A 113,877-nucleotide genomic window follows, 5' to 3' on the forward strand; every position below is an offset into this window, starting at 1 on the left:
ATCTCGGCAACCCCGTGCTCTCGACGATCGGTCAGCTCTTCTTCCGGCCGAACGTGCGCGACTTCCACTGCGGTCTGCGCGGATTCAATCGCGACCGCATCCGCGACCTCGCTCTGCAGACGACGGGCATGGAGTTCGCGTCCGAGATGGTGGTGAGGGCGTCCTTGTCGAAGTACCGCATCGAAGAAGTTCCCACCACGCTCAAAAAAGATGGCCGATCGCGTCCCCCGCACCTGCGCAGCTGGCATGACGGGTGGCGTCACCTCCGGTTCCTCCTGCTGTTCGCTCCGCGCTGGCTCTTCGTCTACCCGGGTCTCGTCGCGTTCTTCCTCGGAGCCGTCACCGTCGCGGTTCTCGCATTCGGTGGGATCGAGGTGGCCGGCATCGGGTTCGATGTCACGACGATGGTCTACGCCAGCGCACTAACGGTTCTCGGGTATCAATCCCTCCTCTTCTTCTGGCTCACCAAGCTCTACGCGACCCAGGAGGGCTTCCTCCCCACAAGTGCCCGTTATCGGGCGATCGTGGCTAAGTGGTCGGCCGAGCGTGGTCTGCTCATCGGCCTTGGCCTCTTCCTGCTCGGCGTCGTGATCGGCGTCGTCCAGGTGGTCCGGTGGGGCAGCATCGACTTCGGCACACAGGATGCTGCGCAGGCCGTCCGCATCGCGATCCCCAGCGCCCTGGGCATCATCCTCGGGTTCCAGACGGTCATGATGAGTTTCTTCTCGGGCGTGCTCACGACGCCGCGCCGCGAGCAGAAGCCCGAAGCCGTCATCGAGAGCTGACCCGTGCGCGTCCTCGTCGATCTCCTCGGCTATACCGGTGGCCGGGGAGGCACCGAGACGTACGTGCGGGAGCTGCTCCCCCGGCTGCACGAGCATCTTCCGGGAGTCGAGCTCATCGCACTGACCGGTCGGGCCGGGATCGTGGGAGTGACCGCATTCTTCCCCGGACCGGTCGAGACGATCCGCTGGGTGGGCGGCGGCCGTGCCACGTGGGCCGCGGGAGAGATAGTGGCTGTCAATCGCACAGCCCGCCGCGTCGGCGCCGATCTGATCTGGTCACCCGCGAACTTCGGCCCCCTGACTCGTGGAGGAGCCGGCCGGATCGTCTCAGTGCATGACGTGATCTATCACGAAGTCCGCGGATCGGGGCTGGCGGGCCTCGCCCGCTCCGTTACGGCATGGCTGATGACCAGGACGGCGCGGAGCGCCGACCGCCTTCTCACCGTGTCGGATGCTGCGGCGTCCGCCATCGCCCGACACCTCGGCGTTCCTCCCGCGCGGATCAGCGTGGTGCACAATGGGAGCGCCGAACCTCGGACCGTCGAGAATCCATGGGAATCTCTGGAGCCGCTCGGCATCGACGCCAGCCGCCCGTTGCTGTTGAGCGCGGGCAATCGAATGCCGCATAAGAACTTCGTCGGCCTGCTCGACGCCCTCGCGGCTCTGTCCCCCGATCAGCGTCCGCGCTCCGTCATCGTCGGTGGCGGACCCGACGACCCCCTCACGCCGGCCGTGGCAGCGCGCGGCCTCGACGCCGACGTCGTGCTTCCCGGCTGGGTGTCTGACGACCAGCTGGCATCGCTCTACTCGGCTGCCGGCGTGTACGCCTGCCCGTCTCTCGTCGAGGGCTTCGGACTCCCGGTCGTCGACGCGCTACGGGCAGAATGCATCGTGGTCGCCAACGACGTGCCCGTCCTGCACGAGGTGGGCGGTGAGTATGCGTTCTACGCAGACGCGACGAATCCGACAGCCTTCGCCGCAGCGATCTCCCGTGCGTTCGATCTCGACCGCGCCGCGGGCGACCGGCGTCGGTCCGAGGGCCGCGCGTGGGCCGAACGATTCAACTGGGACGCCGCGGCAGAGGCTGTCGCGGCGGTTCTGCGATCCGAACTGCACACGGCGCGCACTCATGAGTGAGACCAGCAGTCTCCGCTCGCGTCTCTTCGGCTTCACGCTGATCCCGGCAATCGCCGCCGTCTCTCCCCTCGTGGTGCTGCCCGCCGTGTCGCGCTCCGCGGGCGAGGACGGGTGGGCGAGCGCTATCGCCGGAGAATCGGTGGGAACGTTCGCCGCCATCGCCGTCGCTTACGGCTGGACGACGGTCGGGCCGGCTCTCATCGCGGGAACGATCGACAACGTTCGTCGCGGCAGGCTCTACAGAGACGCTGTCGTGGTGCGGCTGGCCATGTCCGTGGTCGCCCTGCCGCTACTCATCGTCCTCTGCTCGGTCATCGCGGCCCCGGGGCATGCTCTCCTCGCTTCGCTGATGGGCCTTCAGGGCGCGCTCATCGGTCTCTCCTTCACCTGGTTCGCCGTCGGCGTCGGCGACCCGCGCTCTATTTTGTTCTACGACGCGATTCCGCGTTTGTGCGTCGCGGTGGTCGCGATGCTCGCGATCGTGAACGGGGTTCCCGTGGAGGTCTATCCGATCGCCGGCATCCTCGTGACTCTGATCGGTACCGCGGCCTACACCCTGGGTCTCCTGCGCCGGTACCCCTCGCCCTGGCCTCCGCTGCGCGAGGTCCCCGGCCTCTTCCGCGTCGGTGCGCCCGTGGCCCTGAATGACGGCGCGCTCGGCGCATATTCTTCCGTGCCGATGCCCCTGGTGAACACGATCGCCTCCGGCTCCGCCGCCGCGGGCTTCGCCTCGGCGGACAAGCTGGCCAAGCTCGGTCAGTTCCTTCCCCTCACGCTCGCGAACGCCCTGCAATCGTGGACCGCCGAGGTGCGGGGAAGTGAGCGCGGCAAGCGACTGAAGATCGCGCTCACGATGCATGGCGGCTTCGGGTTGCTCGGCACCGTCGTGCTCGGCCTAGCGGGTCCGCCGGTGACAGCGATGATCTTCGGTCACCCCAACGCCGCGGCGGTAGGTGTCTGCTTCGCACTCGGCTTCGCGTTCGCGATGTACTCGCTGCGGACGTCGATGACCCGTCACATACTCTTTCCCGCAGCCGAGCAGAGGAGCGTGATGCGGGCGACATTGACAGCAACCGTCGTCGGCGTTCCGGCGATGTTGATCGGAGCGTCACTGTGGGGCCCGCTTGGCGTCGCACTTGGTTACGCCGCGACGGAGACCATCTCGACAGCGCTTCTCTTACGGCGCACGACCACAGCATTGCAACGATTGGTGCGGGAGGAAGCATGATGATGGCGCACGCGAGGCCCAGAGTCGACATCGTCATCCCCGTTCATGGCGGATGGGAATTCGTCGAGACGTGCATCGCCGCTGCCCTCGCGCAGACCATCCAGGCGAACGTCATCGTCGTCGACGACGCGTCGCCGGATGACACTCCGGAACGGATCGCCGCGACCTACCCTCGGGTGCGCCTCATCCGCAACCCGCAGAACCTCGGCTTCGCTCGCAGCTGCAACGTCGGCATCGCTGCTGGCGAGAATGAGTTGGTCATGCTGGTCAACAGCGACGTGGAGCTGGGCGCCAACGCCGTAGAAACCGCGGTAGCCACCTTCGACGAGCGAGGCCCGCGTGTCGGCAGTGCGAGCCCGATTCTCGGCGCACCGGACGGCACCGTCGATTCGTTCGGAATAGTCGCCGACGTCACCGGCGCCGGCTTCGTTCGATTCCATGGAGCGGATCTGTCCGCCACAGATCCGAGTGAGCCACGCCTTCTCGGCCCGTATGGAGCTGTCGCCGTCTATCGGCGAGCGGCGCTTGCAGAGGTCGGAGCCTTCGACGAGAACATCTTCATGTATGGCGAAGAACTGGATCTCGCGTACCGGCTGCGTGCCGCCGGCTGGCTTGCAGTCGCCATCCCACACCAGCTCGGCGTTCATCTGGGCGGAGCCTCCGCTGGCCGAGAGTCTCGTCGCCAGCGCTACCTGTCGGGCTTCGCACGCGGATACACCCTGCGCGTATACGACGTATTGCGATCGCGCCACATGATCCGGGCACTGGCGACGGAAGCAATCGTGTGCACTGCCCGGCTCGTCTTGCGACGCGATGTCGCCTCCCTCCGCGGCCGAATCGACGGGTGGAGAAAAGGCCGCAAGGTCACTAAGCGAGAGCTCCCACGGGACGGGATCGATTCGAGCATCGGCTTTGCCCGGTCGATACGCATGCGCGAACCGGGTTACTGGCGTTCGACCTCGCCTCGCAGCCAGGACACCCCTCCGGTGAGACCTGAATTGTAGGTCTGGCAGACTTGACCACCATGAAGGGCATCATTCTCGCCGGCGGTTCGGGCACGCGCCTGCACCCGATCACGTTGGGCGTCTCGAAGCAGTTGATCCCGGTGTACGACAAGCCGATGGTCTACTACCCCCTGTCGACGCTGATGCTCGCGGGCATCCGCGACATCCTGATCATCACGACGCCGCACGATGCGCCGTTCTTCGAGCGGCTCCTGGGCGACGGAACGCAGTTCGGCATCTCCCTGACGTTCGCGCAGCAGCCGTCCCCGGACGGGCTGGCACAGGCGTTCACGATCGGAGCGGATTTCATCGGCGACGACAAGGTCGCCCTCGTCCTCGGCGACAACCTCCTCTACGGTCCGGGCCTCGGTTCACAGCTCAAGCGCTACGCCGACGTCGACGGCGGGGCTGTCTTCGCGTACTGGGTGGGCGAGCCCTCCGCGTACGGCGTGGTGGAGTTCGACGACGAGGGTCGCGCCGTCTCGCTGGAGGAGAAGCCCCGCGAGCCGAAGAGCAACTTCGCGGTGCCGGGCCTGTACTTCTACGACAACGATGTGATCGACATCGCCCGCAACCTTCAGCCCTCGCCCCGCGGCGAGTACGAGATCACCGACATCAACAGCGCCTACCTCGAACGGGGCAAGCTGCAGGTCGAGGTCCTCCCCCGCGGAACCGCCTGGCTCGACACCGGCACCTTCGATCAGATGACCGACGCCGGCGATTACGTGCGCACGATGGAGCGGCGGACGGGGCTGCGGATCGGCGTTCCCGAGGAGGTGGCCTGGCGTCAGGGGTTCCTCTCCGACGACGAACTGCGCAACCGCGCGGCGAAGCTCGTGAAGTCCGGATACGGAACGTACCTGCTCGAGGTCCTCGAGCGCGGTCGGTGACGCCCCGCGCCGCGTCGCCCGGCACCATCGTCCGGACGATGATCCGGCGCGCGGCCGCGGTCGCCCGCTCGCGCGTGCGAGACGTCCGGGACTCCTGGTGGGGCGGCCCCATCATCCGTCGCATCGACCGGGTCTGGTGGGCGCGGACCATCAACCGTGCCGACATCGTCGACCCGGTCGCCGTCTCCGCCCAGCGGCCCGGCCTGAGCCCACGCGCCGCCGTGCGACATTACGTCCGCCGGGGCTTCCGCGACGGTTTCGTCCTGAACCCGCTGTTCTCGGAACAGATGGTGTCGATGCAGCTCTCCGACGCCGGGAGGGTTCCGGCGCTGTACGCGTACCTGGTGAACGACCGCCGCCGCATCCGGACGAGCCTGCTGTGGGACGCCCCCGGCTACGCTCTCGCCCACCCCGAGTCCTCCGATGACCCCGCCGGTCCGCTCGGTCACGCCTGGCGCGGCTTGCAAGCGGGATCAGCCCTGGCCTTCGGCTTCCCGGGCGATCGTGCGCAGATGCGCGCGGACCGGATCTCGGCTCTCGTGACCCGAGCGCTGTCCCGAGCAGGGCGGATCTCGGGCGAGAGCGACCTCGCGGAACTCGCATCCAGCCCCGTCGTCCTCCTGTGGCGCCTCGCCGGGCACGAGCGCGACTTCAGCCTGACGTTGGCCACGGCCACTCAGGCGAGTCGCCGCATCGGTGCTCGTCTCGTCCTTGCGGTCAATGGCGAACGACCGGATGCCTGGCTGCCGGCCGTAGTCGCCTCAGCCGGCACCATCGGAACACTCGTCATCGCCGACGAGCCGCGGTCCTCCGTCGTCAGCGGAGCCACGGATCGGATTGTTCCCGGTTCTCGCCTGATCGTCCGCGGGCCTGGTGACGAGATCACGACCGAGAGCGTCGTCACCCTCGCCGAGATGGATGCCGGGATCACGTCGCCCCTCGTCCTCGATGTCGACGGCGTCGTGATCAACTGCGGGCTCGTGCGGCGCGGGCCGCGGCTGCATCCGCTCCTGCTCGGACACCCCGCGGAGGATGCGCGCGGACTCGGGCAGCGCGTGTCCGTCGACGGCATCGCCTCGTCGACGTTCGCCGTAACCGTGGGCACCTCGCCGATGCCGGACACCGCCCAGGTCCGCACCGACGCGTGGGTCATCTCCCCTGAGCATCATCTGCCGGCGCATGCGCGGGTCGAGGCGGCCCGGGGCATGACCGACGACCTCGACCACCTGGTCGCCCGTATCGGCCTGGCCACGGTCGACGACGACGACGCGCGACTCAGACGCCGCGCGCCCGCGGCTCGATCAGGGGCGCCGCGGCTGCGATGGGCGCTCAAGACCGCTGCTCCAGCCGGACTCGGCGCGGAGTGGTGGGGCGACACGCACTTCGCGCGCGGGCTCGCCGATGCGCTCCGGCGCCGGGGACAGGATGTCGTCATCGACTCCATCGGGGCCCGTAATCGGCCGTCACACCATCTCGATGACGTCGAAGTCGTCCTGCGCGGACCGGAGCGGATCGATCCCCACCGATCGGCTATCTCGCTGCTGTGGATCATCAGCCACCCCGACCAGCTGACACGCGACGAGACCGCCGCGTTCGACCACGTCTTCGCCGCCTCCGAGAAGTGGATCCGGTCGACGGCCGGATCGCTGGGGCCGATCGAGCCGCTGCTGCAGTGCACGGACGTGCACCGCTTCCACCCCACGGGCGCAGCAGACACGGACCGGATCGTGTTCGTCGGCACGGCCCGCGGCATCCCGCGCCCCTCCGTCATCGAGCCGATCCGCGCCGGCATCCAGGTCGACGTCTATGGCCCCGACTGGACGGGCTGGATCCCCGCGTCGTCCGTCGTCGCGTCGGGGGTGGCGAACGCCGAACTTCCCCAGCTCTACGAAGGCGCGCGCCTCGTCCTCAACGACCATTGGCCGGCGATGCAGGCATCCGGGTTCATATCGAACCGGCTCTTCGACGTCGTCGCCGCGGGCGGACGTGCCATCAGCGACGACGTCGAGGGAATCGACGAGCTGTTCGGGGGCATGGTGCGCACGTACCGCACCGTTCCCGAGCTTCTCGATCTGTTGCGGCAAGACCCGCAGCACGTCTTCCCGTCCGGAGAGGCGGCCGAGCTCATCTCGACAGACATCCGGCACCTGCACTCGTTCGACGCTCGCGCCACAACGCTGCTCGAGACGGCGCTGCGCGAGCGCACGGCGCCGGAACGCGGCCAGCGGCGCTAGCGACGTCGCAGCGGACGCAGCATCCGCCTGACCCGTCGTCGCCACACCACCGATCGGTCGTACGCCGTCAGGAGGCGATCCTCCTGCTGGGGCCGGTGCAGCCTGGCGTACATCTTCAGGAAATCGCGGAATGTTCCCCATTCGAACTCGCCGGCCCGGCGCAGGAACTCGATCTGCTCCATCGTCGAAGCGGGCGGTAGCGTCACCGAGATCTGATCGAAGTTGTAGTCCAGCGCGGTGTAGCTGACGGCCATGTAGTCGGGTGACGTCACCGTACGCGTGTGGTACCCGGCGTCGCCCGCGACGTACGCGGGGACACGTTCCAGAATGTGCGCCAGCCCGCCGTCGATGTACGCCTCCGCGCCGCCGAACTGGTCGTAGTCCCACGGCTGCTCGACGAGGCGACGCAGCGCCTCGGGGCGGGCGAAGAACATCGATCCGTAGGGCGCGAGCGGCGTCCCCTCGTCGACGGGGACGCGCACGCCCATCTTCGCCATCAGTTCGAGGAAACCGGGCTTGTTCGCCCACCACCCGTGCCCCAGGGTGGGATGCCCGATGTGCACGACCGGGGGGAAGGCCATGCCCAGGCCGGGTTCGCGTTGGAAGAGCGCGACGAGGTTCGCGGTGTAGCCGCTCGAGAAGAGCAGGTTCTCGAACTGCTGGAGCTTGAAGTGACGTCCGACGTTGTCGGAGTCCTGAGGCGTCTTCTTCGAGTGCACCTTCACGACGAGGTCGTATCCCCCGTCGAGCAGCTCGTCGCGGCAGCCGATCAGGAACGCGGCCTGATCGCGGCCGTTGTTCGAGGGAAGCACCCGCACCTCGACCGAGCCCCGCGCGGCACGCCGAGACAGATGATCGCGGATGCTACGGGCGCGGTCCTCCTCCGGGGTCGTGATCATCAGGTCGTACGCACCCGGAAGGGTGTCGATTCGATCCATGATCTCGTCGGTCATCTCGGGGTAGTAGATGTGGGCGACCGCAAGGGTGCGCAGCGGACGGGAGGGGTCGTACGTTCCGTCATCCTCCTCCGCGAGCACCTCAAGCATCGCGGCATCCGCGTTCAGTGTCTGCGGCTCGACGTTTCGCGCGAGATCCTGGTAGATCAGCTCCATCGGATACCCGCGACGCTCAGCGGCCTCGAGTGTCCACCGGCCGATGACCGAGAGCCGGTCCATGAACGGCGGCCATTGGAAGAACGGCCGCCTCTTCAGCGTCGGGCATCCCGCCTCGATGAGCTGCTGCGCGTAGAGCACGGCATTGTTCTCGATCTTGTCGGTCAGGCTCGGGAACGCGACCTCCGCGACGAAGCCGCAGTCGACGAACCTCTCGGTGAAGACCGCCTCGTGCTTGGCGACCGCGTCCGAGTAGCTGTCGAGCGAGGGCAGATCGCGCCAGTACTGGGCCCACTCGTCCGATAGGAACATGTCGCGCCGAACCGCCATCCAGTACGACTGGAGGTGGTAGGCGAGATACGAGTCCCCGGTGAAGGGGTTCGGTTCGACACGTGGATGGTCGGTCATTCCCCAGAAGTGCAGGGGCCGCTTGTCCAGGCGCTCAAAGAGCGGGGCGAAATCGCCGATCGGTCCGAACCACGTGTCATTCGCGAGGACGACCTCGTCCCAATCAGCGAGGCGATCGGACAGGTGTTCGAGGCCCTCTTTGTAACCGGTGATGTCGAAGCCGCGGTTCTCGCGCACGAGGATCTCATCGGCGACGGGCTCGAGCGCGTCGCGGCCGGCATCGGTGAGGAGGCCGTTGACGACGACGAGGACGTGGTCGCAATGGGCGCGCAGCTGCTGGAGCGCATAAGGGATGTACGCCTCGACGTCTCCGCGACGGTCGTAGACGACGTAGATCAGCGCGCGCTTCCCGCCTTCGGGGAACTCCGCAGCCGCGCGGGCCGGGAAGTTCACGAGTTCCGCAGTCTTCATTCCGTCTCCTCCCCGCGTCGCAGACCGCGCGACACCATGCGCCTGACGCGCGACACCACACCGTACCCGCGGCGTGCCGCGTAGTAGACCGGCAGCAGCCGCCGCGCCACGCTGAAGTGGTTGAGGCGCAGGTACATGCGGAACAACGCCACCGGGCCGCCGAATCCCATCCCGCCGGCACCGTGAAGGAATCGGATCTGATCGATCGGGTAGCCACGAACAGACATCGAGACCTGATCGGTCTTGAACTGAAGCGCGGTGTGGCTGATGCTGGCGTGCTCCGGCGTCAGCACGGTTCGCGCGTGGAACCCGTCCTCGGCGGCAGCCAGCACGACGGTCCGCTCCTGAACGTGCGCGAGTTCGCGATCACGCTTTCCGCGACGGTAGTCGGCGTGCCGCCATCGCGGTTCGACCATTCTGCGGAGTGCGTCAGGACGCGCCACCCACATGCCGCCGTATGGTGCAAGCGGCGAGACGGCATCCACAGGGACTCGGATGCCGAGCTTGTCCAACAGTCGTTTCGTCGGCCCTTCGAGACCGGCCCATCCGCGCCCCATCGTCCCGAAGCCGATGTGGACCATCGGGGGGAAGACGAGGCCCAGACCCGGCTCGCGGACGAACAACTGCAAGAGATTGACCACGTACCCGCGGCTGCCCAGCAGGTTGTCGAGCTGGTATCGCCGCGAGTAGCGGCGCAGGTTCAAGGTCTTCCGCGGCGATGGCCGGTTGTGGAGCTTGATCACGATGTCATGCCCGCCGTTGAGGAGCACATCGCGGCAGCCGACGAAGAAGTCGCTCATGTCGCGGCCCGGGCCGGGCGGCACGACGCGCACTTCGAGCGAACCGAAACCGAGGTCGTCGCGCTCCTCCAGGTGGGCCTGCACCTGTGCGGCGGTCATGCCGTCTCGCGCGGTGACCAGGAGGTCGTATCCAGCGGGAACGTTCCGCATCGCCTGCAGCACCTCGTCGAGTCCGACGAACTCGCTGACGTGCAGGACGACGAGGATGGCGAGGGAGTCCACGGCTGACGTGTCGGGGCGTGCCTGCAGAGGCAGGACGTCGAGCATGCCGGCATTCGTGTTGAGCGCCTTCGGGGGGACCGTCCGCGCGAGGCTCTGTCGGACCAGGCCCGTGGCGAAACCGTCCTCGTCCAGGCGCGCCAGCACCTCCCGCCCGATCACCGCGTGCTGGTCGAGATACGGGGGAAAGAGCCGGAATTGCGCCTTGCCTACGACAGGGCACCCCGCGTTCAACAGCGCATGCGCACTGAAGACGAGCGGGTCGCCACTACGGAAAGCAGACGCGGGAAAGGCGAACTCGACTGCCAGCCCTCCCTCACGCAGCGCACGAGGGAGGAGGTACTCCGCGTCGTGCGGAAGCTCCGCGTGCGAGGCCCAGAAGTCTTCGAGGGCTTCGCTGCTCTGTGCCTCCTCGCGCAGAACCGTCCACACCCAGGGCGCGGTCAGCAGCGGGAAGCCCTCGCCGGGGAAGGACTCCGGCTGATGACCATGAGCGTTCTCGACGAGCTGCCAGGCTGCGCAGGAAACCCCGTCCATGCGGTTCATCACCGCCGAGAAGTCCGAGACGGGTCCGAACCACGAGTCACCGCTCAGGATCACCTCGTGCGCGGGCCCCGACTCGTCCGCGCGCTGTCGGATCGCATCGCGGTAGTCGGTCGGTTGGAACACCGATGCCGCGGGCTCGGCGATCGAGTCACAGATCGTGCGAAGGCGTTGGCGCTGGGCGACTTCGAGCGCGTCCGGCGCGATGACGACGATGTCGTCCATCAGCGGCCGTAACGCCGAGAGCGCGTGGATGACGTGGTCGTCCACCACCGCGCGGGGGCCTTCGACGGCATACACCAGTCGGCGTCGTACGCGCTCTGCCGGTTGATCCATGTCGGCGGACGGCTCCCTTCGCGCCGCAGCTTGCGGCCGCTGAATTCTATCGAGCGAGCGTGAGCGCTCCAGGCGCGTTTCCTCAGCCGCCAGGTGTAGGCAGGTACCCTGGTGGGCGTGTCCACGCTTCTTGTGACCGGCGGTGCCGGGTTCATCGGTTCGAATTTCGTTCACCACGTCGTCGGCAACACCGACCACTCGGTGATCGTGCTCGACAAGCTCACCTATGCGGGCAACGCCGCATCCCTGGCGGGCCTGCCCGAGGACCGGGTGCGGCTAGTCGAGGGCGACATCGCCAACGCCGCGCTCGTGGACGAGCTGTTCGGGCAGGTCGACGCGGTCGTGCACTACGCGGCCGAGTCGCACAACGACAACTCCCTCCACGACCCCCGCCCCTTCCTCGACACCAACATCGTCGGCACGTACACGCTGCTCGAGGCAGCACGCAAGCACGACAAACGCTTCCACCACATCTCCACCGACGAGGTGTACGGCGACCTCGAACTCGACGACCCGGCACGGTTCACGGAGTCCACCCCGTACAACCCGTCCTCGCCCTACAGCAGCACCAAGGCCGGTTCCGACCTGCTCGTGCGCGCATGGGTGCGTTCGTTCGGGGTGAAAGCGACGATCAGCAACTGCTCGAACAACTACGGCCCCTACCAGCACGTCGAGAAGTTCATCCCCCGCCAGATCACCAACGTCCTGCGCGGCATCCGCCCCAAGCTCTACGGCAAGGGCGAGAACGTCCGCGACTGGATCCACGCCGACGACCACTCCTCCGCCGTGCTGACGATCCTCGACCGCGGCGTCATCGGCGAGACGTACCTCATCGGCGCCGACGGCGAGAAGGACAACAAGACCGTCGTCGAGCTCATCCTCGCCCTCACCGGCAACCCCACCGACGCGTACGACCACGTCACCGACCGCCCCGGACACGACCTCCGCTACGCGATCGACTCCACCAAGCTCCGCACCGAACTCGGCTGGACACCCCGCTACCAAGACTTCGAAGCCGGCCTGAAAGCCACCATCGACTGGTACCGCGACAACGAGGACTGGTGGGCGCCCGCGAAAGACGGCGTCGAAGCCTTCTACGCCTCGAAGGGACAGTGAACCGTGGCCATCGAGTTCGGAAAGACGCTCACGGTCATCGAGACCCCCATCCCGGGGCTGATCGTCCTCGATCTGCCCGTGCACGGCGACTCACGGGGCTGGTTCAAGGAGAACTGGCAGCGCGAGAAGATGACCGCTGCCGGCATCGACCTGCCCGACTTCGGCCCGGTGCAGAACAACATCTCGTTCAACGACGCGGTGGGCACGACCCGCGGCATCCACGCCGAGCCCTGGGACAAGTACGTCTCCGTCGCCACGGGCCGCATCTTCGGCGCGTGGGTCGACCTTCGCGAGGGGCCGACCTTCGGGGCCGTCTACACCGCTGAGCTCGACCCCTCGCGAGCGATCTTCGTCCCGCGCGGCGTCGGGAACTCGTATCAGACGCTCGAGCCCGACACCGCTTACACGTACCTCGTGAACGACCACTGGTCGCCCGATGCGACCTACACCTTCCTGAATCTCGCCGACGAGACCGCCGCGATCGAGTGGCCGATCCCGCTCGATCAGGTCGAGATCAGTGAGAAGGACAAGAACCACCCGCGTCTTTCCGATGTGGTTCCGATGCCGCCCAAGCGCATCCTGGTGACCGGAGCGAACGGCCAGCTCGGCCGGGCACTGCGCGCCGAGTTCGGCGATCACCCCTGGATGGAGTACGCGGGACGGGACGAGCTCGACCTGACGTCGCCCGACCTCGCCTCCGCGCGTCGGTGGCGCGACTACAGCACGATCATCAACGCTGCCGCGTACACCAAGGTCGACCTCGCCGAGACCCCCGAGGGGCGCGTCGACGCCTGGGCGGCCAACGTCACCGCGGTCGCCGCGCTGGCGCGCATCGCGACGGTGAACGGCATCACTCTCGTCCACGTCTCGAGCGACTACGTGTTCGATGGAACGAAGGACGGCGCCTACACCGAGAACGATCCCGTGTCACCCCTCGGCGTCTACGGGCAGACGAAGGCCGCCGGGGATGCCGTCGTATCGGTCGTTCCCCGTCATTACATCGTCCGCACCAGCTGGGTGATCGGCGACGGCAACAACTTCGTGCGCACGATGGCCTCGCTCGCCGAGCGGGGTATCGACCCCAAGGTCGTCGACGACCAGATCGGGCGCCTGACGTTCACCGATGACATCGCGCGCGGCATCCGGCACCTCATCGAGAGCGCGGCCGCACACGGCACGTACAATCTCAGTTCGGCGGGCACGCCATCGAGCTGGTTCGACGTTGCGCGGGATGTCTTCGCGCAAACCGGTCATGACGCCAGCCGAGTCAGCGGGGTCAGCACGGAAGACTACTTCGCAGGGCTAGGGCACCCGATCTCGCCGAGGCCGCGCAACAGCGAACTGGATCTGTCCGCACTGGAGGCTACCGGATTCACGCCCGCCGACAGCGCCGACGCCCTTCTCACTTACCTGAAATCGTGACGCTGCCCTGCTGCACGACGCTGGGCCCCGTCTTTCGACCTCACACGGGTGTCCGACGGTGCGGCTGAGCGCACTCGTCCCCGCACCGATCAAGCGGATGTGGAAGAACAGTGCGGTCAGGTACGTCGTCGTGGGTGGCGTAGCCTTCCTCGTCGACTTCGGGCTGCTGTTCGTCCTGCATGACCTCGTCCACATCGACCTGGTCATCGCTACGCCGGTCGCATTCTTCACGAGCTTCGCGCTCACGTTCCTGATGCAACGGGCGATCACGTTCCAGACCGGCGCCGGATGGGGATCGAGCGCCGTCAAGTACACGGCACTCGTCATTTTCAACGCCTTCGCCACCACCGCGGTCGTCACCGGCATCGACGCTCTCGGTTGGCCGTGGGCCGTGGGGAAAGGGATCGCCGTCGCGTCGACGACGGTGTGGAACTACTTCGGTTACCGCTACTGGATCTTCCCGCCGGCGCGCAGCGAGTAGCGTCGACGCACTCTCACCCGGCAGGCGCGTCCCGAGGCGGATCACCCTGAACCCCGGAGCCTGCTACCTGGGAATCCATTCGCGTTCGCAACTCGTCTAGGTCAGTACGGAGGATCGCGGACTCCTCTGCGAGGCGACGGATCTCGTCTTCGGCCCGGGAGAGTTCCCACGAGAGGTGGAGAGCGACTCCAACGAGAAGCACGATGGAGAGGGCGAAGATGAGGTTCGCCGGCACCTCGACACCCAGCACCTCAGTCAGCTGCAGGAGCAGTCCGGGGAACACGGAGATGACGAGGAGGGCGAGGCCGATGATCAGCCAGAGGGTGGCGTACTTCTCGCGAAGCTGACGCTTCAGGAGAAGGCCGATGATGATCGCAAGGACGACGATAGCGAATGCTATTCCTGCGGCGATGATCATGATGCTGCTTCCACGGGTTTGGCCGGGCCGCGCATCAACGCGAGGGTCAGGGCGAAGACCGATCGCGTCAGGTAGACCGTGGCACCGAACGGGTTCTGACTGGGCCGGCCGAAGGCCCGGGGCCGCATCGCGACCGGCACCTGCGTGACCGTCAAACCCGCGTGCAGCGCGTTCACCAGCGAGTCGACCGTGTCGCCGAGGTACTCGGCCGGGTAGTACCGGACGTACTGGTCGATCGCGACCTCATTCGCAGCACGGAAACCACTCGTCACGTCCGTGAGAGTGGTCTTCGCCACCCGGGACAGGACACCAGCGAGCAGCTTCATCGCCCACCGGCGCGGCCCCTTCGCGGAGTAATCACCGACGTCAGCGAACCTCGCCCCGATAGAGATGTCGGCCACGTCGAGTCCCGCGAGAACGGCGGCGATATCGCGCGGGTTGTGCTGACCGTCGGCATCCACCTGGATCGCTCGCCGGAAGCCATGCCGCTGCGCGTAGGTGAACCCCGCGCGCATCGCGCCGCCCACGCCCATGTTGAACGGAAGAGTCAGCACAGTCGCGCCAGCCGTGCGGGCTCGAGTGCCGGTACCGTCGCTCGAACCGTCATCGACGACAAGGACGTGATAGTCGCGACTCGCCGCCAGAACCTCCGCTACGGTGTTCCCGACGTTCTCGGCCTCATTCCACGCTGGGACGATCACGAGCGTCTTAGGCGGCTGTTCAGACATCCTCAGCATGATATCGCGGGCGTCCGATCGCGCTCGAACGAGGGAACGCCGATCACTGTTCGCCCCGGACGGCGTAGATCATCATCACACCCGGCCCTTGCTCTACGCTCTCGATGAGATCGAGACATCCTTGGTCGAGGGGTGCTTGGGTGAGCACATACGAGACGTGTTCCGCGGCGAACCGATTGCAGGAATCGAACGTCATCTGAATCTGGTCAGGTGCCGGGTTGCGTGGGGCCGGCTCACCCTCGCCCGGAACCCATGAGAGGGTGGCGAGACGGTTCCAAGCTTGCTCTGACGAACCGGTCGGATCGATTGCTTCCCACATCTCGGAGGCGGGGGATCCTTGGACACCGTTGTAGGACTGAACGCCGGACTCGACGAGCATCATCGTGGTGACGAGCGATGTATTGATGCCTACCCACGCGCCGGGGTCCCGCGCATCGATCTGCTCAATGCGCTGGACGGTCTCAGTCTGGCGGAGATCGAACACTCCCACGTAGACCGGGTTCACAAGCCCTGATTGCGCCAGGGTCAGCACGAGGAGGCCGGTCGCCGCGGTGAGGAAGCGTCCCGAAGCCATGAGCCACACGATCAGCACGAATGCCGCGGCGAATATCGCTAGCAGCGCCAGATCACGCCGTGCAATAGCATCCACGGATCCCGTGATGTCGACCGCTCGCCAAGCCACCACGCCTACCGACCCCGCCGCGAGCGTCGTCGCGGTCGCCTTCACCCATAGCGGCGGCACGAGGCCACGCGACCGGGCATCGTCGAACCGCGCGGCGGTGAGTACCACCAGCACGATGCTGACGACGCCGAAACCGATTCGCATCCGAGCGTTCGTCGTCCTGTCGAGGAAGAGCAGATGCGCGACCGGGTCCCAGCCAGGCACGAGAAGATAGGCGAACATCAGGGCGAGCGCGCCGACCACCGCGATCGCCAGGATGTCCAGCGCAGCGCCGTTCTTCCGTCGAGCCCAGACCAGCCAACCGAGCACCACCACGAGAAAGACGCCAGGAAGGAAGAAGGTGGAGGCCTCGGATGAGTTCACGCTCAATGGGGCACCCTGTGTGCGTTCGAGAGCGAAAGACGAGAACGCGGAAAACAATTGCGACATCTCGTTGACGCCGGCTTGTCCGACCTGCTGGAGCCGCTCCCCCGGATAGAGCGTCGAGGTGAATGCCTGGATCGTCTGCAGACGGGTCAGGATCCAGATCACCATCACCAGGCCGCCGGCGAGCCCCGCCACCAGGACCGGCGAGATGTCGACCAGCCGCTGTGTGAAGGGAGGTCGACCGACGTCACGGGCGATGACGGCCCCGAGGCCGAAGGCGGCCGCCACGAGCGTCACAGGAACGATGAACGGAACGTAGATTCCCATCGCCAACGCCGGAGTGATGTAGGCGACGAGCGCGGCCAGTATCCATACGGGTCCTCGCTTCCGCGATCGCAACGACCAGATGATCGCTGACATGACCAGCATCGCCCACAAGGCGGGGTACAGCGTGAGCGAGAGGTACCACCACTGCAAGAAGGGCGCAAAGAAGAATCCCACCGCCAGCGCCAAGCTCGTCAGCGGGCGCCGCGGAAGGAGTGTGACCGCGAACAGATATGTCGCCGCGATGACGCCGAGGCCCGGGAACCACCAGCGGAATGCCATCGCCTGGTCCAGGGGGAGGAAGAAGAAGCCGAGCAAGTGAGGCCGGAAGGCAGTCGACCAGTCGGCGTTCGGGAGGTCGTTCTGCACGGTCGCGTCCATGCCGCCCGGGAATGTCTCGTTCTCGACCGGAAGTGACTGCTCGACTTGCGAGATCACCCAGCTGGACTGCACGAACCACTCGTCGCTGCGGATTTCACGCGGCTCGCCGGCGACGAGACGGGGGTCATCGCCGCCAGACACCATCGAATGGAGGACCCCGGTCGAGCTGCCCGTCACGCCGAAGGCGACCAGCACCACGAAAACACCGGCGAGCAATGCCAACGGCAAAGCCAGCACGCGTCGAGACGGGAGGCCATCTGCCGTGGGAGCGATCCAGCGTTCCCACCTTCGGTCGCCTCTGCGGTCTCGGGTAAAAAGTGCGCGGGGGTCTGGGTCTCCCGGGGATGAGAACATTCGTGCTGCTTCTGTTCGTACGCGGCCAGGAATCACCCGATCCTACCGCGCCGGTGCGGGAACGCCTTGGTCAGGGCACCAAGACGCTGTGACAGCCGAGCGTGGAGTTGCTGCCGGGGCCCTGATTGATCGCGTAGCTGCATACCTGGTGCCGTCCGGGTTTGAGCGCCAGCCTGAGGTCGATGCCATGTGCGTCCCCGAACCCGGGGTACGCCCGCGCGACATCGGGACGTGCGACCGCGGCCGTCGCGACCGCGAAGCCGGCACCATCGACATACACGTGAACCTGGAGTGATGCGGACGTGTCAGGGTCGATTGTCCAGCCGCGTAGCCGCACGCCTCCGGCCTCGACGGTCACGTCAGTACCGCCGAAAGGCGAATGGTTCTCGACGACGAGCGATTCGCAACCGAGGAGCTGGTTCGTGCCGGGGCCGACATTGATGGCGTACGCGCAAATCCGGTGGGTTCCAGGATCGAGCTCGAAAGTCTCATCTATCCCGTGATCGGCCCCATAACCAGGGTAGGCCCGCGCGATATCGGCTCGAGTGACATCGGCTCTCCCGACGACGGCCGTTCCGTCGATATATGTGTGAATCGTCAGCGAGTCCCGAGTATCGGGATCGATGGCCCATCCGCGCATCCGAACCGATTCTCCCGTGACCGTCGTATCTATGCCGCCGAACGCCTGCCCCGCTCGCACCTCCAGATTGCGACACCCGAGCGTTGAGTTCTGCCCCCAACCGACGTTGATGCCGTAGACGCACACGGTGGATGACCCGGCGGGGGCGCTGATGAACTCGTCGAATCCACTCCTGCGATTCGCGCTCGGATAGATTTTCAGAACGTCGTCTCGGATCACGCTCGTCTGGATCGCACGCCCCGAGCTTCCTCTGTACACGTGAACAGTCATGGGCTCAGTGGTGTTGGGGTCTACAGCCCACCCGCGCACGCGGAAGCCGCCCGGCACCGGGTAGAGGTCATCGACCATTCCCTGCGGGTCGGCGCTCCGCGTGACCTGCACCGTCTGGCAGCCGAGAAGCTTGTTCATACCAAGCCCGACATTGATTCCGTACGTGCATACCTGGTGGCTGCCGACCGGCGTCTGAATGGAAACGTCGATGCCGTGATTCGGCCCGAACCCCGGGAAAACCGCGGCAACATCCGGCCGAGGGCGGTCCGCCTTGTGGACCGACCCCTGACCGTCGATGTAGACGTGGATGTCGAGCGGATCCCGGGTGTCGGTGTCGAGCGTCCAGCCGGTGATGCGCACGCCTCCGCTCAACGCCTCGACCGTCGTACCCCCGTAGGGCGAAGCGGTCTCAACCTCGACCGTCTGGCACTCGAAAGCCGTGTCCGACCCTCTGCCCACGTTGCGCACCGTGACGCAGATCTCAGTCGTACCTCCGACGACCTCGAAGTCGGCGCGCATGCCGTGGTTGGGTCCGTAGCCGGGATGAGCGGCCGCGACGTCGGGACGCGGATCGTCCGCGCGGAACTCTCCAAGACGAGCCCCGTTCGCTGTGACGACGACGGTAAGAGCCGCCCGTGGGTCGCTGGGATCGAGCGCCCAGCCGCGTATTCCGACTATCCCCCGGGAGACCTCGACGTTGAAACCACCGAACGGGCTCTCGTTATCGGCCTGCGTCGACCCGAACCAGTCGGTGTAGAGCCGCCAGAAGTTGCGGTTGCCGTACGAGGAGCAGGTGTCGCCCGTGCCGTACAGGTTGTTGAGTGCGGCCTGGTTGGGGACGTACGGGGTGTAGATGTACAGACCCGCCGTCGCCTGATTCTCGATGTAGACGCGCTGGGTGCCGCAGTTGTTGTACGGGTGGTACAGGATGTTGTTCCAGCGGCCGGCCTGGTAGCCGAAGTCCTGCGGGAACGCCTTGTAGATCTTGTACTGCCGGGCCGCGTAGTAGACCTGGTAGAAGAAACCGAGCGTCGCGGAATCACAGGGAGCCGTGTCGGGACATCCCTGTCCGGTCGCCGCCGCGTAGGCGCGCGCGGTGGGGGAAGGCGAGGTGACCAGCGACTGCTCCTTCTCGAGCAGGACCAGGATGACCTTCTGGCTGATGCCGCATGAGCGGGCGACGCGATCGATGATCGTGGACGCGCTCTCGTTGCCGCGACCCTCGTAGCCGTTGCAGTAACGGTCGGACGGACGGTTGTCGGTGTTCTGGCGGTAGTCCTTCAGACACGTGTAGCCCGACGAGCAGGACCGCACCTGACGCTCCATGAACGCCTGGATCTCCGACGATCCCATCGCGTTCGAGTCGTAGAACGCGGCGTCGCTGATGATGTTGCCCGGATTGAAGTCAGAGCCCGATGCGGCCGCGGCTGCCGGAGCCGGAGCGATCGACGACGACAGCGCGACCGGTGCCGCGACGAGCAGGGCGACGGCGCACACCCATGCGGCGAGGACCGCGACGGACGAGCGGATGCTGCGGCGCGCGCTCACTGGCTCGACTCGACGCTCGAGTCGGCGGAACGCGCCCGCGTCGACGAGGACTCGTACTGCACGTCGAAGCGCGTCGCGGCGGAGTCGGACGCGACGTCGGCCGACATGAGACCGCAGTACGTCACACCGTTACCGGCCGTGCTGGTGATGGTGGCCACTCCTACGCCGTCGACGCGGAGCGTGCAGGTGCCGTCATCCTCGCTGACCCCCGGAATCATCGCCGTTACCTCGAGCGTCGGCCCCCGCTGCTCGGCCGTCACGATCAGGACCTCCCCGTTGTAGGGGGTGTCCACCTCGACCGTCTCGGTCGGGGCCGGCACATCCGGCGTCGCAGTGTCATCCGCCGTCGGGGTCGGCTCGGGCGTCGGGCTCTCCAGCGTCGCCGTCGGCGTCGGAGACGGAGTCATCGCACCACCGACGGGCGTGGCGCAGGCGGTCAAGGCCAGCATGCCGATCACGAGGCCCCCGAAGAGTCGGAAGCTCGTGGCGGTCACCGAGGACGTTGTTCTGCGCGCGCGGAGAGAGGTCACCCTCTCATTCTGCGGCCCTCGCCTCGTTCACACAGCGTCGACGCCCCATTCGTCATCTGTCCGTTACGGGGACGGTCGACGCGACATCCGGCGCCGCAGACGGCGCAGACGCGACCAGATCGGCTGATGGGCGTCGATGTCAGCGCGGATCGCGGCGCGCTGCTCGCGCTGTTCGCGCCGCAGCGACTCGGCCTCGCTCCGCAGCTCCGCGACGATGCGGCGCTCCATGGCGCCCAGGTAGAGCGGTAATCCGGCGCCGTTCGCCGCCACCCAGGCACGGAGCTCGCGGTCGCGAACGACCATGTCGTCGCGGTCGTGGAGGTGCTCGAGCGCGAACATGCTGTTCCCCTCGGCACCCGACGCGCTCGGGCGCTGCGTCCAGAAGGCCAGCGGCGCTCCCCCGATGAAGCCGAGCGTCCCGACTGCAAGGACGCGGAGGTAGAACTCCCAGTCCTCGACGGCTTCGAGCGACTCGTCATAGAGGCCGACCCGCTCGTGCAGCGCACGGCGGTAGAGCAGCGAGATGGGGACCGCACGGTTCACCTCGAGCAGATCGATGAAGCGCAACGCCGTCAGATCCGCCCAGAACGGCACGCGGCCGGTCTCGACCCAGCGTCCCGCCCGCTTCTCCTCGTAGACGATCGCCGTCGCGACCCCGACCCCCGAGTCGTCCGGGTGCTCGTCGAGGAAAGCGACGGTGCGCTCGAGGAACCCCGGCGCCCAGAGGTCGTCATCGTCATGGATGACGACGAACTCCGTGTCGAGAGCGTCGACGCCCGTGTTCGCTGCGGCGCATCGACCGCCGGGTGCGCGGGAGTCGAGCACCGTCACGGTATCGGCGGCGGCCGACTCCCTCACCACGCCATCGACGGCCGCCCGATCACTGCCGTCGTTGACCACGACGATCCGCCGATCGCCGAAGGTCTGGGCGGCGACATCGGCGAGCGCCCGGGCGAGGAACTCGGGCCGGTCGGCCGTGCGGATGACGACTCCTACGCGTGCGGGCATACGTCCACCCTAGGAGGAGGAAACCGACGACCGCGTCACAGCTCGGCGTGGAGCGCCCAGACGCGCTCGGCGTGATCGCGCCACGAGAACGCGCGGCCGCGGTCCCCGGCCCGCACGGCCCACCGATGGAGCTCCTCCGGCGACGCCAGCACCTCACCCGCGGCATCCCGCAGCTCGTCGAACGGGGCGATGCGCGCACCGTCCAGGAGCACCTCGCGATGGACGGGTGAATCGCACGCCACGACGGGGATGCCCAGCACCATCGCCTCGACGGCCCGCCAGGGGAAACCCGATCCGTCGGAGAGCGCGATCAGCAGCACGGCCGCGTCGAGCACGGCGGCGCGGTCGGCGGAGTCGAGCCCGCCCGGCACGATGACGCGGTCGCGGTCGATGCCCGACTCGGCGATCGCCCCGGCGACGTCGGCGGGCGCGTCGAAGACGACGACGCTGGAGGTCTGCTCCCCCGCGATCGAGGCCAGCACGGCGCGCAGCTGCTCCTCGGTGCCGCCCGCGACGACGGCGACCCGGTCGGGCACACCGAGTTCACGACGCCGCCCGACGGCGTCGGTCGGCACGCGGAACTGCGCGGGGGCGGCACCCGGGATGACGCGGATCCGGCCGCTGAGCTTGGGCGCGATCTCGGCGAGGCGATGCGCCGTCGCGTGCGCGGGGACGACGACGGCATCCGCGTGCTTCTCGGCACGCTTGAGCAGGGCACGATGAGCCAGCAGAGTCGCCCGCGGGAAGAGCGCGGGGGCGTCCCACACGGCGAGGTCCCAGAGCGTCACGACCGTCTGGTCGTTGTCGTGTGCGCGGTCGTGCTTCACGAGCGGCGCGAGCAGGGTCGGCGCGTGCATCAGCCCACCCGCGACGCCTCCCGAGATCCCCATCGGCCAGGAGGCCAGCAGGCCGGTCCGCGGGAACGGGGCCCGGATGGTCTGCGCCAGGCCGTCGACCGCGGCGGCGGCGTCGACGGCATCCGAGGGAACGACGGCGGCGACCTCGCACCGGGCGGGCGCGGTCTCGATGAGCGCGCGCGCCACCTCGAGGGATGCCTCGGCGGAGTCGGCGTCGACGACGTCGATCAGCTGGTCGAGGACGACCCGGAGAACCGTGCTCATCGTTCAGCCCTCCGGCTCGGGGGTCGGGGTCTGCGGGTGGAGTGCGTCCTGCACCATCTGCTGGACGAGGGCCCAATCGGGGTCGGCCTCCTCGATGCCGTTCGCCGGGGTGAGTTCGATCGTGGTGACCGGCTGCTCCTTGGCCTTGATGGCGATGTCGGCGAGGAAAGGCAACAGATCGGCGGGGATGTCGGTCTGCACGAGCACCTGGCCGGCGTCGGCGATCTCGGTGAACCGGTCGAGTACGTTCTGCGGGGTCATCTGGGCGAGGATCGCCTGCTGCAGCTCGCGCTGGCGGCGCATCCGGTCGAAGTCGCTCGTCGTGTAGCGCGACCGGGCGTACCACTGCGCGGTGTCGCCGTCCATGTGCTGCTGTCCGGCCTCGATCCACCCCTCGGCCCAGTCCTCGGCGCTCTGCCCCTCATACCGCGGGCCACCGCCCTTGGGCAGGCGCTCGACGACGTTGATGTCGACACCGCCGAGGGCGTCGACGAGGTCGGCGAAGCCCTTCATGTCGATGAAGACGTAGTACGGGATGGTGATGCCGAGGATGCCTTCGACGGCGTCCTTGGTCGCTTCCACACCCGGCGACGAGCCGTTGTTCTTCGCATCCGGGTAGAGAGCGTTGCCGTCACGGCAGATCTCGACCTCGGTCTGCAGCTGGTTGATGCCGCTGCTCCACCCGCAGTCGGGGTCGAGGCGTCCCTCGTGGATGTCCGGGTAGAGGTCCTTCATCGGCCCCGGGGCGAACGGGAAGTGTCCCATGTCGCGCGGGACGCCGGTGATCGTGGTCGCCCCGGTCTCCGCGTTCACGGACACGACGGAGATCGAGTCGAAGCGCATGGAGTCACGCCCCTCGCCGCTGTCGGCACCGAGCAGGAGGATGTTGTAGTAGCCGTCCGACGGCGGAACGCTCGGCCCGCTCGCGCCGAAGACGGTGCTGAGCGTCTCTCGCACGGAGTTGACCCGATCGAATGTCCAGGCCGCCGCCGAGGTCGACGCGACGGCGAGCACGATGGCCAGGAGCGGTACGCCGATGCGGGCGACGGTTCCCGCCCGCACGAGCCGCACGAGCCGCAGCGTGTCGACCGTCAGCACGAGCCACAGCACCGCGTAGAACGCGATGACGGCCTGGACGATCAGCAGCACGAACCAGTTGGTGGCGAGCGAGAGGAGCAGCGGACGCCACAGCAGTCCGGTCAGCACGGTCAGAAGCGCGAGGACCCACATCGTGATCGTCGCCGCGAGACCGAACCGCCCCAGGCGCCGGTTGCCCGCGAGCACTTGGGCCGACCCGGGCAGCAGGAAGTTGAGCACGACGAGCCACCAGCCGCGGCGACCCATGACCTCGGGCGACGAGGTGTCGGGATGCCGGAGCGGACGTTCCTCGATGAGGTTCGAGCGGCGCGGCCGCGCGGAGCTGCGCGGCGGGGCGCTGACGCTCACAGGGAGTCCTTGAGGCGGCGGTTCTTCTCTTCGACCTGCTGCTCGAGCCCGCGTGCGTACTCCTCCAGCCGGTCCGCGAGTGCCGGATCCCCGGCTCCGATGATGCGCGCGGCGAGCAGGCCGGCGTTCTTCGCGCCGTTGATCGAGACGGTGGCGACCGGGATGCCGCCCGGCATCTGCACGATGCTCAGCAGCGAATCGAGTCCGTCGAGGGTCGCGAGCTGGACGGGGACGCCGACGACCGGCAGCGGCGTCAGCGACGCCAGCATCCCCGGAAGGTGCGCCGCTCCGCCGGCTCCGGCGACGATGACGCGCAGACCGCGCTGTCGCGCCTCACGGCCGTAGCGCAGCAGCTTGTCGGGGGTGCGGTGAGCGGAGACGACTTCGACCTCGTGGGCGACGCCGAGATCTGTGAGCGCCTGCGATGCGTCGCTCATGACGCGCCAATCGGAGTCCGAACCCATGACGACTCCCACGAGCGGGGCGTCCGATGAATGCAGCGGCGAGGATGTCACCGACCCAGGTTAGGTGTGCGACCTGAGGAAATCCCGGAGCGGCGCGGTGCCCCGCCGGGCTCAGTCGTCGAAGTGAGCGGCCACCACGCGGGCGTCGCCCACGACGGCGTCGAGGTCGTCGCCGGAGAGGTTCACGTGCCCGACCTTGCGACCCGGCCGCGGCGACTTGCCATAGGTGTGCACCTTCGCTCCGGGGTGGGCGTCGAGCGCGGCGGGGACGCGGGCGGCGAGCGAATCGGAGACCGGACCGCCCAGGATGTTGATCATGACCGACCACGGCGCTCGAGGAGACGTGTCGCCGAGCGGCAGGTCGAGCACGGCGCGCAGATGCTGCTCGAACTGCCCCGTGACGGCACCGTCCTGACTCCAGTGGCCGCTGTTGTGAGGGCGCATCGCCAACTCGTTGACGAGCAGACGCTCGTCGGCCGTCTCGAAGAGTTCGACGGCGAGCATGCCCGTCACCCCCAGCCCCTCTGCGATCGCGACGCCGATGTTCTCGGCGACCTCGATCAGGCGCTGGCCCGCGCGCGGAGCCGGGGCGATGACCTCGGCGCACACGCCGTCGCGCTGCACGGTCTCGACCACGGGGTACGAACGCCACGCTCCGGAGGGCCGCCGGGCGACCTGCTGGGCGAGTTCGCGCGTGAACTCCACGAGCTCCTCGACGAGGAGCTGTCCGCCCGGCTCGAGCGCGGCGAGCCAGTCGGCGGCTTCCTCGGCGGCACCCACGACCCGCACGCCCTTGCCGTCGTAGCCGCCGCGCGGGGTCTTCACGACCGCGCGCCCGCCGTTGTCGTCGAGGAACGCCTGCAGGCCGGCGGCATCCGAGATCGCGGCCCACTCGGGCTGCGGCATCCCGAGTTCGGCGAGTCGAGCGCGCATGCGCAGCTTGTCCTGCGCGTAGAAGAGCGCGTCGGGGCCGGGGTGGACGGCGACGCCCTCCTCGACGAGGGCCCGCAGCACGTGCTGCGGAACGTGCTCGTGATCGAAGGTGATGACGTCGACGTCGCGCGCGAACGCGCGCACCGTGTCGAGGTCGCGGTAGTCGCCCGTCGCGGTCGCCGCGATCGCGGCGGACATCCCGGCCTCCTCGGCCAGCACGCGCACGTCGATGCCCAGCTCGACCGCCGGCGCGATCATCATGCGGGCCAGCTGCCCTCCGCCGACGATTCCTACTCGCAACGACATAGCGCCTCCTCCGGGTTCGCATCCATCATCGCGCACCCCGCCAGCCGGCCGCACGCGCGATCGGACTCAGGCGCTCAGGAATCGGAGCCGACGACGGGCATGCTGTGGGAGTCGCGATGCGCGAGGATCTGGCTCACCTCGACCTGATCGGCGAGCACCTCGTGAACGAGCGCGACGGCCGGGATGCTCCGCAGCCGCATCGAGGGGTCGACGCCGTTCGAGAGCGTCAGAGTGCCGGTGCCGTTGAGACGTTGCAGCGGGCCGCGCGACTCGTCGATGCCGTAACCGCGGATTTGGCTGAGCTCGGCGCGGCGACGGACGATGAGCCCCGAGGTCTCGATGACCCGGCGGGTCGTGATCGTGTAGGAGTGCGCAAGCCAGCGCAGGTAGGGCAGCACCACGAGGAGCACGACCACGAGGCCCGCGGCCGACCAGAGCATGACGTCGGTGAAGGGCTCGGGGAGGTTGTCGGTGAAGTACCCCGTCACGCCCGCCACCACGATCAGCAGCAGCGCGGGCCACAGCAGGGGCCCCGCGTGCGGGCGCAACCGCGCGACGCGCAGCTCGGGAGCGGCGGCACCGAGCGCGGGCGCGACGGGTCGGCCGAACGAGGCTGCGGGCTGAGTCACAGCACCATCATGACGCGCGGGTACGACAACGCGGCGGCGGCACGCCCGGATGCCGCCAGGGCTCAGCCGACTCCGCGCACGTGCACGACGTCGCCGGCTCCGACGACGCTCTCGACCGCACCGGTGCGCACGACCAGGCGGCCGTCCCCGTCGAGGCGCTCCGTCGTTCCCGTCAGCGTCTCGCCGCCGGGGAGCGAGACGACGACGTCCTCGCCGATCGTGACGCAGGCCGCAGCGACGCGCTCGCGCAACGACTCGTCCGCGCCCGACACCGCGAGGTGCGCGATGTGATCGCGCAGGCCCGTGAGATAGTCCGCGAGCAGCCGGTCCTCGTCGACGGGAGCGCCGAGCGCCGCGAACGACGTCGCCGTCGCGACCGGCAGATCGACCTCGGCCATGGTGGTGTTGACGCCGGCGCCGAGGATGACGTCCCCGTCCTCCCCCGGAAGGACCTCGGCGAGGATGCCGCTGATCTTCCGCCCGTCGACGAGGACGTCGTTCGGCCACTTCACGCCCACCCGGCGGTCGCGCAGCTGTGCGGAGACCGCGTCGCTCATGGCGAGACCAGCGACCAGCGGGATCCAGCCGCGCGAATGCACGGGCACGGCCCCCACGCGCAGCAGCACCGAGATCGCGAGCGCGGTGCCGGCCGGAGCCGTCCAGCTGCGGTCGAGGCGGCCGCGACCGGCGCGCTGGTCGGTGGTCAGGAGGACCGAGAGGTGCGGATGGGCATCGGGGTCGGCCTCGACGTCGCGACGGAGATGGGCGTTCGTCGAATCGGTGTGTTCGACAACGTGCACGCGGGGCGAGACCGCCGCCGCGCGGGGATATCCGTTCTCGGGGATGCTCATGGCGTCACCCTACGACGTCGGATCCGAACGCGGCGAGGGGTTGCGCCCGAGGGTTTCCACAGGTGATCCGCGCCGTCGTTGTGGGTGTGCTCCAACGGCTGCGGGGCGTCGCTGGATAGGGTGGAACGCGTGACCGACCAGCCCGACCTGTCCACGACCGCCGGCAAGATCGCCGACCTCCGCGCCCGCTACCAGACGGCCGTCGTCGACGCCGAGACCCTGGCACGCGAGAAGCAGCACAAGAAGGGCAAGCTCACCGCGCGCGAGCGCATCGAGATGCTCGTCGACCCGGGATCGTTCGTCGAGCTCGACGAGTACGTGCGCCACCGCACCACGGCGTTCGGCATGGATCGCTCCCGGCCGTACGGCGACTCGGTCGTCTCGGGAGTCGGAACCATCCACGGCCGCACCGTCGCGGTCTACTCCCAGGACTTCACCACGTTCGGCGGCTCGCTCGGCGAATCGGCGGGCGAGAAGATCATCAAGGTCATGGAGCTGGCCCTGCGCGGCGGGATGCCGATCATCGGCATCCTCGACTCGGGCGGCGCGCGCATCCAGGAGGGCGTCGTGGCTCTCGGCAAGTACGGCGAGATCTTCCGCCTGAACACCGCGGCATCCGGCGTCATCCCCCAGATCTCGCTCATCATGGGTCCCGCCGCGGGCGGCGCGGTCTACTCCCCCGCCCTCACCGACTTCGTCATCATGGTCGACAAGACGAGCCAGATGTTCGTCACCGGTCCCGACGTCATCAAGACGGTCACGGGCGAGGACGTGGGTATGGAGGAGCTCGGCGGCGCGCACACCCACAACACCCGTTCGGGCGTCGCGCACTACCTGGCCGAGGACGAGGACGACGCGATCGACTACGCGCGTTCGCTGCTGAGCTTCCTGCCCGACAACAACATGTCGGACGCCCCGGTCTACGAGACCGGCTTCGAGTGGGAGACCACCGACGACGACCGCACCCTCAACGCCGTCATCCCGGACTCGCCCAACCAGCCGTACGACATCCACCAGGTGATCGCGGGCATCGTCGACGAAGGCGACTTCCTCGAGGTGCAGCCGCTCTTCGCCCCCAACATCGTCGTCGGGTTCGGTCGGGTGGAGGGTCGCACCGTCGGCATCATCGCCAACCAGCCCTCGCAGATGGCGGGAACGCTGAACATCGACGCAGGCGAGAAGGCGAGCCGCTTCGTGCGCTTCTGCGACGCCTTCTCGGTGCCGATCGTCACGCTCGTCGACGTTCCGGGCTACCTCCCGGGCACCGACCAGGAGTGGACCGGAGTCATCCGCCGCGGCGCCAAGCTGCTCTACGCCTACGCCGAGGCGACCGTCCCGCTCGTGACCGTCATCCTGCGCAAGGCGTACGGCGGCGCGTACATCGTGATGGGCTCGAAGCAGCTGGGCGCCGACGTCAATGTCGCCTGGCCCACCGCCGAGATCGCCGTCATGGGCGGGCAGGGCGCCGTGAACATCCTGTACCGCGGCGAGATCAAGCGTGCCGAGGAGGCGGGCGAGGATGTCGCCGCCGTGCGGTCCCGCCTGGCCTCCGAGTACACCTACAACGTCGCATCCCCGTTCCTCGCCGCCGAACGCGGTGAGCTCGACGGCATCATCGAGCCCGCGCAGACGCGCGTCTACATCGCGAAGTCGCTGCGCGCGCTGCGCGGCAAGCGCGCCGAGCTGCCCGCGAAGAAGCACGGGAACATCCCCCTGTGACCGGCCCCGAAGACGCTCGAGACGAGGCGGCGCACGCCGAGCGCCCCCTGCGCATCGAGGTGCGCCGCGGCGCCCCGACGCCCGAGGAGCTCGCCGCCGTCATCGCGGTCGTGAGCGAGTCGTACGCCCAGGAGGCCGCCGAGGCTGTCGCCCCCGAGCCGGCACCCGAATCGGCGTGGCGGCGCTCGGCGCGCGCGCTGCGGACGCCGCTGCGCCGCGGCTTCGGCTGGGGCCGGTTCACCGGCTGACGCGTAGGCCGGCCCGGTCCGCGCGGCCGCGGTTTTGTCCCCCGAAATACCTACAGACAGATCCGGCACACTCTCGCAGACTTGATGTGCTGGAACGCTACTGCGTTCGGTCACCTCGGCGTCATGCCGGTGACTGCTGCGAGTCGGTTTTCGGGTAACCACTCGCATGGCGAGGGGCGGGCGGCTTCGCCGCCCCTCGCCCCCAGCACCTCACGGCACGTCAAGGACGCGGACGCGGGCGGGCGATCTCTCGCCAGAGGTCCACCGTCTCGTCGGACCCGTCGTCGTGGCGCGACCGCCCGACCACTGTGACTGCCGTGTCGGGATGCGTCGAGGTACGGATGTAGAGGCGCTCCGACCGGACGCCCTCGAGAACCTCGGCGAGCTCGGCCCGGATGCCGGCGAGCTCCCGGTCATCGAGACCGTCGAGGCCGCCCTCGTCGAGGAACGTCACGTGGGAGCCGGCCCGGCGGACGTCCTCCAGGACGCGGCGCACGGCGTCATCGAGCAGACGCGGCCCCCGCAGCTCATCGCGCAGGCGCCCCTCGGCGAGCCTGGCTTGCAGCCGCTCGTCGTCATCGAGGTCGCCGTCGGCCTTGATGGTTCGCGAGAGCACCGGCCCGGCCACGGCGAGCGCGCGCTGCACGCGCACCCGTCGCTCCCGTCGGCGTCCCTCCTGGGTCGCCAGCCACTCCGACGCCTCGCGCTGGAGCGCGGTCAGCTGCGCGGTCTCGACGGCCGCGCGGTCGATCAGGAGCACGATGACCTGGGCACCGCCCACCCAGAGCGCCGAGCCGACGGCGCCGAGAGAGAGGGTGGGCTCGGGTCCGATCCAGATCACCGACTGCAGGAAGAGCATCGCGATCCCCGACCACGCGACGATCGATCGCCGGCGGACCACGAGGATCGCCATCAAGGCCCCGAGGCCGCCGAGACTCCAGGTCGCGAAAGGCTGCAGCCGCCCCGCCTCCCCCGCGGCCCACCACGTGGCGGACGGGATCACGACCGTCACGGCGAGGGCGAGCAGCGCGATCCACAGCGGCAGCGGCGCCGGACGGCTCATCCCCGCCGTCACGGCGCTGACCGCCGGAGCATCGGCGCCAGGGCGAGAGGGAACACCCATGGGCCGCGTCGGCCAGAAGATGCACATGCCGGTGACGGCAAGGTAGACGACGAGATTCAGAATCAAGACGGCGGGCACGTCGACCGGCCGGGTCCAGATCATCCCGCCCACCGCCAGATAGGCCGTGAACGCGACCCCGAGCGCCGAGAGCACCCAGCGCACCGAACGGTTCATGAGCGCTCCCGCCAGCTGATCGACACGGTCGTCCCCGACCCGTCGGAATCGACCGTGGCCACGCCTGCCACCGCGGCGACACGCGCGATGATCGAGGCTCGGATGCCGAGCCGGTCCTCGGCGACGCGAGCCGCCTCGAAGCCGGGGCCGTCGTCTCGGACCTCGATGCTCAAACCTGCCCCGTCTGCGCGGAACGACACCCGCAGGTTCGCCGCGCCGGCGTGTTCGACCGAGTTGGTGACCGCCTGGGCGGCCGCGAGCTGCAGCGCCCGCGCGACGCGACCCGGGACCGGCCGGGCTTCGGGCCGGACATCCTGGATCACCGCGGCAGCGGGGTGCAATCGCCGCACGGCTGCATCGAGCTCCTCGCCGAGGATCGCGGCCGCCAATGGCGCATCCGGCCCCTCGCCCGCCTCCTGATCGACATTGGCGAGACGGGTGAGCGCGTCGCGGGCCATGGACACCGCGAGAGTGCGCTCGCGGTCGGTCTCGGCGCGTTCGGCCGCGATGAGGGCCGCCAGGACGCTGTCGTGCATGAGGGCCGCCACAGCGACGCGTTCCTTCTCGACCGCATCGGCGGCCGCCGCCTGCGCGAAGGAGCGGACGGCCCCCTCGCGCCCGCTGTCGATGCTGGCGGCGAGGGAGCGCAGAATCCACCCCACGACGATCAGGACGCTCGCGAGGATGATCGCGAACGCCGAGTCCAGCGCGACGTCCAGCACGGTAGCCGGCGTGAGCGGCAGCAAGGTCAGCCGCATCGCGCCGTACAGCAACGGGAGCAGGAAAGCCCACACGATCTGCCCCGCGAGCGGCATGCAGAAGACCGCGGCGACCGTCCCGACGTTGATGAGGAACCACAGCCAGGGCTGCTCGTCCACCGTCGCGGGGGTACGGGCTGCGAGCGGCCAGAGCAACGTCGCGATCGGGAAGACGCCGGCGAAGATGCCGGTGAAGACGCGGACGCCGCGCGATGTGATGAGCGAGACGCACATCAGCAGGAGCGAGCCGAGGACGGCGATCAGCAGCGCCGTGTTCCACGTCGAGTGCCCGACCGGGGCGCTCAGGGCGCCCACGAGCGCCTGGATGCCGATGACGGCGCTTCCCGCCCCGACGACGATGCCCAGGATGCGGTCGATGCGCGACTGCGTGAATCGTTGCGTCTGCGCCAGCGCCTCGCGGAACTCCGCGGGCCGGCGGGGACGCGGGATGCCGGCGCCCGCGGGCTCAGCGGGCATCGGAGGCTTCGGCGACGAGACCGTCTTCCATCGCACGGCGGAGAAGATCGACCTTGGTGGGCGCGGGACGACCGACCTCGACGTACTTCACCCGAACGCGGGTGATGTTCTCCTTGGCGGTGGAATACGCGATCCCCAGGCGCTCGGCCACGGCCTTGAGCGGAAGGCCCGCGGCGTACAGGCGCAGAACGTCGCGCTCCCGCGCAGAGAGCTGGGCATCGGCGAACGCACGGTCGCCGTCGACGGCACTCGCCCACTCGACGTTGTCGAGGTGCTCGCCGCGCGCGACCGTCCGGATCGCCGAGACGACGTCGTCGGCGCGCGCCGACTTGCTGATGATGCCGAGCGCTCCGGCCGAGAGCGCCTCGCGCACCGCGGCCGGACGGTCAGCGACGCTGTGGATGATCACCTGCGAGCCGTTCCACACGAGTTGCGCGACGTTCTCGGACACCGTCGCGCCGTCACCGAGCATGAGGTCGAGGACGACGACATCCGCGGGTGTCTCACCCGTGTCCTTGCGCCATCGCAGGTACTCGGCGACGGTGCTGCCGGTGAAGACGACCTCGCCGACTCCCGCACGGGAACAGGCGGCGGCGAGCCCGAGTCGGACCGACTCGTGATCGTCGATGAGTGCCACCCGTGTCATGCGCTCAGCCTAGGACAGTGGACCCTCGTCGGTGAGTACCGCGACCGCCTCCATGTGGTGCGAGTTGGGGAACAGGTCCAGCCCCTCCAGCGACACGGGTGTGTAACCGCCCGCGCGGAGCATGCCGAGATCGCGCGCGAGCGCGACCGGATCGCACGCGACGTAGACGAGCGTCCCGGGGCGCAGCCGCAGCAGGGAGTCGACGACCTCACGTCCGGCTCCCGATCGCGGCGGGTCGAGCACCGTCACTCCGGCGCGCAACCGGGCGCGCTCGGCGTTCGAAGCCGTCTGCTCGGTCCGGAGCAGCCAGCGGTCGACGCGACCCGTCTCCGCGCGCGCCCCCACCCACTCGGCCAGGTTCTCGCCGGCATGGTCGGTGGCACGCGGATCGGACTCGACGCTCGTGATGCGGGTAGCGGGACCACCGAGCTCGGCGACGGATGCGGCGAGCAGGCCGACGCCGCCGTACAGATCGAGGTGCCACGCGTCGGGATGGACCGTGTCGCGCCCCGCCGCGCGCAGCCCGCCGTGGACCGCATCCCGCAGCGCCACCGGCGCGAGCCGGTGCACCTGCCAGAAGCCGCCGGCGTCCACGCGGAAGTCCCGGTCACCGACCCGCTCGGTCACGACCTCGCGCAGAGCCGGGTCCACGGTCGGCCGGGGCCCGCCTCGACCCCGTCGGCGGGGGGTCTCGGGCCGAGGAAGAGCGCGCACGCGCCCGTCGGCGGGCTGAACGAGATCGAGGCGGCCGGGCGCGGCGGAGCGACCGCCCGTGACCGCTTCGGCGATCGCGGGCGTGGCCAGCGGCAGATCGTCGACCTCGACGACGCGGTGAGACCGTGCCGCGAACGGTCCGATGCGTCCCTCGTCATCGACGTGCAGGCTGACGCGCGTACGCCATCCGGTGCCGTCGGCGGTCTCGTCGGCACCGGCGCTCGCCACCACGACGTCGCTGTCGACGCCGCCGAAGCGCTGCAGCGCATCACGCAGGACGCGCTGCTTGAGCTCGCGCTGGTGCGTGAGCTCGATGTGCCCGAAGTCGGCTCCGCCCGGCCGGCTCTCCGGGGCGGTGCCGATGTCGGCCGGAGACCAGACGTGAGGTCGCCGATGCGGCGACGCCTCGAGCACCTCGAGCGCCTCGGCACGCCAGAAGGACGACTTCGCGGTGTCGGTCAGCCGCGCACGCACCCTCTCTCCGGGGATCGCGTCGGGGACGAAGACGACGCGGCCTTCGTGACGGGCGACGAAGACGCCGCCGTGGGCGACGTCGGTGACGTCGAGATCGAGAAGGTCGCCGGACTGCATCCCACGATGCTCGCACACGCGCGCCCGCGGGTAGCGTGAACGGCATGCGCGTGTGCCTGGCCTCGACGTCCCCCGCTCGTCTCATGCTCCTGCGTCAGGCCGGCATCGAACCGGCCACCCGGGCGCCCGAGGTCGATGAGGAGGCCGTCGTCGCCGCGCTCGAGGCCGCGGAGGGCCGGGTCCTGTCGCCGGAGGAGCACGTCCTGGTGCTCGCTCGGCGCAAGGCGGCCGACGTGGTCGCGACGCTCGCACGGGACGAGCCCGACTTCGACGGCATCGTCATCGGGGGCGACTCGATGTTCGCTTTCGACGGCGAGGTGCTCGGCAAGCCGCTGCGGCCGGCGGTCGCGACCGAGCGGTGGGAGCGGATGCGCGGCGGCACCGGCATCCTCCACTCCGGGCACTCCGTCTTTCGTGTTCGTCCGGGAGCCGCCCCGCGCGAGGCCCACGCGGTCGCCGAGGCGGCCGTCACCTTCGCCGACGACATCTCGTCCGACGAGATCGCGGCCTACGTCGCGACCGGCGAGCCGCTGCAGGTCGCCGGCGCATTCACCGTCGACAGCCTCGGCGGCGCCTTCATCACGCGGGTCGAGGGCGATCCCTCGACGGTGGTGGGGATGTCGTTGTCGACGCTGCGCCTGCTCGTCCGCGAGCTCGACGTGGCTTGGACCGACCTCTGGAGCGGGCCCCGCACGGCCTGACCGCTACACCCGTTTCGTAGGCATCCGCCCACGTTCAATCGATCACTTTGTGCGAGTGATCCAAAAGACGAGCGCCCGCGCTCGCTAGGCTGGCATTCATGCCTGAGATCGCCAAGGTCCTGATCGCGAACCGCGGCGAGATCGCCGTTCGAATCGTGCGCGCCGCCCGAGACAGCGGGAAGGCGTCGGTCGCCGTCTACGCCGACCAGGATCGCGACGCGCTCCACGCCCGCCTCGCCGACGAGGCGTACGCCCTCGAGGGCTCGACGAGCGCCGAGACCTACCTCTCCATCGAGAAGATCCTCTCGGTCGCTCGCCGCTCCGGCGCCGACGCCGTGCACCCCGGTTACGGCTTCCTCGCTGAGAACGCCGAGTTCGCCCGCGCCGTCATCGGCGCCGGCCTCACCTGGATCGGCCCCTCGCCCGAGGCGATCGAGGCCCTCGGTGACAAGGTCACCGCCCGGCACGTCGCCGAGAAGGTCGGCGCTCCCCTCGCCCCCGGCACCCCCGGGCCGGTCGACGGGGCCGACGAGGTCATCGCCTTCGCGAACGAGTACGGCCTGCCCATCGCCATCAAGGCCGCCTACGGCGGCGGCGGGCGAGGCCTGAAGGTCGCGCGCGAGCTCGACGAGGTCGCCGAGCTGTTCGAGTCGGCCACCCGCGAGGCGATCGCCGCGTTCGGCCGTGGTGAGTGCTTCGTCGAGAAGTACCTCGACAAGCCGCGCCATGTCGAGACGCAGTGCCTCGCCGACGCCGCCGGCAACGTCGTCGTCGTCTCCACGCGAGACTGCTCGCTGCAGCGACGCCACCAGAAGCTCGTCGAAGAGGCGCCCGCGCCCTTCCTCACGGCCGAGCAGAACGACATCCTCTACTCCGCCTCGAAGGCCATCCTGCGCGAGGTCGGCTATGTCGGGGCCGGAACCTGCGAGTTCCTCATCGGCGCCGACGGAACGATCTCGTTCCTCGAGGTCAACACCCGCCTGCAGGTCGAGCACCCCGTGTCCGAAGAGGTCACCGGCATCGACCTCGTCCGCGAGCAGTTCCGCATCGCCGAGGGCGGCACGCTCGACTACGACGACCCGGCCCCGGTCGGCCACTCGATCGAGTTCCGCATCAACGGCGAGGACCCCGGGCGCAACTTCCTGCCGCAGCCGGGCCGCATCCACGTCTTCAAGACGTTCGGCGGTCCCGGCATCCGTCTTGACTCCGGTGTCACGGCCGGCGACTCGGTCTCGGGCGCCTTCGACTCGATGCTCGGCAAGATCATCGTGACGGGCCGCACCCGCGAGGAGGCTCTCGAGCGGTCGCGCCGAGCACTCGACGAGTTCGAGGTCGCCGGCATGCCCACCGTGCTTCCCTTCCACCGCCGGGTCGTGCGCGAGCCCGCCTTCACGGCGGAGGACGGCACGTTCGGCGTGTTCACGCGATGGATCGAGACCGAGTTCGTCAACGACATCCCGGCCTGGGACGGCGAACTGGAGGCTCCCGCAGAGCCGAGCGGCCGCCACACGGTGGTCGTGGAGGTCGCCGGCAAACGCCTCGAGGTGAGCCTCCCCGATCGCGTCGCATCGCCGCCGGTCGCGGTCGGCCGTCCCGCTCAGGTACCGCCGTCGCGCCGGTCGCACGCCGCGAGCGCCAGCGCTGCGGCATCCGGAGACGCCGTGAAGTCGCCGATGCAGGCGACGGTCGTCAAGGTCGCCGTCGAGGCCGGCCAGCAGGTCGTCAAAGGCGACCTCGTGGTCGTCCTCGAGGCGATGAAGATGGAGCAGCCCATCCAGGCGCACAAGGACGGCGTGGTCGGCGCGATCGACGCAACACCCGGCACCACGGTCGGCGCGGGTCACCCCCTGCTCACGATCTCCTGAGCCCTAGAGTGGGGGCATGCACCGCCCTGTACGTGTTCTTCCCGTCGTCTGTCTGCTGGGGCTCGCTCTCGGGCTGAGCGCCTGCGCTTCCGACACGGTCGACCTCGCGGCGGCGGACGCGTGGCTCGCCTCGGTCGCGGCCAAACCAGCCGGCGCGGATGTCGGCATCGGCGCGGCGAGCGGTCGCACGATGCCGTTCGAGAACTCCGGTGACCGGAGCGCAGGCGTCATCCTGACGCTCGCCGAGCCGGCTCCGGCGAGTGCGGTCGAGGTGCGGTGTTTCGGCGGTCACACCGCGACGGTGTCCGTGGAGGCTTCGACGACGTCCGGCTCGCGCGGCGTGGAGACGAGCATCGATTGCGACGAGAAGCCGCACTCTCTCGAGCTCGTCGACGCCACCCGCACCACAGCCGTCAGGATTGCCGTCCGCGCCGAACCGGAGACGCGCTACTACGCCGATGTGAGGTGACACGGCGACGCATCGTCGCGCGTGCGCGTCGGAGAGAGACGCGAAAATCGGAGCGATCGCCAGGATCACTCCGATCTTCGCGCGATTCTCCGACGCTCGCGCGCGCGGCTCAGGACAGCGGGTCCTCGTCGCGCTGCACCAGGTGCATCGCACGCGCGGCATCCGTGATGCTGCCGGTGAGCGAGGGGTACACCGCGAAGACCCGCGAGACCTGGTCGACCGTGAGCCGACGCTCGACGGCGATCGCGATCGGGTAGATCAGCTCCGACGCGCGCGGGGCGACGATGACGCCGCCGATGACGGTGCCCGACCCCTCGCGCGCGATGATCTTCACGAAGCCGTCCTTGACGCCCATCATCTTGGCGCGCGGGTTCGCGGCGAGCGGGAGCTTGTGAACGTACCCGTTCACGAGACCCGACTCGATGTCCTTCTGCTGCTGGCCCACTGTCGCGATCTCGGGCGCGGTGAAGATGTTCGCGGTGATGCGACGGCGCTCGAGCGGGATGACGGTGTCGCCGAGCGCGTGGAAGACGGCCTGGCGCCCCTGCATCGCGGCGACCGAGGCGAGCGGTACGAAAGTGGTGCAGTCGCCCGCGGCGTAGATGTTCGGCACGGACGTGCGCGCAACGCGGTTGACCTGGATGTGACCCGAGTCGGTGAGCTGGACACCGGCCTCTTCGAGACCGATGCCGGCGGTGTTGGGGATCGAGCCGACCGCCATGAGGCAGTGGCTCCCCTCGACCGTGCGCCCGTCCGAGAGGGTCGCGACGACGCCGTTCTCGGTGCGCTCGACCTTCTCGGCACGAGACTTCGACAGCACCGTCATCCCGCCGCGCTTGAAGACCTTCTCGATGACGGCCGCCGCGTCGACGTCCTCGCCCGGAAGCACCTGGTCGCGGCTGGAGATCAGCGTCACCTTCGCCCCGAGGTTCATGTAGGCCGACGCGAACTCCGCTCCCGTCACGCCGGATCCCACGACGATAAGGTGCTCGGGCAGGGACTTCATGTCGTAGAGCTGCGTCCAGGTGAGGATGCGCTCCCCGTCGGGCTTCGCACTGGGCAGCTCGCGCGGCGACGCGCCCACCGAGACGACCAGGGTGTCGGCCTCCACGCGGTCGAAGTCGGTGCCACCGGGGCCGGTCGCCGCGATCAGGGCGTGGGTGCCGTCGAGGCGGCCGTGACCGGAGATGATGCGCACGCCCGCTTCGACCAGCTGGGCGCGCATGTCGTCGGACTGCTGGCGCGCGAGGGACAGCAGTCGGCGGTTGACCGCCGCCAGGTTGATCGCGATCTCGGGCTTGAGGGGGGTGCCGGAGTCCGACCGCGCGAACAGCTGGACGCCGAGATCGGATGCCCCGGCGATGGCCACCGCGGCATCGGCCGTGGCGATCAGCGACTTCGAGGGGACGACGTCGGTGATGACCGCCGAGCCGCCCACGCCGGCGCGTTCGACCAGCGTCACCTCCGCACCCTGCTGGGCAGCGGCCAGCGCCGCCTCGTATCCGCCGGGGCCGCCACCGAGGACGGCGACGCTTTGGGTGCGCTCGAAGCTGAGAGGCGACATGGTCTCCATTCTTCCTCAGCCGCAGAGTCGGTCGCGCACACCTGCGTCCGACGGGTCGCGAGTCTTAGAGTGGGGGGATGCTTGACTCCTCCGCGCACCCGCTCGACGATCCCGCTGTCGACCCGCTCGATGTGGCCCGCGAGGCGGCGGCCGACATCGCCCGTATCAGCGGCGTCGAGCGCCACGACATCGCGCTCACCCTCGGCAGCGGCTGGGGTCGCGCGGCCGAGCTCATCGGCGAGACCACGGCGACCATCCCGGCCACCGACGTCACCGGCTTCAGCAAGCCGGCGCTCGAGGGGCACGTCGGGACGATCCGCAGCATCCTCACCCCCGAGGGCAAGCGCATCCTCGTCATCGGCGCCCGCACCCACTACTACGAGGGGCACGGCGTTCGCCGGGTCGTGCACAGCGTGCGCACCGCCGCCGCCACGGGCGCGAAGATCATGGTGCTGACCAATGGTGCCGGCGGTATCAAGCCGACGTGGCGACCCGGCCAGCCGGTGCTCATCAGCGATCACCTGAACCTCACCGCGGACTCGCCGCTCGAGGGCGCCACCTTCGTCGATCTCACCGACCTCTACTCGTCGCGACTGCGCGACATCGCCCGCTCGATCGACCCCACGCTCGACGAGGGCGTGTACACCCAGTTCCGCGGCCCGCACTACGAGACACCGGCCGAGGTCCGGATGGCTCGCACGCTCGGCGGCGACATCGTGGGCATGTCGACGGCGCTCGAGGCCATCGCCGCCCGCGAGGCCGGCATGGAGATCCTCGGCTTCTCGCTCATCACCAACCTCGCCGCCGGCATCCAGGAGACCCCGCTCAGCCACGCCGAGGTGATCGAGGCCGGTCGCGAGGCCGAGCCGGTGATCTCGGCGCTCCTCGCCCGCGTGATCGAGGCGCTGTGACCGGCGCGGACGAGCCCGCCACGGGCGTGACCGTCGACGCGACGACGCCGGCGGTCCCCTGGGACGCGGCGCGAGCCTGGCTCGCTCAGGATCCCGACCCCGAGACCCGCGACGAGCTGACGGCCGTCATCGCCGCGGCCGAGTCGGGGGATGCCGCTGCCGCGGCCGATCTCGTCGACCGCTTCGGCACGCGCCTGGCCTTCGGCACCGCGGGACTCCGCGGCCGGCTCGGCGCCGGCAGCAACCGCATGAACCGTGTCCTCGTCACGCAGGCAGCGGCAGGACTCGCGGCCTACCTGCTCGAGAAGGCGGGGCCCGATGCTCCGCCCGTCGTGGTCATCGGTTACGACGGCCGTCGGGGCTCGGCGCGCTTTGCGCGAGACTCGGCCGAGATCTTCGCGGGCGCAGGGCTGCGCGCCATCCTGCTGCCCCGGCTCCTTCCGACGCCGGTCCTGGCGTTCGCCGTGCGCCATCTCGGCGCCGACGCCGGTGTCATGGTCACGGCGAGCCACAACCCGCCCGACGACAACGGCTACAAGGTGTACCTCGGCGGGACCGACGACGGCTCGCAGATCGTTCCGCCCGCCGACGGCGAGATCGCCGCGCACATCCAGCGGGTGGCGGATGCCGGCGACATCTCAGCCCTTCCCCGTTCCGAGCAGTACGAGACCGCCGACGACGCGGTCGTCGAGGCGTACGTCGCCGCGACGGCGACCGTCGCGCCGGCTCCCGCAGGAGCGAACGGGATGCGCTGGGTCTACACGGCCATGCACGGTGTCGGAACCGAGACGATGCTGCGCATCCTCGACGCTGCGGGGTACCCGCATCCCGTCCCGGTCGCCGAGCAGGCCGAGCCGGACGGCCGGTTCCCCACTGTCGCCTTCCCCAACCCCGAGGAACCGGGCGCGATGGATCTGGCACTCGAGACCGCCCGCGCGAACGACGCGGAGTTCATCCTCGCGAACGACCCCGACGCCGATCGCCTCGCGGTCGCGATCCCGGATGCCGCCACCGAGGGCGGCTGGCGGCGGCTGACCGGCAACCAGATCGGTCTGCTGCTCGGCTGGCGCGCGGCGCGTCGAGCCGCGGAGGGCGGTGTCGCCGACGGCGCCTCGCTCGCCTGCTCGCTCGTTTCGTCGCCTGCGCTCCAGGTCGTCGCGGAGCGCTACGGCCTCGACTTCCACGCCACCCTCACCGGTTTCAAGTGGATCTCGCGCGCCCCCGGCCTCGTCTTCGGGTTCGAAGAGGCGCTCGGCTACCTGGTGAACCCAGAGACCGTGAAGGACAAGGACGGCATCTCCGCCGCCATCGCCATCCTCGGCCTCGCCGCCGAGGCACGGGAACAGGGCCGGACGCTGGGCGACCTCCTCGCCGACTTCGACGCCGAGTTCGGCAGTTTCGCAAGCGGGCAGGTGTCGGTCCGCGTCGACGATCTCGCGGTCATCGGGCGCATCACCACCGCGCTGCGCTCCGCGCCGCCGACCCGCATCGGCGACGCCGCGGTCGTGTCGTTCGAGGATCTCGCCGCTCCGGTGTCGGGCCCGCCCCTCGGTGACATCCTGCGCCTGTGGCTCGAGGGCGACGCGCGCATCCTGGTCCGCCCGAGCGGCACCGAGCCGAAGCTCAAGCTGTACCTCGACGTTCGCGGAGACTCGGCCGACGATGCGGCATCGCGGCTCGCCGCGCTCGAGACCGGTGTGCGCGACCTGCTCGCGGCCATCGACTGACACCCGCCCTCGGGCCTGCATGGTCCCGCGCTTCTGGCGATACATTCGTCTGACGCGCGGGGCTGATGCCGCCTCGAGGGACCCTGGGCACCCCACCAGCACCACCCGTCCGACGTCTGTATCACGCATCCGCGCCGCTAGGCTTCGGGAGTGCTGCTGACGGAACCTGTGGAGCTCGCTGACGATCACGTACGGCTCGTGCCGCTCGACGTCGATCATGCCGACGACCTCGCCCGCGCCACGGCCGGGCTGGAATACGCCTGGTACACCTCGGTGCCCGCTTCGGTACCGGCCGACATCGCCCAGCGCCTTGCCTGGCGCGATGAGGGTCACATGAACCCGTTCGCCGTGCTGCGGGACGACATCGCGGTCGGGATGACGACGTTCTGCAACATCGATCAGCCCAACCGCCGGGTCGAGATCGGGCACACCTGGCTCTCCCCTGCGGTGCAGCGGACCGCGGTCAACACCGCTGCGAAGCGCCTGCTGCTCGGCCACGCGTTCGAGAGCTGCGACGCCATCGCGGTCGAGTTCCGCACGTCTTGGCACAACCGCCAGTCACGCGCGGCGATCGAACGCCTCGGCGCCAAGCAGGACGGGGTGCTCCGCAACCACCGGTTGGGGCCGCGCGGGACGCTCCGCGACACGGCCGTGTACTCGGTGCTCCCGCACGAGTGGCCCGCGGTGAAGCTGGGGCTCGAAGCCCGACTCGCCCGCTGAGTGCGCGCGATCAGCCGTCGACGACCGCCACGAGCTCATCGAGGAAGGCGCTGAAGGTCGTGCCGCGCCGCACGATCCGCTGCACGCTCTCGCGCTCGCTGAACACCTCGACCAACTGCTCGAACACCGTCTGGAAGGCCGCACGATCCGACTCGGAGAACGCGACCATCGCCACGACCTGCACGCGGCCGTCGCCCCATGCGATAGACGGGTCGGCGATCCCGAGCGAGATCGCCGTCCGCGTCGCGGTCATCCCGATGGCGTGCGGAACGGCGAGCGCGTCGGTGAAGGCCGTGGACGACAGCCGCTCCCGCTCGATCGTGCGCTCGATGTAGTCGTCGTCGATGACGCCCTGACCGACGAGCAGCGAGCCCAGCTGCCGGATGACGCCCTCTTCTCCCCCCTCGCCGTCGAGCCCGCGGATGAAGGCGGACGGGTCGAAGTAGCGCTCCAGCTCGGCGCGCAGGCGGGCCAGGCGCCGGGCCCGGCGGAGCCGCGCGGCGGCGGTCTGCACCCGATCGATGTCGGCGTCGGTGAGGAACGGCTGGATGTGGACGATCCGGTCGCTCCCGACGGGCGGGGCGATGGTCGACAGAATGAGGTCGGTGTCGATGGATGCCCAGTCCGGGTCGACGCGCGTCTCGACGCCGACGACGTCCAGCGCCTGGCCCAGCGACCGGTCGACGCTCGAGCGCAGCAGCTCGTGCAGCTCGTAGTAGCCGGGGCACACGATCGTCGCCGTCAGCGCCTGCGCCGAGAGTCGGCTGCGTTCGAGCCGCCCGCCGACGTGCATCGCGATGTAGGCGATCTCGTCATCGAGGAGCGGGATGCCGAGCAGGCCGCGCAGGGCGTCGGCGATGTAGACGGCGACCTCGAAGATCATCGGATACGTCGTCTTGAGCGATCGCGTGAGAGGGTTGCGCGACCACGCCTGCTCGCGCGCCCGATGCTTGAGGTTCTGCACGTGCAGCGACAGCCGCAGCACGAAGTCCTCCTGGTCGATGTCGACGAGGAACTCCGCGGCTGCCCGCCGCACGACGTCGCGCACCGCGGTCGCGACATCGGCGTCGATGCGCTCGCGGATGAGCGCCGCCGGCTCGGTCGCCCCCGGGGCTACGACGCGCGTGAGCACGAGTGCGGCGAGATGCTGGCGGTCACCCGACCCGAGGACGACGCCCAGGTGCCGGCGCGTGAGGCGGTCGAGGATGTCGCCGACCTCAGCTCGGAACGCGGCATCGTCGGCCTCCGCCACCTCGAGCGCCCGGCCCCGCGTGATGCGATCGGCGGCGATGGCGATGTGCATGACGACATCCCCGATGCCGAACTCGTTGACGAAGTAGCCGAGCTCGGTCAGCTCCGAGACCAGGTCGTCTTTGAAGGGACCGAAGGCCACCGCGCCGACCGAGCGTTCGCCGAGAGTCCGGCGGAGGCTGTCGAGATCGAACGAGCCGTCGTCGGTCTCCTCGTGCGCCAGTCGGCTGAGGAGCCGGCGCTGGGCCATCTCGGTACCGCGCAGACGTGCCCGCGACGATGTGCGCTCGAGGCTGAGCTCGGTGCCGCCGAGGAGCCCGCGCACCCGGCCGAGGTCGGCGTCGATCGTGGCAGGGCTGACGAAGAAGGCCTCGGCGGTCTCGAAGACGTCGATCCCGTCGGGAGAGTCCAGCAGTGAGCGCACCAGGCGGTGCAGCCGATCGCGTGGCGTGCCGGCGTCGCCCACGTGCACGGCCCCCGAGCTGTCGGGGCCCGCGCGGTAACCCTGCGGCCCGGACTCGACCACGACGCCGTCGGGAACCCGGGCGTTGAGGGCGGTGACGTAGCTGCGGATCGAGCGAGGCGTGACGCCGATCGCATCGGCGAGCGCGGCTGCGGTCACCCAGTCGCCGTCGCGCGCGAGAATCGCGAGGACGCGGTCCTGCCGGCTCCTGGTCACGTTCCCATTCCATCATGGCCCGGCTGAGCTTCCGCCCCTGCGGAAGCAGGAAGGCCTTGTCGCCTCTGAGACCGCTCACAACAATGGGGAGAGGAGGAGGCGGGTCGATGAGGATCCTGGTCGTATGCGGCGCGGGTGCGTCGAGTACTTTCGTCGCACAGCGAGTGCGCCACGCGGCGCAAGCGCGCGGCCTGGACATCACCGCCACCGCCGGAACCGAGCAGTCACTGCCGATCGATCTCGACGCGGCGGACATCGTCCTCGTCGGCCCCCAGCTCATCCCGAAGCTGGACCGGATCACCGAGGCCGCGGCTGCCCGCGGAACGCGCGTCATCCTGATGCCCGCCGACATCTTCCGAGATCTCGATGGGAGCCGGACGCTCGCGCTGATCACCGCTCCGGCCACAACCACGACACGTTCCAGCACCGACATCCCTTCAACGGAGAGGACCTCCTCATGAGCGAGGCATCGCGTACCGTCCGCATCGGATCGTCCAACGGGCTCCACGCCCGTCCCGCGAAGCTGTTCGCCCAGGCGGTCAAGCAGTCGGGTGCCAACGTCACGATCGCGAAGGGCTCGGGCTCTCCCGTGAACGCCGCGAGCATCCTCGGAGTCATCGCGCTCGGCGTCGAGTACGGCGATTACGTCACCCTCACGGCCGACGGCGACAGCGCCGAGAGCGTCCTGGACGAGCTCGCCGACCTGCTCGCCACCGATCACGACGAGTGAACACGAACGACCATCGATACGAACACGGACGATACGAAGGAGATCGAGCAATGAGTGAGCTTCGCGGAGTGGGCATCGGCCTGGGAGTCGCGCAGGGACCGATCGCACGGATGGCGGAGCCGCTTCCCGCGCCGAAGGACGAGAAGTCGCAGCTGCCCCTCGATGAGGAGACGGCGCGCGTGAAGGATGCCGTCGCCGCGGTCGCACGTGAACTCGAACAGCGCGGTGCGCAGGCGGGCGGCGCCGCCCGCGACGTGCTCGAGGCCCAGGCCATGATGGCCGAGGACCCGAGCCTCGAGGCCGAGGTCGCGACGCGACTGCAGGCGGGCAAGACCGGCGAGTTCGCCGTCTACGACGCCTTCGCCTCGTTCCGCGACCAGCTGTCCGCGATGGGCGGCTATCTCGGCGAGCGCGCCGCAGACCTCGACGACGTCGCGCAGCGCGTCATCGCGCACCTGCGCGGCGTCCCGGCCCCGGGCGTCCCCGAGCCGGGACACCCCTTCGTGCTCGTGGCCAAGGACCTCGCCCCTGCCGACACCGCGCTGCTCGATCTCGACATGGTCCTCGCGCTCGTCACCTCCGAGGGCGGACCGACCTCGCACACCGCGATCCTCGCGCGAGAGAAGTCCATCGTCGCGGTCGTCGGCGTCACCGAGGCGGCCGGCCTCTCCGACGATGAGACCGTCATCGTCGACGCCGCCAAGGGCGTCGTCACCACCGACCCGAGCGAGGACGAGCTCGCACAGGCTCAGAACCGCGCCGACGAGCGCAAGTCGGCAGCATCCGCCCCGATCACGCCCGGAGCCCTCGCCGACGGCACCGCGATCCCTCTGCTGGCCAATCTCGGCAAGCCGGAGGGCGCGGCGCAGGCCGTCGAGCTCGGCGCCGAGGGTGTCGGTCTCTTCCGCACCGAGTTCCTCTTCCTCAGCTCGGCGCAGGCACCGACCGTCGCCCAGCAGCGCGAGGCCTACACGAAGCTGCTGCAGGCGTTCCCGGGCCAGAAGGTCGTCGTCCGCGCCCTGGATGCCGGTGCCGACAAGCCGCTCGCGTTCCTCAACGACGCGCACGAGGAGAACCCCGCGCTCGGTCTCCGCGGTCTCCGCGCCCTGCGCGCCAGCGAGGACATCCTGCGCGAACAGCTCACCGCCCTCGCCGAAGCGGATGCCGCGACCGAGGCCGACCTGTGGGTCATGGCCCCCATGGTCTCGACCGTCGAGGAGACGGAGTACTTCGTCGGGATCGCCCGCGAGTACGGCATCAAGACCGCAGGCGTCATGGTCGAGGTGCCGTCGTCGGCGCTGCTGGCCGACCACGTCCTCAAGGTCGCCGACTTCGCCTCGATCGGCACCAACGACCTCACCCAGTACACGCTCGCCGCCGACCGCCTGCTCGGTTCGGTGTCGTCGTTCCAGGACCCCTGGCACCCGGCCGTGCTGCGCCTCATTCACGAGACCGGCAAGGCGGGCCAGGCCAACGGCAAGCCCGTGGGCATCTGCGGCGAGGCCGCGGCCGACCCGCTGCTGGCCGTCGTGCTCGTGGGCCTCGGCGCCACGAGCCTGTCGATGGCGCCCACCGCGCTCGCCGACGTCCGCGCCACCCTGCTCCACCACACCCTCGACGACGCACGCCGCATCGCCGAAGCCGCCCTGACCGCGACGGACGCGGCCTCGGCACGTGCCGCCGCGCAGACCGCCGCCGGCATCTGATCAGCACCGCACCCGCAACACACACTGCACCAGAAGGAGAACCAGAAATGACAACGACGTCAACAGTCGATAGGAAGACGGGAGGGGCCCGCGTCGCCGTCCAGCGATTCGGGACCTTCCTGTCGGGCATGATCATGCCCAATATCGCGGCCTTCATCGCGTGGGGCTTCATCACCATGCTGTTCATCCCCGCCGGGTTCCTCGGTGCCGACAGCCCCTTCGGCATCCACTGGTACCCGGTCGCCGACATCATCGGCGGCTCCGGCAACCTCGAGGCGATCGGCTGGCAGGGCGCCATGACGACGCTGGCGGAGAGCGACGGCACCAACGTGATGGCGTACGTCGGCCTCGTCAGCCCGATGATCACCTACCTGCTGCCCCTGCTCATCGCGAACACTGCGGGCCGCATGGTCTACGGCGAGCGCGGCGGCGTTGTGGCGACGATCGCCACGGTCGGCGTCATCGCGGGCACGAACATCCCGATGTTCCTCGGCGCCATGATCATGGGTCCCCTCGCCGCCCTGGCCGTGAAGTACATGGACCGCATCTGGGACGGCAAGATCAAGCCGGGCTTCGAGATGCTCGTCAACAACTTCTCCGCGGGAATCCTGTCGATGATCCTCGCAGTGGTCGGGTTCTTCGCCTTCGGCCCGTTCTTCCGGGTCATCAGCCAGGGTCTCGGCGCGGCGGTCGACTGGCTCGTCAGCCTGAACCTGCTGCCCTTCGTTTCGATCATCGTCGAGCCGGCGAAGGTGCTCTTCCTCAACAACGCCATCAACCATGGTGTGTTCACGCCCCTGGGCGTGCAGCAGAGCGAGGAGTTCGGTCGCTCGATCCTCTTCCTGATCGAGGCGAACCCCGGTCCCGGCATCGGCCTGCTGCTGGCCTTCACCTTCTTCGGTGTCGGTGCCGCCAAGGCCTCGGCCCCGGGTGCCGCGGTGATCCAGTTCGTCGGTGGCATCCACGAGATCTACTTCCCCTACGCACTGAGCAAGCCGATGCTCATCCTCGCCCTCATCGCCGGTGGCGCCACCGGTGTCACCACCAACATGCTGCTCGGCGGCGGCCTCGCGTTCCCGGCGGCCCCGGGGAGCATCATCGCGGTCGTCGCCGCCGCCCTCCCCGGCGGTGTGGGCAACCTGATCGTGGTTCTGCTGTCCGTCGTCCTGGCCGCGACCGTGACGTTCATCGTCTCGGCGGTCATCCTGCGGGCCACCCGCAAGCGCGACCTCGCAGCCGAGGGCTCGGACTTCGAGGCCGCGATCGCTCAGACCGAGGCCAACAAGGGCAAGTCCTCCGCTGCGATGGATTCACTGCGCCGCGCCGGTGGTCGTGATGCCGAGGTGGCCACCGCCGCCGAGGACGCCGCGGCGGGCTCCGCCACCGCTACGGCGACCAAGCCGATCGAATCGATCGTGTTCGCGTGCGACGCGGGAATGGGCTCGTCGGCGATGGGTGCGAGCGTCCTGCGCAACAAGTTCAAGAAGGCGGGCGTCGAGGGCGTCACGGTCGTCAACAAAGCGATCGCCAACCTGGACGGATCGGCGGATCTCGTCGTCACGCAGAACCAGCTCACCGATCGCGCGCGCCAGCGCACACCCGACGCGGTGCACGTGTCGGTGGACAACTTCATGAACTCGCCGAAGTACGACGAGGTCGTCGAGATGGTCCGCAAGCAGCACGACGCCGACGCGTAGGCTCGAAACCCAGACCCGGGGCCGGGGCGGTCCATCCGCCTCGGCCCCGCGTCATCCGCCAGCAACACCATTCGAAGGAGACAGACATGGCACGTGAGGTCCTGAACATCGGTCAGATCCGCATCCACTCCGGAAGCGCCACCCGCGAGGAGGCGATGAAGGAGGCCGCCGACCTGCTCGAGTCCGCCGGCGCCGTGACCTCCGCGTACTTCGACGCCATGCAGCAGCGCGAGCAGACCGTGTCGACGTACATGGGCAACGAGCTCGCGATCCCCCACGGCACCAACGAGACCAAGGATGCGATCCTCGACTCGGCACTGTCGTTCGTCCGCTACGACGGCGGCGTCGACTGGGGCGGCGAGCCGGTCTCCTTCGTCGTCGGCATCGCCGGCAAGGGCGACGAGCACCTCGACATCCTGTCTCAGATCGCTCTGCTCTTCTCCGAGGAGGACGACGTCGCTCGCCTCAAGGCGGCGCAGACCCCCGACGAGCTCTACGCGCTGCTCGCATCGGTGAACCAGTGAGCACCGCGGTCCACTTCGGGGCCGGCAACATCGGCCGTGGCTTCGTCGGTCTGCTCCTGAGCGAAGGCGGCTACGAGCTCGTCTTCTCCGACGTCGCCGCGCCCCTCGTCGATGCCATCAACGCCGCCTCCGAGTACACGGTGCACGAGGTCGGCGAGGGCGGCGTCGACCGCACCGTCACCGGCTTCCGTGCCCTCAACAGCGCGGAAGACCCGCAGGCCGTGGCAGATGCCGTCGCGGCAGCAGACGTCGTCACGACCGCCGTCGGCCCCACCGTGCTGAAGTTCATCGCGCCCCACATCCTCGCCGGCCTCGCCCTGCGCGATCCCGCCGCACCTCCGCTGGCCGTCATGGCGTGCGAGAACGCGATCGGTGCCACCGACCTGCTGCGCGACGAGATCCGCGCACAGGCCGGCGATGCCTGGGAAGCCGTCTCGGGCCGAGCGATCTTCGCCAACACCGCCGTCGACCGCATCGTGCCCGCGCAGCCCGCCGGCGCCGGCGTGGACGTCACGGTCGAGCCGTTCTACGAGTGGGCGATCGAGTCCGGTCCGTTCGGCGGCGAGCTGCCGAACATCCCCGGCGCGCACTTCGTCGAGAACCTCGAGCCGTACATCGAGCGCAAGCTCTTCACGGTCAACACCGGTCACGCCACGACCGCCTATTTCGGCGCGCAGGCCGGCACCCCGACCGTGGCCGAAGCCCTCGCCGTGCCGGAGATCGCCGCGAGCGTCTCGGCCGCGCTCGAAGAGACCTCGGCCCTCCTCGTCCACAAGCATGGTCTCGACGCCGGCGAGCTCGCGGACTACCGCGCCACGATCCTGCGGCGCTTCGCCAACCCCGAGCTGCCCGACACGGTCGGACGCGTGGGGCGGCAACCCCTCCGCAAGCTCTCGCGGCATGAGCGCTTCGTGGGTCCCGCCGCGGAGGCCGCCGAGGCCGGCCTGCCGGTCGACGCGCTGGTCGCGGCGATCGGGGCGGCGCTCGCGTTCGACGACCCGGAGGACCCGCAGTCGGTCGAGCTGCAGCAGCGCCTGCGCGCCGAGGACGCGGCATCCTTCACCGCATCCGTGACCGGGCTCGAGCCCTCGCACCCGTTGTACGCACGGGTCGAGCGCGTGGTCGCCGAACGTCAGGCGGCGATCGGCTCCGACGCTCGATGAGCCGAGACGCTGCGGCGGTGCGGGCGGCGGGTGACGAGCCCGGGCGCCCGCGCCGGCGGTCTCGGGCACGACGGATCGTCGTCGTCGTCACCCTGTCCCTCATCGGGGTCGTCGCGGCGGGTGTCATCGGCATCCTGGTCTGGAGCCAGGTAGGAGTCATGGACGCCGAGGCGGGCCCGCTCGACGCCGTCCACGCCGGCGAGCGCATCGTCATGTCCGAGGTCGAGGGCAGCGTCGTGCTCGAGCCCGCCGCCGGGCCGAGCGACGTCGGGCTCGTGTTCATCCCGGGCGCGAAGGTGCAGGCCGAGGCATACGCCGCGATCCTCGCCGACGTCGTGGCGGAGGACGAGGTGACCGTGGTGATCATGCGGCCGTGGCTCAACCTCGCCTTCTTCGACCCCCGCCCGCTGTCGTCGTTCACCGAGCTCGTTCCGAGCGTGGACACGTGGCTGGTCGGTGGGCACTCGCTCGGGGGCGTGCGTGCCTGCCAGCTGGCGGAGGATGCCGACGGACTCGTGCTGTTCGCGTCGTACTGCGCCACCGACCTGTCGGCGTCGGGGCTGCCCGTGCTCAGCCTGTCGGGCTCGGAGGACGGTCTGACGACCCCGCAGAAGGTCGATGACAACCGCCACCTCCTCCCCGAGGATGCCGCCTTCGTCGAGATCGCCGGCGCCAGCCACGCATCCTTCGGCGACTACGGCCCCCAGGCCGGCGACGGCACCCCCGGAATCTCCGCTCCCGACATGCGCGCCGAGGTCACCGCGGCGCTGTCGGACCTCGTGGCCTCTCTCCCCCGCTGACCCGGCGTGCCGGGGCGCCGAGGTCCCAGTTCGGCCGGGAACTCGGCGGCTATACCCGGCTCAAGTGGGACCTCAGTGACGCCTCGGGGGTCAGGGACGCCAGCCAGCGCGGAAAAGAGCAGACCGGACCATATCGACCGCCCGTCGGCCGTCACCGCGCAGGTGATGGCGCAAGATCCGCACATGCTCCCAGCCGCTCGCGCGGATCGCGTGCCAGCGGTCGGCGTCTCGCGCGAATTGGGCGTCGTCGAAGGCATGCTGGCGCCCGTCGTACTCGACGGCCACCCGCCATCGCCGATAGGCGAGGTCGAGCCGTGCGATGAAGACGCCCGATGCCTGTCGCAACTCCGGATTCAGCTCCGGCTCGGGGAGCCCCGCCCGCTGAAGGACCAGACGCAGACGCGTCTCCTCCGACGATTCCGAACCGGGCCGGATGTCGGACAGCGCACGGATGAGCCGGCTGCGCCCGCGCGTCGCGTGCAGCTCGACTTCGTCCACCAGCTGGTCGAGCGTCACGAGCCCGCCGCGGCCGACGATGTAGTCACCGGCCGCGACGAGGTCGTCGTGCTGCCAAGCCGCCCCGACATGACGCCACGCACGAGCGGGATGCTCGAACGGGATGCCGCCGACAGCCCACACCGCCGGTGAGCGTTCGCCCAGGCGGTGCCCGACCACCCCCTCGGCTCGCGGCTCTCGGTTCGGCCGATGGGCCGACACGTGCAGGACGAGCGGATCGCTCCTGAGCGGGAGCGGCGCCCCGAATCGGGCGAGTGCGGTGTCGTGGCTGAAGAACTGCCATGGCCGCAGCCTCGGCGCATACTGGGCGCACCGCTCGGCGATATCCGGAGGGCTGGCGCTACGCGGTATCCGGACACCGCGAAACGGGATCTCGAGATCACTCGCGTCGAGTCGTCCCGCCGTCACACCCATCACGCGTGCGGCACCGACCGAGAACGGCACGCCGCGCAGCGGCTCAGGAAGGGGCTGGGGTCGACGCATCCCGACAGCCTGGACCTCATCGTCGCTTCAGCGGCTCCCCCGCCGCCGCGTCTGTGAGCATCCCGGCGCTCACCGCCCCTGGGCAGAAACCGCGAGGTCCCAGTTGGGCCGGGAATCAGACTCTGAAACCCGGCCCAACTGGGACCTCGCGGAAATCAGGCCGGGGTCAGGAGCCGAAGCCCTCGGCGATGACCTCGATGAGCTCCTCGCGCTCCTCGACCGAGAGGAAGGCCCCGGCGGCGGCGTTGAGCTGGAAGGCCTGCAGGTCGTCGAGGTCGTAGTCGAACGTCTGCGCCAGGGTCGCGAGCTCGCGCGTGAGCGAGGTGCGGCTCTGCGTGCGGTTGTCGACGTTCACGGTGACCGAGAAGCCCAGCTGGTACAGCAGATCGAAGGGGTGGTCCTCCCACTGCGTGCCCCATCCGGCGATGGCACCGGTCTGCAGGTTCGACGAGGGCGACAGCTCGAGCGGGATCTCGCGGTCGCGCACCCACCGAGCGAGGTCGCCGAACTGCACGAGCACCTCTTCGCCCTCACGCGAGACGACGTTGAGGTCCGACGCGATGCGGACACCGTGGCCGAGGCGCTGCGCCCGGCCGTCGATGAGCGCCGACCGGATCGAGTCGAGCCCCGCGGCCTCGCCCGCGTGCACCGTCACCGGGAAGAACTCCGACGCGAGGTAGTCGAACGCGTCGCGGTGCTGGGCGGGAAGGAAGCCGTCCTCGGGCCCCGCGATGTCGAACCCCGCGACGCCGCGACCGCGGTTGTCGACGGCCAGACGCGCGATCTCGAGCGAGCGATCGGCCTGACGCATCGCCGAGAGGATCTGACCGACGCGGATGTCGTGACCCTTCGCCTCGGCGGCATCCTCGCCCTCCTCGATGCCCTCCTGCACGGCGTCGACGGCGTCCTGCAGCGACAGTCCGCCGCGCAGGTGCTGTTCGGGCGCCCAGCGCACCTCGCCGTAGACCACGCCGTCGGCGGCGAGGTCGGTCACGAACTCGCGCGCGATGCGGCGCAGGCCGTCGCGGGTCTGCATGACCGCGAGGGTGACCTCGAACGTCTTGATGTAGTCGACGAGCGACCCGGAGTCGCTCTGCTCCTCGAACCAGTCGGCGAGGTCGTCGGCGTCGGTCTCGGGCAGGTCGGTCCCGAGCTCGTCCGCCAGCTCGACGATCGTCGCGGGGCGCACGCCCCCGTCGAGGTGGTCGTGCAGCGAGACCTTGGGCAGCGACCGGACCGAGACGCCCTGCAGTGTGACGTCGGCGTGCTGTTCGATCGGCATGGCGGGCTCCTCCGGACGGAACGGGCGGGTGGGTCGGGCGGGTGGACGGAACGGGACGGTGGTCGGCACCCGACGAACGGATGCTGCCCGGCTCAGGCCGTGATGCGCTCGAGGACGAGCGGCCCCGCGGGCGGAGCGTCGTCGTCGATCTCCCACGCGCCGTGCAGCGCGTCGAGAGCACGGTCGAACCGGGCACCATCATCGGCCAAAAGGGTGAACAGCGGCTGACCAGCGGCCACCTCGTCGCCCGGCTTGACGTGCAGGTCGATGCCCGCCGCGTGGATCACCGGGTCCTGCGCACGGGCACGACCGGCACCGAGGCGCCAGGCCGCGATGCCGAACGGCAGCGCCTCGAGGCGTGAGACGACACCGGCTGTCGGCGCGGTGATCGTGTGCGTCTCGCGGGGCGTCGGGAGCGCGGCATCCGGGTCGCCGCCCTGCGCCTGGATCATGCGGCGCCAGACATCCATCGCGCGGCCGTCGGCGAGGGCAGCTTCGACGTCGGCATCGGGCTGTCCGGCCAGCGCGAGCATCTCACGCGCGAGGGCGACGGTCAGCTCGACGACGTCGGCGGGTCCTCCACCGGCGAGCACCTCGACCGATTCGCGCACCTCGTTCGCGTTTCCGATCGCGAGGCCCAGCGGCGCGTTCATGTCGGTGAGGAGCGCGGTCGTCGCAACGCCCGAGTCGGCGCCGAGCGCGACCATCGTGCGGGCGAGCTCGCGCGCCTTGTCGACGTCCTTCATGAAAGCGCCGGAGCCGAACTTCACATCGAGCACGAGCGACTCGGTGCCCTCGGCGATCTTCTTCGACATGATGCTCGAGGCGATGAGCGGGATCGCCTCGACCGTGCCGGTGACGTCGCGGAGCGCGTACAGCCGCTTGTCCGCGGGCGCGAGGCCCGAGCCGGCGGCGCAGATGACGGCGCCGACGTCGCGCAGCTGCGCGAACATCTCGTCGTTCGACAGCGCGGCGCGCCAGCCGGGGATCGACTCGAGCTTGTCGAGCGTGCCCCCGGTGTGACCGAGGCCGCGGCCCGACAGCTGCGGCACGTCGACGCCGAACGCGGCGACGAGCGGAGCGAGGGGCAGTGTGATCTTGTCGCCGACACCACCGGTGGAGTGCTTGTCGACCGTGCGCTTGCCGAGACCGGCGAAGCTCATCCGCTCACCCGAGGCGATCATCGCGTCGGTCATGACGCGGATCTCGTCGCGCTCCATGCCGTTGAGCAGCACCGCCATGGCGAACGCCGCCATCTGCGAGTCGGCCACGTACTCGCGCGTGTAGGCGTCGATCATCCAGCGGAGCGCGTCCTCGGGGACGGCGCCGCCGTCGCGCTTGGTGCGGATGACGTCGACGGCGTCGAACGCCTCGACAGCGGATGCGGTGGACTCGGCGCTCATCGGGCGGCCTCCTCGAGGTCGCGGGGCCCGAACGCGTCGGGCAGCACCTCGTCGATCGTGCGGATGCCCGAGACGGTCTCGAGCAGCATTCCGGGCAGGGCGAACTCGTTCAGCAGCTGGCGGCACCGGCCGCACGGCATGATCGTCTGACCGTCGTTGTTGACGCACACGAAGGCGACGAGCTGTCCGCCGCCCGACATGTGCAGGTCGCCGACGAGGGCGCACTCGGCGCACAGCCCGACGCCGTACGACGCGTTCTCGACGTTGCATCCCGAGACGATGCGACCGTCGCTGACGAGCGCTGCCGCGCCCACCCGGTAGCGCGAGTACGGCGCATACGCGCGCGTCATGGCTTCGGTCGCAACGGCGCGCAGCTCGTCCCAATCGATGTCTGTCACAGCAGCGTCACCCCTTGATGTACGGCTTGCCGGCGGCGGCCGGCCCACGGATGTGCCCCGCGAACCCGGCGACCGCGAGGATCGTCACGAGGTACGGCAGCATGAGCATGAACTCGCTGGGGATCGGCGTACGCAGCACCGTCAGCAGGTTCTGCAGGTTCGTCGCGAAGCCGAAGAGCAGCGCCGCGAGAGTGGCGCGGATCGGGTCCCAGCGTCCGAAGATGACGGCGGCGAGGGCGATGAAGCCGAGGCCCGCGGTCATCTCCTTGGTGAAGGTCGGCACCGAAACCAGCGTGAAGTACGCGCCACCGGCTCCGGCGATCGCTCCGGCGAGGCTGACGTTCCAGAACCGGGTCGGGTTCACCTTGATGCCGACGGTGTCCGCCGCCTGCGGGTGCTCGCCGACGGCGCGCAGACGCAGGCCCCAGCGGGTGCGGTACAGCCCCCACGCGACGAGGCCGACCGTGACGTACATCAGGTAGACGATGAACGTCTGGTTGAACAGCACGGGTCCGATCACGGGGATGTCGCTGAGCAGGGGGATCGGCAGGCGCTGGAACGTCGTCGCCCGGTTGAGGGTCGCCTCGTTCGGCGCGAGGAGCGCACCGAAGAGGAAGCCGGTGAGGCCCGTGACGAGCACGTTGAGCACGACACCGACGATGACCTGGTCGACGAGGTAGCGGATCGAGAAGACCGCGAGCACCAGGCTCACCAGGACACCGCCGACCATGGCGGCGATCAGTCCGATGAACGGGTTGCCGGTGATGCTGCCGACGACGACGGCGCCGAACGCGCCGAGCAGGAACTGGCCCTCGATGGCGACGTTCACGACGCCGACGCGTTCACCGATGACACCGCCGAGAGCGCCGAAGATGAGCGGCACCGACAGCGACACCGCGCCGAACAGCAGACCGATGACGGGAACGAGGCCCTCCGCTGCCGCCCACACGAGGAAGGCGAACACACCCACGAATCCGGCCACCGCCACCAGCCAGGTGCGCGGACGACGGTACGAGAGGGCGTCCCACGCCGCGACCGCCGTGATGACGGCCATCAGGACGAGCAGCGTCCAGCTGGTCGGCCCGGTCGGCAGCGCGACGTCGGGGATGGGGATGGTCGAGCCGCCGTCGGCGAGGCGGAACGTGCTCGTGCCGCCTCGCGGGACCAGGGCGAACAGCAGCGCCAGCAGCAGCGTCGCCACGCCGAGGGCGATCGCCGGCTTGAGGTGGCGGACCTTCACCGCGGCGGGAGCCGCGGCGGCGGAGGTCAGATCGGTCGTTGCCATCAGGCACCCGCCTTCACAGCTGCGCGGCGCGACGAGTTCTTCGTGCGGCCCGACGCGCGCTTCTCAGCTTCGGTCTTGGGAAGGAAGAAGATCGTCCGCACGAGCGGCGGCGCCGCGATGAACAGGACGATGAGCGCCTGCACCACGAGCACGATCTCGACGGGGATGCCCTCGGAACCCTGCATCGTGAAGCTGCCCGCCTTGAGCGCGCCGAGCAGGATGCCGGCGGCGAAGACGCCCCACGGACGCGAACGCCCGAGCAGGGCGACCGTGATCGCGTCGAACCCGATACCCGCGTCGATCGAGCCGGTGAAGCCGGTGGTGACCTGGCCCTGCACCTGGTTCATCGCGGCGAGGCCCGCGAGTCCGCCGGCGAAGAGCATCGCGTAGATGTACATGCGCTCGACGGAGATGCCGGCGGCGCGAGCGGCGTGCGGGTTCTCGCCCACGGCACGCAGACGCAGGCCGAGGCTCGAGCGCTCGATCACCCACCACACGACGATCGTCGCGATGATGACGACGACGAATCCCCAGTCCAGCAGCGGGTACTGCGGACCGAGCAGCTCGGGGAACTGCGCGGAGTCCGGGGTGCGCAACGAGATCGACTGCGTCGTCCCGGGCTGCTGCAGGAGCGCGGGGGTGCGCACCATCCAGCTGACGAGGTAGTAGGCGATGTAGTTGAGCATGATCGTGAGGATCACCTCGTGCGCACCGGTCCGCGCCTTCAGCAGGCCGACGAGCCCGCCCCACAGTGCGCCGCCCACGATGCCGGCGATCAGCGTCAACGGCAGGTGGATGAACATCGGCAGATCGAGGTTGAACGTCACGAGCGCCGCGAAGGCGGCACCGATGAGGATCTGGCCGCGGCCGCCGATGTTGAACAGACCGGCGCGGAAGGCCAGCGCGACGCCGAGCCCGGCGGCGATCAGGGGGGCCGCGAAGCCGAGGGTGTTCGTCAGCGGACGAATCTGCGTCGCGAAGTCGTCGACGCGCGAGTTGAAGACGGCGCCGCGGAACAGCGCGTCGTAACCGCCCGACACCGACTGCCAGATCGCGACGAAGGTGTCTCCCGGACGCGCGAAGAAGTACCCGGATGCCGCTGCCACGCGCTCGTCGGTGACGGCCATCATGATTCCGCCGACGATGAGCGCGAGCACGATGGCGAGCAGGGTGATGACGGCACTGCTGCGCATCACCTCGGTGATGACGCGGTTCGTCGTCGGCGGCGGAGCCACCTCGGGCTTCCCCGTCAGGGGGCCGCCGACGGGCGGCAGCTGCGAGTCCGCGGGCTCGACGGGCACGTCGGGACCGGGACCGGGGGTGGGGGTGGTCATGCTGCTGACTCCTCGGGGACCTCGCCGGCCATCATCAGGCCGAGCACGTCGCGCGGCGTCGTCGCCGGGACGACGCCGACGATGCGACCGCGGTACATCACCGCGATGCGGTCGGCCAGGGCGACCACCTCGTCGAGCTCGGTCGAGACGACGAGGACGGCGACACCGGAGTCACGGGCCTCGATGATGCGCTTGTGGATGAACTCGATGCTGCCGACGTCGACGCCGCGCGTGGGCTGCGCCGCGACGAGCAGACGCAGCGGACGGGCCATCTCGCGCGCGATGACGACCTTCTGCTGGTTACCGCCCGACAGGGTGCCGACCGGGGTGTCGGGGCCCTGCGTACGGATGTCGTACTCGGTGATGCGCTCGCGGGCGAACGCTTCGAGCGCCCGGCGGTCGATCGTGCCCGCGCGGCTGAAGGCGCGGTCGTCGGAGCGGTCGAGGATGAGGTTCTCCTGAACGGAGAAGGCTCCGACGAGCCCGTCCTCCTTGCGGTCCTCGGGCACGAATCCGACACCGCGGTCGAGGATCGCGCGGACGCTGCGGCCGCCCAGCTCGTCGCCGTCGAGGCGGATCGAGCCGTGGTCGATCGGCAGCAGCCCGAGGATCGCTTCGACGATCTCGGTCTGGCCGTTGCCCTGCACGCCGGCGACGGCGACGACTTCGCCCGAGCGCACCTGCAGGTCGACGTCGTCCACCACGACGATGCCCGACGGCGTGACGACGCGGATGCCGTCGAGGACGAGTCCCCCCTCCCCCACGTTCGGGGCGCCCTTGGCGACGACCATCTCGACGGGGCGGCCGACCATGAGCGCAGCCAGCTCGGCGTTGCTCGCGGTCGGCGAGGCCTCGCCGACGACCTTGCCCAGGCGGATGACGGTGATGCGGTCCGCGACCTCGCGGACCTCGCGCAGCTTGTGGGTGATGAAGACGATCGAGGTGCCCTCGTCGCGCAGCTGGCGCATGATCGCCATGAGCTCGTCGGTCTCCTGCGGAGTGAGCACGGCGGTGGGCTCGTCGAACACGAGGACCTTCGCCTCGCGCGAGAGGGCCTTGATGATCTCGACGCGCTGCTGCACGCCGACGGGCAGATCGCCGACGACGGCGTCGGGGTCGATCTGGAAGCCGAAGCGGTCGGCGACGGCGCGCACGTGCGCACGAGCGGCAGCGAGGTCGAGGACGCCGAGGCCCTTGGTGTTCTCGTGACCGAGCATGACGTTCTCGGCGACGGTGAAGACCGGCACGAGCATGAAGTGCTGGTGCACCATGCCGATGCCGGCGCTCATGGCGTCGCCGGGCCCGCGGAAGTCCTGGACGACGTCGTCGAGGAGGATGTGGCCCCCGTCGGCCTGATAGAGGCCGTAGAGGACGTTCATGAGGGTCGACTTGCCGGCGCCGTTCTCCCCGAGGAGAGCGTGGATTTCGCCCGGCCGGACGACGAGGTCGATGTGATCGTTGGCGACCAGGGTGCCGAAGCGCTTGGTGATGCCCCGGAGTTCGAGCTTCATGTCGGCCAATCTATGCGACGGATGGTGGGTGGACAGCGGTCGGGGCCGGGGAACTATCGTTCCCCGGCCCCGACGACTCATGAGCTCACGGAGAGTTCGGCGAGTCCACGGTGATGTCACCGGCGACGATCGCCTCCTGCAGGGCGGTCAGCTCGTCGGCGAGACCGGCCGGCAGACGCGACTCGAAGTCGTGGAAGCTCGACAGCTTGACGCCCTCGTTCTTCAGCGTGCCGACGTACGGGTCGGTCGTGAAGTCACCGCTCTGGGCGGCGACGGTGGCGTCGTAGACGGCGACGTCGATCGCCTTCTGGATCGACACGAGCGTCAGGTCGGCGACGGTGTCGTCCGAGACGGCGAGGTCGCTGTCGACACCGAGCATCACGACATCGCGGTTGCCCTCGCGGATCGCCTGCGCGGCACTCTGGTAGATCGGGCCGCCGACGGGCAGGATCACGTCGACACCCTGGTCGAGGATGCCCTGGGCGACCTGCTTGGCGGTGTCGTTGGCGGTGAAGCCACCGGTGAAGTTGCCGTCCTGAGCGGTGATGTCCCAGCCGACGACGCCGACGTTCGCGCCCTTGTCCTCGTTGTACTTCTCGACGCCCAGCTGGAAGCCGTCCATGAAGACGGTGACCGAGTTGAACTTGTCGCCACCGAACGTGCCGACCTTGTTGACGCCTGCCTCGGCCGACCACGAGGCCGCCGCGTAGCCACCGAGGTAGGCGGCCTCCGCGGTGTTGAACACCAGCGGCTTGATGTTCGGCGCGTCGGTCTTGCCGTCGAAGTCGGTGTCGGCGTAGTCGTCGATGATCGCGTAGTCGATGTCGGGGTTCGCCGTGGCCGACGCGACGGTGGCCGGGGCGAGCTTGTACCCGACGGCGACGATGAGGTCGCAGCCCTCCGAGACGAGCGTCTCGAGGTTGGGGCCGTAGTCGTTCTCGGTGGTGGACTCGACCTCGATCGATTCCACGCCGAGCTCCTTGGCCGCGCGATCCATGCCTTCCTTGGCCGACTGATTGAACGAACGGTCGTTCCAGCCGCCCTCGTCGGAGACGAGGCAGGGGGTGAAGTCCGAGCCCGCCTCGGGTGCGGCGGATCCGCCGGCCTCATCGGGTGCGGCTCCGCAACCGGCGAGGGCGACGAGAAGGCCCGCGGCAGCTGTGATGCCGACGAGCTTCTGAGGGGTCGAGAGTGTCAATGCAGCCTCCACATTGAAGGCGCCGCGGACTTCGCGGCGGCTGGAATGAAGTTACCTACTGTTTCGCCCGGCTTGCACGCCGGACGCACCGCGCCCCGCGAATGGTTACAAAGACGCAATGTGCGCGTCACAGAACGTCGCCGCGGCCCGTCAGCTTGAGGGCGTCGACGACGTGCTTGACCCGCTGGGCGTTCTCGCTCGTGGTCACCAGAAGCGCGTCGGGGGTATCGACGACGACGATGTCCTTGACGCCGATGAGGCTGATGACGCGCGAGGTGTGGCTGACGACGATCCCGCTGGCGGCGTCCGACAGGATGCGCGCGTTCTCTCCCAGGATCGCGAGGTCGTTCTTGCGCCCGTTGGAGTTGAGCTTCGCGAGGCTCGCGAAGTCGCCGACGTCGTCCCAGTCGAAGTGCCCGGGAACCACGGCGAGCTTGCCCTTCTCGGCAGCCGGCTCGGCGACGACGTAGTCGATCGCGATCTTCTTCAGCTTCGGCCAGATGCGGTCGACGGCGGGCCCGCGCCGGTCGCGGTCGTCCCAGGCCTCGGCGAGCTCGAGCAGCCCCGCGTGCAGCTCGGGACTGTTGGCCTCGATCTCGGCCAGCAGGACGTCGGCGCGCGAGATGAACATGCCCGCGTTCCACAGATACGACCGGTCGGAGACGTAGGCACGTGCGGTCTCGAGATCGGGTTTCTCGACGAATCGCTCGACGAGGGAGGCGTCACGGGCGCCCTCGACGATGAGCTCGCCCCCGCGCTTGATGTAGCCGAAGCCGACCGCGGGCTCGGAGGGAGTGATCCCGATCGTGCAGATGTAGCCCTCGCGCGCGACCTCGACCGCGTCGCGGACCGCAAACTCGAACACCCGGCTGCCGCGGATGACGTGGTCGGCGGCGAACGAGCCGACGATGACGTCGGGATGCCGGCGGTGCAGGATCGCGGCAGCCAGACCGATCGCGGCCGCGGAGTCGCGCGGCTCCGACTCGAGGAAGACGTTCTTGTCGGGGATGCCGGGAAGCTGAGCCTCGACGGCCGCGCGGTGCGCGCGACCGGTGACGACGGCGATGCGGTCGGGACCGGAGAGCGGCGCGAGCCGGTCCCACGTGTCGCGCAGCAGCGAGTGCCCCGACCCCGTGAGGTCGTGCAGGAACTTCGGCGCGTCGGCACGCGACAGCGGCCACAGCCTGCTGCCCACCCCTCCGGCGGGGATGACGGCGTAGAAGTCCGGGATCTCGTCGACCATCCTCCGAGCGTACCGGGGCCCCGGCCCTCGCCCCGGCGCAAGAACCCCGTTTCTTTAGGGTGCCCTTCGTCGCCCCGCGTCATTTTCCCGGCCTAGAATCGTTGTGCGCCCATGTGACGCCGGGGGTCAACCACCCCACCGGGGCATCGATCGCCCCCACGAACCGTGTTCGATCCAGGGAGGACGACCGTGTCTGCACCAGCACGCGTCACACCGTCGGTAGCCCAGACCACCTCAAAGACCCCGCGCGGCACGCTGTACCGCGGCAACGAGGGCATGTGGTCGTGGGTGCTTCACCGCATCACCGGCGTGGCCATCTTCTTCTTCCTCTTGGTCCACGTGCTCGACACCGCGCTGATCCGCGTGTCGCCCGAGGCCTACGACGCCGTCATCGGCACCTACAAGAACCCGATCATGGGTCTCGGCGAGGTCGCCCTCGTCGCCGCGATCGTGTACCACGCCTTCAACGGCCTGCGCATCATCGCGGTCGACCTGTGGCCGTGGGCCACGCGTCATCAGCGTCAGCTGTGGTGGGGCGTGCTGGCTGTCTGGGCCGTCACGATCATCGGCTTCGCTGCCCGTCACGTGCCCATCGTTCTCTCCGAGATTGGAGGGGGTCACTGATGACCGCCGACACCCTTGCCGCTCCCCGCAGCCCGCAGGTCCGCAAGAAGGGCGCCAACCTCGAGAAGTGGGGCTGGGTCTACATGCGCGCCTCCGGCGTGCTGCTGGTCGTCTTGATCTTCGGCCACCTCTTCGTCAACCTGATGCTCGGCGAGGGCATCAAGGGCATCGACTTCGCGTTCGTGGCGGGCAAGTTCGCCAGCCCGTTCTGGCAGTGGTGGGACGTCCTCATGCTGTGGCTCGCCCTGATCCACGGCGCGAACGGCATGCGCACGATCGTGAACGACTACGTCACCGGTGCAACGGCGCGGAAGGTCCTCGTCTGGGCCATCTGGCTCTCGGCCGGCCTGCTGATCCTGCTCGGCACCCTGGTCGTGTTCACCTTCGACCCCTGCCTCGGAGTGACGGCGGACAGCATGCTCTGGGAGACCTGCCAGGGCTGACCCTGCGCTCCGACGACGTGAATCACAGCAACGAAAGGCTCGCCCCGTGAGCACCCAGACCGAAGAGGTCGTCGTCAAGGACGGCATCCACTACCACCAGTTCGACATCGTCATCGTCGGCGCCGGCGGCGCCGGCATGCGGGCGGCGATCGAAGCCGGTCCGGGCGCCCGCACCGCGGTGATCTCGAAGCTCTACCCGACCCGCTCGCACACCGGTGCGGCACAGGGCGGCATGGCGGCGGCGCTCGCCAACGTCGAAGAGGACTCGTGGGAGTGGCACACCTTCGACACCGTCAAGGGCGGCGACTACCTCGTCGACCAGGACGCGGCCGAGATCCTCGCGAAGGAGGCCATCGACGCGGTCATCGACCTCGAGAACATGGGCCTGCCCTTCAACCGCACGCCCGACGGCAAGATCGACCAGCGCCGATTCGGCGGCCACACCGCCGACCACGGCAAGTCCCCGGTCCGCCGCGCCTGCTATGCCGCCGACCGCACCGGCCACATGATCCTGCAGACGCTGTTCCAGAACTGCGTCAAGCTCGGCATCAACTTCTTCAACGAGTACTACGTGCTCGACCTCATCACGGTGACCGCCCCCGACGGCTCGACCCAGACCGCGGGCGTCGTCGCCTACGACCTGGCAACCGGCGACCTGCACGTCTTCCACTCGAAGGCCGTCGTCTTCGCCACCGGCGGCTTCGGCAAGATCTACAAGACGACCTCCAACGCCCACACTCTCACGGGCGATGGCGTCGGCATCGTCTGGCGCAAGGGCCTGCCGCTCGAGGACATGGAGTTCTTCCAGTTCCACCCGACCGGCCTCGCCGGTCTCGGCATCCTTCTCACCGAAGGCGCGCGCGGTGAGGGCGCGATTCTGCGCAACGCGTCGGGCGAGCGATTCATGGAGCGCTACGCCCCCACCATCAAGGACCTCGCTCCCCGCGACATCGTCTCGCGGTGCATGCAGCAGGAGGTCGCCGAGGGCCGCGGCGCCGGACCGCACCGCGACTACGTGCTGCTGGACTGCACGCACCTGGGCGCCGAGGTCCTCGAGACCAAGCTCCCCGACATCACCGAGTTCGCCCGCACCTACCTGGGTGTCGACCCGGTCGTCGAGCCCGTTCCCGTCATGCCCACCGCGCACTATGCGATGGGCGGCATCCCCACCAACGTCAAGGCCGAGGTCCTCGCGGACAACACCACCGTCGTCCCGGGCCTCTACGCCGCCGGCGAGTGCGCGTGCGTCTCGGTGCACGGCTCGAACCGCCTCGGCACCAACTCGCTGCTCGACATCAACGTCTTCGGCAAGCGCGCCGGCCGCAACGCCGTCGAGTACGTCAAGACCGCCGACTTCGTGCCGCTGCCCGAGGACCCCGCCAAGGAGGTCCGCGAGCTCATCGAGGGCGTGCGCAACAACCCCGGCACCGAGCGCATCGCCGTCCTGCGCAAGACGCTCCAGGACGAGATGGACAAGGGCGCGCAGGTGTTCCGCACCGAGGAGTCGCTCCTGCACGTCATGGACGTCATCGCCGACCTGCGCGAGCGGTTCAAGAACATCCACGTCGACGACAAGGGCAAGCGGTTCAACACCGACCTGCTCGAGGCGGTCGAGCTGGGCTTCCTGCTCGACATCGCCGAGGTCGTCGTGGTCGCCGCGCGCAACCGCAAGGAGAGCCGTGGCGGACACATGCGCGACGACTTCCCGACGCGTGACGACGAGAACTACATGAAGCACACGATGGCCTACCTCTCGGGCGACCCCCACTCGTCGCACGCCGAGGACCACATCCGGCTCGACTGGAAGCCCGTCGTGTTCACCAAGAACGAGGCCGGCGAACTGCGGTACCCGCCGCTGGAGAGGAAGTACTGATGACGATCGCCGAAACCGATGCCGCGGCCCCTGCCGAGGCGGCGAACGACACCGGCATCCAGTCGTTCCTGGTCACCTTCATCATCCGGCGCTTCGACCCCGAGGTCGACAGCGAGCCGAGGTGGGTCGACTACGACGTCGAGCTCTACTCGACCGACCGTGTGCTCGACGCCCTGCACAAGATCAAGTGGGACGTCGACGGATCGCTGACCTTCCGGCGCTCCTGCGCCCACGGCATCTGCGGCTCGGACGCGATGCGCATCAACGGCCGCAACCGCCTGGCCTGCAAGACGCTCATCAAGGACCTCGACATCTCGCAGCCGATCTACGTCGAGGCGATCAAGGGCCTGCCGCTGGAGAAGGACCTCGTCGTCGACATGGAGCCGTTCTTCGCCTCCTACCGCGAGGTGCAGCCGTTCCTCATCGCCAACTCGAAGCCCGAGGCCGGCAAGGAGCGCATCCAGTCGATCGCCGACCGCGAGATCTTCGACGACACCACCAAGTGCATCCTGTGCGCCGCGTGCACCTCGTCGTGCCCCGTGTTCTGGACCGACGGCCAGTACTTCGGCCCCGCCGCGATCGTCAACGCGCACCGCTTCATCTTCGACTCGCGCGATGATGCCGGCGACGTTCGTCTCGACATCCTCAACGACAAGGAGGGCGTGTGGCGCTGCCGCACGACCTTCAACTGCACCGAGGCATGCCCGCGCGGCATCGAGGTCACCAAGGCGATCGCCGAGGTCAAGCAGGCGGTTCTGCGCGGTCGTTGAGCCGGGCGGGCCCCGTGCCCGAGCAGCTGACCGTCCCGCCGCGGGTAGATTCGAAGGCGTGGATCCCGACCCCTCGGCGACAGATGCGCTTCGCGAACGGTGGGACTCGTCCCGATTGCGCGAGCGTCTCGACCAGCCCATCGAGCGTGCGACGACGATCACCCGTCGCACGCTCGGCTGGTTCCCGATCCGCGTCTGGCGCCACTTCCTGCGCCACAACGGCTTCCTCCTCGCGGCGAGCATCAGCTATCAGTCGCTCTTCGCCCTCTTCGCCACGATCTACACGGCGTTCGCCGTCGTCGGCCTCTGGCTCGGCGGCTCGTCGATGGCGATCGACGCCCTGATCGACGTCGTCAACAGCTACATCCCGGGCCTGATCTCCGGCAGCGGTCCCGTCTCGCCGAGCGACGTCGCCGACATCGCCCGCAACAGCGGCAGCGTCCTGGCGGTGACGGGTGCCGTCGCGCTTGCGGTCGCGATCTGGACGGCGATCGGCTTCGTGACGTTCACCCGCCGCGCCGTGCGCGACATCTTCGGGCTCCCCTTCGACACCCGGAACTACGTGCTCCTGAAGCTGCGCGACTTCGGCGCCGCCCTGCTGTTCGGCCTCGTGCTCGTGCTCGGCGCCGCGCTCGGCCTCGTCGCCGGTGGCATCGTCCGGCAACTGTTCGACCTCTTCGAGATCCCCTACGAGTCGACGACGATCGACGTGCTGAGCCGGCTCGCGTCGGTGCTGGTCGCGATCGTCATCAACGCCGCCGCCCTCACGGCGCTCATCCGATTCCTCACCGGCACCGCGCTGCCGTGGCGGAAGATCATCCCCGGATCGATCTTCGGCGGCACCGCGCTGAGCGTCCTGCAGCTGGGTGCCGGCTTCCTCGCCGTCTACTCCCCCACGAACCCGCTCCTCGCGACGTTCTCGGTGCTCATCGGGTTCCTCCTCTGGCTGCGCCTCGCCGGAATCGTCATCCTCGTCGCGGCCTCATGGGTCGCGGTGTCGGCCGCTGATGACGACATCCCGCTCGAGGTCAAGACCGAGGAGGAGCGCCGCGCCGACGAGCGACGGGCCCTGCGCGTGGTGGCCGAGGCGCAGCTGCGCGACGCCGAGCATGCTCTCGCCGAGGCCGGGTGGTGGAAGCGCGTTCCCGCGCGGCGTGACGTGAATCGGGCTCGCGAGCTGCTCCGACGCCTCGATGCGGAGGAGCGGGCCGCTCGCTGAGCCATGTCGGCGGTCGCGATTACGCTGGCAGACGTGTCACGCCGTCTTCGCATCGCTTCCGTCAACGTCAACGGCATCCGCGCCGCCGCTCGCAAGGGCATGCACGAGTGGCTCGAGACCGCCGACGTCGACATCCTGACCCTCCAAGAGGTCCGCGCCCAGGCCTCCGATCTCGCGGCGGCGCTGCCGGGCTGGCACTTCGTCTCGGACGAGGCGCTCGCCAAGGGGCGCGCGGGCGTCGCGATCGCCGCCCGCGAGCCCCTCGACGTGTGGCGCATCGAACTCGGCGACGACGACCTCGACTCCAAGGGTCGCTGGGTCGAGGCCGACATCGAGGTCGCGGGAGAACACCTCACGGTCGTCAGCGCGTACGTCTTCACCGGCGAGGCCGACACCGAGAAGCAGGTCGCGAAGTACGCCTTCCTCGATGCGATGGAGAAGCGGATGCCGCAGCTCGGCGAGCTCGCCGTCATCACCGGCGACCTGAACGTCGGGCACCGCGAGTTCGACATCCGCAACTGGCGCGGCAACCGCAAGAAGGCGGGCTTCCTTCCGCGCGAGCGCGCGTATTTCGACCGGTTCACCGCCCCCGCGGGCGTCGAGATCGACACCGTCGACGGTGAACGGGGCACGGGTCTCGGATGGGTCGATGTGGGCCGCACCTTCGCCGGCGAGGTCGACGGCCCCTACACGTGGTGGTCCAACCGCGGAAAGGCGTTCGACACCGACACCGGGTGGCGCATCGACTACCACCTCGCCACACCGCAGCTCGCGGAGCGAGTCGCCGACTACCACGTCGTGCGCGCGCCGTCGTGGGACACCCGGTGGAGCGATCACGCCCCCGTCGTGGCGGACTACGTCTTCCCGGGCTGATCCCACGACCGGGGGCGACCGGGACGACAGGGCTGGGGGCGACAGGGCTGGGGAGGACGCCCGTAGACTTCTCTGGTGACCAAGCCCCGCCTGTACTCCGGAATGCAGCCGTCCGCCGATTCGCTCCAGATCGGCAACTACATCGGGGCTCTCATGCAGTGGCGCGACCTGCAGGACACCTACGACGCATTCTTCTCCGTCGTCGATCTGCACGCCCTGACCCAGCCGAACGACCCGGCTGAGCTGCGCGCGAAGACCCGGCGTACCGCGGCCCAGTACATCGCGGCGGGTATCGAGCCTTCCCGCTCGACGCTCTACGTGCAGTCGCACGTCCGCGCGCACGCGGAGCTCGCCTGGGTGCTCTCGACCATCACCGGTTTCGGCGAGGCCGGCCGGATGACGCAGTTCAAGGACAAGTCGCAGCGGTACGGCGCCGACGCCACCAATGTCGGGCTCTTCACCTACCCCGTGCTCATGGCCGCCGACATCCTGCTCTACCAGACCGACATCGTGCCGGTCGGTGACGACCAGAAGCAGCACGTCGAGCTGACGCGCACTCTGGCCGAGCGGTTCAACTCGCGCTACGGCGAGACGTTCCGCGTGCCGATGCCCGTCATCCAGCAGGACACCGCCCGCATCTACGACCTGCAGAACCCGACCGCGAAGATGTCGAAGTCGGCCGAGTCGGATGCCGGTGTGCTGTGGCTGCTGGACGACCCGAAGGTGTCGGCGAAGAAGATCATGCGCGCCGTCACCGATTCGGAGGGCTCGGTGCGCTACGACCGCGAGAACAAGCCCGGCGTGTCGAACCTCCTCGTCATCTACGCAGCACTGACCGGCCGTCAGATCCCCTCGATCGAGGACGAGTACGCCGGTCGCGGCTACGGCGACTTCAAGAAGGGCCTGGGCGAGGTCGTCGTCTCCGAGTTCGGACCGGTCCGCGAGCGGGCCCTCGAGCTGCTCGACGACCCCGCCGAGCTCGACCGGGTGCTCGCGTCGAACGCTTCGCGCGCCGACGAGGTTGCCGACCGCACCCTCGGTGACGTCTACGACAAGTTGGGACTGCTGCGTCGTGTCTGACAACGAATCCACCGAGCGCGACCCGGAGCTGCCTGCTGCGGCCGAGGGCGGCCCGGATGCCGCGACGCCGGGCGGTCCCGCACAGATGCCGGCCGAGCCCGCGCCCGCGCTGATCGAGGCGCTCGACGAGGCTGCGGCCGCGTCGAAGGCCGCCCCCGCCGACGCCGCGGTGCAGGAGCGGCTCTGGCGTGCCGCCTTCGCGCTCGACCGCTGGCTCTTCATCGCCCGAGGCTCCGACGACGAGCCCACTCCCTTCGCCCTGCGCTCCGACGAAGGCGCGGTGATCTTCGCGTTCTCCACAGCCGACCGGGCGCATGAAGCCGCGCTCGGCTTCGGCCTGCCCGAGGAGGAGGCGTCGCGCCTGCTCGCCGTGCCGCTTCCCTCGGCGGCGGCCTGGGTCGCGTCCTACGCCGAGGCCGGAGTCGAGGCGATGGTCTTCGACGCGCCCCGCAACGGTGCCATGGCCCCACTGTCGAACCTCGCCGCGATGGCGGTCTACATCTCGCAAAACCCGTCGGTCTGATCCCGGGACGGCCCGGTCCTCGCCGGGGCCGGGTAGTTGACCGGCCTTGCACCCGACCTCGGTAGGGTCGGGGGATGGAACCGGTGACCCTGCGTACCGCGCGGCTCGAGCTGTCGATCCCCACGCTCGACGACGTCGATGCCATCACGACCACGGCTCAGGACCCCGAGGTGCCGCGCTGGACGACCCTGCCATCTCCCTATACGCGCGAGCACGCCGAGGACTTCGTCGCGAAGGCCGCAGGCTGGTGGGACGAACAGTCCGAGCTGACGTGGGGCATCCGCCGAGAGGGCGCCTGGATCGGCATGATCGGCCTCCATCGCGTGAGCCCGGGCGGTGCCGCGGAGATCGGGTTCTGGATGAGCGCGCCGGCGCGCGGGCACGGCTACCTGAGCGAGGCCGCCCGTGCTGTCATCGACTTCGGGTTCGCCGAGCCGCTGGCGCTCGCGCGCATCGAATGGCGGGCTGTCGCCGGCAACATCGCCTCGGCGCGGACCGCACGCAGCCTCGGGTTCCGGTACGAGGGGATGCTGCGCCAGGGCCTGTCCGACATCCGCGGCCGCCACGACGGCTGGATCGCCGGCATCCTGCCCACCGACGACCGCGCCCCGCAGCCCTGGCCGATCCTCACCGACTGAACCCCGACCGGCAGCGCCGCCGCGCGCAACCCCGTGCCCGGTGGGGGTGGTGCGTGCCAGGATGACGCCATGCCCGAGATGCCGGAAGTGCAGGGACTCGTCGACTACCTCGGCGGTCGCCTCGCCGGGCGCCGAATCACGAAAGCCCGTGTCAGCGCGATCTCTGCCCTGAAGACCTACGACCCGCCGATCGAGACCCTCGAGGGCACGACCGTGACCGCCGCAGCCCGCCACGGCAAGTTCGTCGACCTCGCCACCGACAGCGGCACGCACCTCGTGTTCCACCTCGCCAAGGCGGGATGGCTGCGCTGGTACGACGCGCTGCCGTCGACCGTCATCCGCCCCGGCAAGACCCCGATCGCGCTGCGCGTCGGGTTCGACGACGACTCCGGTTTCGATCTGACCGAGGCCGGCACGAAGAAGTCGCTCGCGGTCTACGTCGTCCGCGATCCGGCCGAGGTGCCGGGCATCGCACGACTCGGTCCCGACCCGCTGGATCCCTCGTTCGACCGCGACGCCCTCGCGAGCCTGCTGGCGGGCCGCCGCACGCAGATCAAGGGCGTGCTACGCGATCAGTCGATCGTCGCCGGAATCGGCAATGCCTATTCCGACGAGATCCTCCACGTCGCGAAGTTGTCTCCGTACGCACTGGCGGCGAACCTCGATGACGCCGAGATCGACCGGCTCTATACGGCGCTCAGCGAGACGCTGGCCGAAGCCGTCGCCGCGGCATCCGGCAAGCCGCCCGCCGATCTGAAGGACGCGAAGCGCCGCGGGATGCGGGTCCACGGCCGCCGCGGCGAAGCGTGCCCGGTGTGCGGCGACGAGGTGCGCAGCGTCTTCTTCGCCGACAACAGCCTCGAGTACTGCCCGACGTGTCAGACCGGCGGCAAGCTGCTCGCCGATCGCCGGCTCTCACGCCTGCTCAAGTGACGGCGGAAGTCGGGAATGCCGCGAGCGTCCGCGCGTTGAGTACGATCGGAGTATTGAACGTGCTCCGGGGTCGGTGAGAATCCGAACCGGCGGTGAGAGTCCGCGACCCTCGAGGCCCTCGGGCCGAGAGGTTGATCCGGTGGAATTCCGGGACCGACGGTGATGCGACGCGAGTCGCTAGTCCGGATGAGAGGAAGCACGGCAGCGTTCGCGCTGCGCGCGCCCACCCGCGTCCCCGGAGACTGACCGAAGGACGAAGGATGCCGGGCACCACCGACCGCGAGATCGCCGCGATGCGTCGTGCCTTCGAGCTCGCCGGCAACGGTCCGCGCGGGCTGAACCCCCAGGTCGGCGCCGTGCTCCTGGCGCCCGACGGCTCGGTGCTCGCAGAGGGCTGGCATCGCGGCGCGGGCACTCCGCACGCCGAGGTCGACGCCCTCTCTCAGCTGCCCGCGGGGGCCGCCCGCGGCGCCACCGCCGTCGTGAGCCTCGAGCCCTGCAACCACACCGGCCGCACGGGCCCGTGCGCGCTCGCGCTCATCGAGGCCGGCGTCGCGCGTGTGGTCTACTCGGCGTCCGACCCGGGCGACGCTTCGGCCGGCGGGGCGCAGCGCCTGCGTGATGGCGGGGTCGACGTCGTCGACGGAGTGCTCGCCGACGAGGGCCGAGCCCTCATCCATGACTGGCTGACCGTGCAACGCCTCGGTCGTCCGCACGTCACCGTGAAGTGGGCGCAGTCGCTCGACGGTCGCGCCGCGGCCGCCGACGGCACGAGCCAGTGGATCACCGGCCCCGCCGCGCGCGCAGACGTGCACCGCCGCCGGAGCGAGGCCGATGCCATCGTCGTGGGCACCGGCACGCTCTTCTCGGACGACCCCGCTCTGACCGCCCGGCGACCGGACGGCACCCTGCACGACCGGCAGCCGATGCCCGTCGTCCTCGGCCAGCGTGCCGTGCCCGACGACGCGCTCGTTCGCCGTCATCCGCTGCCGTTCCTGCACCGCGACGGCGAGAACCTGGGCGGCGAGAGCTCCAACGAGCCCTCGCTGATGGCGGAGCTGCGCGAACTCGGTGTGCAGCGCGTGTTCGTCGAGGGCGGCCCGACCATCGCGAGCGCGTTCGTGCGTGCCGGACTCGCCGACGAGATCCTGGCCTACATCGCTCCGACGCTCATCGGCTCCGGCGCAGCCGGCGACGACCGCCCGGCGCTGCGTTCGCTCGGCGTCGAGACGATCGCCGACCAGCGACGTCTGCGCGTGAGCTCGATCGAGACTCTCGGCGACGACCTGCTGGTGATCGCCTCCCCCGTGCCCCCGACATCCCCGTCCGAAGGAGACGCCTGATGTTCACCGGAATCATCGAAGAGATCGGCGAGGTCGTCGCCGTCGAGCCGTCGGGTGACGGCGTGCGGATCACCGTGCGTGCGCCGAAGGCGGTGTCGGATGCCGGCCACGGCGACTCCATCGCCGTCAGCGGCGTCTGCCTCACGGTGGTCGATCAGGGCGACGACTGGTTCACGGCGGACGTGATGCGCCAGACCCTCGACGTGTCGAGCCTCACCGGGATCGAGCCGGGCCGGGCCGTGAACCTCGAGCGCGCGCTCGCGGCGCACACCCGCCTGGGCGGGCACATCGTGCAGGGACATGTCGACGGCCTCGGCCGCGTCCTGGAAGTGCGTCCCGGCGAGCAGTGGCGCGTCCTGCGCATCTCGGTGCCCGCAGATCTCGCCCCGCTCGTCGTCGACAAGGGCTCGATCACGGTCGACGGCGTCTCGCTGACCGTCAGCGACGTCAGCGCCGCGATCGTGCCGGAGGCGTGGCTCGAGGTCTCCCTGATCCCCGAGACCCTCGCCGCGACGACGCTCGGCGACCGGATCGCCGGCGACGCGGTCAACCTCGAGACCGACATCCTCGCCCGACACGTCCAGCGGCTGCTGGCATTCACCACCCTTTCGAACGAAGGAGGCTCCCGATGAGCCTTTCTCCCCTCTCCGAAGCGCTCGACGCGCTGCGGGCCGGAAAGCCGATCATCGTCGCCGACGATGAGAACCGCGAGAACGAGGGCGACGTCATCCTGTCGGCCGCCCTCGCCACGCCCGAGTGGATCGCATGGACGGTCCGTCACTCGAGCGGCTTCATCTGCGCTCCGATGCCCGCCGAGTGGGCCGATCGCCTCGACCTCCCCCCGATGGTCGAGACGAACGAGGACGCTCGGGGCACCGCCTACACCGTGTCGGTCGACGCTGCCGAGGGCGTGACCACCGGCATCAGCGCCGCCGACCGGGCCCGCACCCTCACGGTGCTGGCCGATCCCGCGTCGACGCCGGGCAGCGTCATCCGCCCCGGCCACATCCTCCCCCTGCGCGCCGTCGAGGGCGGCGTGCGCGAGCGCAGCGGTCACACCGAAGCCGCGGTCGAGCTCATGCAGCTCGCCGGTCTCGAGCCGGTCGGCGCGATCGCCGAGATCGTGGCCGATGACGGTTCGATGATGCGGATGCCGGGTCTGCTCGAGCTCGGTGAGCGCGACGGCATCCCGGTCATCACGATCGAGCAGCTCATCGCACACCTCGACGAGACCGACCCGCGTCCCGCCGGCGGTGCCGCATCGAACCGGCGCCGCGTGAGCCTGCGGGCCGAGGCGCAGGTGCCGACCTCGCACGGCGCGTTCCGGTTCCTCGCCTACAAAGATCGCGTCACCGGGACCGACCACATCGCGGTCGTCTCGGGCGACCTGACCGAGGCCGCCCCGCTCGTGCGCGTTCACTCCGAGTGCCTCACGGGCGAGGCGTTCGGCTCGCTCAAGTGCGAGTGCGGACCGCAGCTGGATGCCGCTCTCGACGCGATCGACCGCGACGGCGGGATCGTCATCTACATGCGCGGGCACGAGGGTCGCGGCATCGGCCTCATCAACAAGCTCCGGGCCTACCAGCTGCAGGAGCGCGGGCTCGACACCCTCGATGCGAACCTCGCACTGGGGCTCCCCGCCGACGCCCGCGATTACGCGGCGGCGGCCGGCATCCTCGCGGACCTGGGCGTGGGCAGCATCCGGCTGCTGACGAACAACTCGGACAAGGTGTCGCAGCTGCGCGCGCTCGGCCTCGACATCGCCGAGCAGGTTCCCCTGCTCGTCGGCGTGGGCGCCAACAACCACCAGTATCTCGCCACGAAGCGCGACCGCATGGGGCACATCATCGACGACGCCGAGCTGAGCGCGGCGCTCGCCCGCGGCACAGCCGCAGCCACCGCGGACGAGACCACCGACCCCCGACAGAACTCGGAGAACATCGCATGAGCGGACACGGCGCCCCCGAACGCCAGCAGATCGACGCGAGCGACCTGAAGGTCGTCGTCGTCGCCGGCCAGTGGCACGACGTCATCACCGACGGTCTCATCGCCGGCGCCGAGCGCGTGCTCGAGGAGTCGGGTGCGGCCTGGCGCCTCGTGCGCGTGCCGGGATCCTTCGAGCTTCCGGTGGTGGCGAAGGCCGCGCTGGATTCCGGAGCGGATGCCGTCGTCGCCCTCGGCGTCATCATCCGCGGCGGCACACCGCACTTCGACTTCGTGTCGTCGGCGGCCACCGACGGGCTGACGCGCGTCGCGATCGACACGGGCAAGCCGGTCGGTTTCGGCGTGCTCACCCTCGACGACGAGCAGCAGGGCATCGACCGGGCGGGTCTGCCCGGCTCGAAGGAGGACAAGGGTGCCGAGGCCGCGGATGCCGCGCTGCGCACCGCGCTGACGCTGCGTACGCTTCGCGGCTGACACCGTGTCGGAACCCCACACCTTCAGCTAGGCTGAGGGTATGGAAACGCTCCGCGGAATCGTCCTCGTCGTCCACCTCATCGGTTTCGCCACGCTCTTCGGCGCCTGGCTCGTCGAAGCCCTCGGTGCCCGCCGCATCACGCGGGTCATGAGCTACGGCCTCCTCGTCGCCGGTGTCGCCGGGCTCGCCCTGGCAGCACCGTGGGGAACCGACCACGAGTTCAACTACACGAAGATCGCCGTCAAGCTCGTCATCCTGCTCGTGATCGGTGCACTGCTGGGCATCGGCTCGGCCCGCCAGAAGCGCACCCAGTCGGTTCCCGCCGCCATCTTCTGGCTGATCGGAATCGGCACGGTGGCCAACGTCGCGATCGCGGTGCTCTGGCGCTGACGACGCGGGCCCCGGCCCACCACGCACGCGGATGCCGCGACTCGGACGCCGGGTCGCGGCATCCGCCGTAGAATGGACGATCGTGCGTCGCCGACACCGTCGACGCCGCCGGTGATCCCCGCGTCGAGCGTCCGCCGCACCACCCCGCCTCGGACGTCCGCCCACCGGCACGCTCCCACGAGGGCGCTCACCCGTTCTCCCAGACAGGCATCACACCGCACATGTCATCCGCCACCGCGGCCCCCGCCGCGCCCGCGAACCCCCGTTCCCGCGTCATCACCGCCAGCCTCGTCGGCACCACGATCGAGTTCTACGACTTCTACGTCTACGCGACCGCGGCCGTCCTGGTCTTCCCGATCCTCTTCTTCCCGAGCGACGACGACACCGCGTCGCTCCTGGCCTCGTTCGCGGTCTTCGGCGCGGCGATGATCGCCCGCCCCATCGGCGCCGTCGTCTTCGGTCACTTCGGCGACAAGTTCGGCCGCAAGGCGACCCTCGTCGCGTCGCTCCTGACGATGGGCATCGCGACGATCCTCATCGGATGCCTCCCCACCTTCAACGACATCGGCTGGTGGGCGGCCCTGCTGCTTCTCGTGCTGCGCCTCGCTCAGGGCTTCGCCCTCGGCGGCGAATGGTCGGGAGCGGCACTCGTGGCCACCGAGAACGCCCCGAAGGGCAAGCGCGCCTGGTACGGAACCTTCCCCCAGCTGGGCGCTCCGATCGGGTTCATCATCGCGAACTCGGTCTTCCTCGTGATCTACTTCGCGCTGCCCCACCCCGACGGCCCGGCTCAGCGCTCCGAGGAGTTCCTCGCCTGGGGCTGGCGTGTGCCGTTCCTGTTCTCGGCGGTCATGGTCATCGTCGGCCTGTGGGTGCGTCTCAAGCTCGTCGAGAGCGAGACGTTCGCCAAGGCGGAGAAGACCGGCGCCATCCGCAAGTTCCCGCTCGGATCCGTCATCCGCGGCCACTGGCGCGCGCTGATCCTCGGCACGTTCATCATGCTCGCGACCTACGTGCTCTTCTACCTCATGACGAGCTTCACCCTCGCGTACGGCACCAAGCCGACCCTCGAGGCCGCGCAGGCGACCGCCGAGGCGTCGGGAGCGACGTTCGATGCCGCGGCCTACGTCCCGGGCCTTGGGTTCGGGTTCACCGACTTCGTCATCATGCAGATCGTCGGCGTCATCTTCTTCGGCATCTTCACGCTGCTGTCGGGCCCCGTCGCCGACGCGATCGGCCGCCGCAAGCTGCTGCTGTGGGTCACCGGGGTCATCGCCGTGTTCGGCCTGCTGTTCGCGGTGTTCCTCGCGCCGCAGCTCGACCCGAAGTTCACCGGCGCGCTCGTCCAGGCGTTCCTCGTACTCGGCTTCATGCTCATGGGCGCGACGTTCGGTCCGATGGGGGCGCTCCTCCCCGAGCTGTTCCCGACCAACGTGCGGTACACCGGCTCGGCCATCTCGTACAACGTGGCGTCGATCCTCGGCGCGGCCGTCGCCCCCAGCATCGCGACGACCCTGTGGGCGCTCGCGGGCGGATCGACGTGGCTCGTCGGCGTGTACCTGACGGCATCCGCCGTGCTCACCTTCATCGCCCTGTGGCTGTCGAAGGAGACCAAGGACTCCGAGTACGACACCAACATCGGCGACGCGGCAGCCACGCGCTGATCCCGACTCCGGACGAACGGATGCCGCGGGCCTTCGGGCTCGCGGCATCCGTCTTTGTCAAGCTCTCCCCGCCCCCGGATGCGCGGTCTACTGTCTGATTCACATTCAGGTCAGGAGGGTGCCATGAGAAAAGTCACCGAGGCAGCGGTCGTCGAATACGACGCGCCCGGAGGTCCTGAGGTCCTGCGTCTGGTGAAGCGACCGCTGCCAGAACCCGCCGCCGGCGAGGTGACGGTCGAGGTCATCACGATGGGGCTCAACCACATCGACGGGTTCGTGCGCTCCGGTGCCGAGAAGGAGTGGGACGATCCCTATCCGCGCCGCTCGGGCAGCTGCTTCGCAGGCACCGTCATCGCTGCGGGCCCGGGCACCAGCGGGTTCCCCGTCGGCACCGATGTCGTCGGTCATCTGCGGTCGGGTGCGCATGCGAGCCATGTCACGGTCGCGGTGGACCGGCTGGTGCGCAAGCCTCGCGCCGTGACCTTCGAGACAGCAGGCGGGCTGTATCTCGCGGGCACCACGGCCCTCGACATCCTCGACGAGCTGAAGATCGGCGCCGACGACACCGTCGTCATCTCGGCGGCGGCCGGTGGCGTCGGCAGCATCGAGGCGCAGATCGCCATGCACCGCGGCGCGCGCGTCATCGGCACGTGCGGCGAGCGCAACTTCGACTATCTGCGCCAGCTCGGCGTGAAGCCGGTTCGCTACGGCGAGGGGATCGTCGAGCGAATCCGCGCCATCGCACCCGGGGGCGTGACAGCGTTCATCGACAACTTCGGGCAGGACGGGCACGAGATAGCGGAGGCTCTCGGCGTGCCCGCGGGACGGTTCCGGTCGAGCGCCGATCGTCGCGATCGCGAGGTGGCCCTGCTCTCCGACAGCCCCGACGCCGTCGCCCACGGCACGGCGCAACTGCGAAAGGTCGTCGAGCTCGCCGAGAAGCGGGTGGTCTCTCCGCTCGTGTCGGGCTTCTACCCGCTCGCCGATGTCGCCGAGGCGTACGACGACCTTCAGAAGCTGCATTCCCGGGGCAAGGTCGTGCTCGCCACGCACCCCGTGAACCCTCGGCGGATCCGCAAGGCCCGCGAGGTCATCGAGTCGTAGCGCCGATCGCGCCCGGGCACGGTCAGTCGAGGAACAGGGCGCGTAACCGCTTCGTGGTGAAGACGAGACCGAGCGCGATCATGACGACGAAGTAGAGCACGTGCCACAGCATTCCGGCGGAGAGAATGCCGGTCGTCAGGCCGCGGATCAGTTCGACACCGTGCCACAGCGGCAGCGCCTGCACGATCACCTGCACCCACTCGGGATAGACCGTGATCGGGTAGAACGTCGCCGAGAACAGGAACATCGGCAGCAGCACGAAGTTGATCCAGTCCATGTGCTGGAACGTCTTCATATAGCTCGTGACCGCCATTCCGACGCTCGCGAACCCGAAGGCGATGAGCAGCACCGCCGGGAGCGCGAGCACGGCGGTCCACGCGAGATTGAGGCCGAGCACCTGCATGATGATCATGAATCCGGTGGCGTAGACCAGACCGCGCAGCAGCGCGTAGAGGATCTCGCCGAGGGCGACGTCGAGCGGGCCCAGCGAGGTCGACAGCATGCCCTCGTAGAGCTTGCCGTAGTTGAGCTTGAAGAAGACGTTCCACGTCGAGTCGTACACGGCGCCGTTCATCGCCGAGACCGCGAGGAGCGCGGGAGCGATGTAGGCGGCGTACGGAACCGCCGCGCCCGACGAGGTCTCGACCTCGCCGATGAGGGCCCCGAGCCCGATGCCCAGAGACGCGAGATAGAACACGGGCTCGAAGAAGCCCGAGAGCACGACGATCCAGCTCGACGAGCGCGCCGCGATGAGACCGCGCTGCACGACTGCGCCGGGGTTGCCCGCCCACAGCGCCCGCACGCCGCCGCGCCGTCCCGCCGGTGCACCCCGCTCGATCACGGCGCTCATTTCGCGAGCCTCTCGGTGAAGACGCGCCGGCCCCAGAGGTACCCGACGGCGGCGAGCGCGAGCAGGTAGAGCACGTGCACGGCGATCATCCCGGCACCGATGTCGGCCCCGTAGGTCGCCGCGCGGCCCAGCTCGGCGCCGTGCCACAAGGGCGAGATCCACGCGATCCACTGCAGGCCGATCGGCAGGGTCTCGACGGGGTAGAACGTGCCCGAGAACAGGAACATCGGCATGAAGATGAACCGCTGCACGAGAGCGAACTGCCCCTTGTCGTCCTGGATCGACCCGGCGTACGCCATGAGCGGGATGCCGAAGGCGATACCGGCCGCAACGCCCGCGAGGATCGACAGCCACCCCGTGGCGGGATTCGGCACCGCCCCGAACGGCAGGAGCCAGATGAAGAGGTAGTACGCGGAGACGGCGAGGATCATCCGCGCCGTGGCACCGATGATGACGCCGTTCGCGATCTGGGGGCTCGACAGTGCCGAAGCGTTGAATCCGTAGAAGTAGCGGCGCCATTTGAAGCCCGCCATCACCGGATAGGTCATCTCTTCGGAGGCCACTGCGATCGCGGCGGTGACGAGCAGCGCCGGCGCGACGAACGGCAGATACCCGACCTCCTGCCCGTGGGAGGAGGTCGGCGCGGTGATGAGGGCCGCGAGGCCTACCGCCAGCCCGAGCAGATACATGATCGGCTGCCCGACGGCGCCGACCACGATCGTCCAGCCGTAGGCGCGCATGGCGCGGATCATGTGCTCGGCGACGTACCAGGTGCCGTAGCGCCGGGGCCTGCGACCGCCGGCGAGCGCCTCGGCGCGCAGCTCGTCGAGTGTGGGGTGCGCGGTTCGCGTGCTCATTCGATCAGCGACCGTCCGGTCAGGCGCAGGAAGACGTCTTCGAGGCTCGAGCGGCGCACGAGGCTCGTGAGCGGCGTGAGGCCGGCGGCGGACACGCGCTCGAGGGCGGCCTCGCCGTCGTGCGCATAGACGAGGATCCGGTCGGGAAGCACCTCGACGCGGTCGCCGATGCCTCGCAGCTGCACCGCTGCGGACTCGTTGCGGTCGGAGCCGAACCGCACCTCGAGCACTTCGCGACTCGAGTGCTCGCGGATGAGGGAGGCCGGGGTGCCCTCGGCCATGATCCGCCCCTTGTCGACGACGATGAGCCGGTCGCACAGCTGCTCGGCCTCGTCCATGTAGTGCGTCGTGAGCACGAGCGTCGTGCCGCGCTCCTTCAGCCGGAACAGCCGGTCCCACAGCGCGTGGCGGGCCTGGGGGTCGAGGCCCGTCGTCGGCTCGTCGAGCAGCAGGATGCGCGGATCGTTGATGAGACCGCGCGCGATCGTGAGGCGCCGCTTCATGCCGCCCGAGAGCTGGTCGACCTTGTTCTTCGCCTTGTCCTCGAGCTGCGCGAAGGCGAGGAGCTCGTCGGCCTTCTCGTGGCACACCTTGCCCGGCAGACCGAAGTACCGCCCGTAGATGTAGAGGTTCTCGCGGGCGTTCAACTCGCCGTCGAGGTTGTCCTGCTGGGGCACGACGCCGAGCCGCGACCGGATCTCGGGTCCGTATCGATCGGGATCGAGCCCGAGGATCTGCAGGTCGCCGCCGCTGCGGGTGGACACCGCACCGATCATCTTCATCGTCGTCGACTTGCCGGCACCGTTCGGGCCGAGCAGCCCGAAGGACTCACCCGGCGCCACCTCGAACGACAGGTCGTCGACGGCGACGAAGTCGGGCTTGCCCTTCACGGCATAGGTCTTGCGCAGCCCACGAGCGGAGATGACGGATTCTGGCACGCGACAACACTAGCGATGCGGCCGGACATCGCCGGGGCGCCGGAGACCGCCGGCGGATCACTCTTGCAAGATTTTCGTCAATCCCGCATAATTCGAGTTAAACCATCGTGAAGCGGGCCCGCCCGCGGAAGAGTCAAACCAACGTGAAGCGGGCCCGCCCGCGGAAGGGGGTCGCGTGAGCGAACCGGCGAACCCGCGGTCTCGGGCGATCGACGTACTGAGCATCGGCGAGACGATGGCTCTCGTCGTCCCGGCGCGAGCCGAGCCGCTCGAGTCCGCCGACGACTTCCGCCTGGAGGCGGGCGGCGCGGAGTCGAACCTCGCCTGCCACCTCGCCGCCGCCGGGCTGAGCGCCCGATGGTTCAGCGCCCTCGGCGACGACCCGCTGGGACGCCGCATCCGGCGTCGGATCGAGAGCCACGGTGTGAGCACGGACGGCGTGGTCATCGACGACGGCGCACCGACCGGCGTCTACATCAAGGACCCCGGCCACGGCGTCCACTACTACCGCGCCGGCTCAGCGGCATCCCGCCTGTCGCCCGCGGCGCTCGATGTCGTGGACTGGTCCACGGTCGACACCGTCCATCTGACGGGCATCACGCTCGCCCTCTCCCCCTCGTGCCGCGATCTCGTCCACGCCGCCATCGACGCCGCGCGCTCGCACGACGTTCGAGTCAGCTTCGACGTGAACCATCGACCCGCCCTGTGGCCCGATGCGGAGGCGGCCGCGCGAACGATCGCCGACGCCGCGGAGCGCGCCGACGCGGTCTTCGTCGGCCGGGACGAGGCCGAACGGCTGTGGGGCACGAGCACGGCGGCCGACATCCGCTCGCATCTCCCGCACGTCCCGCACCTCGTCGTGAAAGACGCGGACATCGAGGCGACGGAGTTCGGACCGGTCGACGTCGTCACCGTGCCCGCGCACCGCGTCGAGGTCGTCGAGGCCGTGGGGGCCGGAGACGCGTTCGCGGCGGGATGGCTCGGCGAGCTGATCCGCGGCGGCGATGCCCGGCGCCGCCTCGAGAACGGACACGCGACCGCCGCCCGCGCTCTCGCGGCTACATCCGACGTTCCCCAGCCCGATCCGTCACCATCGTCGAGAGGACGAGCATGAACACCCCCGCAGACACCGCCGGCTCGTGGTTCGACCACGCGTTCGCGGGCTCACCCATCATGGCGATCCTCCGCGGGATGGGCGTCGAGCGCAGCCTGCAGCTGGCCGAGACCGCCTGGGACCTCGGTATCGACGCGGTCGAGGTGCCGATCCAGACCGCCGTCGACCTCGATGCGCTGACCGCCGTCGTCGAGGCGGGCCGCGCCCGCGGCAAGCAGGTGGGAGCGGGAACGATCGTCGACGCGCGGACCGTGCGCGACGCCGCGTCGGCCGGCGCGACGTTCACCGTGAGCCCCGGCTGGGACCTCGAGGTGGTGCGAGCCAGCGAGAACGCGGGGATGCCGTCGCTTCCGGGAGTCGCGACAGCGTCTGAGATCCACCAGGCGCGACGCGCCGGTCTGCGCTGGCTGAAGGCGTTCCCCGCGGCCGCGCTCGGCCCGTCGTGGTTCACCATGATGCGCGGCCCCTTCCCCGACGTGTCCTTCGTCGCGACCGGCGGGATGGATGCGCGAAACGCGCCGGCATTCCTCGACGGAGGCGCGCGCGTCGTAGCCGTCGGATCCGCCCTCGCAGATGCTGCCGAACTGGCGCGTCTCGCCGAGGTGGTGAACAAGTGAGCGCCCGCACGGTCTCGTGGCGCGACAAGTCGTTCCCGGCCGGCCTCGACGGCCGCCCGATCGACGACCTCGACACTCCCCTCAGCTCGTTCTCGACCCCGCTGTTCGTGCTCGACGGCCCCGCCCTGCAGCACAACATCGACACGATGGCCGCCTGGGCGCAGCGCCGGGGCCTCGAGCTGATGCCGCACGGCAAGACGACGATGGCGCCGGAGCTGTGGCGGCGTCAGCTCGCGGCCGGGGCGACCGGCATCACCGTCGCCACCGGATGGCAGGCAGAAGTGGCGCTGCGCGCCGGCGTGCCGACCGTGCAGATCGCGAACGCGTGCACGGACGGGGCCCTGTTGCGCCGCATCGCGGACTGGCTCGACGAGCACCCGGATCAGGAGGTGGTCAGCTGGGCCGACTCGCGCGAGGTCGTCGCCCGGATGACCGCGGAGCTGCCGGCGGGCGCGCGCTGGGGCGTCCTCACCGAGATCGGCGCAGCGCACGGACGCACGGGCGCCCGAGACGACGCCTCGGCGATCGCGACGGCCGAGGCGATCGCCGCATCCGACCGGCTCACCCTGCGCGGAATCGCGGGGTACGAAGGCGCTCTCGCCCACGACCGCTCGGAGGTCGCCCTCGCGGCCGTCCGCGCCTTCTGCTCGCGCATGCGCGACCTCGTCGAGCGCGTGCGTCCGCTCATGCCCGAGGTGCCCTGGGTGACAGCGGGCGGCAGCGCGTTCTTCGACCTCGTCGCCGAGGGCATCGGCGGGATGCCGGACGCGCGCGCGATCCTGCGCTCCGGCGCGTACCTCGCGCACGACAGCGGCTTCTACCGGTCGATCTCGCCTCTCGACCCCGACCGCGTGCGAGACGACGACATCCCGCTGCGCACCGCGATGTTCGCCTACGCGCGCGTGGTCTCGCAGCCCGAGCCCGGCCTCGCCCTCCTCGACGGCGGGAAGCGCGATCTGCCCTTCGACGAGGGCCTGCCGGTACCCCTCGGCATCGCCGGCGAACTGGGCGCCCCGGAACGGCCGCTGCGAGCCGAGATCAGCGCGATGAACGATCAGCACGCTTTCCTCCGCTGGACGGGTGAACAGCGCATCCAGGTGGGCGAGGTGGTGCGGCTCGGGCTGTCGCATCCCTGCACGGCGTTCGACAAATGGCGACTCGTCCCGGTCACCGACGGCGCGGCGGCGGTGACGGAGGCCGTCGAGACGTATTTCTGAGCGCGGCGGCGGCGTCAGCCGCGACGCACCTCGTCGAGGTAGCCGTACACGGTGACACGCGAGACGCCGAGACGCGACGACACCTTGTCGGCTGCGCGCTTGATGTGGAACGCACCGCGGGTCTCGAGCAGACGCAGCACCTCGATGCGATCCGCCTTCGACATCGACGAGGGCGACTTGCCGACCATGGCGATGGCGTCGGTGATCATCTCGTCGAGGACGCTCGAGACGTCCTGTCCGACGAGCTCCTGGGGAGCCGCGTCGGCAGCGGCGCGGGGCGCGGGCACCAACGACGCCACGAGGTCTGCGGCGCGCTGCATGGGCGTGAGGTCGATGTTGATGCAGAAGGCCGCGATGATGCGCCCCTCGGGATTGCGGTAGTACACCGACGAGCTGAGCAGGTCGCGGCCGTCGTGCGTGCGCGCCCGGTATCCGAACGCGTTGTGATCGGCGGTCTCGTCGTGGAGCACCTCGAGCCCGAGGTTCGTCGACGGGCCGCCGACACCGCGCCCGCTCACATGCCCGTTGACGATCGCGTACACCGAGTGCTCGAGGTCGCCCGCGGTGAGGTTGTGCAGCACGACCTCGCAGTGGTCGCCGACGGCCGCGGCGATGGCGGTCATGAGCGGCGCGAGCGTCCGATGGGCGTCCTCGATGTCGGCGAAGACCGCTCCTTCGGCGGGGAGGAGCTTGTTCACGGTGGATCTCCCGTCTGTCGTGCGCCCATTGTGTCACGGTCGTTACGCGTGTATTAATAATTTCTGCTAACCACATAGAATCGCAGTAAGCATCGTGCTAGCGTTTCGACGCCCGAGATTCGTATCCGGGAAGCTCCACCCCGATGCAGGCCAGCCGCGACGTTGCGGTCATACCGAGGAGAACATGGTGAACACGACACCGACCGCACCGCCCCGCAGCGGCGCGACCCGCACCCGCACCGCCGGACAGCCCCTGACGAAGGCGCAGCGGCGAGCCATCGCCGGCGGATCCATCGGCACTCTGATGGAGTATTTCGACTACTACCTGTACGGTCTCGCGGCCGCCGCCGTGTTCCCCGCGGTGTTCTTCTCGGCGAACGACCCCTTCATCGCCCAGCTCTCATCGTTCGCGACCTTCGCGGTCGGCTTCCTGTTCCGCCCGCTCGGCGGCATCGTCTTCGGGTACATCGGCGACCGCATGGGCCGCAAGATCACCCTCCTCATCACCGTCATCGGCATGGGCCTGACGACCGCCGCGATCGGCCTGATCCCGCCGGACGCGATGATCGGCGCGGCAGCTCCCATCCTGCTGATCACGATGCGGTCGCTGCAGGGTCTGTTCGTCGGCGGCGAGATGGGCGGGGCGGCCACCATGGTCGTCGAGCACGCCCCGGTGGGACGACGCGGCTTCTTCGGCGCCTTCCTCATCACCGGAGCCGGCATCGCGAACGTCGCGTCGGCCGGCGCGATGGCCGCCCTGGGCCTCACCCCCGACTCGTTCTTCATGACGTGGGGATGGCGCATCCCGTTCGTGTTCGCGCTCGTCCTCGCGGTCATCGCGATCCTGCTGCGCCGCAAGCTCGAAGAGTCCGACGAGTTCGCCGAGCACACCCGCACCGTGCGCGCCCAGGGGCTCAAGCCCCGCTCTCCCCTGATCGAGGTCTTCCGTCACCCGAAGAACACCCTGCTCGGCATCCTCATCGGCCTTCCGCAGTCCATCGCGGGTTACATCGTGCTGACCTACGGCCTGTCGTTCATGGTCTCGTCGGGCACGGCGGCGCAGGTCGGGTTCATCGGGACCATGATCGTCGGGCTCCTGCAGGTGTTCGTCGCCCCGGCCTACGGCGCGCTCTCGGACCGGATCGGCCGTCGCACCGTCTACGTCGCCGGCTGCCTCGGCTTCGCCCTGCTGATCTGGCCCACGTTCATGCTCTACGGCACGCACATGCCCTGGCTCATCTGGCTGGGCATGATCATCGGCTTCGTGATCCCCGGTGTCGCGATGCAGGCCACCCTGTCGACGATGCTCACCGAGATGTTCGACGTCGAGCAGCGCACGACCGGCGTCAACATCGGGTACCAGCTCTCCAACACCCTGGGCGGCGGACTGGCGCCGCTGATCGCAACGGCGCTCGTCGGCTGGGCCAGCGGCGCCATCTGGCCGGTCGTGATCTACGCCGCCGTCATCTGCGTCATCGGCGCCATCGCCACCATGACGGCGACGATCCGCCCCGACACCGCCGACGCCGGGCGGATCCACGCACCCCGGAACACCGCAGCATGACCGGTCTGCTCATCACCGGCGGGGTCGTCGTCGACGGATCGGGCGCAGAGCCCGTCCCCGCCGACGTCCTCGTCGACGGGGAGCGCATCCGAGCGGTGACGGCGCCCGGCGCATCCTTCGCGGAGCGTGACGACCTCGAGGTGCTCGACGCCGGCGGACGCGTCGTGATGCCCGGCTTCGTCGACGCGCACTCGCACGCGGAGGGTGCCGTCTTCGACCGGGACGTGCAGCTCGCGCTCCTCCGCCAGGGTGTGACGTCGGTGATCGGCGGTCAGGACGGCATCTCGTTCGCACCCGGCGACGGCCGCCACGCGAGCCGCTACTTCGCGGCGATCAACGGGCCCCACCCGCGCTACCGCGGCGGTGGTGTCGCGGGGCTCCTCGCGTCGTACGACGGGGCGATCCCGCTGCGGGTGGCGTACCTCGTGCCCGCCGGCACCGTGCGCCACGAGGTCATGGGCGACAGCGACCGCCCCGCGTCCGACGACGAGCGGGCGCGGATGGTGGCGCTCGTCGCCGAGGGCATCTCCGAGGGCGCGGTCGGGCTGTCGACGGGCCTGGACTACGTGCCCGGGCTGTTCGCGAGCACCGATGAGATCGCCGCCCTGTGCGCGCCGCTGTCCGAGCACCGGCTTCCGTATGTGACCCACATGCGGGGCGGGTACGAGCTCAACTCCGAGGTCGGCGTCGACGAGGCCGCCCGCATCGGTCTCACCGCCGGGGTTCCCGTCCACGTCTCGCACTTCCACACGCCCGCCGACGAGGCGTGGCGATTGATGGCACTGTTGCGAGAGCGGGGCGTCGAGGCGTCCTTCGACGCCTACCCCTACACGCGCGGCTGCTCGCTGCTGGCGATGACGATGCTGCCCCCGTCACTGAACGCCGCCGATCCGGCCGATGCGGTCACCGCCCTCGCAGACCCGGCCGAGCGCGACCGGCTGCGTCGCGAGTGGTTCCCCCTCGTGGCGCGCAACCCGAGCCTCGGCCCCGAGTGGCCCGAGATGATCACGGTCGCCCACACGCCCGCGCCCGAGTTCGCCTGGGCACACGGCCGCACCCTGGCCGAGATCGCCGCCGAGCGCGGCACGGATGCCGTCGACGCCGCGCTCGACCTGCTTGCCGCGTCGCGGCTCGAAGCGAACGTGATCATGGCCGTCCGCGACCAGCGGCCGGTAGCCGATCTCGGACGGCTGATCGCTCACCCCGACCACATGGGCGGGTCAGACGGCATCTTCATCGGCGCGCACCCGCACCCCCGCGCTCGCGGCACCTTCGCGTCGTACCTCGCGACGTACGTGCGCGAGCACGGCTTCCTCGACTGGCCGACCGCCGTCCGCCACCTGTCGACGAACCCGGTCGACCGGTTCCACCTCGGCGATCGGGGCCGGATCCGCCCCGGCGCGATCGCCGACATCGCCGTGGTCGACCCCGAGCGCGTCCGCGACGCCTCGACGTACGATGAGCCGCTCCGGCTCGCCGAAGGCATCGACGACGTCGTCGTATCGGGGCGCACCGTGCTCCGGCACGGCGAGCTCACGGGTGCCACGCCCGGGGGTGGGCTGCGCCACGCGCCCGCTGCCGCGGCGTGACCACGCCCCATCCGAACCCCGCCCAAGAAACGAAAGGGATCCCATGACCACCACCAAGAAGGCCATCCGCACCGCCGACGCACCGCAGCCCGCCGGCCCGTACAGCCAGGGCATCGTCAGCGGCGACCTGCTGTTCACCGCGGGCTTCGGTCCGCAGGACCCGGTGACCGGCGAGAAGCCGGAGTCGGTCGGCGACCAGACCCGCCAGGTGCTCCGCAACCTGCAGGCGGTCCTCGCCGAGCACGGCGCGACCCTCGACGACGCCCTCAAGGTGACGGTGCACCTCGCCGACCTCGCCGACTTCGACGAGTTCAACGTCGCGTACCGCGAGTTCTTCTCGGAGCCGTTCCCGGTGCGCACGACCGTCGGTTCGCAGCTGGCCGACATCCTCGTCGAGATCGATCTCGTCGCACGCATCGCGGGCTGATCCGATTCGTTGCGGGTCCGGGCCTCCTCACGGTCCGGGCCCGCACGGCAGAATCAGAGGATGTCGTCGATCCTCACCACTGCCGCTGAACTCCACACCGCGCTCGTGGCCGGCCGCTACCCCGACGGCGGCCCCGTGCGCGTGCTCGACGTCCGGTGGTGGCTCGACCGCCCCGACGGACGCCCCGCGTTCCGCGCGGGCCACATCCCCGGCGCGCGCTACGCCGACCTCGACACCCAGCTCGCCGAACACGGCGAGCCGGCGCAGGGCCGGCATCCGCTCCCCTCTCCCGAGACGTTGCAAGCGGCCGTGCGCGACTGGGGCATCGACGGGGGCGACACCGTCGTCGTCTACGACGATGTCGCCAACCTGGCGAGCGGCCGCGCCTGGTGGGTGCTGCGGGATGCTGGCATCGCCGACGTCCGTGTGCTCGACGGCGCCCTGGCCGCCTGGACCGACGCGGGGTTCGACCTCGAGGAGGGTGACGCGCCGGCCGTGCGTCCGGGCACCGCGGTCGTCTCGCCCGGGACGTTGCCGATGCTCGGGATCGACGACGTCCTCGCCTTCGCCCGCACCGGAGTGCTGCTCGACGCCCGCGCCGGCGAACGGTTCCGCGGCGAGGTCGAACCGATGGACCCGCGGGCCGGGCACATCCCCGGCGCGGTGTCCGCGCCGACGACGCAGAACAACGACGACTCGGGGAGGTTCCGGAGCCCGGACGAGCTGCGCGAACGGTTCGCCGCGCTCGGTGCGGAACCCGGCGCGACGGTCGGCGTCTACTGCGGCTCGGGCGTCAGCGCCGCGCACGAGGCCATCGCCCTCAGCCTCGCGGGATACCGGCCCGTGCTCTACCCCGGCTCGTGGAGCCAGTGGTCGCAGCATCCCGATCGGCCCGCCGCGACCGGTGCCTGAACTGCGTCGCTAGTCTGTCGGCATGACGACCGCGACCGCCGATCTCTACGACGAACGCGGCGAGGAGCTCGACTCCCTTGCCCTCCCGCTGCTCGACCTCGGCGGCCGAACGACTTTCGACGGCCCCGCCCGCACGATCCGCTGCCATCGCGACAACGCGCTCGTGAAGCGCGTGCTCGCGACGCCGGGCGGCGGGGCGGTGCTCGTCATCGACGGCGGCGGGTCGCTGGAGTCAGCTCTCGTTGGCGACGTGATCGCCGCGTCGGCGGTCGAGAACGGCTGGGCGGGCATCGTCGTGAACGGGGCGATCCGCGACCGGGTGGCGATCGCGTCGCTCGATCTCGGCGTCAAGGCGCTCGGCTCGAACCCCCGCAAGAGCGCGAAGGACGGCCTCGGCGAGCTCGACGTTCCGGTCACCATCGGCGGCGTCGTCTTCACGCCCGGGCGACACGTCTGGGCCGACGCCGACGGGGTGCTCGTCGAGCGCTGAGCGGCTAAGCAGTCCGCTCCAGCGAGAGCGCGTAGACGGTGGGGTCGCCGACGAGGTCCATGGTGACGCTCACACCCGGCTGCTCGATGGTCACGTCGAAGGCGATCGTGCTGTTGTCGCACGTCACCGGATCGCCCGATGACGCGCTGTCGATCGGGCCCGCGGTCACCGTGATCGTGCCGCCGCCGCGGCACGCGACCTGCGCCTGATACGTCCCGGCGGGGAGCGACGAGAACTCCGAGGTCTGGCGCGGGGACGTGTGCTCACTCAGCCACCCCGACAGCGTCCCCATGCCGGCGGTGTCCGACGACCGGGGCACCGCTGTCTTGGCCCAGTCCGCGATCTCATCGACCGGCAGGGGCAACTGCTGCTCGTCGGTGCGCGCGTCGGATGTCGGCGTGGGAGATGGCGTGGAACCGGCGGATGCCGGCGGCTCTGTCGCTTCGCCGTCTGCGACCGGACCGGTGCAACCGGTGAGGGTGAGCACGACGAACGCGACCGCGGCAAGCGGTGCCGACTGACGTTTCGTGAGCGAACGCATCCGGGAACTCTTCCATCGATACCGCGAACGGACAACCACCCTCGACGAAAGAAAGTACGGTCGAAGGAGAGAGCTTCGACGAACCGAGGGGACCGCATGTCCGACACCCGCAGCCGCATGCGCGGCGGACGCCGCCGTACCGACGACGGCCCCCGCGCCCGCCTCTCGCAGCTGCTCCCCTACCTGTTCGAGCACAAGGGCGTGCTCGTGGCCGTCGCGGTGCTCAGCATCGTCGAGGCGGTGGCCACCCTCGGACAGCCCCTCGTTGTGGGACAGGTCATCGAGCGCGTGCAGGCGGGCGACACCCTCGGCATCCTCGTCTGGGCGCTGGTGATCCTCGTCGTCGTCTCGTCGGCCATCGGAGCCTTCCAGCACTATCTGCTCCAGCGCACCGGCACGGCGGTCGTGTTCTCGAGCCGCCGCCGGCTCATCGCGCGCCTGCTCCGGCTGCCCATCTCCGAGTTCGACGCTCGGCGGACCGGCGACCTGGTCTCGCGGGTGGGAACCGACACGACCCTGCTCTACGCCGTGCTCACCCAGGGGCTCGCCGACTCGGTCGGCAATGCGCTCATCTTCGTCGGCGCCATCGTCGCGATGCTCTTCATCGACCCCCTTCTGCTGCTGCTCATCGTCATCGTGATCGGAGCCTCGGTCGCCGTCGTGGTGGGGCTCAGCACCCGCATCCGTCGCGCCACGCGCGAGCAGCAGGAGCGGGTCGGAGAGCTGGCGTCGGGCGTCGAGCGGGCGATCGGATCGATCCGCACCATTCGTGCCGCCGGAGCCACCGAACGCGAGGAGGCCGCCGTCACGGGAGCCGCGCGCCAGGCGTACGACGCGGGTGTGCGCGTCGCGAAGGCGTCCGCCCTGGTCGTTCCGGTCGCCGGCGTCGCGCTGCAGCTGTCGCTGCTCGTCGTGCTCGGCGTCGGCGGATACCGGGTGGCCTCGGGAGCCATCTCGATCGCGAGCCTCGTGACGTTCGTGATGTTCCTGTTCTTCCTCGTGCAGCCGCTGGCGTCGTTCCTCGGGGCGATCACCTCGGTCAACCAGGCGCTCGGCGCGCTCGGCCGCATCCAGGAGGTTCTCGACCTGCCCACGGAGGACTCGACGGATGCGGATGCCGCTGCCGGCGTCACCGTCTCGGGCGACAGCGACGTCGCGATCGAGTTCCGCGACGTCCACTTCCGTTACCCGGAGGCCGTCGTCGCGGCTCGGCGCTCGGCGTCGGACGAAGCCTTGCGAACCCTCGCGGACGCACGCGTCGACACCTCGGCGGTCGCTGCGGTCACGGCCGATGAGACGGGTTCACCGGAGAGCGGCGCGGACGCCGCCTCGTCTGCAGCGACAGTCGGAGCGGCCGCCGTCTCCGAGGGCGAGGTGCTCCGCGGCGTGAGCTTCCGCGTTCCCCGCGGTGCGCGCGTGGCCCTCGTCGGCCCTTCGGGGGCTGGCAAGTCGACGACCCTCGCCCTGATCGAGCGGTTCTACGACGTCACCGGCGGAGCGGTGCTCGTCGGGGGTGACGACATCCGGTCGCTCCCCCGCGCCGAGCTGCGCGCGCAACTCGGCTATGTCGAGCAGGACGCCCCCACGCTCGCGGGCACGATCGCCGACAACCTGCGGCTCGCATCCCCCGAGGCCACCGACGCCGACTGCGAGCGCGTGCTGCGCGCCGTCAACCTCGGCGATGTGCTCGAGCGCAGCGAGCTCGGTCTTCAGGCGCCCGTCGGCGAGGCAGGCGTCATGCTCTCGGGCGGCGAGCGTCAGCGCCTCGCGATCGCCCGTGCGCTGCTGGCTGCTCCCCCGATCCTGCTGCTGGACGAGTCCACGTCATCGCTCGACGGACTCAACGAGCAGCGGATGCGCGAGGCGATCGACGCCGTCGCGACGGGTCGCACCCTCGTGGTCATCGCGCACCGGCTCTCGACGGTCGTCGACAGCGACGTCATCGTGGTGCTCGACCACGGCCGGGTCGTCGGCCAGGGCACGCACTCCGAGCTCGTCGCCACGGTCCCGCTGTACCGCGACCTCGCGAAGCACCAGCTCCTGGTCTGACGCGGCCCGGGCCCGGGCCCGCGAGAACGCACCATCGCCGCGAACGCGCACCCTGTGCGGTGCGTTCTCGCGGCGACGGTGCGTTCTCGCGGCGGAGCGGTGTCAGGCGCGGTGGCCGAGGCGGTAGCGCAGGGCCTCGAGCTCGGCGCGCAGCGCCGCCGGCATCCGCTCGCCGAAGGTGTCGTAGAACTCCTCGGTGAGGTCGGCCTCACGCAGCCACGACTCCGTGTCGACCGCGAACAGCTCGTCGAGATCGCGCTGCGGCACCTCGATGCCGTCGAGGTTGAGGTCCGCCGTGTGCGGCAGCCGTCCGATCGGGCTGTCGACCGCGCCGACCTCGCCGTTCAGGCGCCGGACGATCCAGTCGATGACCCGCGAGTTGTCGCCGAACCCGGGCCAGAGGAAGCGCCCGTCGGCGCCCTTGCGGAACCAGTTCACCTGGAAGACGCGCGGAGCCCGGTCGAAGCGCAGCTTCTGCCCGACCTTGAGCCAATGCGCGAAGTAATCGCCCATGTTGTAGCCGCAGAACGGGAGCATGGCGAAGGGGTCGCGGCGCAGCTCGCCGAGCGTCCCCTCGGCCGCTGCCGTGCGCTCCGACGAGATGGTCGAGCCGATGAAGACCCCGTGGGTCCAGTCGGTCGCCTCGACGACGAGGGGGACGTTCGTCGCCCGGCGGCCGCCGAAGAGGATGGCGTCGAGCGGCACGCCCTCGGCGGCATCCCAATCCGACGCGATCTGCGGGCACTGAGCGGCGCTGACGGTGAAGCGAGAGTTGGGGTGCGCGGCCGGCCGGCCCGAGTCGGGCGTCCAGGGCTTGCCCTCCCAGTCGATGAGCTCGGCAGGCGCCTCGTCGGTGAGCCCCTCCCACCAGACGTCGCCGTCGGGACGCAGCGCCACGTTCGTAAAGATCGTGTTGCCCCACAGCGTCTCGACCGCGGTGACGTTCGTCGATTCCCCGGTGCCCGGTGCGACGCCGAAGAAGCCCGCCTCGGGGTTGATCGCCCACAGCCGGCCGTCGGATCCCGGACGCAGCCACGCGATGTCGTCGCCAAGGGTCTCGACCCGCCATCCGGGGATCGTGGGGCGCAGCATCGCGAGGTTCGTCTTGCCGCAGGCCGAGGGGAACGCCGCGGCCACGTGGTACGCCTTGCCGGCCGGGTCGATGACCCGGATGAGCAGCATGTGCTCGGCGAGCCAGCCCTCGTCACGGCCGATCACCGACGCGATGCGCAGCGCGAAGCACTTCTTGGCCAGGATGGCGTTGCCGCCGTAGCCCGAGCCGAACGACCACACCTCGAGGGTGTCGGGGAAGTGCACGATGTACTTCTCGTCGTTGCACGGCCACGCGACATCCGCCTCACCGGGCGCCAGCGGCGCACCGACCGAGTGGACGGTCTTGACCCACGGCTTGCCGCCGGCGATCTCATCGAGCACCGCCGCACCGACGCGGGTCATGATGCCGATGGATGCCACCGCGTAGGCGCTGTCGGTGACCTGCACGCCGATGTGCGAGAGCGGGCCGCCGACCGCTCCCATCGAGAACGGCACGACGTACATGGTGCGCCCGCGCATCGACCCGGCGAACAGGGGCGTGATGGTCGCCCGGATGTCGTCGGGCGCGACCCAGTTGTTGGTCGGGCCGGCATCCTCCTCGCGCTCGGACGCGATGAAGGTGCGCGCCTCGGTGCGGGCGACGTCGCTCGGGTGCGAGCGGGCGAGGTACGAGCCGGGCCGCCACTCGGGGTTGAGCTTGATGAGCTTGCCCTCGTCGACCATCTCGCGCAGCAGCGCGTCGTTCTCGGACGCCGAGCCGTCGACCCAGTGCACGCGGTCGGGCTGCGTGAGCGCAGCGATCTCGTCGACCCAGGCGACGAGATCGGCGAGCGGACCGGATGCCGCCGAGGGGCGGGCCCCGAGGTCGGGCCGGGCGCGGCGTTGCGCGGCGGGTGCGGCAGCTGAGCCGGTGCTGGCAGGGCGGGTGAAGAGGTCGGCGATGGCCATGTCGGTCTCCTACGTCGGCGGCGAGATCGGTGATACCTGACGATTCCAACGCAGGAAGACCTTGTCTTGCGGGCCGCATTACCTTCAAGAAACACGATTCTTTCCCTATGATCAAGGAATGGCCGCATCCGGAATCGAACTCGCCACCCTCGGGCATCGCATCCGCCACCACCGCGTCGCCCGCGGGATGACGCTCGACGAGCTCGGTGCTCAGGTCGGCGTGGCCGGCAGCCAGCTGAGCCTGATCGAGAACGGTCGCCGCGAGCCGAAGCTGTCGCTGCTGCAGGCGATCGCCTCGGCGACCGGTACCGACGTCACCGACCTCCTCTCACCCGAACCGCCGAACCGGCGAGCCGCGCTCGAGCTGGAGCTCGAGCGCGCGCAAGCCAGTTCCGTCTTCCGGCGACTCGGCATCGCACCGGTGCGCGCGGGCAAGACGATGAGCGACGAGACGCTCGAGTCGATCCTCGGACTGCATCGCGAGCTGCAGCGCCGCGAGCGCGAGGCGATCGCGACCCCGGAGGAGGCGCGACGGGCGAACACCGAGCTGCGCCTGCGGATGCGCGAGGCCGCGAACTACCTGCCCGACATCGAGCGCCTCGCCGAGAAGCAGCTCAAGGCAGCCGGGCACACCTCGGGCGCGCTGACGCACCGCACCGTGAGCATCATGGCCGAGCAGCTGGGGTTCGAGCTGCTCTACGTCGCCGACCTTCCGCACTCGGCCCGCTCGGTCACCGACCTCGAGAACGGGCGCATCTACCTTCCCCCGGCCTCGATCCCGGGCGGTCACGGCCTGCGGTCGATGGCGCTGCAGGCGATGGCGCACCGCTTGCTCGGCCACACTCCCCCGAGCGACTACGCCGACTTCCTGCAGCAGCGCCTCGAGATCAACTACTACGCCGCGTGCTGCCTCATGCCCGAGACGGCCTCGGTCGCATTCCTGTCCCAGGCGAAGAAGGACCGCAACCTCGCGGTCGAGGACTTCCGCGACGCGTTCGGGGTGACGCACGAGGCAGCCGGGATGCGCATGACCAACCTCATGACCCGGCATCTCGGCATCCCGCTGCACTTCCTGCGCGTGGACGGCGCGGGCGCCATCACACGGGTCTACGAGAACGACGGCCTGCCGCTGCCGATGGACGTCACCGGCAGCGTCGAGGGTCAGGTCGTGTGCCGCAGGTTCTCGGCGCGGTCGGCGTTCGAGGAACAGAACCGCACGGTCGAGCACTACCAGTACACCGACACCCCGGGCGGCACCTTCTGGTGCTCGAGCCAGACCGGGACCACGGCCGAGGGCGAGTTCTCGATCACCGTCGGGGTGCCGTTCGACGACGCCCGGTGGTTCCGCGGACGCGAGACGCAGAAGCGGGCGACATCCACGTGCCCCGACGAGTCATGCTGCCGCCGTCCCGACCCCGACCTGACGTCGCGTTGGGAGGGCAAAGCGTGGCCGAGCGCCCGCGTGCACATGCAGATGTTCTCGCCGTTGCCGCGCGGCAACTTTCCCGGCGTCGACGACGGCGAGGTCTACGCCTTCCTCGACCGCCACGCCGGGGGCTGACTCGCCGGCAGCGCTCGAGGTCCCACTTCGGCCGGAAATGACGCCGAGATACCCGGCCGAAGTGGGACCTCGGTGGAGCCTTGCGCGAGCTCAGTCGGCGAGGAAGCGCGAGACCCGGGCGAGTGAGGCCTCGATGGCGGATGCTGCGACCGCCGGGTCTGCGACGAGCATGGGGCCGGGTGGCAGATGGTGCCGCCCGGCGGCGACGGAGTGGCGCCAGGTGCCGATGACCCGTCCGCCGGAGACCAGGATCGGCGCGACCTGACCGTTCAGGGTCGGCCCGATCCGAGCCGCGAGGTCGGGAGCGCAGACGGTCGTCCGGTCGGCATACGACAGGTAGTACTCGTCGAAGGCGGGGAGGGCGACGACGTCCCCGCTGCCCAGGTCGGGGCTCGGGCCGGAAACGGATGCCGGCTCAGCGGGCTCAGCGGCGGCCGGTGCCGCGAACAGTCCGGCCTCGATCTCGACGACCCGATCACCCGCCGCCTCGGCCGCGCGTCGCGACAGCCCGATCGGCAGCCCCGCCCACCAGCGGAAGTCCTCGACGCGCGCCGGCCCATGCGAGCGGATGTAGCCGGTGAACATCTCGGCCAGCGGATCGTCGGGCACCCGCGCCGACGGCAGGTCGTCGACCGCGACGAGGAACTGGTCACGACTCGGGCCGCCCTCGCGCGGCACCACGGGGCCGAACGCGAGCACGCCGCGGACGGCGAGCGCCGAGAGGATGTGGTTGCCGCGGGAGCGCTCGGTCTCGATGCCGGCGCCGCGCAGGAGGTCGGCGAACTCGTCACGCGTGAGCCGGTTCACACCGCGCAGCGCGTGTCGGGCCGCGCGCTCGGCCGTCGCCAGCACCGCCTCGTCGATCGCGAGCCCGCGCAGGATGCCGGCCGCCGCGCGCTGCTGCCGGTGGGCGGTCACCGCGAGCATCCCGGCGAGGTCGACCGAGCGCACGATGTGCAGGGTGCCGCGCTGGGTCCACGAGCGCACGAGCGTGCCGTTCTCGAACGCGGCATCCACCGCCCGGAGCACAGGCTCACCGGCGGTACGGACGGCGAGCGCCCATCGCCCCGACCAGAACTCCTGCGCCTGCACCGCGAGCATGTGGGCTGCGGTCTCGCCGAGTGACGACGCGGGTTCGCTCAGCAGGTGCGAGCGCAGCCGCTGCGCCGCGGTCGGCCCCGCTGCCCCGCAGCATCCTCCCCCACCGCCGTCGTCTCGCACGCCGCCGATCCTGCCCGACCCCGCCCCCGCGGGTCCACCCCCTGCGAGGTCCCACTTGGGCCGGGTTTGAGCCGCGCTTACCCGGCCCAAGTGGGACCTCGCGGGGTTCGGGCCCGCCCGGTGGCGGCGTAACACGACGACCCGCGCGCGCCGCGGCATCCGGACCGGGTGAGAATGGATGCAGCCGCCGGTGACAGCACGCCGATGCGCGGCATCCGCACCCGGAGGTTCCCCGATGTCCCGCTCTCTTGTCCGTGCCGCCTCGATCGGCGTCGCCGCGCTCGCGATCGTCCTCGCCGGGTGCTCCTCCTCGCCCGCGCCCGCCGCCTCGGGCGACGCCGCTTCCGGCCCCGCCGCCGAGGACTACGTCACCCCGGGCAAGCTCACCTTCGCCACGGGCGAGACGGCCTACGAGCCCTACTTCGTCGACGACGACCCCGAGTCGGGCGAGGGCTTCGAGGCCGCCGTCGCCTACGCCGTCGCCGACAAGCTCGGGTTCGCCCCGGAGGACGTCGTGTGGGTGAGGACGAGCTTCGAGGCTGCGATCGCGCCGGGTCCGAAGAGCTTCGACATCAACGTCCAGCAGTACACGATCACCGACGAGCGCAAGCAGGGCGTCGACTTCTCCTCGCCCTACTACTCCGCGAGCCAGTCGATCGTCGCGATCTCCGGTGGCGCGGCCGACGGCGTCTCCGACATCGCGGGCCTGACCGACCTGACGATCGGCGCGATGGCCAACTCGACGAGCGCGCAGACCCTCGCAGAGGTCGCGCCCGACGCCGAGGCCCGCCTCTACAACTCGAACGAGGATGCCGTCGCCGCGCTCGGCGCGGGACAGATCGACGCGATCGTGCTCGACACCCCCACCGCCTACCTCGCGGTCAACTTCTACATCGAGAACTCGTTCTTCGTCGGCGAGCTGCCGAAGGCCGGGATCGAGGACGAGTGGGGTCTGCTGCTCGCGAAGGACTCCCCGCTCACCCCGGCCGTGACGGCCGCCGTCGACGAACTGCGCGAGGACGGGACGCTTGCCGAGCTCGAGCAGACGTGGCTGTCGGGGCTCACGGAGGGCGTGACGCTCCTCCAGTGAGGGCGCGCTAGCGTCTATCCGTGACCACCTCCGTCCCGAGCGCGCTCGAACTCGAGCGCCGAGCGTATCGGCGCGGCCGCGAGCGCCGGTCGGTGCTGATCGCCGTCGCTTCGACACTGGCCTTCGCCGCCGTCGTCTGGGTGACCGTGATCAACACGGAGGGCTGGGCGACCGTCCAGCGGAGCTTCTTCGATCCCGCCGTCGCGCTCCAAGCGCTCCCCGAGGTGTGGCAGGGCTTCCTCGTCAATCTGCAGGTGCTCGCGATCTCGGTCTTCACGGTCGCCGCCGTGGCGCTGGTCCTGGCGCTGCTGCGCACCCTGCGCGGACCGGTGTTCTTCCCGCTCCGCCTCATCGCTGCGGCCTACACCGACCTCTTCCGCGGCCTGCCCTTCGTCATCGTGCTGTATCTGATCGGATTCGGGCTGCCGACCATCCTGAACACCCGCATCGACCCGGTGCTTCTGGGAGTCCTCGCCATCACCCTGACCTACTCCGCCTATGTCGCGGAGGTCGTGCGGGCCGGCATCGAGTCGGTGCATCCGTCGCAGCGTCTCGCCGCCCGCGCGCTCGGGCTCAGCTATCCGCAGACCCTCGTGCGGGTCGTGCTGCCGCAGGCGCTGCGCAAGATGACCCCGCCGCTGATGAACGACTTCATCTCGATGCAGAAGGATGTCGGGCTGATCTCGATCCTCGCGGCGTTCGACGCGATCGCCGAGGCCCGGGGCGTGGTCGCGACGACCTACAACTTCACCCCCTACGTCGTGGCGGGCGTGCTGTTCGTGCTGCTCGCGATCCCGACGATCCGGCTGACGGACTGGTACACCGCGAGGCTCCGCCGCCGCGAGCAGACGGGATCGATCCTGTGACGCAGAACGGATCCGGCACCACGCCCGACACCGAGACCGGCAGTGTCACCGACGTGCTGCACGCCAGCGGCATCCGCAAGTCGTTCGGCGACCGAGAGGTGCTGCGCGGCGTCGACGTGTCGCTCGCCCGGAACGAGGTCGTCGCCCTCATCGGCGCGAGCGGCTCGGGCAAGTCGACGCTGCTGCGATGCCTCGGCCTGCTCGAGCCGATCGACGACGGGCAGATCCTGCTCGCCGGTGAGGACATCTCCGACCCCCGGGTCGACGCGAACGCGGTGCGCGCGCGGCTGGGCGCGGTGTTCCAGAGCTACAACCTCTTCCCCCATCTGTCGGTGCTCGACAACGTGACCCTCGCCTCGCGCGTCGTGCACCGCGTGCCGCGGCGCGAGGCCGAGGCGCGTGCGCGTGAGCTGCTCGCGCGCATCGGGCTGGCCGACAAGGCCGGTGAGCACCCCGACCGGCTCTCGGGCGGACAGCAGCAGCGGGCGGCGATCATCCGTGCGATCGCGACGGATCCCGAGGTGCTGCTGCTCGACGAGATCACCTCGGCGCTCGACCCCGAGCTCGTCGGTGAGGTGCTCGAGCTCGTCCGCGACCTCGCGTTGGCGGGCTCGACGATCCTCATGGCGACGCACGAGATGGCGTTCGCGCGGGATGTCGCCGACCGGGTCGTCTTCCTCGATCAGGGAGTCATCGTCGAGGAGGGCGCACCGTCGGAGGTGTTCGGCGCTCCTCGCGAGCCCCGCACCCGGGCTTTCCTGTCCCGCTTCCTCTGAGCCCCCGTCGACTCGCCAGAGAACGCGGATCCGGATGCACCGGCATCCGCAGTCCTTGGCGAGTCGACGGCGGAAGAGCAGGCTCAGGCGGTCGCGCGCTCGGCGGCCTCGACGACGTTGGTCATCAGCAGGGCGACGGTCATCGGGCCGACGCCGCCCGGGTTGGGCGAGAGGAAGCCGGCGACCTCGGCGACATCCGGTGCGATGTCTCCGTAGACCTTCGACTTACCGGTCTCGGGGTCGTTCTCGCGGGTGACCCCCACGTCGAGGACGGCGGCGCCGGGCTTGACGTCGGCGGCGGTGACGAGGTGCTTCACACCCGCGGCGCCCACGATCACGTCGGCCTCGCGCAGGTGCGCGCCCAGGTCGGCGGTTCCGGTGTGGGTCAGGGTCACCGTCGCGTTGATCTCGCGGCGGGTCAGCAGCAGGCCGATGGACCGGCCGATCGTCACGCCGCGCCCGACGACGACGACGTTCTTGCCGGCGAGGTCGTAGCCGTTGCGCTGCAGCAGCTCGATGACGGCGCGCGGTGTGCACGGCAGCGGGGTCGTGATGGGGTCGTTGACGTTCAGCACGAGACGGCCGAGGTTGACGGGGTGCAGGCCGTCGGCATCCTTCGCGGGATCGATGCGCTCGAGGATGCGGTCGGTGTCGAGGTGCTTCGGCAGCGGCAGCTGCACGATGTAGCCGTGGCACATCGGGTCGGTGTTGAGGCGGTCGATGACCTCTTCGACCTCGGCCTGCGTCGACTCGGCGGGAAGCTCGATCTGGATCGAGTTCATGCCGATCGCCTCGGACTCGCGGTGCTTCATCCCGACGTACAGCTGGGATGCCGGGTCGGCCCCGACCAGCACCGTCGCGATGCCCGGGGTGATCCCACGGGCCTTCAGCGCGGCGACGCGATCGGCCAATTCGGCCTTGATGGCAGCGGCGGTGGCCCGTCCGTCGAGCTTCTGCGCGGTCATGTCGTTCTCCGTTCGAGGGGTCGCGGTCGCCCGGTCCCGGTCGCCGGTCCCGGTCGCCGAGAACATACCGTCCGGGCGAGAACGCACCGTTCGAGGTGCGTTCTCGGGGGGAGGGTGCGTTCTCGGCGACCGACCGACGACCGACTGACCGACGACCGACCGGCCGGGTTACTGCTGCAGCGAGGGGTAGAGGGGGAAGGCGTCGGCGAGGGTCGCGACACGGGCGCGCAGGGCCTCGAGGTCGGCTCCGGGCTGCAGCGCGAGCGCGATGATGTCGGCGACCTCGGTGAACTCGGCGTCGCCGAAGCCGCGCGTCGCGAGGGCGGGCGTGCCGATGCGCAGGCCCGAGGTCACCATCGGCGGGCGCGGGTCGTTGGGCACCGCGTTGCGGTTCACGGTGATGTGGATCTCGTGCAGCAGGTCTTCGGCCTGCTTGCCGTCGATCGCGGCGTCGCGCAGGTCGACGAGCACGAGGTGCACGTCGGTGCCGCCCGACCGCACGGCGATGCCCGCGTCGGCGACATCCTGCTGCGTCAGGCGCTCGGCGATGATCGCGGCGCCGCGCACGGTGCGCTCCTGGCGCTCCTTGAACTCGGGCGTCGCGGCGAGCTTGAAGGCCGTCGCCTTCGCCGCGATGACGTGCATGAGCGGACCGCCCTGCTGTCCGGGGAAGACGGCGGTGTTGATCTTCTTCGCCAGGTCGGCGTCGTTGGTGAGGATGATGCCCGAGCGCGGGCCGCCGATGGTCTTGTGCACCGTCGACGAGACGACGTGGGCGTGCGGCACCGGCGAGGGGTGCACGCCGGCGGCCACGAGACCGGCGAAGTGCGCCATGTCGACCCAGAGGTACGCGCCGACCTCGTCGGCGATCGCGCGGAACGCGGCGAAGTCGAGCTGACGGGGGTAGGCCGACCAGCCGGCGATGATGACCTTCGGCTTGTGCTCCAGGGCGAGGCGACGGACCTCGTCCATGTCGATCAGCGAGGTCTCGGGGTTCACGCCGTAGGCGACGATGTCGTACAGCCGACCCGAGAAGTTGATCTTCATGCCGTGCGTGAGGTGGCCGCCGTGGTCGAGCGAGAGGCCGAGGAGCGTGTCGCCGGGGCGGGCGATCGCGTGCAGGACGGCGGCGTTCGCCGTCGCGCCCGAGTGCGGCTGGACGTTGGCGAACTCGGCACCGAAGAGCGACTTGGCCCGCTCGATCGCGAGCTCCTCGGCGACGTCGACCTCTTCGCAGCCGCCGTAGTAGCGGCGACCCGGGTAGCCCTCGGCGTACTTGTTGGTGAGCACCGACCCCTGCGACTGCAGCACCGAGACGGGCACGAAGTTCTCGGACGCGATCATCTCGAGGTAGCCGCGCTGGCGGTCGAGCTCACGCTCGAGGACCTGCGCGATCTCGGGGTCGACCTCGGCGAGCGGGGCGTTGAAGTACGAATCGGTCATGACGATCTCCAGACGACGGCTTTCGGGACGGATTTCACGAGCAGAGAAGTTCCGCATCGGCCCAGGCGTGCGGTCGAATGCCGTGTCGGTCGCTCCCCGGTGGTGGCCCACCTCAACGCCAGTCGCGACGCGTCGAGCATAACGGATGCCGCGCTGGTACGCTGGCTCGGAAGTTTGTTAGGCACCCTTACAGATAGGGGCGCGATGACGTCGCTGCCGCTGGTCCCGTTGCCCTCCTCGGTCACGCCCGCGAAGGGGGTGACGTTCGCCCTGACTCATACCGTTTCCGTGACGGGAGACCCGGATGCCGCGGGGGTCCTGCACCGGCTCATCCTGACCCGGACCGGCCTCCACCTCACCGCATCCCCCGGTTCCGCGGAGCCCGGCATCGCAGAGCCCGGCACCGCAGAGCCCGGCACCGCGGAGCCCGGCCGCGCCGTCATCGACGTCACCGTCGACGGCGACGGCCCGCCCGAGTCGTACCGGCTGACCGTCGCGGACAACCGCGTCACCGTCCGCGGTGCCGACGCGGCCGGACTGTTCTACGGCGTGCAGACCCTGAGCCAGCTCATCACCGGCTCGCCCGAGGGTTGGGTGATCCCGGGCGTCGACATCGACGACGCCCCCCGCTTCGCGTACCGCGGCGTCATGCTCGATGTCGCGCGCCACTTCCACGACGTCGCGACGGTCACCGCCTACCTCGAGCGGGCGGCGAGCCTGAAGTTCAACGTCCTGCACCTGCACCTCAGCGATGACCAGGGATGGCGGCTCGCGCTGACCCGCCGGCCGGAGCTCACCGCCCGCGCGGCGGCGAGCGCGGTGGGCGGCGGGGCCGGCGGCTTCTTCACGTCCGACGACTATCGCGCGATCATCGCTCACGCCGCGGCGAACCACATGACCGTCGTGCCCGAGTTCGACATGCCCGGCCACACCCACGCCGTCGGCCTGGCCTACCCCGAGGTCGCCGCGCCACCGGCGCTGGACGGGTGGGACGCCGCGGGCGGCCCGACTCCCGTCGCCGGCGAGACGTATACGGGAATGGGCGTCGGCTTCTCGTCGCTGCGCATCGGCGCCCCGGAGACCGATGCCTTCGTCGACGACATCCTGACGGAGCTGGCGGAGCTGACCCCCGGCCCCTACCTCCACTTCGGAGGTGACGAGGCGCACGGCACCCCCGCGGCAGACTTCGCGGCCTTCGTCGCCCGCACCTCGCGAGTCATCGCCGACCTCGGCAAGACGCCGATCGCCTGGCACGAGGCCGGCGTCGCCGCGGATCTCGCGCCCGGAACGATCGGCCAGTACTGGGGCCTCGTCTCGCCGACCGACGGCGCGGACGAACGTGCGCGGGCCTTCGTCGCGGGCGGCGGCCGCGTCATCCTCTCCCCCGCCGACGCCGTGTACCTCGACATGAAGCCGGCTGCCGATTCTCCTCTCGGGCTGACCTGGGCGAACGGTCCGACCAGCCTCGAACGCGCCTACTCCTGGGAGCCGTGCGAGATCGTTCCCGGCATCTCGGAGGACGACATCCTCGGCGTCGAGGCGCCGCTGTGGACCGAGACCGTCCGCGACCTCGACGACATCGATGCGCTCGCCTTCCCCCGCGTCGCGGCGGCCGCCGAAGCCGCCTGGTCGGTTCCGGCGGGCACCGCGGCCGGCCGCACCTGGGAGTCCTTCCGCAAGCGGGTCGGCGGACTCGGACCACTGTGGACGACGCTCGGCATCCGCTTTCCCGCGTCGCCGGAGGTGTCATGGACGCTCTGAACCGCGTCATCCATTCGGTCCGGCTCGTCGACGACGGTCGCGAGATCGCCGATTCCTGGCTCGTCGTGCGGGACGGCCGGGTCGCCGCGCGCGGCACCGGGCCAGCGTGGCGGGATGCCGTAGCCGAGGAACCGGTCGACGAGGTTCTCGACGGCGCCGACGTCGCCGGCCCCGGCGCCACGCTCACCCCCGGCTTCATCGACATCCACGGCCACGGTGGCGGGGGCGCGGCGTACGACGACGGCGCCGAGGCGATCCGCGTGGCCCGAGAGCTGCATCGCGCGCACGGCACGACGCGGGCGGTCATCTCGCTCGTCACGGCATCCGTCGACGACCTCGCCCGCCGGGTCGCCGCCGTCGCCGATCTGGCGGAGACGGATGCCGCGGTGCTGGGCTCGCATCTCGAGGGGCCGTTCCTCGATCCCGGGCACCACGGCGCACACGACCCCGAGCTGCTCGTCCGCCCCGCCGCCGACGCCGTGGCCCGGCTGCTCGAGGCCGGTCGCGGCACCGTCCGACAGGTCACGCTCGCCCCCGAGCTGCCGGGCGCTCTCACCGCGATCGAGCGCATCGTCGCGGCGGGTGCGGCCGTCGCCGTCGGGCACACCGACGCCGATGCCGAGACCGCGCGGCGGGCCTTCGACGCCGGCGCGACGATCCTCACGCACGCCTTCAACGCCATGCCGGGCCTCCACCACCGCGAGCCCGGTCCGATCGGCGCGGCCACCGCCGACCCGCGGGTGACGCTGGAAGTCATCGCCGACGGCGTGCACCTGGCCCCGGAAGTGGTGCGGATCGCCTTCGCCGCCGCCCCCGGGCGGATCGCGCTCGTGACCGACGCGATGGCGGCCGCCGGATCGGCCGACGGAGACTACGTGCTCGGGGCGCTCGCGGTGCGCGTCGAGCACGCCGTGGCGCGGCTCGCCGACGGCACGATCGCCGGCTCCACCCTGACCCAGGATGCCGCGCTGCGGACGGCCGTCGCCGCGGGCGTGGCGCTCCCGGTGGCCGTGACGGCGCTGACGTCCACGCCGGCGCGCGCGATCGGACGTCCCGACCTCGGCACGCTCGAGATCGGCAGCCCAGCCGATGCGGTCCTCCTCGATGCCGACCTGCGCGTCCGTCGCGTCTGGACCGGGCGCGCGTGACCCGTTCGCCCGAGGTCGCTCCCGGGTCGGCGACGTGAGGCCGGCGCCTAGAATCGGAGGCATGTCCGAACTGCCGAACGTCCGTCCCGCCACCCCCGAGGCGCCGCAGCAGGCGGCCGGCACGCGACGCGCTCTCTCGGCGATCGAGCTCCTCGCCTTCGCCTGCCAGCTCTTCGCCTTCGCGACCTTCGCGATCTGGGGCTTCGCGGCATGGGACTTCCCTCTCAACCTGGTCTTCGGCATCGGCGCCCCCGTCGTCGCGATCCTCCTATGGGCTCTGTTCGTCTCGCCCCGCGCCGTGCTCATGGTGCACCCGTTCGTGCGCGCTCTCGTCGAGCTGTTCGTCTACGCCTCGGCGACCATCGCGTGGTGGAGCATGGACCAGGCCTGGATCGGCCTGGTGTTCGGAGTCATCGCGGTGACCTGCGGCGTGATCGCCGGGCGCCGGCGCCTGTCATGACCGCTCCCGACGTCGTCGCGCGGCTCGTGGCCGAACTCGGCGACCGCGTCGACGTCTCGGATGCCGGTCGGGCCGCCGCTCGGGCGGACAAGTCGGGCCAGGCGGCATCCGGATCGGCCCTCGCCGTCGTCCACGCCCGCACCGTCGAGGACGTCCAGGCGACGATGCGCATCGCCTCCGCCACCGGCACCCCCGTCGTACCGCGTGGCGCCGGCACCGGTCTGGCGGGCGGAGCGAACACGGGCGCCGGTGAGATCGGGCTGTCGCTGCGTTCGATGGACCGCATTCTCGAGGTCCGCCCCGACGACCTCATCGCCGTCGTCGAGCCCGGCATCCTCAACGGGCAGCTGAACGCGGCACTCGCGCAGCACGGGCTCTGGTGGGCACCCGATCCCGCGAGCCGCGACATCTCCACCGTCGGCGGCAACATCGCCACCGGCGCGGGCGGCCTGCTCTGCGCGAAGTACGGAGTGGTGCGAGATGCGGTCCTCGGCCTCGACCTCGTGCTGGCCGACGGCCGCCTCATGAGTCTCGGACACCGCACCGTGAAGGGCGTGACGGGCCTCGACCTGACCTCGCTCGTCATCGGCTCGGAGGGCATTCTGGGCGTCGTCGTCGCCGCGACGCTGAAGCTCCGCCGCCTCGTCCCCGGCGAGGCGCGCACGATCGCCGCGACGTTCACGGACGTCCGCTCCGCCGCGGTCGCGGCATCGGCGGTCACGGCAGCCGGGATCCAGCCGGCGATCATGGAGCTGATGGACGCGACATCCCTCGCCGCCTCGCACCGCCTCCTCGGGCTTTCCGCCCCCACGCCCGGCGCCTCGCAGCTGACGGTTCAGACCGACGGCCCGGGCGCGACGGCCGAGGCGGAGGCTGTCGTCGCGGTGCTCGCCGCGTCCGGCGGCACGGTGCGCCTCGCCGCCGACGACGCCGAGGCTCAGCAGCTGTGGACGGTGCGGCGGTCGATGCATCCCGCGATGGAGACGCTGGGAACCGCGCTCATCGAGGATGTCTCGGTGCCGCGGAGCGCGCTGCCCGCGATGTTCGACGAGATCGCCCGCATCGAGGAGCGCTTTGGTCTGACGATCCCGACCGTCTGCCACGCCGGCGACGGCAACCTGCACCCGAACTTCATCTTCGACGGCGACGAGGTCCCGGAGGTCATCTGGGAGGCGGCGGAGGACCTCTTCCGGTCGGCTCTGCGCCTGGGCGGCACCCTCACCGGCGAGCACGGCGTCGGCGTCCTGAAGCGACGCTGGCTCGCCGACGAGCTCGGCGACGACCAGTGGGAGCTGCAGCGACGCATCGCGCGGGTCTTCGACCCCGCCGGCATCCTGAACCCGGGAAAGGTGTTCGCGTCGTGACGGGGCCCGCCCCCGCCCGCGAGGTCCACGTCAGCGCGGCGGTCGTGACCGACGGCAACGCGCGCACGCTCCTCGTCCGCAAGCGCGGCACCGAGCGGTTCATGGCTCCCGGCGGCAAGCCCGAGCCGGGCGAGTCGGCCGGCTCCGCCCTCGTGCGCGAGCTGCACGAGGAGCTGGGCGTCGTCGTCGCCGAGCACGACCTGACCTATCTCGGGCGGTTCGAGTCGGATGCCGCGAACGAGCCGGGCTTCCGCGTGATCGCCGAGGCGTTCGCGGTCACGCTCGATCCCGCGTCGGTCAGCGCCGCCGCCGAGATCGCCGAGGCGCGCTGGCTCACGGCCTCCGAGGCCGCGACGCTGCCGCTCGCCCCGCTCAGCACCGAGCATCTGCTCCCGCTCGCCTGGGCCTGAACGGCGGCCCCCAGCGCTCCTACCGGCACATCGCGGGGCACGAGCTCGACCCGCTCGTCCAGACGCAGCGACCGCAGGAACGGCGACGCGCCGGCGGATGCGGCGAGCGCGGTCCGCACCGGGACGAGGAGCCGGTCGCCGAGCGCGGACACGCCCCCGCCCAGGACGACCGCGTCGACATCGGTCGTGAGCACCAGCAGCCGGACCGCCGCCTCGACGCCGCGCACCACGTCGGCGCGGATGCCGGCGGCCCGCTCGTCCCCCGCATCCGCGGCGTCGAAGACCGCGAGCATGGGCAGCGGCGCGGAACCGCCCCATCGCTCGGCGACCGCTCCGCCGCCCGAGAACGCCTCGATGCATCCGCGCTGTCCGCAGCGGCAGCGCGGACCGTTCGGATCGATGGGGATGTGCCCGATCTCACCGGCCGCGCCGCGCCCGCCGCGCCGGGGCCCCGTCTCGTCGACGATGCCCGCGGCGACGCCGGTTCCGAGGTTGAGGTAGGCGAGCGATCCGCCCGCGGGACGAAGCGCCTGCGCCCCGACCGCCGCGTACCGCACGTCGTTGTCGATCGCCGGCCGGACGCCGATCCGCGCCGCCACGGCTCCCGCGAGGTCGTACCGGTCGACCCCGAGGTTCAGGGCATGCTCGACGACACCGCTGCCGGGCCGGATCTGCCCGGGCACGCCCACGCCGACGGCGACCTCCGGCGCCGCCCCCGCGAGGTCGGTGACGACCGCCGCGATACCGTCGGCGACGGCATCCCCGCCCCATCCTGTCGGCCGACGACGGCGGGCGATCTCGCCGCCGTCATCGTCGACGGACACGGCGAGGATCTTCGTGCCGCCCACGTCGACACCGATGCGCAGCGTCATCCCTTCACGGCCCCCGACACGAGCCCGCCCGACATCCGCCCCTGCACGATGAGGAAGAAGATCACGACGGGGATCGAGATGAGAGTGGATGCCGCCATCACCGCGCCCCAGTTCGTCGCGGCCGTCGCCGACTGGAACGACAGCAGCCACGGCGGGAGGGTCAGGTTGTAGCCCTTCATGAGCAGCAGCGCCATCGTGAACTCGTTCCACGACTGGATGAAGGCGAAGATGCCGGTCGCGACGAGTCCGGGCGCGAGCAGGGGGAACGTCACCTTCCAGAACGCCTGGGTGCGAGTGCAGCCGTCGATCATGGCCGCCTCTTCGAGATCGGCCGGAACGCCCGCGACGAATCCGCGCAGCGTCCAGATCGTGAAGGGGATGACGGCGGCGACGTAGACGATTCCGAGGCCGATGAGGGTGTTCATCAGACGCCAGTCGTCGATCATGCCGTAGATCGTGAACATCATCGCCTCGCCGGGGATCATCTGCACGATGAGCACCGCGACGATGAACGAGCGCCGCCCGCGGAAGCGGATGCGGGCGACGGCGATCGAGGCGAGGAAGGCCAGCACCAGCGTGATGACGAGCACGCCCACGGTCACGAGGGTCGACGAGAGCAGCCCGTGCACGAAGTCGGTCTGCCCCGGGGCCGCCTCGCGCGTCCACGCCGTGGCGTAGTTGCCGAGCGTGAAGTCGAAGGGGAGGAAGCTCGGTGTGCGGCTGATGATGCTCTCGCCGCGCGTGAACGACATGTTCAGCATCCAGTACACCGGGAACACCGAGCACACGAAGACCACGAGTGCGGCGAGGTTGAGCCCTGCTCGCGAGAGGATGCGGCGACGCGGCGGTCGTCGGACGGCGAGCGAACGCGGCCGGGGACGCTTCGCCCGGCCCACCTCGCCGACGACCTCGTCGACCCCGATCGTGCCGAGCTGGGTCGCGGGGGTGACCTGGGTGCTCACAGCTCCTCCTCCTTGAGCGTGGTGCGGATGTATCCCCACGAGAGGGCGAGGAGCAGCACGACCATGAGCACGCCGATCGCGCTCGTGACGCCGAACTCCCCCGGTCCCTGCCGGAAGATGTAGGTGCCGAGCACGTTGGTCTCGGAGATGAGGCCGCCGCGCTGCTGCAGCGCGTAGACCTGCGTGAAGATGCGGAGGTTCCAGATGACCTGCAGCACGACGACGACGGTGACGACGTTGCGCAGGTACGGGAACACCACGAGGCGGAACCGCTGCCACCCGACCGCGCCGTCGAGGGATGCCGCCTCGAGCACCTCGGCGGGCACCTGGCCGAGCGCGGCGTACAGGGTGAAAGCGGCGAAGGGCACCCCCTGCCACACGACGATGATGGTCAGGACGAAGAAGAACGACCACGGGTTCGCCAGCCACGAGTGGTTGGTCCAGTCGGTGGATCCCGTCATGGTGTTGAGGGCCCAGTTGACGATGCCGTACTGCGAGTCGAAGATCCACCCCCAGACGGTGGTCGCCGCGAGCGGCGGCATCGCCCAGGCGAGCAGGAGACCGAGCGAGACGAGGATGCGCCAGCCGCGCCGGAGGCGCGTCATGAGCACTGCGACCAGGGCGCCGAGCCCGACGATCAGCACGGTCATCGCGACCATCAGCCCGAGGCTGCGGACGAGGACGGCCGGGAAGTCGGACTGCGTGAAGACCTCGAGGTAGTTCTCGAACCCGATGAAGTCGGGAAGCGTGCCCTGCACCTTGTTGCGGATGGCGTAGTCCGTGAACGACTGCACGAGCATCAGCACGGCGGGATACCCGACCATCACTCCGAGAATGATGAGCGAGGGGCCGAGGAGCGTCAGCGCGCCGACGTTGTCGCGACGGCGGCGAGCCCGCTCTCGCGGGGTCGGCGTGCGCGTGAGGACGTTAGTCATCGTCCTGCCCTCTCTGCGATCGTCGTGGGACGCGGAGCCCGGCCCCGCGCCCCACGACGCTCGACTACTTGTTGAGGATCGCTTCGATCTGGCCGTCGAGCTCGGTCGCGATCGCCGTGACGTCGCCGCCCTGCGCGATCTTCACGAGGGCGTCCTTGATGACACCCGACGACTCGACCTCGGACCAGTTCGGGCTCGCCGGCACGGCCTTCGATGATGCGACGGCCTTCGCGGCCTCGGCCGTGATCTCGTCGTCGGGCAGGAACTCGGCGAACGAGGTCAGGGCGGGGATGAGCCCGTTCTCGGCGAGGATCTTCTGGTAGCCCTCCGAGAGGATGATCTTCAGCGCGGCCTCGGCCTTGTCGGGCGCGTCCGACTTCGCCGCGATCGCGATGTTCGAGCCGCCCGCGAAGACGGGAGCGACCTCGCCGGCGGTCATGCCCGGGAGGGCGAACGCCTTCAGGTCGGCGCCGGCGGTCTCGGGGCAGCCCGGGGCCTTCGCGTCGTCGGCGGGCGCGAGGATCGACCACTTCACCCACGCCGGAGCCGAGAGGAAGCCGATCTCACCGGCGCAGAACGGAACCTGCGGGTCGGTCTCGTCGGCGTCGGCCGGCGCGATCGTCGCGTTCTGGTAGACGTCCTGGAGCATCGTCAGACCGGCGATGCCGCCCGAGCTGGAGAATCCGCCCTTCCAGGTGTCGCCGTCCTGCGTCGCGATCTCGCCGCCGTTCGCCCAGACGTACGGCAACGCGTTGTACCAGTCCTTGCCGGGGGCGTAGATGCCCGACTTCGTGGCGGTCGTCGCGGCGATGCCGTCGGCGACGTACTCCTCGAGCGTCGTGGGCACCTCGCCGCTGTAGGACGAGGGCGAGTAGAAGACGATGCGCGACCCCGCGTAATAGGGAGCGGCGTACAGGCTGCCGTCTGCCGACCCGAGCTCGACGAAGCTCTGCAGCAGCTCGTCGCCGCCCAGGTCCGCCTCGAGATCGGAGATGTCGAGGAACAGCCCCTGGTCGATGAAGCCGGGCGACTGCGTGTTACCGACCTCGACGAGGTCGGGCGCGTCGTTCGACGACAGCGCGGCCACATAGTTGTCCGCGGTGTCTGCCCAGGTCTTCTCCTCGATCGTGAGCGTCCAGCCCTCGTTCTCGGCTTCGAAGGTCTTCTTGAGGTAGTCGCGCGCATCCTGCGGCGTGTCGGTGCCGACCAGCCACACGGTCAGGTCTCCGGTCTCGGCGCTCTGTCCCGCGTCGCCGCTCGCGCAACCGGCGAGCAGCAGGGCGGAGACACCGAGGAGCGACAGTGCTCCGAGGCTCTTCTTCATGGTGATTCCTTCTTCTCTGGTGTCGACGAGTCGGATGGGCTCGTCCGGGTGTGGAGCGGGTGGTGCAGGTGGGGCTATGGAGCTGTGGAGCGAGGTCAGGAGACGCCGAGGCGCCCTGACAGGACCATGACGGCAGCACCGCGCAGGACGATGTCCTGTCCCTGCTCCGTCATCCGCACCTGCAGCTCGTCGTGGAACGTGGCGAGCGTGCGGGTGCGCACCGTCTCGGCCGCGGCGCTCGCGAGCGCCCCGTCGAGAAGTTCCGCGGGGCCGGAGAGCACGACCTCCGACAGGTCGAGAGCGCCGACGATCGGCGCGAGGGCGATTCCCAGGCGCTCACCGGCGTCGCGCAGGAGTCCTTCGCGGTCGTCCGCGTCGCCGGCATCGATGCGGGCGGAGAGCGAGGGAACCGAGATCCAGGCCTCGAGGCATCCCACTTTGCCGCAGACGCAGTCGGGGCCGCCGTCGGTGCCCACCGTGACGTGTCCGATCTCACCGGCCGCCGAGCGCGCGCCGCGCAGCGGGTCGCCACCCGTGAGCAGGCCCGCACCGACACCGCGGCCGACCTTCACGAGGATGATGTCGTCGCCGGCACCGCCGAACGTGTGCTCCGCCAGCACCGCGGCGTTGGCGTCGTTCGCGACCAGTACCGGCACGCCGACCGCCTCGCTCAGGATGCCGGTGAGGTCGACCTCCTCCCAGCCGAGGCCCGGCGCCGCCAGCACGACCCCCGCGGCGTCGACGACACCCGGGGTGCCGACGCCGACGCCGAGCACGGGAGCGTGCGCGTCGCGCACCAGCGTGCGCGCCAGTTCCACGACCGCCGGCAGGATCGCGGCGCGGTCGCGGGGCACGACGACCTCGTGACGGGCCACGATCTCGCCGTCGAGGGTCATCACGGCCCCCGTGAAGTGGTCATTGCCCGAGAGATCGAGGCCGACGATGCGGTGCCCGTCGCGGGCGAGATCGACGAGGATGGCGGGCTTGCCCGGGCCCGCGGCCTCGCGCGTGCCCTGCTCGGCGACGAAGCCGTCGCCGATGAGCTCTGCGACGAGGTCCGAGATCGTGACGCGGGTCAAGCCGGTCTCACGCGCGAGGTCGGCGCGGCTCATCGCTCCCCCGTGGAAGAGCCGCTCGAGCACGAGTGCGCGATTGTGCGCCCGAGCGTGCTCGGGCAGGATCTTCGCGCCCGGGCGCCGAGTGCGCGTCGTGCGCCGCGGGGCCTCGGTCTCGGTGTTCGTCATGTTTGTTAGTAGACCTTACGAATGGGTCGCGCACAACCCGCGGGCCGGGGTTTGCTAGTGATGTTTACAAACCTGTTACATCCGCGCTCCGCATCCCCGGCCGATGTCAAGGGGAACGTTCGAGCGCTGCTCCTCCGTAGGGTGGAGGAATCGCCGCCCCGAGGAGAACCCCCATGAACCGTCGCCTGCCCGCCCTCGCCGTCACCGCTCTCGCACTCGTCGCCCTGACCGGCTGCACCGGAGGAAACGACTCTGCAGCCGGCGGCGCGAGCCCCGCCAGCACCCAGTCGGTCGAGGAGGCGTGCACGCAGGTCAACGACGTCATGACCGAGGCGACGCAGGGCATCCAAGAGATCGACCCCTCCGACCCCGCCGCCGCGGCCGGCGCACTGCGGACGATCTCGGACGGCATGGGCGACGCGGCCGCCGAGGTGACGAACGCGGAGGTGTCCGGCATCCTGCCCGATCTGCAGGCCGCGTTCTCTTCGGCCGCCGACTCGATGGAAGCCGTCGCCGCTGGCGACACCGATCGGGCGACCGAGCTCACCACGGCGCTGAGCGACGTGCAGGGCAGCATCGACACGTACACCGACCTCTGCGGCACCAACTGACGTCGGGCGCGATCGGGTTCGCGCCGCTGCATAACGCTCTGGTTTCACTCAGGCCGCTCTCGGACCGGTGTCGCGTACCATGAGTTCCGAGTGCGCGTTAACGCGCAGACGGGGGTACAGCGGTGACGGATGTCGCGTCGAAGCACGATCATGAGAGCACGGCCGAGTCGGACGTGCTCTCGAGCGATCCCGGACAGCGCGTCGAGTGGGCACCGGTCGAGCCGGCGCGCAAGAAGCGGCGCCTCGGCCTGTGGATCGGCGTCCCCGTCGGCGTGGTCGCCCTCGGTGCCGCTGCTGCGTCATTCTTCCTGATCGCCCCCGGTACGACCATCTCGGGGGTCCCGGTCGGATTCATGACGCCCGGCGCCGCGGCATCCGCCGTGCAGGACCGTCTCGACCAGACCACCGTCACCCTCGGAGACGGCGGCGCGAGCATCTCGGGCGCCGACCTCGGAGCGCAGGTCGACGGCACCGCCCTCGCGACTTCGGCCTTCGACGCCCGGCCCGCCTGGAACATCACGCAGTGGTTCGGCGACCCCATCGACGCACCGATCACGCTCGACGAGGCGGCTGCCACCGACGCTCTGCGCAGCGCGGCAGGCGACCTGTACGTCGAGCCCACGCCGGCCTCCCTCTCGTTCGACGGCACGTCGTATGTCGTCAGTCCCGACGTCCCCGGCGCGGGAGTCGATCCCGAGGCGGCCCGCGCGGGCCTGCAGAGCGCCTTCGACTCCGGCACGACCGAGGCCGTCATCGACCCCGAGCTGACCCCCGTGTCCGCACTGACGACCACCGCCGCTGCCGAGGAGGCCGCCGCTTCGCTCAACGGAATGCTCGACGGCGTCGGCTTCTACGTCGGCGACGAGCGCACGGTGCCCGTCGACCGCGCGACGGCCGCGAGCTGGCTCACGATCGGTACGAAGGACGACGGCTCGTTCGAGATCACGGCGGACGCCGCCGCGATCCAGCCCGTCGTCGACACGCTTCCGGGGCTCGTCGATCGCGCGCCGGTGAACGGCGTGGTGTTCGCCAATGCCGCCGGTGAGATCATCGACGACTCCGACGCCGGTCTCGACGGCCGCACGCTGACCTCGACCGACGGCATCGCCGCCGGGTTCGCCGAACAGCTCGCGACGGGCGATGCCGCCTATCGGTTGCCGGTCGAGGTCGTTCCCGTCACCACCGAGACGATCACCCGCCTGCTCGAGGTCGACCTGAGCGAACAGCGCCTGTACCTCAAGGAGAACGGCGTCGTCGTCGATTCGTGGCTCGTCTCCACCGGCCGCCCCGGCGCCGACACGCAGACCGGCTATTACACGATCGGGTGGAAGACCCCGCGCCAGGACATGCGCGGCACCGCGGCCGACTCGGGCGTCAGCTACGTGCAGCCCGACGTGAAGTGGGCGATGTACTTCAACGGCGACCAGGCGTTCCACGGCGTCTACTGGCACAGCAACTGGGGCAATCGCATGAGCGCCGGCTGCGTCGGCATGCCCGACTCGCGCGCGGCCCAGATCTACGAGTGGGCCGTCGCCGGGACCGACGTCTACGTCCACGCCTGATCGGCGCATCCCGTCTCATCGTCCGATCGACCGATGCGCGGCGGATCGATCACCGTTAGCCTGTGACCATGGCTGACCTCCGAGTGGAAGAACTGTCGGCGTCGACGATCGTCGCGGTGAACAACCTGTCGCTGAAGCCCGGGCAGGAGCGCTTCGTCGTGCCCGAGAGCTACGCCATCGCCGCGACCGTGGTCGACCCGGCGACGTCCTGGCAGCGCGTCATCCTCGACGGCGACGAGGTCGTCGGCTTCGTCAGCGCCGGCTTCGACCCCGACGCGCCGCACGAGCACTTCCGCTCCGTGCTGTGGCGGATCAACGTCGACGCCGACGACCAGGGCCGCGGTGTCGGACGCTTCGCCGTCGAGCAACTGGTCGATGAGGCGCGCATGCGCGGATTCGACTGCCTCAACGTGATCTACGAGGCGGGCGAGGGTGGCCCCGAGGCGTTCTTCACGCGCGTCGGCTTCACACCTGTCGACGAGACCGAGTACGGCGAGGTCGTCGCCGAGATCCGCTTCTGACGGACTCCCCCACGCACGACGAGGAACGCCCCGGACGCCGAAGCGACCGGGGCGTTCCGCCGTATCGAGAAGAGCTCAGAGCCCGTCGATGATGCGGTTGAGCGTCGCCGAGGGGCGCATGACGGCGGCGACCAGCTCGGCGTCGGGACGGTAGTAGCCACCGATCTCGGCCGGCGAACCCTGCACCGCGATCAGCTCTTCCACGATCGTGGACTCGTTCGCGGCGAGAGCCTCGGCGACCGGAGCGAAGGCCGCGGCGAGCTCGCCGTCGACCGTC

The 113,877-nt window shown here is 69.9% G+C and carries 105 protein-coding genes, 1 pseudogene and 1 riboswitch (2 of these 107 only partly in view); of the genes and pseudogenes, 62 read left to right on the top strand and 44 right to left on the bottom strand.

Going from position 1 to position 113,877, the window contains the following annotated elements:
• The 6 genes in view from C1N74_RS12135 to C1N74_RS12160 are tightly spaced (at most 38 nt apart) and all read left to right on the top strand, a layout consistent with a single transcriptional unit that may run on beyond the window.
• Window positions 1-785 carry the 3' portion of a glycosyltransferase family 2 protein gene (locus C1N74_RS12135; RefSeq protein ID WP_258039140.1) on the top strand. The gene continues 406 nt to the left of window position 1, outside the view, so 785 of the gene's 1,191 nt are visible here — the last part of the coding sequence; its start codon lies off the left edge, out of view; it ends in the stop codon at window positions 783-785.
• A 3-nt stretch (window positions 786-788) separates the two neighbouring features.
• Window positions 789-1,922, top strand: coding sequence for a glycosyltransferase family 1 protein (locus C1N74_RS12140; RefSeq protein WP_103843113.1), 1,134 nt, complete (start codon window positions 789-791; stop codon window positions 1,920-1,922).
• Complete coding sequence (locus C1N74_RS12145) at window positions 1,915-3,150, top strand: lipopolysaccharide biosynthesis protein (protein ID WP_137750612.1); 1,236 nt, start codon at window positions 1,915-1,917, stop codon at window positions 3,148-3,150. The genes C1N74_RS12140 and C1N74_RS12145 overlap by 8 nt, the downstream gene beginning before the upstream one ends.
• Window positions 3,147-4,154 carry a glycosyltransferase family 2 protein gene (locus tag C1N74_RS12150; RefSeq protein ID WP_103843109.1) on the top strand — a complete coding sequence of 336 codons (1,008 nt, stop codon included), beginning with the start codon at window positions 3,147-3,149 and terminating at the stop codon, window positions 4,152-4,154. The genes C1N74_RS12145 and C1N74_RS12150 overlap by 4 nt, the downstream gene beginning before the upstream one ends.
• Before the next feature lie 20 nt (window positions 4,155-4,174).
• Window positions 4,175-5,044 carry a glucose-1-phosphate thymidylyltransferase RfbA gene (gene rfbA / locus C1N74_RS12155; protein ID WP_103843107.1) on the top strand — a complete coding sequence of 290 codons (870 nt, stop codon included), beginning with the start codon at window positions 4,175-4,177 and terminating at the stop codon, window positions 5,042-5,044.
• A 38-nt stretch (window positions 5,045-5,082) separates the two neighbouring features.
• Window positions 5,083-7,278, top strand: coding sequence for a glycosyltransferase (locus C1N74_RS12160; protein ID WP_137750613.1), 2,196 nt, complete (start codon window positions 5,083-5,085; stop codon window positions 7,276-7,278).
• Here the strand turns inward: C1N74_RS12160 and C1N74_RS12165 are convergent.
• A complete protein-coding gene (locus tag C1N74_RS12165; RefSeq protein WP_103843103.1) occupies window positions 7,275-9,209 on the bottom strand; it encodes a rhamnan synthesis F family protein in 1,935 nt (644 codons plus the stop codon). The genes C1N74_RS12160 and C1N74_RS12165 overlap by 4 nt on opposite strands.
• Window positions 9,206-11,071 (bottom strand): rhamnan synthesis F family protein, encoded by a 1,866-nt coding sequence (locus tag C1N74_RS12170; protein ID WP_181405530.1) that lies wholly within the window; start codon window positions 11,069-11,071, stop codon window positions 9,206-9,208. Before C1N74_RS12170 ends, C1N74_RS12165 begins: the two co-directional genes overlap by 4 nt.
• A gap of 153 nt (window positions 11,072-11,224) precedes the next feature.
• Between C1N74_RS12170 and rfbB the strand changes: the two genes are divergently transcribed.
• From rfbB to C1N74_RS12185, 3 genes are read left to right on the top strand one after another with little or no spacing between them, the layout of a single operon-like run.
• Window positions 11,225-12,223 (top strand): dTDP-glucose 4,6-dehydratase, encoded by a 999-nt coding sequence (gene rfbB, locus C1N74_RS12175; RefSeq protein ID WP_137750615.1) that lies wholly within the window; start codon window positions 11,225-11,227, stop codon window positions 12,221-12,223.
• Between the two features lie 3 nt (window positions 12,224-12,226).
• On the top strand, window positions 12,227-13,645 hold the full coding sequence (locus C1N74_RS12180; protein WP_103843099.1) for a bifunctional dTDP-4-dehydrorhamnose 3,5-epimerase family protein/NAD(P)-dependent oxidoreductase: 1,419 nt from the start codon (window positions 12,227-12,229) through the stop codon (window positions 13,643-13,645).
• Window positions 13,646-13,703: 58 nt separating this feature from the next.
• Window positions 13,704-14,126 carry a GtrA family protein gene (locus C1N74_RS12185; protein WP_258039139.1) on the top strand — a complete coding sequence of 141 codons (423 nt, stop codon included), beginning with the start codon at window positions 13,704-13,706 and terminating at the stop codon, window positions 14,124-14,126.
• A gap of 13 nt (window positions 14,127-14,139) precedes the next feature.
• Here the strand turns inward: C1N74_RS12185 and C1N74_RS12190 are convergent, their stop codons facing one another.
• The 12 genes from C1N74_RS12190 to C1N74_RS12245 form a co-directional block, all read right to left on the bottom strand.
• A complete protein-coding gene (locus C1N74_RS12190; RefSeq protein ID WP_103843095.1) occupies window positions 14,140-14,544 on the bottom strand; it encodes a DUF2304 domain-containing protein in 405 nt (134 codons plus the stop codon).
• Window positions 14,541-15,272 carry a glycosyltransferase family 2 protein gene (locus C1N74_RS12195; RefSeq protein WP_103843093.1) on the bottom strand — a complete coding sequence of 244 codons (732 nt, stop codon included), beginning with the start codon at window positions 15,270-15,272 and terminating at the stop codon, window positions 14,541-14,543. Before C1N74_RS12195 ends, C1N74_RS12190 begins: the two co-directional genes overlap by 4 nt.
• A 52-nt stretch (window positions 15,273-15,324) precedes the next feature.
• Window positions 15,325-17,271, bottom strand: a complete 1,947-nt coding sequence (locus C1N74_RS12200) for a hypothetical protein (protein ID WP_137750616.1) — start codon at window positions 17,269-17,271, stop codon at window positions 15,325-15,327.
• Window positions 17,272-17,458: 187 nt separating this feature from the next.
• Window positions 17,459-19,846, bottom strand: coding sequence for a hypothetical protein (locus C1N74_RS12205; RefSeq protein WP_103843089.1), 2,388 nt, complete (start codon window positions 19,844-19,846; stop codon window positions 17,459-17,461).
• Window positions 19,843-20,376: a hypothetical protein gene (locus tag C1N74_RS12210; protein WP_137750617.1), complete on the bottom strand. Its 534-nt coding sequence runs from the start codon at window positions 20,374-20,376 to the stop codon at window positions 19,843-19,845. The genes C1N74_RS12205 and C1N74_RS12210 overlap by 4 nt, the downstream gene beginning before the upstream one ends.
• Before the next feature lie 63 nt (window positions 20,377-20,439).
• Window positions 20,440-21,384, bottom strand: a complete 945-nt coding sequence (locus C1N74_RS12215; protein WP_103843085.1) for a glycosyltransferase family A protein — start codon at window positions 21,382-21,384, stop codon at window positions 20,440-20,442.
• Between the two features lie 35 nt (window positions 21,385-21,419).
• The gene (locus C1N74_RS12220; protein WP_103843083.1) at window positions 21,420-22,505 is read right to left on the bottom strand and encodes a glycosyltransferase; all 1,086 of its coding nucleotides are present in this window, start codon (window positions 22,503-22,505) and stop codon (window positions 21,420-21,422) included.
• Window positions 22,506-22,508: 3 nt separating this feature from the next.
• On the bottom strand, window positions 22,509-23,951 hold the full coding sequence (locus tag C1N74_RS12225) for an LCP family protein (protein ID WP_064955690.1): 1,443 nt from the start codon (window positions 23,949-23,951) through the stop codon (window positions 22,509-22,511).
• On the bottom strand, window positions 23,948-24,415 hold the full coding sequence (purE, locus tag C1N74_RS12230) for a 5-(carboxyamino)imidazole ribonucleotide mutase (protein ID WP_023955481.1): 468 nt from the start codon (window positions 24,413-24,415) through the stop codon (window positions 23,948-23,950). The genes C1N74_RS12225 and purE overlap by 4 nt, the downstream gene beginning before the upstream one ends.
• A gap of 111 nt (window positions 24,416-24,526) precedes the next feature.
• A complete protein-coding gene (locus C1N74_RS12235) occupies window positions 24,527-25,654 on the bottom strand; it encodes a 5-(carboxyamino)imidazole ribonucleotide synthase (RefSeq protein ID WP_137750618.1) in 1,128 nt (375 codons plus the stop codon).
• A 74-nt stretch (window positions 25,655-25,728) separates the two neighbouring features.
• Window positions 25,729-26,283: a PH domain-containing protein gene (locus C1N74_RS12240; RefSeq protein WP_137750619.1), complete on the bottom strand. Its 555-nt coding sequence runs from the start codon at window positions 26,281-26,283 to the stop codon at window positions 25,729-25,731.
• 62 nt (window positions 26,284-26,345) lie between these two features.
• Window positions 26,346-27,134 (bottom strand): biotin--[acetyl-CoA-carboxylase] ligase, encoded by a 789-nt coding sequence (locus tag C1N74_RS12245; protein ID WP_137750620.1) that lies wholly within the window; start codon window positions 27,132-27,134, stop codon window positions 26,346-26,348.
• Between the two features lie 129 nt (window positions 27,135-27,263).
• Between C1N74_RS12245 and C1N74_RS12250 the strand changes: the two genes are divergently transcribed.
• On the top strand, window positions 27,264-28,853 hold the full coding sequence (locus C1N74_RS12250) for an acyl-CoA carboxylase subunit beta (protein ID WP_181405531.1): 1,590 nt from the start codon (window positions 27,264-27,266) through the stop codon (window positions 28,851-28,853).
• Window positions 28,850-29,101 (top strand): acyl-CoA carboxylase subunit epsilon, encoded by a 252-nt coding sequence (locus tag C1N74_RS12255; RefSeq protein WP_237049151.1) that lies wholly within the window; start codon window positions 28,850-28,852, stop codon window positions 29,099-29,101. Before C1N74_RS12250 ends, C1N74_RS12255 begins: the two co-directional genes overlap by 4 nt.
• A gap of 220 nt (window positions 29,102-29,321) precedes the next feature.
• Here the strand turns inward: C1N74_RS12255 and C1N74_RS12260 are convergent, their stop codons facing one another.
• From C1N74_RS12260 to C1N74_RS12275, 4 genes are read right to left on the bottom strand one after another with little or no spacing between them, the layout of a single operon-like run.
• Window positions 29,322-30,398: a hypothetical protein gene (locus tag C1N74_RS12260; protein ID WP_023955494.1), complete on the bottom strand. Its 1,077-nt coding sequence runs from the start codon at window positions 30,396-30,398 to the stop codon at window positions 29,322-29,324.
• On the bottom strand, window positions 30,395-31,633 hold the full coding sequence (locus C1N74_RS12265) for an ATP-binding protein (RefSeq protein WP_137750622.1): 1,239 nt from the start codon (window positions 31,631-31,633) through the stop codon (window positions 30,395-30,397). The genes C1N74_RS12260 and C1N74_RS12265 overlap by 4 nt, the downstream gene beginning before the upstream one ends.
• Window positions 31,623-32,279, bottom strand: coding sequence for a response regulator transcription factor (locus C1N74_RS12270; protein ID WP_064955694.1), 657 nt, complete (start codon window positions 32,277-32,279; stop codon window positions 31,623-31,625). Before C1N74_RS12270 ends, C1N74_RS12265 begins: the two co-directional genes overlap by 11 nt.
• A gap of 9 nt (window positions 32,280-32,288) precedes the next feature.
• Window positions 32,289-33,584, bottom strand: coding sequence for a class I SAM-dependent RNA methyltransferase (locus C1N74_RS12275; protein WP_137750623.1), 1,296 nt, complete (start codon window positions 33,582-33,584; stop codon window positions 32,289-32,291).
• Between the two features lie 44 nt (window positions 33,585-33,628).
• Between C1N74_RS12275 and C1N74_RS12280 the strand changes: the two genes are divergently transcribed.
• From C1N74_RS12280 to C1N74_RS12290, 3 genes are all read left to right on the top strand, one after another.
• Complete coding sequence (locus C1N74_RS12280) at window positions 33,629-34,285, top strand: nucleoside triphosphate pyrophosphatase (RefSeq protein WP_137750624.1); 657 nt, start codon at window positions 33,629-33,631, stop codon at window positions 34,283-34,285.
• Between the two features lie 98 nt (window positions 34,286-34,383).
• Window positions 34,384-36,150 carry a biotin carboxylase N-terminal domain-containing protein gene (locus C1N74_RS12285; protein WP_064955696.1) on the top strand — a complete coding sequence of 589 codons (1,767 nt, stop codon included), beginning with the start codon at window positions 34,384-34,386 and terminating at the stop codon, window positions 36,148-36,150.
• A 16-nt stretch (window positions 36,151-36,166) separates the two neighbouring features.
• Window positions 36,167-36,619, top strand: coding sequence for a hypothetical protein (locus C1N74_RS12290; protein ID WP_064955697.1), 453 nt, complete (start codon window positions 36,167-36,169; stop codon window positions 36,617-36,619).
• Window positions 36,620-36,728: 109 nt separating this feature from the next.
• Here C1N74_RS12290 and C1N74_RS12295 read toward each other — a convergent pair whose 3' ends face one another.
• Window positions 36,729-38,192, bottom strand: a complete 1,464-nt coding sequence (locus C1N74_RS12295) for an NAD(P)H-quinone dehydrogenase (RefSeq protein WP_023955508.1) — start codon at window positions 38,190-38,192, stop codon at window positions 36,729-36,731.
• Window positions 38,193-38,260: 68 nt separating this feature from the next.
• Here C1N74_RS12295 and C1N74_RS12300 point away from each other — a divergent pair, with 68 nt between their 5' ends.
• The 3 genes from C1N74_RS12300 (at window position 38,261) to C1N74_RS12310 (ending at window position 41,541) form a co-directional block, all read left to right on the top strand.
• Complete coding sequence (locus C1N74_RS12300) at window positions 38,261-39,094, top strand: purine-nucleoside phosphorylase (protein WP_023955510.1); 834 nt, start codon at window positions 38,261-38,263, stop codon at window positions 39,092-39,094.
• A 26-nt stretch (window positions 39,095-39,120) separates the two neighbouring features.
• Window positions 39,121-40,821 carry a phospho-sugar mutase gene (locus C1N74_RS12305; RefSeq protein ID WP_137751023.1) on the top strand — a complete coding sequence of 567 codons (1,701 nt, stop codon included), beginning with the start codon at window positions 39,121-39,123 and terminating at the stop codon, window positions 40,819-40,821.
• 150 nt (window positions 40,822-40,971) lie between these two features.
• Window positions 40,972-41,541, top strand: coding sequence for a GNAT family N-acetyltransferase (locus C1N74_RS12310; RefSeq protein ID WP_137750625.1), 570 nt, complete (start codon window positions 40,972-40,974; stop codon window positions 41,539-41,541).
• Between the two features lie 10 nt (window positions 41,542-41,551).
• Here C1N74_RS12310 and C1N74_RS12315 read toward each other — a convergent pair whose 3' ends face one another.
• Window positions 41,552-43,471, bottom strand: a complete 1,920-nt coding sequence (locus tag C1N74_RS12315) for a transcription antiterminator (protein WP_023955514.1) — start codon at window positions 43,469-43,471, stop codon at window positions 41,552-41,554.
• A gap of 107 nt (window positions 43,472-43,578) precedes the next feature.
• Between C1N74_RS12315 and C1N74_RS12320 the strand changes: the two genes are divergently transcribed.
• The 7 genes from C1N74_RS12320 (at window position 43,579) to C1N74_RS12350 (ending at window position 50,091) form a co-directional block, all read left to right on the top strand.
• Window positions 43,579-43,932, top strand: coding sequence for a PTS sugar transporter subunit IIB (locus C1N74_RS12320; RefSeq protein ID WP_023955515.1), 354 nt, complete (start codon window positions 43,579-43,581; stop codon window positions 43,930-43,932).
• On the top strand, window positions 43,929-44,201 hold the full coding sequence (locus tag C1N74_RS12325) for an HPr family phosphocarrier protein (protein ID WP_023955516.1): 273 nt from the start codon (window positions 43,929-43,931) through the stop codon (window positions 44,199-44,201). The genes C1N74_RS12320 and C1N74_RS12325 overlap by 4 nt, the downstream gene beginning before the upstream one ends.
• Window positions 44,202-44,251: 50 nt before the next feature.
• Window positions 44,252-45,907 carry a phosphoenolpyruvate--protein phosphotransferase gene (gene ptsP, locus C1N74_RS12330; RefSeq protein WP_137750626.1) on the top strand — a complete coding sequence of 552 codons (1,656 nt, stop codon included), beginning with the start codon at window positions 44,252-44,254 and terminating at the stop codon, window positions 45,905-45,907.
• A 47-nt stretch (window positions 45,908-45,954) separates the two neighbouring features.
• On the top strand, window positions 45,955-47,604 hold the full coding sequence (locus tag C1N74_RS12335; protein ID WP_064955699.1) for a PTS mannitol transporter subunit IICB: 1,650 nt from the start codon (window positions 45,955-45,957) through the stop codon (window positions 47,602-47,604).
• Between the two features lie 86 nt (window positions 47,605-47,690).
• The gene (locus C1N74_RS12340; RefSeq protein WP_023955519.1) at window positions 47,691-48,128 is read left to right on the top strand and encodes a PTS sugar transporter subunit IIA; all 438 of its coding nucleotides are present in this window, start codon (window positions 47,691-47,693) and stop codon (window positions 48,126-48,128) included.
• On the top strand, window positions 48,125-49,291 hold the full coding sequence (locus C1N74_RS12345) for a mannitol-1-phosphate 5-dehydrogenase (protein ID WP_023955520.1): 1,167 nt from the start codon (window positions 48,125-48,127) through the stop codon (window positions 49,289-49,291). The genes C1N74_RS12340 and C1N74_RS12345 overlap by 4 nt, the downstream gene beginning before the upstream one ends.
• Entirely contained in the window at window positions 49,288-50,091 is an 804-nt protein-coding gene (locus C1N74_RS12350; protein ID WP_137750627.1) for an alpha/beta hydrolase, read from the top strand. The genes C1N74_RS12345 and C1N74_RS12350 overlap by 4 nt, the downstream gene beginning before the upstream one ends.
• Window positions 50,092-50,181: 90 nt before the next feature.
• On the opposite strand, the gene C1N74_RS12355 is transcribed toward C1N74_RS12350, so the two are convergent.
• The 9 genes from C1N74_RS12355 to C1N74_RS12395 form a co-directional block, all read right to left on the bottom strand.
• Window positions 50,182-51,090, bottom strand: a complete 909-nt coding sequence (locus C1N74_RS12355; protein WP_137750628.1) for a hypothetical protein — start codon at window positions 51,088-51,090, stop codon at window positions 50,182-50,184.
• A gap of 166 nt (window positions 51,091-51,256) precedes the next feature.
• Window positions 51,257-52,372: an adenosine deaminase gene (locus tag C1N74_RS12360; RefSeq protein WP_071919213.1), complete on the bottom strand. Its 1,116-nt coding sequence runs from the start codon at window positions 52,370-52,372 to the stop codon at window positions 51,257-51,259.
• 92 nt (window positions 52,373-52,464) lie between these two features.
• A complete protein-coding gene (locus C1N74_RS12365; protein ID WP_137750629.1) occupies window positions 52,465-53,775 on the bottom strand; it encodes a thymidine phosphorylase in 1,311 nt (436 codons plus the stop codon).
• Window positions 53,772-54,173 carry a cytidine deaminase gene (locus tag C1N74_RS12370; protein WP_023955526.1) on the bottom strand — a complete coding sequence of 134 codons (402 nt, stop codon included), beginning with the start codon at window positions 54,171-54,173 and terminating at the stop codon, window positions 53,772-53,774. The genes C1N74_RS12365 and C1N74_RS12370 overlap by 4 nt, the downstream gene beginning before the upstream one ends.
• A gap of 7 nt (window positions 54,174-54,180) precedes the next feature.
• Window positions 54,181-55,458 (bottom strand): ABC transporter permease, encoded by a 1,278-nt coding sequence (locus C1N74_RS12375; protein WP_023955528.1) that lies wholly within the window; start codon window positions 55,456-55,458, stop codon window positions 54,181-54,183.
• On the bottom strand, window positions 55,458-56,792 hold the full coding sequence (locus C1N74_RS12380; RefSeq protein WP_023955530.1) for an ABC transporter permease: 1,335 nt from the start codon (window positions 56,790-56,792) through the stop codon (window positions 55,458-55,460). Before C1N74_RS12380 ends, C1N74_RS12375 begins: the two co-directional genes overlap by 1 nt.
• Window positions 56,789-58,303, bottom strand: a complete 1,515-nt coding sequence (locus tag C1N74_RS12385; protein ID WP_137750630.1) for an ABC transporter ATP-binding protein — start codon at window positions 58,301-58,303, stop codon at window positions 56,789-56,791. The genes C1N74_RS12380 and C1N74_RS12385 overlap by 4 nt, the downstream gene beginning before the upstream one ends.
• An 85-nt stretch (window positions 58,304-58,388) precedes the next feature.
• Window positions 58,389-59,501 (bottom strand): BMP family protein, encoded by a 1,113-nt coding sequence (locus C1N74_RS12390; RefSeq protein ID WP_023955534.1) that lies wholly within the window; start codon window positions 59,499-59,501, stop codon window positions 58,389-58,391.
• Between the two features lie 127 nt (window positions 59,502-59,628).
• A complete protein-coding gene (locus C1N74_RS12395) occupies window positions 59,629-60,744 on the bottom strand; it encodes a mannose-1-phosphate guanylyltransferase (protein WP_023955536.1) in 1,116 nt (371 codons plus the stop codon).
• A gap of 189 nt (window positions 60,745-60,933) precedes the next feature.
• On the opposite strand from C1N74_RS12395, the gene sdhC reads away from it, so the two are divergent.
• The 17 genes from sdhC to C1N74_RS12480 all read left to right on the top strand — a co-directional run bounded on the left by sdhC (window position 60,934) and on the right by C1N74_RS12480 (window position 76,640).
• Window positions 60,934-61,368 (top strand): succinate dehydrogenase, cytochrome b556 subunit, encoded by a 435-nt coding sequence (gene sdhC / locus C1N74_RS12400; protein WP_023955538.1) that lies wholly within the window; start codon window positions 60,934-60,936, stop codon window positions 61,366-61,368.
• Window positions 61,368-61,811, top strand: a complete 444-nt coding sequence (locus C1N74_RS12405) for a succinate dehydrogenase hydrophobic membrane anchor subunit (protein ID WP_023955540.1) — start codon at window positions 61,368-61,370, stop codon at window positions 61,809-61,811. The genes sdhC and C1N74_RS12405 overlap by 1 nt, the downstream gene beginning before the upstream one ends.
• Before the next feature lie 46 nt (window positions 61,812-61,857).
• Complete coding sequence (gene sdhA, locus C1N74_RS12410) at window positions 61,858-63,684, top strand: succinate dehydrogenase flavoprotein subunit (protein WP_023955542.1); 1,827 nt, start codon at window positions 61,858-61,860, stop codon at window positions 63,682-63,684.
• Window positions 63,684-64,454 (top strand): succinate dehydrogenase iron-sulfur subunit, encoded by a 771-nt coding sequence (locus C1N74_RS12415; RefSeq protein ID WP_137750631.1) that lies wholly within the window; start codon window positions 63,684-63,686, stop codon window positions 64,452-64,454. The genes sdhA and C1N74_RS12415 overlap by 1 nt, the downstream gene beginning before the upstream one ends.
• A gap of 58 nt (window positions 64,455-64,512) precedes the next feature.
• A complete protein-coding gene (locus C1N74_RS12420) occupies window positions 64,513-65,673 on the top strand; it encodes a YihY/virulence factor BrkB family protein (RefSeq protein ID WP_071919210.1) in 1,161 nt (386 codons plus the stop codon).
• 3 nt (window positions 65,674-65,676) lie between these two features.
• A complete protein-coding gene (locus C1N74_RS12425) occupies window positions 65,677-66,546 on the top strand; it encodes an exodeoxyribonuclease III (RefSeq protein WP_023955548.1) in 870 nt (289 codons plus the stop codon).
• A 75-nt stretch (window positions 66,547-66,621) separates the two neighbouring features.
• Window positions 66,622-67,626, top strand: a complete 1,005-nt coding sequence (gene trpS / locus C1N74_RS12430) for a tryptophan--tRNA ligase (protein WP_137750632.1) — start codon at window positions 66,622-66,624, stop codon at window positions 67,624-67,626.
• Entirely contained in the window at window positions 67,619-68,149 is a 531-nt protein-coding gene (locus tag C1N74_RS12435; RefSeq protein WP_023955552.1) for a hypothetical protein, read from the top strand. Before trpS ends, C1N74_RS12435 begins: the two co-directional genes overlap by 8 nt.
• A 74-nt stretch (window positions 68,150-68,223) precedes the next feature.
• Entirely contained in the window at window positions 68,224-68,787 is a 564-nt protein-coding gene (locus tag C1N74_RS12440; RefSeq protein ID WP_137750633.1) for a GNAT family N-acetyltransferase, read from the top strand.
• Window positions 68,788-68,856: 69 nt separating this feature from the next.
• Complete coding sequence (locus C1N74_RS12445; protein WP_064955708.1) at window positions 68,857-69,720, top strand: Fpg/Nei family DNA glycosylase; 864 nt, start codon at window positions 68,857-68,859, stop codon at window positions 69,718-69,720.
• A 260-nt stretch (window positions 69,721-69,980) separates the two neighbouring features.
• A complete protein-coding gene (gene ribD, locus C1N74_RS12450; protein WP_088380547.1) occupies window positions 69,981-71,063 on the top strand; it encodes a bifunctional diaminohydroxyphosphoribosylaminopyrimidine deaminase/5-amino-6-(5-phosphoribosylamino)uracil reductase RibD in 1,083 nt (360 codons plus the stop codon).
• Complete coding sequence (locus tag C1N74_RS12455; protein ID WP_023955562.1) at window positions 71,063-71,695, top strand: riboflavin synthase; 633 nt, start codon at window positions 71,063-71,065, stop codon at window positions 71,693-71,695. The genes ribD and C1N74_RS12455 overlap by 1 nt, the downstream gene beginning before the upstream one ends.
• Complete coding sequence (locus C1N74_RS12460; protein WP_023955564.1) at window positions 71,692-73,011, top strand: bifunctional 3,4-dihydroxy-2-butanone-4-phosphate synthase/GTP cyclohydrolase II; 1,320 nt, start codon at window positions 71,692-71,694, stop codon at window positions 73,009-73,011. Before C1N74_RS12455 ends, C1N74_RS12460 begins: the two co-directional genes overlap by 4 nt.
• Entirely contained in the window at window positions 73,008-73,481 is a 474-nt protein-coding gene (gene ribH / locus C1N74_RS12465) for a 6,7-dimethyl-8-ribityllumazine synthase (protein ID WP_023955566.1), read from the top strand. Before C1N74_RS12460 ends, ribH begins: the two co-directional genes overlap by 4 nt.
• A 40-nt stretch (window positions 73,482-73,521) precedes the next feature.
• Window positions 73,522-73,872 carry a hypothetical protein gene (locus C1N74_RS12470; protein ID WP_064955711.1) on the top strand — a complete coding sequence of 117 codons (351 nt, stop codon included), beginning with the start codon at window positions 73,522-73,524 and terminating at the stop codon, window positions 73,870-73,872.
• A 221-nt stretch (window positions 73,873-74,093) separates the two neighbouring features.
• Entirely contained in the window at window positions 74,094-75,536 is a 1,443-nt protein-coding gene (locus C1N74_RS12475; protein WP_023955570.1) for an MFS transporter, read from the top strand.
• A 123-nt stretch (window positions 75,537-75,659) separates the two neighbouring features.
• Window positions 75,660-76,640, top strand: coding sequence for an NADP-dependent oxidoreductase (locus tag C1N74_RS12480; protein ID WP_023955572.1), 981 nt, complete (start codon window positions 75,660-75,662; stop codon window positions 76,638-76,640).
• 22 nt (window positions 76,641-76,662) lie between these two features.
• On the opposite strand, the gene C1N74_RS12485 is transcribed toward C1N74_RS12480, so the two are convergent.
• Genes C1N74_RS12485 through C1N74_RS12495 form a run of 3 tightly spaced genes read right to left on the bottom strand, consistent with a single transcriptional unit; the run spans window position 76,663 to window position 79,285 of the window.
• A complete protein-coding gene (locus tag C1N74_RS12485) occupies window positions 76,663-77,490 on the bottom strand; it encodes an ABC transporter permease (protein WP_103843052.1) in 828 nt (275 codons plus the stop codon).
• Window positions 77,487-78,347 carry an ABC transporter permease gene (locus tag C1N74_RS12490; protein WP_137750634.1) on the bottom strand — a complete coding sequence of 287 codons (861 nt, stop codon included), beginning with the start codon at window positions 78,345-78,347 and terminating at the stop codon, window positions 77,487-77,489. Before C1N74_RS12490 ends, C1N74_RS12485 begins: the two co-directional genes overlap by 4 nt.
• A complete protein-coding gene (locus C1N74_RS12495; protein WP_137750635.1) occupies window positions 78,344-79,285 on the bottom strand; it encodes an ABC transporter ATP-binding protein in 942 nt (313 codons plus the stop codon). The genes C1N74_RS12490 and C1N74_RS12495 overlap by 4 nt, the downstream gene beginning before the upstream one ends.
• Before the next feature lie 175 nt (window positions 79,286-79,460).
• Between C1N74_RS12495 and C1N74_RS12500 the strand changes: the two genes are divergently transcribed.
• From C1N74_RS12500 to C1N74_RS12510, 3 genes are read left to right on the top strand one after another with little or no spacing between them, the layout of a single operon-like run.
• Window positions 79,461-80,399, top strand: coding sequence for a sugar kinase (locus C1N74_RS12500; RefSeq protein WP_258317926.1), 939 nt, complete (start codon window positions 79,461-79,463; stop codon window positions 80,397-80,399).
• Entirely contained in the window at window positions 80,396-81,016 is a 621-nt protein-coding gene (locus tag C1N74_RS12505) for a bifunctional 4-hydroxy-2-oxoglutarate aldolase/2-dehydro-3-deoxy-phosphogluconate aldolase (protein ID WP_103843048.1), read from the top strand. The genes C1N74_RS12500 and C1N74_RS12505 overlap by 4 nt, the downstream gene beginning before the upstream one ends.
• Window positions 81,013-82,233 carry a putative amino acid aldolase or racemase gene (locus C1N74_RS12510; RefSeq protein ID WP_023955584.1) on the top strand — a complete coding sequence of 407 codons (1,221 nt, stop codon included), beginning with the start codon at window positions 81,013-81,015 and terminating at the stop codon, window positions 82,231-82,233. Before C1N74_RS12505 ends, C1N74_RS12510 begins: the two co-directional genes overlap by 4 nt.
• 14 nt (window positions 82,234-82,247) lie before the next feature.
• Here C1N74_RS12510 and C1N74_RS12515 read toward each other — a convergent pair whose 3' ends face one another.
• Entirely contained in the window at window positions 82,248-82,931 is a 684-nt protein-coding gene (locus C1N74_RS12515; protein ID WP_023955586.1) for a transcriptional regulator, read from the bottom strand.
• Between the two features lie 187 nt (window positions 82,932-83,118).
• On the opposite strand from C1N74_RS12515, the gene C1N74_RS12520 reads away from it, so the two are divergent.
• Genes C1N74_RS12520 through rraA form a run of 5 tightly spaced genes read left to right on the top strand, consistent with a single transcriptional unit; the run spans window position 83,119 to window position 87,913 of the window.
• On the top strand, window positions 83,119-84,495 hold the full coding sequence (locus tag C1N74_RS12520; protein WP_052007964.1) for an MFS transporter: 1,377 nt from the start codon (window positions 83,119-83,121) through the stop codon (window positions 84,493-84,495).
• Entirely contained in the window at window positions 84,492-86,084 is a 1,593-nt protein-coding gene (locus C1N74_RS12525; RefSeq protein WP_137750636.1) for an amidohydrolase family protein, read from the top strand. The genes C1N74_RS12520 and C1N74_RS12525 overlap by 4 nt, the downstream gene beginning before the upstream one ends.
• Before the next feature lie 43 nt (window positions 86,085-86,127).
• Window positions 86,128-86,511 carry a RidA family protein gene (locus C1N74_RS12530; protein WP_023955592.1) on the top strand — a complete coding sequence of 128 codons (384 nt, stop codon included), beginning with the start codon at window positions 86,128-86,130 and terminating at the stop codon, window positions 86,509-86,511.
• Between the two features lie 60 nt (window positions 86,512-86,571).
• On the top strand, window positions 86,572-87,423 hold the full coding sequence (locus C1N74_RS12535; RefSeq protein ID WP_137750637.1) for a sulfurtransferase: 852 nt from the start codon (window positions 86,572-86,574) through the stop codon (window positions 87,421-87,423).
• Window positions 87,424-87,445: 22 nt separating this feature from the next.
• Entirely contained in the window at window positions 87,446-87,913 is a 468-nt protein-coding gene (rraA, locus tag C1N74_RS12540) for a ribonuclease E activity regulator RraA (RefSeq protein ID WP_137750638.1), read from the top strand.
• 4 nt (window positions 87,914-87,917) lie between these two features.
• Here the strand turns inward: rraA and C1N74_RS12545 are convergent, their stop codons facing one another.
• A complete protein-coding gene (locus tag C1N74_RS12545) occupies window positions 87,918-88,454 on the bottom strand; it encodes a hypothetical protein (RefSeq protein ID WP_137750639.1) in 537 nt (178 codons plus the stop codon).
• Between the two features lie 96 nt (window positions 88,455-88,550).
• Here C1N74_RS12545 and C1N74_RS12550 point away from each other — a divergent pair, with 96 nt between their 5' ends.
• A complete protein-coding gene (locus C1N74_RS12550) occupies window positions 88,551-90,503 on the top strand; it encodes an ABC transporter ATP-binding protein (protein WP_137750640.1) in 1,953 nt (650 codons plus the stop codon).
• 102 nt (window positions 90,504-90,605) lie between these two features.
• Here the strand turns inward: C1N74_RS12550 and C1N74_RS12555 are convergent, their stop codons facing one another.
• On the bottom strand, window positions 90,606-92,504 hold the full coding sequence (locus C1N74_RS12555; RefSeq protein ID WP_137750641.1) for a phosphoenolpyruvate carboxykinase (GTP): 1,899 nt from the start codon (window positions 92,502-92,504) through the stop codon (window positions 90,606-90,608).
• A 118-nt stretch (window positions 92,505-92,622) separates the two neighbouring features.
• Between C1N74_RS12555 and C1N74_RS12560 the strand changes: the two genes are divergently transcribed.
• The gene (locus C1N74_RS12560; protein ID WP_023955603.1) at window positions 92,623-94,065 is read left to right on the top strand and encodes an XRE family transcriptional regulator; all 1,443 of its coding nucleotides are present in this window, start codon (window positions 92,623-92,625) and stop codon (window positions 94,063-94,065) included.
• A gap of 90 nt (window positions 94,066-94,155) precedes the next feature.
• Here the strand turns inward: C1N74_RS12560 and C1N74_RS12565 are convergent, their stop codons facing one another.
• Window positions 94,156-95,286, bottom strand: a complete 1,131-nt coding sequence (locus tag C1N74_RS12565) for a winged helix DNA-binding domain-containing protein (RefSeq protein ID WP_181405532.1) — start codon at window positions 95,284-95,286, stop codon at window positions 94,156-94,158.
• 235 nt (window positions 95,287-95,521) lie between these two features.
• On the opposite strand from C1N74_RS12565, the gene C1N74_RS12570 reads away from it, so the two are divergent.
• The 3 genes from C1N74_RS12570 to C1N74_RS12580 are packed head-to-tail and all read left to right on the top strand — an operon-like array spanning window position 95,522 to window position 98,018.
• Window positions 95,522-96,376 (top strand): ABC transporter substrate-binding protein, encoded by an 855-nt coding sequence (locus C1N74_RS12570; protein WP_023955607.1) that lies wholly within the window; start codon window positions 95,522-95,524, stop codon window positions 96,374-96,376.
• A 20-nt stretch (window positions 96,377-96,396) separates the two neighbouring features.
• Window positions 96,397-97,242, top strand: a complete 846-nt coding sequence (locus tag C1N74_RS12575; RefSeq protein WP_023955608.1) for an amino acid ABC transporter permease — start codon at window positions 96,397-96,399, stop codon at window positions 97,240-97,242.
• Window positions 97,239-98,018, top strand: a complete 780-nt coding sequence (locus C1N74_RS12580) for an amino acid ABC transporter ATP-binding protein (protein ID WP_137750643.1) — start codon at window positions 97,239-97,241, stop codon at window positions 98,016-98,018. The genes C1N74_RS12575 and C1N74_RS12580 overlap by 4 nt, the downstream gene beginning before the upstream one ends.
• 83 nt (window positions 98,019-98,101) lie before the next feature.
• Here the strand turns inward: C1N74_RS12580 and C1N74_RS12585 are convergent, their stop codons facing one another.
• Both C1N74_RS12585 and glyA read right to left on the bottom strand, forming a co-directional pair.
• The gene (locus C1N74_RS12585; protein WP_137750644.1) at window positions 98,102-98,983 is read right to left on the bottom strand and encodes a bifunctional methylenetetrahydrofolate dehydrogenase/methenyltetrahydrofolate cyclohydrolase; all 882 of its coding nucleotides are present in this window, start codon (window positions 98,981-98,983) and stop codon (window positions 98,102-98,104) included.
• Between the two features lie 168 nt (window positions 98,984-99,151).
• Window positions 99,152-100,426, bottom strand: a complete 1,275-nt coding sequence (gene glyA / locus C1N74_RS12590; RefSeq protein WP_088380563.1) for a serine hydroxymethyltransferase — start codon at window positions 100,424-100,426, stop codon at window positions 99,152-99,154.
• Window positions 100,427-100,478: 52 nt separating this feature from the next.
• A riboswitch (ZMP/ZTP riboswitch) is annotated at window positions 100,479-100,562 on the bottom strand.
• A 68-nt stretch (window positions 100,563-100,630) separates the two neighbouring features.
• Between glyA and C1N74_RS12595 the strand changes: the two genes are divergently transcribed.
• The 5 genes from C1N74_RS12595 (at window position 100,631) to C1N74_RS16675 (ending at window position 105,569) form a co-directional block, all read left to right on the top strand.
• Entirely contained in the window at window positions 100,631-102,187 is a 1,557-nt protein-coding gene (locus C1N74_RS12595) for a family 20 glycosylhydrolase (protein ID WP_137750645.1), read from the top strand.
• A complete protein-coding gene (gene nagA / locus C1N74_RS12600) occupies window positions 102,175-103,335 on the top strand; it encodes an N-acetylglucosamine-6-phosphate deacetylase (protein ID WP_137750646.1) in 1,161 nt (386 codons plus the stop codon). Before C1N74_RS12595 ends, nagA begins: the two co-directional genes overlap by 13 nt.
• A gap of 61 nt (window positions 103,336-103,396) precedes the next feature.
• Complete coding sequence (locus C1N74_RS12605) at window positions 103,397-103,795, top strand: YrdB family protein (RefSeq protein WP_023955620.1); 399 nt, start codon at window positions 103,397-103,399, stop codon at window positions 103,793-103,795.
• Window positions 103,792-105,159 (top strand): FAD-binding oxidoreductase, encoded by a 1,368-nt coding sequence (locus C1N74_RS12610; RefSeq protein ID WP_023955622.1) that lies wholly within the window; start codon window positions 103,792-103,794, stop codon window positions 105,157-105,159. The genes C1N74_RS12605 and C1N74_RS12610 overlap by 4 nt, the downstream gene beginning before the upstream one ends.
• The gene (locus C1N74_RS16675) at window positions 105,156-105,569 is read left to right on the top strand and encodes an NUDIX domain-containing protein (protein WP_162815276.1); all 414 of its coding nucleotides are present in this window, start codon (window positions 105,156-105,158) and stop codon (window positions 105,567-105,569) included. Before C1N74_RS12610 ends, C1N74_RS16675 begins: the two co-directional genes overlap by 4 nt.
• 116 nt (window positions 105,570-105,685) lie before the next feature.
• On the opposite strand, the pseudogene C1N74_RS12620 reads toward C1N74_RS16675, so the two are convergent.
• The 5 genes and pseudogenes from C1N74_RS12620 to C1N74_RS12640 all read right to left on the bottom strand — a co-directional run.
• A pseudogene (locus C1N74_RS12620) lies at window positions 105,686-106,441 on the bottom strand (ROK family protein); the annotation flags it as partial.
• Window positions 106,438-107,403, bottom strand: coding sequence for a carbohydrate ABC transporter permease (locus C1N74_RS12625; protein ID WP_023955628.1), 966 nt, complete (start codon window positions 107,401-107,403; stop codon window positions 106,438-106,440). The gene C1N74_RS12625 and the pseudogene C1N74_RS12620, both read right to left, overlap by 4 nt.
• Window positions 107,400-108,338 carry a carbohydrate ABC transporter permease gene (locus tag C1N74_RS12630; RefSeq protein ID WP_137750647.1) on the bottom strand — a complete coding sequence of 313 codons (939 nt, stop codon included), beginning with the start codon at window positions 108,336-108,338 and terminating at the stop codon, window positions 107,400-107,402. Before C1N74_RS12630 ends, C1N74_RS12625 begins: the two co-directional genes overlap by 4 nt.
• 64 nt (window positions 108,339-108,402) lie before the next feature.
• A complete protein-coding gene (locus C1N74_RS12635) occupies window positions 108,403-109,662 on the bottom strand; it encodes an extracellular solute-binding protein (RefSeq protein WP_064955728.1) in 1,260 nt (419 codons plus the stop codon).
• Window positions 109,663-109,757: 95 nt separating this feature from the next.
• The gene (locus C1N74_RS12640) at window positions 109,758-110,906 is read right to left on the bottom strand and encodes an ROK family transcriptional regulator (protein WP_071919188.1); all 1,149 of its coding nucleotides are present in this window, start codon (window positions 110,904-110,906) and stop codon (window positions 109,758-109,760) included.
• 173 nt (window positions 110,907-111,079) lie between these two features.
• On the opposite strand from C1N74_RS12640, the gene C1N74_RS12645 reads away from it, so the two are divergent.
• The 3 genes from C1N74_RS12645 (at window position 111,080) to C1N74_RS12655 (ending at window position 113,600) form a co-directional block, all read left to right on the top strand.
• Window positions 111,080-111,517 carry a hypothetical protein gene (locus tag C1N74_RS12645; protein ID WP_023955636.1) on the top strand — a complete coding sequence of 146 codons (438 nt, stop codon included), beginning with the start codon at window positions 111,080-111,082 and terminating at the stop codon, window positions 111,515-111,517.
• Between the two features lie 122 nt (window positions 111,518-111,639).
• Window positions 111,640-113,079: a L,D-transpeptidase family protein gene (locus C1N74_RS12650; RefSeq protein ID WP_064955730.1), complete on the top strand. Its 1,440-nt coding sequence runs from the start codon at window positions 111,640-111,642 to the stop codon at window positions 113,077-113,079.
• 68 nt (window positions 113,080-113,147) lie between these two features.
• Complete coding sequence (locus tag C1N74_RS12655) at window positions 113,148-113,600, top strand: GNAT family N-acetyltransferase (protein WP_023955643.1); 453 nt, start codon at window positions 113,148-113,150, stop codon at window positions 113,598-113,600.
• Between the two features lie 75 nt (window positions 113,601-113,675).
• Here C1N74_RS12655 and C1N74_RS12660 read toward each other — a convergent pair whose 3' ends face one another.
• Window positions 113,676-113,877 carry the 3' end of an NADP-dependent isocitrate dehydrogenase gene (locus C1N74_RS12660; protein WP_137750648.1) on the bottom strand. 2,015 nt of this gene lie beyond the right edge of the window, so 202 of the gene's 2,217 nt are visible here — the last part of the coding sequence; its start codon lies off the right edge, out of view; its stop codon occupies window positions 113,676-113,678.

The sequence above is a fragment of the Microbacterium sp. SGAir0570 genome, from assembly GCF_005491085.2.
GTDB classification, from domain to species: Bacteria; Actinomycetota; Actinomycetes; order Actinomycetales; family Microbacteriaceae; genus Microbacterium; species Microbacterium arborescens.

What these genes read in the sequence shown, in the direction of transcription:
- C1N74_RS12190 (WP_103843095.1), bottom strand. Translation starts at nt 14,544, where the DNA reads ATGATCATCGCCGCAGGAATAGCATTCGCTATCGTCGTCCTTGCGATC.
- C1N74_RS12460 (WP_023955564.1), top strand. Translation starts at nt 71,692, where the DNA reads ATGAGCCTTTCTCCCCTCTCCGAAGCGCTCGACGCGCTGCGGGCCGGA.
- C1N74_RS12355 (WP_137750628.1), bottom strand. Translation starts at nt 51,090, where the DNA reads ATGCGTCGACCCCAGCCCCTTCCTGAGCCGCTGCGCGGCGTGCCGTTC.
- C1N74_RS12455 (WP_023955562.1), top strand. Translation starts at nt 71,063, where the DNA reads ATGTTCACCGGAATCATCGAAGAGATCGGCGAGGTCGTCGCCGTCGAG.
- nagA (WP_137750646.1), top strand. Translation starts at nt 102,175, where the DNA reads ATGGACGCTCTGAACCGCGTCATCCATTCGGTCCGGCTCGTCGACGAC.
- C1N74_RS12585 (WP_137750644.1), bottom strand. Translation starts at nt 98,983, where the DNA reads ATGACCGCGCAGAAGCTCGACGGACGGGCCACCGCCGCTGCCATCAAG.
- C1N74_RS12610 (WP_023955622.1), top strand. Translation starts at nt 103,792, where the DNA reads ATGACCGCTCCCGACGTCGTCGCGCGGCTCGTGGCCGAACTCGGCGAC.
- C1N74_RS12290 (WP_064955697.1), top strand. Translation starts at nt 36,167, where the DNA reads ATGCACCGCCCTGTACGTGTTCTTCCCGTCGTCTGTCTGCTGGGGCTC.
- ptsP (WP_137750626.1), top strand. Translation starts at nt 44,252, where the DNA reads ATGAGTGAGCTTCGCGGAGTGGGCATCGGCCTGGGAGTCGCGCAGGGA.
- C1N74_RS12640 (WP_071919188.1), bottom strand. Translation starts at nt 110,906, where the DNA reads ATGACGAACACCGAGACCGAGGCCCCGCGGCGCACGACGCGCACTCGG.
- C1N74_RS12545 (WP_137750639.1), bottom strand. Translation starts at nt 88,454, where the DNA reads ATGCGTTCGCTCACGAAACGTCAGTCGGCACCGCTTGCCGCGGTCGCG.
- C1N74_RS12165 (WP_103843103.1), bottom strand. Translation starts at nt 9,209, where the DNA reads ATGAAGACTGCGGAACTCGTGAACTTCCCGGCCCGCGCGGCTGCGGAG.
- C1N74_RS12380 (WP_023955530.1), bottom strand. Translation starts at nt 56,792, where the DNA reads ATGACCACCCCCACCCCCGGTCCCGGTCCCGACGTGCCCGTCGAGCCC.
- C1N74_RS12385 (WP_137750630.1), bottom strand. Translation starts at nt 58,303, where the DNA reads ATGAAGCTCGAACTCCGGGGCATCACCAAGCGCTTCGGCACCCTGGTC.
- C1N74_RS12525 (WP_137750636.1), top strand. Translation starts at nt 84,492, where the DNA reads ATGACCGGTCTGCTCATCACCGGCGGGGTCGTCGTCGACGGATCGGGC.
- ribD (WP_088380547.1), top strand. Translation starts at nt 69,981, where the DNA reads ATGCCGGGCACCACCGACCGCGAGATCGCCGCGATGCGTCGTGCCTTC.
- ribH (WP_023955566.1), top strand. Translation starts at nt 73,008, where the DNA reads ATGAGCGGACACGGCGCCCCCGAACGCCAGCAGATCGACGCGAGCGAC.
- C1N74_RS12215 (WP_103843085.1), bottom strand. Translation starts at nt 21,384, where the DNA reads ATGCCCGCACGCGTAGGAGTCGTCATCCGCACGGCCGACCGGCCCGAG.
- C1N74_RS12655 (WP_023955643.1), top strand. Translation starts at nt 113,148, where the DNA reads ATGGCTGACCTCCGAGTGGAAGAACTGTCGGCGTCGACGATCGTCGCG.
- C1N74_RS12220 (WP_103843083.1), bottom strand. Translation starts at nt 22,505, where the DNA reads ATGAGCACGGTTCTCCGGGTCGTCCTCGACCAGCTGATCGACGTCGTC.
- C1N74_RS12280 (WP_137750624.1), top strand. Translation starts at nt 33,629, where the DNA reads ATGCGCGTGTGCCTGGCCTCGACGTCCCCCGCTCGTCTCATGCTCCTG.
- rfbA (WP_103843107.1), top strand. Translation starts at nt 4,175, where the DNA reads ATGAAGGGCATCATTCTCGCCGGCGGTTCGGGCACGCGCCTGCACCCG.
- C1N74_RS12645 (WP_023955636.1), top strand. Translation starts at nt 111,080, where the DNA reads ATGAACCGTCGCCTGCCCGCCCTCGCCGTCACCGCTCTCGCACTCGTC.
- C1N74_RS12365 (WP_137750629.1), bottom strand. Translation starts at nt 53,775, where the DNA reads ATGAGCGCCGAGTCCACCGCATCCGCTGTCGAGGCGTTCGACGCCGTC.
- C1N74_RS12395 (WP_023955536.1), bottom strand. Translation starts at nt 60,744, where the DNA reads ATGGTCGACGAGATCCCGGACTTCTACGCCGTCATCCCCGCCGGAGGG.
- C1N74_RS12485 (WP_103843052.1), bottom strand. Translation starts at nt 77,490, where the DNA reads ATGAGCGCCGTGATCGAGCGGGGTGCACCGGCGGGACGGCGCGGCGGC.
- C1N74_RS12270 (WP_064955694.1), bottom strand. Translation starts at nt 32,279, where the DNA reads ATGACACGGGTGGCACTCATCGACGATCACGAGTCGGTCCGACTCGGG.
- C1N74_RS12260 (WP_023955494.1), bottom strand. Translation starts at nt 30,398, where the DNA reads ATGAACCGTTCGGTGCGCTGGGTGCTCTCGGCGCTCGGGGTCGCGTTC.
- C1N74_RS12350 (WP_137750627.1), top strand. Translation starts at nt 49,288, where the DNA reads ATGAGCCGAGACGCTGCGGCGGTGCGGGCGGCGGGTGACGAGCCCGGG.
- C1N74_RS12555 (WP_137750641.1), bottom strand. Translation starts at nt 92,504, where the DNA reads ATGGCCATCGCCGACCTCTTCACCCGCCCTGCCAGCACCGGCTCAGCT.
- C1N74_RS12480 (WP_023955572.1), top strand. Translation starts at nt 75,660, where the DNA reads ATGAGAAAAGTCACCGAGGCAGCGGTCGTCGAATACGACGCGCCCGGA.
- C1N74_RS12635 (WP_064955728.1), bottom strand. Translation starts at nt 109,662, where the DNA reads ATGAAGAAGAGCCTCGGAGCACTGTCGCTCCTCGGTGTCTCCGCCCTG.
- C1N74_RS12445 (WP_064955708.1), top strand. Translation starts at nt 68,857, where the DNA reads ATGCCCGAGATGCCGGAAGTGCAGGGACTCGTCGACTACCTCGGCGGT.
- C1N74_RS12490 (WP_137750634.1), bottom strand. Translation starts at nt 78,347, where the DNA reads ATGAGCACGCGAACCGCGCACCCCACACTCGACGAGCTGCGCGCCGAG.
- C1N74_RS12550 (WP_137750640.1), top strand. Translation starts at nt 88,551, where the DNA reads ATGTCCGACACCCGCAGCCGCATGCGCGGCGGACGCCGCCGTACCGAC.
- C1N74_RS12285 (WP_064955696.1), top strand. Translation starts at nt 34,384, where the DNA reads ATGCCTGAGATCGCCAAGGTCCTGATCGCGAACCGCGGCGAGATCGCC.
- C1N74_RS12415 (WP_137750631.1), top strand. Translation starts at nt 63,684, where the DNA reads ATGACGATCGCCGAAACCGATGCCGCGGCCCCTGCCGAGGCGGCGAAC.
- C1N74_RS12440 (WP_137750633.1), top strand. Translation starts at nt 68,224, where the DNA reads ATGGAACCGGTGACCCTGCGTACCGCGCGGCTCGAGCTGTCGATCCCC.
- C1N74_RS12375 (WP_023955528.1), bottom strand. Translation starts at nt 55,458, where the DNA reads ATGGCAACGACCGATCTGACCTCCGCCGCCGCGGCTCCCGCCGCGGTG.
- purE (WP_023955481.1), bottom strand. Translation starts at nt 24,415, where the DNA reads ATGGGTTCGGACTCCGATTGGCGCGTCATGAGCGACGCATCGCAGGCG.
- C1N74_RS12630 (WP_137750647.1), bottom strand. Translation starts at nt 108,338, where the DNA reads ATGACTAACGTCCTCACGCGCACGCCGACCCCGCGAGAGCGGGCTCGC.
- C1N74_RS12535 (WP_137750637.1), top strand. Translation starts at nt 86,572, where the DNA reads ATGTCGTCGATCCTCACCACTGCCGCTGAACTCCACACCGCGCTCGTG.
- C1N74_RS12195 (WP_103843093.1), bottom strand. Translation starts at nt 15,272, where the DNA reads ATGTCTGAACAGCCGCCTAAGACGCTCGTGATCGTCCCAGCGTGGAAT.
- C1N74_RS12405 (WP_023955540.1), top strand. Translation starts at nt 61,368, where the DNA reads ATGACCGCCGACACCCTTGCCGCTCCCCGCAGCCCGCAGGTCCGCAAG.
- C1N74_RS12295 (WP_023955508.1), bottom strand. Translation starts at nt 38,192, where the DNA reads ATGGAGACCATGTCGCCTCTCAGCTTCGAGCGCACCCAAAGCGTCGCC.
- C1N74_RS12160 (WP_137750613.1), top strand. Translation starts at nt 5,083, where the DNA reads ATGATCCGGCGCGCGGCCGCGGTCGCCCGCTCGCGCGTGCGAGACGTC.
- C1N74_RS12325 (WP_023955516.1), top strand. Translation starts at nt 43,929, where the DNA reads ATGAGCGAGGCATCGCGTACCGTCCGCATCGGATCGTCCAACGGGCTC.
- C1N74_RS12320 (WP_023955515.1), top strand. Translation starts at nt 43,579, where the DNA reads ATGAGGATCCTGGTCGTATGCGGCGCGGGTGCGTCGAGTACTTTCGTC.
- C1N74_RS12340 (WP_023955519.1), top strand. Translation starts at nt 47,691, where the DNA reads ATGGCACGTGAGGTCCTGAACATCGGTCAGATCCGCATCCACTCCGGA.
- rraA (WP_137750638.1), top strand. Translation starts at nt 87,446, where the DNA reads ATGACGACCGCGACCGCCGATCTCTACGACGAACGCGGCGAGGAGCTC.
- C1N74_RS12335 (WP_064955699.1), top strand. Translation starts at nt 45,955, where the DNA reads ATGACAACGACGTCAACAGTCGATAGGAAGACGGGAGGGGCCCGCGTC.
- C1N74_RS12595 (WP_137750645.1), top strand. Translation starts at nt 100,631, where the DNA reads ATGACGTCGCTGCCGCTGGTCCCGTTGCCCTCCTCGGTCACGCCCGCG.
- C1N74_RS12150 (WP_103843109.1), top strand. Translation starts at nt 3,147, where the DNA reads ATGATGATGGCGCACGCGAGGCCCAGAGTCGACATCGTCATCCCCGTT.
- C1N74_RS12235 (WP_137750618.1), bottom strand. Translation starts at nt 25,654, where the DNA reads ATGTCGTTGCGAGTAGGAATCGTCGGCGGAGGGCAGCTGGCCCGCATG.
- C1N74_RS12275 (WP_137750623.1), bottom strand. Translation starts at nt 33,584, where the DNA reads ATGCAGTCCGGCGACCTTCTCGATCTCGACGTCACCGACGTCGCCCAC.
- C1N74_RS12425 (WP_023955548.1), top strand. Translation starts at nt 65,677, where the DNA reads ATGTCGGCGGTCGCGATTACGCTGGCAGACGTGTCACGCCGTCTTCGC.
- C1N74_RS12530 (WP_023955592.1), top strand. Translation starts at nt 86,128, where the DNA reads ATGACCACCACCAAGAAGGCCATCCGCACCGCCGACGCACCGCAGCCC.
- C1N74_RS12470 (WP_064955711.1), top strand. Translation starts at nt 73,522, where the DNA reads ATGGAAACGCTCCGCGGAATCGTCCTCGTCGTCCACCTCATCGGTTTC.
- C1N74_RS12505 (WP_103843048.1), top strand. Translation starts at nt 80,396, where the DNA reads ATGAACACCCCCGCAGACACCGCCGGCTCGTGGTTCGACCACGCGTTC.
- C1N74_RS12245 (WP_137750620.1), bottom strand. Translation starts at nt 27,134, where the DNA reads ATGAGCATCCCCGAGAACGGATATCCCCGCGCGGCGGCGGTCTCGCCC.
- C1N74_RS12360 (WP_071919213.1), bottom strand. Translation starts at nt 52,372, where the DNA reads ATGCCGATCGAACAGCACGCCGACGTCACACTGCAGGGCGTCTCGGTC.
- C1N74_RS12560 (WP_023955603.1), top strand. Translation starts at nt 92,623, where the DNA reads ATGGCCGCATCCGGAATCGAACTCGCCACCCTCGGGCATCGCATCCGC.
- C1N74_RS12300 (WP_023955510.1), top strand. Translation starts at nt 38,261, where the DNA reads ATGCTTGACTCCTCCGCGCACCCGCTCGACGATCCCGCTGTCGACCCG.
- C1N74_RS12265 (WP_137750622.1), bottom strand. Translation starts at nt 31,633, where the DNA reads ATGCCCGCTGAGCCCGCGGGCGCCGGCATCCCGCGTCCCCGCCGGCCC.
- C1N74_RS12605 (WP_023955620.1), top strand. Translation starts at nt 103,397, where the DNA reads ATGTCCGAACTGCCGAACGTCCGTCCCGCCACCCCCGAGGCGCCGCAG.
- C1N74_RS12570 (WP_023955607.1), top strand. Translation starts at nt 95,522, where the DNA reads ATGTCCCGCTCTCTTGTCCGTGCCGCCTCGATCGGCGTCGCCGCGCTC.
- glyA (WP_088380563.1), bottom strand. Translation starts at nt 100,426, where the DNA reads ATGACCGATTCGTACTTCAACGCCCCGCTCGCCGAGGTCGACCCCGAG.
- C1N74_RS12145 (WP_137750612.1), top strand. Translation starts at nt 1,915, where the DNA reads ATGAGTGAGACCAGCAGTCTCCGCTCGCGTCTCTTCGGCTTCACGCTG.
- C1N74_RS12475 (WP_023955570.1), top strand. Translation starts at nt 74,094, where the DNA reads ATGTCATCCGCCACCGCGGCCCCCGCCGCGCCCGCGAACCCCCGTTCC.